General features: G+C 68.5%; 98 protein-coding genes (2 of these 98 cut by a window edge). 43 read left to right on the forward strand and 55 right to left on the reverse strand.

The genetic code is table 11. The features are described 5' to 3' along the window. From ygiD to Y958_RS23470, 3 genes are all read right to left on the reverse strand, one after another. Window positions 1–501, reverse strand: the 5' portion of a protein-coding gene (gene ygiD, locus Y958_RS23460; protein ID WP_088874378.1) for a 4,5-DOPA-extradiol-dioxygenase. 291 nt of this gene lie to the left of the window's left edge; the window shows 501 of its 792 coding nt (coding positions 1–501); its start codon is at window positions 499–501; its stop codon lies beyond the left edge, outside the window. Window positions 502–646: 145 nt separating this feature from the next. Further along, window positions 647–1834, reverse strand: coding sequence for an aromatic ring-hydroxylating oxygenase subunit alpha (locus Y958_RS23465; protein WP_088874379.1), 1188 nt, complete (start codon window positions 1832–1834; stop codon window positions 647–649). Window positions 1835–1882: 48 nt separating this feature from the next. Then, window positions 1883–2962 carry an acetamidase/formamidase family protein gene (locus Y958_RS23470; protein WP_088874380.1) on the reverse strand — a complete coding sequence of 360 codons (1080 nt, stop codon included), beginning with the start codon at window positions 2960–2962 and terminating at the stop codon, window positions 1883–1885. 264 nt (window positions 2963–3226) lie between these two features. Here Y958_RS23470 and Y958_RS23475 point away from each other — a divergent pair, with 264 nt between their 5' ends. The 7 genes from Y958_RS23475 to Y958_RS23505 all read left to right on the forward strand — a co-directional run bounded on the left by Y958_RS23475 (window position 3227) and on the right by Y958_RS23505 (window position 12623). Continuing rightward, window positions 3227–4528: a zinc-binding metallopeptidase family protein gene (locus Y958_RS23475; RefSeq protein WP_088874381.1), complete on the forward strand. Its 1302-nt coding sequence runs from the start codon at window positions 3227–3229 to the stop codon at window positions 4526–4528. 14 nt (window positions 4529–4542) lie between these two features. Beyond that, a complete protein-coding gene (locus Y958_RS23480) occupies window positions 4543–5916 on the forward strand; it encodes an amidohydrolase family protein (RefSeq protein WP_088875195.1) in 1374 nt (457 codons plus the stop codon). Window positions 5917–6102: 186 nt separating this feature from the next. Further along, a complete protein-coding gene (locus Y958_RS23485) occupies window positions 6103–7383 on the forward strand; it encodes an MFS transporter (RefSeq protein ID WP_186291579.1) in 1281 nt (426 codons plus the stop codon). Window positions 7384–7635: 252 nt separating this feature from the next. Further along, on the forward strand, window positions 7636–9942 hold the full coding sequence (locus Y958_RS23490) for a TonB-dependent receptor (protein WP_244909666.1): 2307 nt from the start codon (window positions 7636–7638) through the stop codon (window positions 9940–9942). 18 nt (window positions 9943–9960) lie between these two features. Next, complete coding sequence (locus tag Y958_RS23495) at window positions 9961–11070, forward strand: LLM class flavin-dependent oxidoreductase (protein ID WP_088874383.1); 1110 nt, start codon at window positions 9961–9963, stop codon at window positions 11068–11070. 6 nt (window positions 11071–11076) lie between these two features. Then, entirely contained in the window at window positions 11077–11907 is an 831-nt protein-coding gene (locus Y958_RS23500) for a TauD/TfdA dioxygenase family protein (protein WP_088874384.1), read from the forward strand. Further along, complete coding sequence (locus tag Y958_RS23505) at window positions 11907–12623, forward strand: cysteine hydrolase family protein (RefSeq protein WP_088874385.1); 717 nt, start codon at window positions 11907–11909, stop codon at window positions 12621–12623. Before Y958_RS23500 ends, Y958_RS23505 begins: the two co-directional genes overlap by 1 nt. 72 nt (window positions 12624–12695) lie before the next feature. Here the strand turns inward: Y958_RS23505 and Y958_RS23510 are convergent, their stop codons facing one another. Both Y958_RS23510 and Y958_RS23515 read right to left on the reverse strand, forming a co-directional pair. Beyond that, window positions 12696–13592 (reverse strand): oxidoreductase, encoded by an 897-nt coding sequence (locus Y958_RS23510; RefSeq protein WP_088874386.1) that lies wholly within the window; start codon window positions 13590–13592, stop codon window positions 12696–12698. A 171-nt stretch (window positions 13593–13763) separates the two neighbouring features. Further along, window positions 13764–14621, reverse strand: coding sequence for a TauD/TfdA dioxygenase family protein (locus tag Y958_RS23515; protein ID WP_088874387.1), 858 nt, complete (start codon window positions 14619–14621; stop codon window positions 13764–13766). Between the two features lie 215 nt (window positions 14622–14836). Here Y958_RS23515 and wrbA point away from each other — a divergent pair, with 215 nt between their 5' ends. Beyond that, a complete protein-coding gene (gene wrbA / locus Y958_RS23520) occupies window positions 14837–15439 on the forward strand; it encodes an NAD(P)H:quinone oxidoreductase (protein ID WP_088874388.1) in 603 nt (200 codons plus the stop codon). Between the two features lie 64 nt (window positions 15440–15503). On the opposite strand, the gene Y958_RS23525 is transcribed toward wrbA, so the two are convergent. From Y958_RS23525 to mdcA, 9 genes are all read right to left on the reverse strand, one after another. Further along, on the reverse strand, window positions 15504–16769 hold the full coding sequence (locus Y958_RS23525) for an MFS transporter (RefSeq protein ID WP_186291580.1): 1266 nt from the start codon (window positions 16767–16769) through the stop codon (window positions 15504–15506). Window positions 16770–17029: 260 nt separating this feature from the next. Further along, the gene (locus Y958_RS23530) at window positions 17030–17626 is read right to left on the reverse strand and encodes a nitroreductase family protein (RefSeq protein ID WP_088874390.1); all 597 of its coding nucleotides are present in this window, start codon (window positions 17624–17626) and stop codon (window positions 17030–17032) included. Between the two features lie 83 nt (window positions 17627–17709). Next, the gene (locus Y958_RS23535; RefSeq protein ID WP_088874391.1) at window positions 17710–18660 is read right to left on the reverse strand and encodes an ACP S-malonyltransferase; all 951 of its coding nucleotides are present in this window, start codon (window positions 18658–18660) and stop codon (window positions 17710–17712) included. Then, entirely contained in the window at window positions 18657–19526 is an 870-nt protein-coding gene (gene mdcB / locus Y958_RS23540; RefSeq protein WP_244909667.1) for a triphosphoribosyl-dephospho-CoA synthase MdcB, read from the reverse strand. Before mdcB ends, Y958_RS23535 begins: the two co-directional genes overlap by 4 nt. Continuing rightward, window positions 19523–20149: a malonate decarboxylase holo-[acyl-carrier-protein] synthase gene (gene mdcG, locus Y958_RS23545; RefSeq protein ID WP_088874393.1), complete on the reverse strand. Its 627-nt coding sequence runs from the start codon at window positions 20147–20149 to the stop codon at window positions 19523–19525. The genes mdcB and mdcG overlap by 4 nt, the downstream gene beginning before the upstream one ends. Beyond that, a complete protein-coding gene (locus Y958_RS23550) occupies window positions 20142–20864 on the reverse strand; it encodes a biotin-independent malonate decarboxylase subunit gamma (RefSeq protein WP_088874394.1) in 723 nt (240 codons plus the stop codon). Before Y958_RS23550 ends, mdcG begins: the two co-directional genes overlap by 8 nt. Further along, on the reverse strand, window positions 20851–21762 hold the full coding sequence (locus Y958_RS23555) for a biotin-independent malonate decarboxylase subunit beta (RefSeq protein ID WP_088874395.1): 912 nt from the start codon (window positions 21760–21762) through the stop codon (window positions 20851–20853). Before Y958_RS23555 ends, Y958_RS23550 begins: the two co-directional genes overlap by 14 nt. Continuing rightward, a complete protein-coding gene (mdcC, locus tag Y958_RS23560) occupies window positions 21759–22073 on the reverse strand; it encodes a malonate decarboxylase acyl carrier protein (protein ID WP_088874396.1) in 315 nt (104 codons plus the stop codon). Before mdcC ends, Y958_RS23555 begins: the two co-directional genes overlap by 4 nt. Before the next feature lie 10 nt (window positions 22074–22083). Beyond that, entirely contained in the window at window positions 22084–23730 is a 1647-nt protein-coding gene (mdcA, locus tag Y958_RS23565) for a malonate decarboxylase subunit alpha (protein ID WP_088874397.1), read from the reverse strand. Window positions 23731–23901: 171 nt separating this feature from the next. On the opposite strand from mdcA, the gene madL reads away from it, so the two are divergent. The 3 genes from madL to Y958_RS23580 are packed head-to-tail and all read left to right on the forward strand — an operon-like array spanning window position 23902 to window position 25803. Then, a complete protein-coding gene (gene madL, locus Y958_RS23570; RefSeq protein WP_088874398.1) occupies window positions 23902–24327 on the forward strand; it encodes a malonate transporter subunit MadL in 426 nt (141 codons plus the stop codon). A gap of 12 nt (window positions 24328–24339) precedes the next feature. Continuing rightward, the gene (gene madM, locus Y958_RS23575) at window positions 24340–25104 is read left to right on the forward strand and encodes a malonate transporter subunit MadM (protein WP_040846233.1); all 765 of its coding nucleotides are present in this window, start codon (window positions 24340–24342) and stop codon (window positions 25102–25104) included. 6 nt (window positions 25105–25110) lie between these two features. Further along, window positions 25111–25803 carry a GntR family transcriptional regulator gene (locus Y958_RS23580; protein ID WP_088874399.1) on the forward strand — a complete coding sequence of 231 codons (693 nt, stop codon included), beginning with the start codon at window positions 25111–25113 and terminating at the stop codon, window positions 25801–25803. Between the two features lie 36 nt (window positions 25804–25839). Here the strand turns inward: Y958_RS23580 and Y958_RS23585 are convergent, their stop codons facing one another. After that, on the reverse strand, window positions 25840–26757 hold the full coding sequence (locus tag Y958_RS23585; RefSeq protein ID WP_088874400.1) for a LysR family transcriptional regulator: 918 nt from the start codon (window positions 26755–26757) through the stop codon (window positions 25840–25842). Window positions 26758–26989: 232 nt separating this feature from the next. Here Y958_RS23585 and Y958_RS23590 point away from each other — a divergent pair, with 232 nt between their 5' ends. The 8 genes from Y958_RS23590 to Y958_RS23625 all read left to right on the forward strand — a co-directional run bounded on the left by Y958_RS23590 (window position 26990) and on the right by Y958_RS23625 (window position 37698). Then, window positions 26990–29335 carry a TonB-dependent receptor gene (locus Y958_RS23590; RefSeq protein ID WP_088874401.1) on the forward strand — a complete coding sequence of 782 codons (2346 nt, stop codon included), beginning with the start codon at window positions 26990–26992 and terminating at the stop codon, window positions 29333–29335. A 100-nt stretch (window positions 29336–29435) separates the two neighbouring features. After that, entirely contained in the window at window positions 29436–31409 is a 1974-nt protein-coding gene (locus Y958_RS23595) for a glycoside hydrolase family 3 protein (RefSeq protein WP_088874402.1), read from the forward strand. Window positions 31410–31427: 18 nt separating this feature from the next. Beyond that, window positions 31428–31850 carry a GlcG/HbpS family heme-binding protein gene (locus Y958_RS23600; RefSeq protein WP_088874403.1) on the forward strand — a complete coding sequence of 141 codons (423 nt, stop codon included), beginning with the start codon at window positions 31428–31430 and terminating at the stop codon, window positions 31848–31850. A gap of 4 nt (window positions 31851–31854) precedes the next feature. Then, window positions 31855–32886, forward strand: coding sequence for an amidohydrolase family protein (locus Y958_RS23605; RefSeq protein WP_088874404.1), 1032 nt, complete (start codon window positions 31855–31857; stop codon window positions 32884–32886). Between the two features lie 16 nt (window positions 32887–32902). Then, complete coding sequence (locus tag Y958_RS23610; protein WP_088874405.1) at window positions 32903–33820, forward strand: VOC family protein; 918 nt, start codon at window positions 32903–32905, stop codon at window positions 33818–33820. A 30-nt stretch (window positions 33821–33850) separates the two neighbouring features. After that, window positions 33851–34729 (forward strand): fumarylacetoacetate hydrolase family protein, encoded by an 879-nt coding sequence (locus tag Y958_RS23615; protein WP_088874406.1) that lies wholly within the window; start codon window positions 33851–33853, stop codon window positions 34727–34729. Beyond that, window positions 34716–36257, forward strand: a complete 1542-nt coding sequence (locus tag Y958_RS23620) for a bifunctional 3-(3-hydroxy-phenyl)propionate/3-hydroxycinnamic acid hydroxylase (RefSeq protein WP_211098762.1) — start codon at window positions 34716–34718, stop codon at window positions 36255–36257. The genes Y958_RS23615 and Y958_RS23620 overlap by 14 nt, the downstream gene beginning before the upstream one ends. A gap of 49 nt (window positions 36258–36306) precedes the next feature. Next, entirely contained in the window at window positions 36307–37698 is a 1392-nt protein-coding gene (locus tag Y958_RS23625; protein WP_088874408.1) for an MFS transporter, read from the forward strand. A 61-nt stretch (window positions 37699–37759) separates the two neighbouring features. On the opposite strand, the gene Y958_RS23630 is transcribed toward Y958_RS23625, so the two are convergent. The 4 genes from Y958_RS23630 to Y958_RS23645 form a co-directional block, all read right to left on the reverse strand. Beyond that, the gene (locus tag Y958_RS23630; protein ID WP_088874409.1) at window positions 37760–40876 is read right to left on the reverse strand and encodes an efflux RND transporter permease subunit; all 3117 of its coding nucleotides are present in this window, start codon (window positions 40874–40876) and stop codon (window positions 37760–37762) included. Continuing rightward, window positions 40873–42165: an efflux RND transporter periplasmic adaptor subunit gene (locus Y958_RS23635; protein WP_088874410.1), complete on the reverse strand. Its 1293-nt coding sequence runs from the start codon at window positions 42163–42165 to the stop codon at window positions 40873–40875. The genes Y958_RS23630 and Y958_RS23635 overlap by 4 nt, the downstream gene beginning before the upstream one ends. Further along, window positions 42162–43433, reverse strand: a complete 1272-nt coding sequence (locus tag Y958_RS23640; RefSeq protein WP_088874411.1) for a TolC family protein — start codon at window positions 43431–43433, stop codon at window positions 42162–42164. Before Y958_RS23640 ends, Y958_RS23635 begins: the two co-directional genes overlap by 4 nt. Window positions 43434–43546: 113 nt before the next feature. Then, window positions 43547–43906: a hypothetical protein gene (locus Y958_RS23645; RefSeq protein WP_040843458.1), complete on the reverse strand. Its 360-nt coding sequence runs from the start codon at window positions 43904–43906 to the stop codon at window positions 43547–43549. Window positions 43907–44194: 288 nt separating this feature from the next. Here Y958_RS23645 and urtA point away from each other — a divergent pair, with 288 nt between their 5' ends. The 5 genes from urtA to urtE all read left to right on the forward strand — a co-directional run bounded on the left by urtA (window position 44195) and on the right by urtE (window position 49100). Then, entirely contained in the window at window positions 44195–45400 is a 1206-nt protein-coding gene (urtA, locus tag Y958_RS23650; protein WP_244909668.1) for an urea ABC transporter substrate-binding protein, read from the forward strand. A 138-nt stretch (window positions 45401–45538) separates the two neighbouring features. Further along, a complete protein-coding gene (gene urtB / locus Y958_RS23655) occupies window positions 45539–46447 on the forward strand; it encodes an urea ABC transporter permease subunit UrtB (RefSeq protein WP_088874412.1) in 909 nt (302 codons plus the stop codon). A gap of 22 nt (window positions 46448–46469) precedes the next feature. Then, window positions 46470–47582, forward strand: coding sequence for an urea ABC transporter permease subunit UrtC (gene urtC, locus Y958_RS23660; RefSeq protein WP_244909669.1), 1113 nt, complete (start codon window positions 46470–46472; stop codon window positions 47580–47582). Then, window positions 47579–48385, forward strand: a complete 807-nt coding sequence (gene urtD, locus Y958_RS23665; protein ID WP_088874413.1) for an urea ABC transporter ATP-binding protein UrtD — start codon at window positions 47579–47581, stop codon at window positions 48383–48385. Before urtC ends, urtD begins: the two co-directional genes overlap by 4 nt. Continuing rightward, window positions 48378–49100: an urea ABC transporter ATP-binding subunit UrtE gene (gene urtE / locus Y958_RS23670; protein ID WP_088874414.1), complete on the forward strand. Its 723-nt coding sequence runs from the start codon at window positions 48378–48380 to the stop codon at window positions 49098–49100. Before urtD ends, urtE begins: the two co-directional genes overlap by 8 nt. 7 nt (window positions 49101–49107) lie before the next feature. On the opposite strand, the gene Y958_RS23675 is transcribed toward urtE, so the two are convergent. The 16 genes from Y958_RS23675 to Y958_RS23750 form a co-directional block, all read right to left on the reverse strand. After that, the gene (locus tag Y958_RS23675; RefSeq protein WP_088874415.1) at window positions 49108–49527 is read right to left on the reverse strand and encodes a type II toxin-antitoxin system VapC family toxin; all 420 of its coding nucleotides are present in this window, start codon (window positions 49525–49527) and stop codon (window positions 49108–49110) included. Then, complete coding sequence (locus Y958_RS33100; protein ID WP_425600696.1) at window positions 49524–49751, reverse strand: FitA-like ribbon-helix-helix domain-containing protein; 228 nt, start codon at window positions 49749–49751, stop codon at window positions 49524–49526. The genes Y958_RS23675 and Y958_RS33100 overlap by 4 nt, the downstream gene beginning before the upstream one ends. Window positions 49752–49873: 122 nt before the next feature. Then, entirely contained in the window at window positions 49874–50818 is a 945-nt protein-coding gene (locus tag Y958_RS23685; RefSeq protein WP_244909670.1) for a response regulator, read from the reverse strand. After that, window positions 50811–54263, reverse strand: a complete 3453-nt coding sequence (locus tag Y958_RS23690) for a hybrid sensor histidine kinase/response regulator (RefSeq protein ID WP_088874418.1) — start codon at window positions 54261–54263, stop codon at window positions 50811–50813. Before Y958_RS23690 ends, Y958_RS23685 begins: the two co-directional genes overlap by 8 nt. Before the next feature lie 229 nt (window positions 54264–54492). Then, window positions 54493–55650: a porin gene (locus Y958_RS23695; protein WP_088874419.1), complete on the reverse strand. Its 1158-nt coding sequence runs from the start codon at window positions 55648–55650 to the stop codon at window positions 54493–54495. Between the two features lie 280 nt (window positions 55651–55930). Further along, window positions 55931–56629 (reverse strand): class I SAM-dependent methyltransferase, encoded by a 699-nt coding sequence (locus Y958_RS23700; protein ID WP_088874420.1) that lies wholly within the window; start codon window positions 56627–56629, stop codon window positions 55931–55933. After that, window positions 56629–57366 (reverse strand): tetratricopeptide repeat protein, encoded by a 738-nt coding sequence (locus Y958_RS23705; RefSeq protein WP_198924719.1) that lies wholly within the window; start codon window positions 57364–57366, stop codon window positions 56629–56631. The genes Y958_RS23700 and Y958_RS23705 overlap by 1 nt, the downstream gene beginning before the upstream one ends. Before the next feature lie 76 nt (window positions 57367–57442). Next, complete coding sequence (locus tag Y958_RS23710; protein WP_088874421.1) at window positions 57443–58300, reverse strand: SDR family NAD(P)-dependent oxidoreductase; 858 nt, start codon at window positions 58298–58300, stop codon at window positions 57443–57445. Continuing rightward, window positions 58290–58988 (reverse strand): iron-containing redox enzyme family protein, encoded by a 699-nt coding sequence (locus Y958_RS23715; protein WP_211098764.1) that lies wholly within the window; start codon window positions 58986–58988, stop codon window positions 58290–58292. Before Y958_RS23715 ends, Y958_RS23710 begins: the two co-directional genes overlap by 11 nt. Before the next feature lie 11 nt (window positions 58989–58999). Then, window positions 59000–60535 carry an AMP-binding protein gene (locus Y958_RS23720; RefSeq protein WP_088874422.1) on the reverse strand — a complete coding sequence of 512 codons (1536 nt, stop codon included), beginning with the start codon at window positions 60533–60535 and terminating at the stop codon, window positions 59000–59002. After that, window positions 60528–61187, reverse strand: coding sequence for a thermostable hemolysin (locus tag Y958_RS23725; RefSeq protein WP_088874423.1), 660 nt, complete (start codon window positions 61185–61187; stop codon window positions 60528–60530). The genes Y958_RS23720 and Y958_RS23725 overlap by 8 nt, the downstream gene beginning before the upstream one ends. Before the next feature lie 117 nt (window positions 61188–61304). Then, window positions 61305–63101 carry an ATP-binding protein gene (locus Y958_RS23730; RefSeq protein ID WP_088874424.1) on the reverse strand — a complete coding sequence of 599 codons (1797 nt, stop codon included), beginning with the start codon at window positions 63099–63101 and terminating at the stop codon, window positions 61305–61307. Then, window positions 63098–63559 carry a hypothetical protein gene (locus Y958_RS23735; RefSeq protein ID WP_088874425.1) on the reverse strand — a complete coding sequence of 154 codons (462 nt, stop codon included), beginning with the start codon at window positions 63557–63559 and terminating at the stop codon, window positions 63098–63100. The genes Y958_RS23730 and Y958_RS23735 overlap by 4 nt, the downstream gene beginning before the upstream one ends. Then, complete coding sequence (locus tag Y958_RS23740; RefSeq protein WP_088874426.1) at window positions 63559–64686, reverse strand: hypothetical protein; 1128 nt, start codon at window positions 64684–64686, stop codon at window positions 63559–63561. The genes Y958_RS23735 and Y958_RS23740 overlap by 1 nt, the downstream gene beginning before the upstream one ends. A gap of 20 nt (window positions 64687–64706) precedes the next feature. Continuing rightward, entirely contained in the window at window positions 64707–65399 is a 693-nt protein-coding gene (locus tag Y958_RS23745; RefSeq protein WP_088874427.1) for a response regulator transcription factor, read from the reverse strand. Between the two features lie 136 nt (window positions 65400–65535). Continuing rightward, window positions 65536–65736: a hypothetical protein gene (locus Y958_RS23750; RefSeq protein ID WP_040847944.1), complete on the reverse strand. Its 201-nt coding sequence runs from the start codon at window positions 65734–65736 to the stop codon at window positions 65536–65538. Window positions 65737–65986: 250 nt separating this feature from the next. Between Y958_RS23750 and Y958_RS23755 the strand changes: the two genes are divergently transcribed. Then, a complete protein-coding gene (locus Y958_RS23755; RefSeq protein WP_088874428.1) occupies window positions 65987–66856 on the forward strand; it encodes an SDR family oxidoreductase in 870 nt (289 codons plus the stop codon). A 71-nt stretch (window positions 66857–66927) separates the two neighbouring features. Here the strand turns inward: Y958_RS23755 and Y958_RS23760 are convergent, their stop codons facing one another. Continuing rightward, complete coding sequence (locus Y958_RS23760; RefSeq protein WP_088874429.1) at window positions 66928–69018, reverse strand: glycoside hydrolase family 36 protein; 2091 nt, start codon at window positions 69016–69018, stop codon at window positions 66928–66930. A gap of 100 nt (window positions 69019–69118) precedes the next feature. Further along, window positions 69119–69910 (reverse strand): transcriptional repressor AgaR, encoded by a 792-nt coding sequence (gene agaR, locus Y958_RS23765; protein WP_004273477.1) that lies wholly within the window; start codon window positions 69908–69910, stop codon window positions 69119–69121. A gap of 200 nt (window positions 69911–70110) precedes the next feature. Here agaR and Y958_RS23770 point away from each other — a divergent pair, with 200 nt between their 5' ends. The 6 genes from Y958_RS23770 to Y958_RS23795 all read left to right on the forward strand — a co-directional run bounded on the left by Y958_RS23770 (window position 70111) and on the right by Y958_RS23795 (window position 78570). Beyond that, on the forward strand, window positions 70111–71004 hold the full coding sequence (locus Y958_RS23770) for a DMT family transporter (RefSeq protein ID WP_088874430.1): 894 nt from the start codon (window positions 70111–70113) through the stop codon (window positions 71002–71004). Next, on the forward strand, window positions 71001–72287 hold the full coding sequence (locus Y958_RS23775) for a D-tagatose-bisphosphate aldolase, class II, non-catalytic subunit (RefSeq protein WP_088874431.1): 1287 nt from the start codon (window positions 71001–71003) through the stop codon (window positions 72285–72287). The genes Y958_RS23770 and Y958_RS23775 overlap by 4 nt, the downstream gene beginning before the upstream one ends. Next, window positions 72287–73444 (forward strand): SIS domain-containing protein, encoded by a 1158-nt coding sequence (locus tag Y958_RS23780; RefSeq protein WP_088874432.1) that lies wholly within the window; start codon window positions 72287–72289, stop codon window positions 73442–73444. Before Y958_RS23775 ends, Y958_RS23780 begins: the two co-directional genes overlap by 1 nt. Then, window positions 73444–74406 carry a BadF/BadG/BcrA/BcrD ATPase family protein gene (locus tag Y958_RS23785; protein WP_088874433.1) on the forward strand — a complete coding sequence of 321 codons (963 nt, stop codon included), beginning with the start codon at window positions 73444–73446 and terminating at the stop codon, window positions 74404–74406. Before Y958_RS23780 ends, Y958_RS23785 begins: the two co-directional genes overlap by 1 nt. A 98-nt stretch (window positions 74407–74504) precedes the next feature. Beyond that, window positions 74505–77456: a TonB-dependent receptor gene (locus Y958_RS23790; RefSeq protein ID WP_186291582.1), complete on the forward strand. Its 2952-nt coding sequence runs from the start codon at window positions 74505–74507 to the stop codon at window positions 77454–77456. A 10-nt stretch (window positions 77457–77466) separates the two neighbouring features. Next, entirely contained in the window at window positions 77467–78570 is a 1104-nt protein-coding gene (locus Y958_RS23795; RefSeq protein ID WP_088874435.1) for an amidohydrolase family protein, read from the forward strand. A 48-nt stretch (window positions 78571–78618) separates the two neighbouring features. Here Y958_RS23795 and Y958_RS23800 read toward each other — a convergent pair whose 3' ends face one another. From Y958_RS23800 to Y958_RS23840, 9 genes are read right to left on the reverse strand one after another with little or no spacing between them, the layout of a single operon-like run. Continuing rightward, window positions 78619–79701, reverse strand: a complete 1083-nt coding sequence (locus Y958_RS23800) for a protein-glutamate methylesterase/protein-glutamine glutaminase (RefSeq protein WP_088874436.1) — start codon at window positions 79699–79701, stop codon at window positions 78619–78621. A gap of 6 nt (window positions 79702–79707) precedes the next feature. Continuing rightward, window positions 79708–80592, reverse strand: coding sequence for a CheR family methyltransferase (locus tag Y958_RS23805; protein ID WP_186291583.1), 885 nt, complete (start codon window positions 80590–80592; stop codon window positions 79708–79710). After that, the gene (locus tag Y958_RS23810; protein WP_088874437.1) at window positions 80593–82554 is read right to left on the reverse strand and encodes a HAMP domain-containing methyl-accepting chemotaxis protein; all 1962 of its coding nucleotides are present in this window, start codon (window positions 82552–82554) and stop codon (window positions 80593–80595) included. Between the two features lie 56 nt (window positions 82555–82610). Then, complete coding sequence (locus Y958_RS23815) at window positions 82611–83126, reverse strand: chemotaxis protein CheW (protein WP_088874438.1); 516 nt, start codon at window positions 83124–83126, stop codon at window positions 82611–82613. Between the two features lie 15 nt (window positions 83127–83141). Beyond that, on the reverse strand, window positions 83142–84875 hold the full coding sequence (locus Y958_RS23820) for a methyl-accepting chemotaxis protein (protein WP_088874439.1): 1734 nt from the start codon (window positions 84873–84875) through the stop codon (window positions 83142–83144). A gap of 14 nt (window positions 84876–84889) precedes the next feature. After that, window positions 84890–85390 (reverse strand): chemotaxis protein CheW, encoded by a 501-nt coding sequence (locus Y958_RS23825; protein WP_088874440.1) that lies wholly within the window; start codon window positions 85388–85390, stop codon window positions 84890–84892. Window positions 85391–85405: 15 nt separating this feature from the next. Continuing rightward, window positions 85406–87544, reverse strand: a complete 2139-nt coding sequence (locus Y958_RS23830; RefSeq protein ID WP_088874441.1) for a chemotaxis protein CheA — start codon at window positions 87542–87544, stop codon at window positions 85406–85408. Next, complete coding sequence (locus Y958_RS23835) at window positions 87541–87909, reverse strand: response regulator (protein ID WP_186291615.1); 369 nt, start codon at window positions 87907–87909, stop codon at window positions 87541–87543. The genes Y958_RS23830 and Y958_RS23835 overlap by 4 nt, the downstream gene beginning before the upstream one ends. Continuing rightward, a complete protein-coding gene (locus Y958_RS23840) occupies window positions 87909–88271 on the reverse strand; it encodes an STAS domain-containing protein (protein WP_244909671.1) in 363 nt (120 codons plus the stop codon). Before Y958_RS23840 ends, Y958_RS23835 begins: the two co-directional genes overlap by 1 nt. Window positions 88272–88772: 501 nt before the next feature. Between Y958_RS23840 and Y958_RS23845 the strand changes: the two genes are divergently transcribed. Next, the gene (locus tag Y958_RS23845; RefSeq protein ID WP_244909672.1) at window positions 88773–90497 is read left to right on the forward strand and encodes a chemotaxis protein; all 1725 of its coding nucleotides are present in this window, start codon (window positions 88773–88775) and stop codon (window positions 90495–90497) included. A gap of 133 nt (window positions 90498–90630) precedes the next feature. On the opposite strand, the gene Y958_RS23850 is transcribed toward Y958_RS23845, so the two are convergent. Beyond that, window positions 90631–92325 (reverse strand): amidohydrolase family protein, encoded by a 1695-nt coding sequence (locus tag Y958_RS23850; protein WP_244909673.1) that lies wholly within the window; start codon window positions 92323–92325, stop codon window positions 90631–90633. Window positions 92326–92515: 190 nt separating this feature from the next. Here Y958_RS23850 and Y958_RS23855 point away from each other — a divergent pair, with 190 nt between their 5' ends. Further along, window positions 92516–94855: a TonB-dependent receptor gene (locus tag Y958_RS23855; RefSeq protein WP_088874444.1), complete on the forward strand. Its 2340-nt coding sequence runs from the start codon at window positions 92516–92518 to the stop codon at window positions 94853–94855. A gap of 173 nt (window positions 94856–95028) precedes the next feature. Here Y958_RS23855 and Y958_RS23860 read toward each other — a convergent pair whose 3' ends face one another. Further along, complete coding sequence (locus tag Y958_RS23860; protein WP_088874445.1) at window positions 95029–96318, reverse strand: lipase family protein; 1290 nt, start codon at window positions 96316–96318, stop codon at window positions 95029–95031. A 221-nt stretch (window positions 96319–96539) separates the two neighbouring features. Here Y958_RS23860 and Y958_RS23865 point away from each other — a divergent pair, with 221 nt between their 5' ends. Further along, the gene (locus tag Y958_RS23865; protein WP_088874446.1) at window positions 96540–97751 is read left to right on the forward strand and encodes an MFS transporter; all 1212 of its coding nucleotides are present in this window, start codon (window positions 96540–96542) and stop codon (window positions 97749–97751) included. A gap of 2 nt (window positions 97752–97753) precedes the next feature. On the opposite strand, the gene Y958_RS23870 is transcribed toward Y958_RS23865, so the two are convergent. Beyond that, window positions 97754–98485: an SDR family NAD(P)-dependent oxidoreductase gene (locus Y958_RS23870; protein ID WP_186291584.1), complete on the reverse strand. Its 732-nt coding sequence runs from the start codon at window positions 98483–98485 to the stop codon at window positions 97754–97756. Window positions 98486–98604: 119 nt separating this feature from the next. Between Y958_RS23870 and Y958_RS23875 the strand changes: the two genes are divergently transcribed. From Y958_RS23875 to Y958_RS23885, 3 genes are read left to right on the forward strand one after another with little or no spacing between them, the layout of a single operon-like run. Further along, entirely contained in the window at window positions 98605–99432 is an 828-nt protein-coding gene (locus Y958_RS23875) for a D-glutamate cyclase family protein (protein ID WP_211098766.1), read from the forward strand. A 2-nt stretch (window positions 99433–99434) separates the two neighbouring features. After that, entirely contained in the window at window positions 99435–100292 is an 858-nt protein-coding gene (locus Y958_RS23880; RefSeq protein ID WP_088874448.1) for a phytanoyl-CoA dioxygenase family protein, read from the forward strand. A gap of 33 nt (window positions 100293–100325) precedes the next feature. Then, entirely contained in the window at window positions 100326–101096 is a 771-nt protein-coding gene (locus Y958_RS23885; RefSeq protein WP_244909674.1) for an SDR family NAD(P)-dependent oxidoreductase, read from the forward strand. Window positions 101097–101257: 161 nt separating this feature from the next. Here the strand turns inward: Y958_RS23885 and Y958_RS23890 are convergent, their stop codons facing one another. Together Y958_RS23890 and Y958_RS23895 are read right to left on the reverse strand one after the other, a co-directional pair. Next, window positions 101258–102727: a glutamine synthetase family protein gene (locus tag Y958_RS23890; RefSeq protein WP_211098767.1), complete on the reverse strand. Its 1470-nt coding sequence runs from the start codon at window positions 102725–102727 to the stop codon at window positions 101258–101260. After that, the gene (locus Y958_RS23895; RefSeq protein ID WP_088874450.1) at window positions 102697–104022 is read right to left on the reverse strand and encodes an aromatic ring-hydroxylating dioxygenase subunit alpha; all 1326 of its coding nucleotides are present in this window, start codon (window positions 104020–104022) and stop codon (window positions 102697–102699) included. The genes Y958_RS23890 and Y958_RS23895 overlap by 31 nt, the downstream gene beginning before the upstream one ends. Window positions 104023–104315: 293 nt before the next feature. Here Y958_RS23895 and Y958_RS23900 point away from each other — a divergent pair, with 293 nt between their 5' ends. Continuing rightward, on the forward strand, window positions 104316–104918 hold the full coding sequence (locus Y958_RS23900; RefSeq protein ID WP_211098768.1) for an LOG family protein: 603 nt from the start codon (window positions 104316–104318) through the stop codon (window positions 104916–104918). A gap of 19 nt (window positions 104919–104937) precedes the next feature. Here the strand turns inward: Y958_RS23900 and Y958_RS23905 are convergent, their stop codons facing one another. From Y958_RS23905 to Y958_RS23920, 4 genes are read right to left on the reverse strand one after another with little or no spacing between them, the layout of a single operon-like run. Beyond that, window positions 104938–106416: an aldehyde dehydrogenase family protein gene (locus Y958_RS23905; RefSeq protein ID WP_186291585.1), complete on the reverse strand. Its 1479-nt coding sequence runs from the start codon at window positions 106414–106416 to the stop codon at window positions 104938–104940. Continuing rightward, complete coding sequence (locus Y958_RS23910) at window positions 106413–106829, reverse strand: DUF3830 family protein (protein WP_088874452.1); 417 nt, start codon at window positions 106827–106829, stop codon at window positions 106413–106415. Before Y958_RS23910 ends, Y958_RS23905 begins: the two co-directional genes overlap by 4 nt. Before the next feature lie 37 nt (window positions 106830–106866). After that, window positions 106867–108063: a cystathionine beta-lyase gene (metC, locus tag Y958_RS23915; RefSeq protein ID WP_088874453.1), complete on the reverse strand. Its 1197-nt coding sequence runs from the start codon at window positions 108061–108063 to the stop codon at window positions 106867–106869. Window positions 108064–108107: 44 nt separating this feature from the next. Beyond that, window positions 108108–108902, reverse strand: a complete 795-nt coding sequence (locus Y958_RS23920; protein WP_088874454.1) for an SDR family NAD(P)-dependent oxidoreductase — start codon at window positions 108900–108902, stop codon at window positions 108108–108110. Between the two features lie 192 nt (window positions 108903–109094). Here Y958_RS23920 and Y958_RS23925 point away from each other — a divergent pair, with 192 nt between their 5' ends. From Y958_RS23925 to Y958_RS23945, 5 genes are all read left to right on the forward strand, one after another. Then, window positions 109095–110324: an NAD(P)/FAD-dependent oxidoreductase gene (locus Y958_RS23925; RefSeq protein ID WP_088874455.1), complete on the forward strand. Its 1230-nt coding sequence runs from the start codon at window positions 109095–109097 to the stop codon at window positions 110322–110324. A gap of 62 nt (window positions 110325–110386) precedes the next feature. Next, on the forward strand, window positions 110387–110689 hold the full coding sequence (locus Y958_RS23930) for a 2Fe-2S iron-sulfur cluster-binding protein (protein WP_088874456.1): 303 nt from the start codon (window positions 110387–110389) through the stop codon (window positions 110687–110689). 194 nt (window positions 110690–110883) lie between these two features. Beyond that, the gene (locus Y958_RS23935; protein WP_088874457.1) at window positions 110884–111894 is read left to right on the forward strand and encodes an isopenicillin N synthase family dioxygenase; all 1011 of its coding nucleotides are present in this window, start codon (window positions 110884–110886) and stop codon (window positions 111892–111894) included. Next, a complete protein-coding gene (locus tag Y958_RS23940; RefSeq protein ID WP_088874458.1) occupies window positions 111878–113983 on the forward strand; it encodes a hydantoinase/oxoprolinase family protein in 2106 nt (701 codons plus the stop codon). The genes Y958_RS23935 and Y958_RS23940 overlap by 17 nt, the downstream gene beginning before the upstream one ends. Before the next feature lie 5 nt (window positions 113984–113988). Next, window positions 113989–114864: the 5' portion of a hydantoinase B/oxoprolinase family protein gene (locus tag Y958_RS23945; RefSeq protein WP_088874459.1), read on the forward strand. 783 nt of this gene lie beyond the right edge of the window; only the first 876 of its 1659 coding nucleotides appear in the window; it begins with the start codon at window positions 113989–113991; its stop codon lies beyond the right edge, outside the window.

Below are 114864 nucleotides of genomic sequence, written 5' to 3' on the forward strand. Positions count from 1 at the left end.
GTGGACGACATTGCCGGTGCCCACGATCAGCACGCCCTCGTCGCGCAGGGCCGCCAGTCGCCGCCCCACCTCGAAATGGTGGGCGGCCGGCTGGGTTCCGTCCATGCTCAGTTGCACCACGGGAATGTCGGCCTTGGGGAATGCCTTCACCAGCACCGACCAGGTGCCGTGGTCCAGGCCCCATTTCTGGTCCTGGATCACGGGCAGGGGCGCCAGCACCTCCGCCACGCGCTTGGCCAGCTCCGGGCTGCCTGGTGCGGGATAACGCACGTCGAACAGCGCCTGGGGGAAGGCGCCGAAATCATGGATGGTGGGCGGCCGTTCCATGGCCGTCACCGCCGTGCCCCGGGTGTACCAGTGCGCGGAGATGACCAGGATGGCCTTGGGCGCGCCCAGCAGCCGCCCGATCCTGTTCCATTCCCGCGTGCAGACGTTGTCCTCCAGGGCGTTCATGGGGCTGCCATGGCCGAAGAAGATGGTGGGTAGGCGGTTAGTGGTCATTTTCTAGTCCCTCAGGCGGCGGGCACCGGCGTCCGCCGGCTTGCCTTATCCTCGCCTTTCAGTCCGCTACGCTCCCCGAAAGGTCCGGCGGCTGCGGTCGCAGCCTAGCGGCACGAGATGGACCTCATGCCGCACTTTATCAGGTTCAGGCGGTGGGCTTCACGCGGGCCCAAGTGTCCTGGTAGCGGCGCACCAGCCAGCCGTTGAATTCCCGCTGCGCCTGTTCCTGCCAGGAATAGCGGCCGCGGATGGCGTGGCGGGAGCGCAGGCCCACCTGCACCATCTCATCCACATGCAGATCCTGGGCGATGATGGCGGCGGTGGAATGCTTGTTCATCGCCAGCTTGTCGTCGAACAGCGGATCCTCCATCGCGCCCGGCGCCACCAGATAGCCCTGATCCATCAGGTGCGTCTCCGCCCCGTCCGCCCGCAGGATCAGGTAGATGATCATGTCGCTGGTGATGACCAGGGACAGGGTGGGCGGCACGTTGACGAACAGCATGCGGTTGCGCTCCGCCTCCCCCAGCGCGGGGAAGACCGGCAGGATGGCCTTCTGCGTGGGGTTGAAGCTGGCGTCGGCGTGCAGGGTGCCGTTGGTGCGGTAATAGCCCGCCGTGTCGGCCGGCAGGTCGTCGGGAAAGGCGGCGAGGCGCGAGGGCACGAAGTCATGCAGGGCGCCGCCGTGCAGGCGGTTGGCGTGATAGCCGTCGTTGTTGTTCTCGAACATCACCTTCCAGTTCCAGGGGAACTTGATGTCCCGATCCGGGGCCGGGCCGTTCAGCGTCGCCATGGAATAGGGCGCCATCACCCCCTCCAGCGCCGCCAGCCGGGGGGCCAGGGCGGGGGCGTCCAGATCGAAGTTGACGAAGATGAAGCCGTGCCAGACCTCGACCTTGAACTGGGGAAGCTTGATGTCCTTCTTGTCGAAGTTACAGGTTTTCTCCATGGCCGGCGCGCCGATCAGCTGGCCGTCCAGCCCGTAGGACCAGTGGTGGTAGGGGCACAGGAAGGCGCGGGTGTTGCCCTGCCCCTCCGCCACCAGCATGGCGCGGTGCTGGCAGACGCTGGACATGGCGCGGATCACGCCGTCCCGGCCACGCGCCACCACGATGGGTTCATCGATGATGCTGGTGGTGAAGTAGTCGCCCGTCTCCTTCACCCAGGATTCCCGCCCCACGCATAGCCATTCGTGATTGAACAGCGCCTCTTTCTCGAACTCATAGAATTCGCGGTCTGTGTAGCACAGCGGCGGCAAGGTCTCCGCCGCCTCCACGCCCAGGGCCGAACTGTCCAGGCCGCTGAAAAAGGCGTCATTCAGGAAAGAGTGCTTCATCGTTTGAACCCCCACGCCATGCCCCTTGTTTGTCTGATCGTCGCGGCGTCAGTCCTCGCGCGGCGGGAACACGCCGCGGGGAATGCGCACATGGATGCCCTGGGTGCCATCTACCACCTGGGTAACGCCAAAGTCGGCGGCGATGCTCATCAGCGAATAGGCGTCGTCGCGGCTCAGGTTCTGCTGCTCGGTCAGCAGCTTCAGCATGTCGACCGAGGCGTTGCGCATGGCCACGTTCAGGTCGGGGTCGAAGCCGTGGACGATCCAGCAGTCTGGCGTTTCCAGCAGCGGAGAGGGGAAGCGGAAGTCCTTGCGCAGGAAGACCTGGAACATGACGTTCAGCGACGCCTCGATGGCGGTCCCGCTCAACTCGCCATCGCCCTGCGAGACGTGCGGGTCGCCGATGGAGAACAGCGCGCCGTCGACCTGGACGGGATAGTACATCGTGGCGCCGGCGCCGATGCGCCAGTTGTCGATGTTGCCGCCGTGCAGGCCGGGCGGGATGGTGCTGACGCGGCCGGCCACGTCCGGTGCCACGCCGGCCGTGCCCAGGTGCGGGCGCACCGGCACGCGCACGCCGGGCAGGGCCTGCTGCCGGTCGCATTCCGGGCAGTTGGTGATCTTGCCCGGCACGTCGTAGCGGCCGGGAAAGTCATAGGCGTAGAGGGCGTGGGCCTGCTGGCTCATGGCGTCGATCTCATAGATCGTCACCCGCTCCTTCTCCCCCATTTCCTTGAACAGGTGGCCCCAGTTGGCCGCCAGGTTGGAGCCGTAGCGGGTGCGGGGCGTCATCTTCAGGTAATGGACCTCCAGCATGTCGCCGGGCTTGGCGCCCTCGACATAAATGGGGCCGGTCATGATGTGGACGCCCGGGTTGCGGTCGGCCTCGGGGATTTCCTTGAAGATGCGGGCCACCGCCTCGTCCATCATCAGGTCCGGCGCGTCGCCGGCGTGGTGGGTGATGGCCTCGGCCTGGATGATGTCGCCGCTCTTGACCGTCAGGGCCGGCGCCTGGTCGGGGGTGAAATAGCCCCAATGCACGGTGCGCGGCGTGGCCGGCAGCAGGTGCAGCGTCGGCCGGATCTTGTGCCGTTCCGCCGCAGCGGCGCGATCCAATTGAACGGTCATGGGTCCCCCTGGTTCAAGCGTCGGGGCGGCCCCGCCGGGGGCGCCCTCATGGGGAAAACCTTAGGGCCGCCCGGTGCGGCGATCTTGCCTGCACGCGCATGGCCGCTTTCGTCAGCACGCCGCCGCCGTCCCATGGCTCCGCCCGGGCAAGCTTTCATGCGTTAATCGGCAAGAGCGGGGGGAACGGGGCCGCCTATGATCCCCCCTCGACAGCACCCGCGCACAGGGGCGGGGCCAGGCAAAGCATGGGGCAGGGGATAGGGCATGACGACGCACGACACGGCGCTGGCGGTTTCCGATGATGAGGCCGCTGCCATCACCAGGGCCATCGACCGGGACGAGCTGGTGAAACTGGTGCTGGACCTGTGCGGCATCCCCTCGCCCATGCGGCAGGAGCGCCGGGCCGGCGAATTCGTCCACGGCTGGATGGCGGAGAACGGCTTCGCCCCGCGCAAGGCCGGGCTGATGGAACACCGCTTCAACGTCATCGGCACCTATGGCGGCAAGGGCGACGGACCCAACCTGCTGTTCACCAGCCACCTCGACACCGAAAGCCCGTTTTATGATGAGACGGACCAGTACACCTATCGCCCGGAAACGGTGGCGGATCCGCAATGGCTGGGTGTCTGGCTGGAGGGGGAAACCTTCTTCGGCCATGCCGTGGGCAACGACCGCGGCCCCATGGCCTGCTTCCTGATGGCGGCCAAGGCCCTGAAGAAGGCGGGCATCGACCTCAGCGGCCTCATGTACCTGACCGCCTGCCCGGGCGAGATTGGCCCCGAACCGGCGGAGGAGCGGGGCGGCGTCGATTATCTGGGCAAGGAACTGGGCGCTTGCTACCTGATGTCCCACGGCGGGGTGGCGCCGGACTACGTCATCTCGGCCGAGGGCACGGACTTCGGCGTCAACTGGACGGCGTGCGGCTATGCCGACTTCCGCGTCACGATTTATGGCCAGGGGGTGTTCACGCCCCTGCTGACCCATCCCGAAGCCCTGGCCGACCATCCCAGCCCCCTGGTCAAGGTGGCGCCGGCCATCGAGATCATCCAGCGCTGGGCGCGGGAGTATGAGGTCAAGCACCGGTACGAGGGGCCGGGCGGTACCGCCGTGCCCAAGGTGCAGATCGGCGCCATCCGGGGCGGCACGCCGCAGGCCATGGGGGCGGCGAGCGAGGTGTGCAACGTCTATGTCCAGGTGGCGCTGACCCCGGTGCAGACCATCGCCGCCGTGGATCGCGACCTGAAGCGCGCCTTCCGAGAGGCCGGCTTCGGCGACGTCAAGATCCAACCCTACACCGTGCGCCATGGCTTCACCGCCGACCCGGACGCGGTGCGGCCGTTGCGGATGGCACTGGACCATGCCCATGGCCGCGTGCGGGGCGGGCCGCAGCCCATCAGCAATTCCGTCTATTCCAGCATGTGGCGCGACCACAACGTCTTCAACATGAACCGCATCCCGTCCGTGACCATGGGGCCGCGCCGCTGGCGGCCCAGCATCGACGACCTGGTGGACTGCACGCGCCTGTACGCCATGGCGGCGTTGGCGCTGTGCGGCCGGGCGCCGTGAGGCGGGATGCCGGCATGCCGGTGCCGGACCTGCTGGTGCTGGGCGGCGACGTCGTCACCATGGACGCCAGCCGCACGGTCTGGTGCCAGGGCGGGGTGGCGATCGCCGACGGCGGGATCATCGCCGTGGACAAGGCCGAGGCGCTGCGGGCGCGCTGGCCGGCGGCAGCGGTGCTGGAGGCCGGCGGCGGCCTGATCACGCCGGGCCTGGTCAACGCGCACCAGCATCTGACGGGGGACCCGCTGGTGCGCAGCCTGATCCCCGACCGGCAGTCGTCGGACGAGTCCATTTTCGGCTGGGCGGTGCCCATCCATGGCGCACACACCGCCGATGATGATGAGCTGTCGGCCACGCTCACCGCCGTGGAATCCCTGAAATACGGCACCACCACGCTGGTGGAGGCCGGCACCGTGGCCCATCCCTTCCGCGTGGCTGCCGGCTTGGCCCGCGCCGGGATTCGGGCAGCGGTGGGCTGCTGGGGCTGGGACGTTTCCGACGCCCCCTACGCCGCGCCGACGGATGAGGTGCTGGCCCGCCAGGCGGCCGTGCTGGATGGTCTGCCGCGAGGCGGGCTGGTGGAGGGGTGGGTGACCCTGGTGGGGCATGACCTCGCCAGCGATGCCCTGCTGGCCGGTGCCGCCGAGCTGGCACGCCGGCGGGGCGTGGGCATGACCATGCACATCTCCCCCACCGAGGCCGATGGGGCGGCCTATCTGCGACGGTCGGGCCGGCGGCCGCTGCTGCACCTTGCCGACCTGGGCGTGCTGGGTCCGCACCTGCTGCTGTCACATGCCGTCTGGCTGGACGATGCCGAGATGGACGCCCTGCTGGCCAGCGACACGGCCGTGGCCTATTGCCCTTGGGCCTATCTGCGTCTGGCCCAGGGCGTCAGCCGGGCTGGGCGCCATGCGGAGATGGTCTTGCGCGGCGGGCGGGTGGCGCTGGGTTGTGACGCGCCCAACGCCGGCGACCTGCCGGACATCCACCGGGCCGCCGCCCTGGCCGCCGGCCTGGCCCGGGACATGAGCTTGGACGCCTATCGTTTCGGTGCCGATACGGCCTTCGCCCTGGCCACCATCGGCGGGGCGCGGGCCATCGGCATGGCCGACCGCATCGGCTCGCTGGAGGTGGGCAAGCGGGCCGATCTGGTGGTGCACGATCCCCGTTCCGCCCCCTTTCTTGTGATGGGCGATCCCGCCCTGCATCTGGTGTGGGGCACCGACGGCCGTTCCGTCCGCGACGTGGTGGTCGACGGCCGTATCGTCGTGCGGGAAGGGCGCTGCCTGACGGTGGATGAGGACGCCCTGCGGCAGCAGGCGCGCGCATCTCAGGCGGCGCTGCTGAGTCGCGCCGGCCTGACCCCGCGCCCGGTGTGGCCCTCACGCTGATTGGTTAATTTTCAGGCAAATTTAAGATCGCTGTTTTTTTAGGCGATAGAACCGTTAAGTGTGCCTATCATCACAGTGGGCAAACGTTTTCGGCATGAATTTGTTCGCCTGTTGGCAAGCGCGGCGACCGCATCGGCTGATAGCGTTTCGGTGATGACTTACACCCATGAGCCGGGGAGTTTCCTGATGCGGCGAGAGTGGTTGGTCTTGGCGGCGGTGTCGTTGAGCTTCTTTTTCCTCAACGCTGCGACGTTCGCCTCGCTGGGCGTGGTGCTCTACACCATGGTCGGCGAACTGCACTGGTCCTTCAAGGCGGCCGGTTTCAGTTTCTCCCTGCTGGGCATCGCCTGCGGCTTGTCCAGCGTCTTCCCCACCACGCTGATGAAGCGCATCGGCCCCCGCTACACCATGGCCCTGGGTGGGCTGGTGCTGGTGGCGGCCTATATGCTGGCCTCGTACACCCACGGCCTGCTGGCCTTCTACGCGGCCATGCTGCTGCTGGGCCTGGGCTATTCACTGACCGGCAACGTGCCGGCCATCTATGCCATCGCCTGCTGGTTCCCGCGCCGTTCGGCCCGCATGATCGGCCTTTACCTCATGATCGGCGCCTTCGGCGGCGTGGTGGGGCCCCCGCTGGCCCGCGCCATCGTCGCGTTCAGCGCGGACTGGCGCGTCTACTGGATGGAGATGGCCGGCGTCGCCGTGGCCGTCACCCTGGTCAACCTGCTGTGCCTGCGCGACCGCGCCATTGAGGCCGATCCGCCGGCGGGTGCCAAGGGGGCGCCTGCGAGCCCGGCAGAAATCGCCGCGACGGGCTGGACGTACCGCAGCGCCATCGCCACGCCGCAGTTCCTGGCCGTTGCCGCCTCCATGACCATGACCATGGCCTGCGTCACCACCATCAACAGCGTGGCGCTGAACCATCTGGGCATCCTGGGCGTGGCGCCCGACACGGCGGCTTTCGCGCTGGCCGCCATGGCCCTGGTCATGACGGTGGCCAAGGGCGTGGCCGGTCCGCTGTGCGAGATCATGTCCACCCGGCGGCTGCTGGTCCTGGGCCTGGCGCTGCAGGTGGTGGGCATCGCCCTGTTCGCCCATGCCGGCACCCTGGTCGGCATCGGCGCCTTCGCGCTGGCCTTCGGCATCGGCTGGGGTGTGGCCTACCTGGCCGCCAGCGTCCTGCTGCTGGAATATTTCGGCAAGGACATCGGGTCCCAGGTGCTGGGCATGGTGTGGACCATCACCACCGTGGCGGCGGCGGGGCCGGTGGCGGCCGGCGCCATCGCCGACCAGATCGGCACCTTCGCCCCCATCTTCTATCTTTACGCCGTGCTGATGGTGGCGGCCATCGTTCCCCTGATGCTGCTGGGGCGGCCGATGCTGGCCGGCACCGGCCCTTTCGCCCGGCGAGGGGCCGAGCCGGATGACGGGTCCCAGGGCGCCGTCGCCCAAGTGCCCGCAAGCTGAACACGTTTAAAGAATAACAACATTAAATCTGGCGATGTGGGCGCCACCCGTGGCAAAGGCTGCGGGTGGTGCCCGCGCGTCTGGCGGTAAAAGCAAAATAATGGACTGTGGCAGGGGTGCATGGTGGGCATGGGGAATGGTGAATTCAGGCAAATTCCCGGGCGTCCTGTAACAAGAATACTTCGCGGGATGCCCGCATGCTTGTCCTCAAGACGATGCACATCGTCATCTACCAAAGAATGGGGGTCGGGCATGTTGAGAGATGTGAAGCTGCGCTATTGGCAAGGATTCCTGGCGGCCGCGATGATGACGGCCGCCTCCGCCTACGCCCAAACCCCGCCGGCCCCCGTGGACGCCCCGGCCGGTGCCGCCGGCGACGCCGAGCTGGACGCGCTGGAACCCATCATCGTCACGGCGGAGAAGCGCCAGGTCGACCTGCAGAAGGCCGCGCTGTCCGTCACCGCCGTTTCCGCCGACACGCTGGAAAAGGGCAACGTCACCGGGCCGCTGGGCCTGAACGGCTATGTCCCGGGCCTGCAGATCACCCCCAGCGGCGGGTCTGAGGTCATCGTCTCCATCCGCGGCGTGGGCTCGCAGACGCCGGAGAACTTCTTCACCCAGCCGGGCGTCTCCTTCCATATCGACAACGTCTACATCCCCAACAACATCGCGCTGAACCTAGGCTTCCTGGACGTGGACCATGTCGAGGTGCTGCGCGGGCCGCAGGGCACCGTGTTCGGGCAAAGCTCCACCGGTGGCGCCATCAACGTCATCAGCAAGCAGCCGGAGCTGGGCAAGCTGTCGGGCGACGCGACCGCCACCTTCGGCAACTACAGCTATGCCATGGGCAAGGCCGCGCTGAACGTGCCGGTGGGCGACACGGCCGCCATTCGCGCCGTGGTGCAGAAGACCAGCCACGATGGCTATTCCACCGCCACGGGCGTGCCCGGCGGCTATGACCTGGATGACGCCAACAACGTGAACTACAAGCTGTCGGGCCTGTGGCAGCCGACCGACAACCTGACCGTCACCCTGACGGGCCAGCATTTCGACGACGACCACCATGGGGCTGCCCTGAAGGCGCTGGACGATCCCAACAGCGACCCGCGCCAGGTGACGCAGGACTATCCGGCCAAGTTCAAGCTGGCCATGGATGTCGACACGCTGACGGTCAACTATTCCCTGCCGTTCGCCAACCTGAAGTCCATCAGCAGCTATCAGTACATGGATGCCAAGCAGTCGTTCGACAGCGACCGCAGCACCGTGGCGCTGTTCGGCGGCTATGACACCGTGGCGGCCTGGAACACCAAGAGCCGCGCGATCATGGAGGAGGTGACGCTCAGCTCCAATCCCGGGACCGACCTGGAGTGGATCGGCGGCGTCTTCTACATGCATTCCCACAGCAGCCAGTACGTGGTGGAATACAAGGGCACCAACGGCAGCGATCCCACGCCGGTGCTGCCCACCAACACCTCGCCGGCCGCCCTGCCAGCCAACCTCAGCTATGAGAACCTGTCGTCGGTGGACCGCGACAGCGTGGCGCCCTTCGTGCAGGCGACCTATCACCTGACCGACCGGCTGCGCCTCACCGGCGGCGTGCGCTACAATGTCGACCAGTATGACGGCTGGGGCTCCGACTACTATGGCAAGCCGTCGCCCCGCTCCACCAACGTCTACGCCCTGACCGGTAAGGCCGAGACCGACTTCGACCTGACGCCGGACAACATGGTCTATGCCAGCTGGTCGCGCGGCTATAAGCCCGGCGGCGTCAATACCGGCACCACCAGCGCTATGGTCGTCTCCGGCAGCTATGACAAGGAAACGGTGGACAGCTTCGAACTGGGGTCCAAGAACCGCTTCCTGGCCAACCACCTGAACGTCAACCTGTCGGCCTTCTACTCCAAATACAATAACATGCAGTACATTGAGGAGGATCCGGTGCCCTACAGCGGCGGCATCGGCAACATCCCCCAGGTGAACATGTGGGGTGCGGAGGTCGAGGCGAAGTACCGCCTGCTGGATAACCGGCTGGAGCTGGGCGCCAACCTGACCCTGATGGATGGCGAGATCCCAGACAGCTATCTGGCGCTGGACCGGCGCCTGGCCGATGCGGCCGCTGCCAAGGCCGTGGCCGCCGGCGTGACATATCCTTATAGTGCTCAGTGGTTCGCCATCCGTGCCGCCCAGTCCATCAACGTCAAGGGCAACACCCCGCCCGACATGCCGGGTGCCGCCGGTGGCGTCAACGCCAGCTGGCAGCAAACCCTGGGCGCATACGGTACCCTGGTGTCGCGGGCCGAGCTGCTGTTCCGCAGCGACTACCAGGCGCGGGTGTTCAACGAGGCCGGGACCGATCACGTGCCGTCGTACAGCCAGGTGAACCTGTTCTTCGAATACACCCCGCAAAGCGGGCCGTGGCGGGCCACCTTCACCGTCACCAACCTGCTGGACCGGGCCGGTATCTCCGGGCGCTACACCGACCCTTACGGCAGCGGCGTGGTCAGCAACCAGTACATCCCGCCGCGCCAGATGCTGTTCAGCGTCAATTACTCGTTCTAAGGGAGGCCTGGTTCCATCATGACGCAGACGACCGAACTGAAGCGCGCGCCCTTGCCCTCCGATGCGGGCGGCAAGGACCTGGGCATCTTCCTGCCCATCGCCAACGGCGGCTGGATCCTGTCCTCCTCCGCCCCGCGCATCGACGGCTCCTACGCTTACAACCGCCGGGTGGCCCAGCTGGCCGACGGTGCCGGCTATGACTTCATCATGGCCATGGCCAAGTGGCGCGGCTACGGCGGCGCGACCGAGCATTGGCGCTATGCCATGGAAAGCCAGATGATGATGGCCGGCCTGGCGGAGGTGACGAAGGAGGTCAAGGTGTGGGCCACCGTCCACACCCTGCTGCAGAATCCGGCCGTGACGGCCAAGATGATCATGACCCTGGACCACATCAGCCAGGGTCGCGCCGGCCTGAACGTCGTCAACGGCTCGTACAAGGGCGAGTTCGAGCAGATGGGCGCCTGGCGGGATGAGCTGGACCATGACGAGCGCTACACCTTCGCCGAGGAATGGGTGCACGCCATCAAGCGGCTGTGGACCGAGGACACGGTCGATTACCAGGGCAAGTACGTGACCCTGACGGACTGTCAGTCCGATCCCAAGCCCTTCTTCCGGCCCTTCCTGGTCTGCGCCGGATCCAGCAAGCGGGGCATGGCCTTCACCATCAATGAGATGGACGCCATCTTCCTGTCCGGTTCCAGCAAGCAGGAATTGGCCAAGAACAGCGGCATGGCCAAGGCCATGGCGAAAGAGGCCGGCCGCAGCATCAAGACCTATTCCATGATGACCCTGGTGCTGGGCGATACGGACGCGGAAGCCGAGGCCCTGGCCGCCCGATATGTCGAGGGCTTCGACGAGGGCGCCTGGCGCGGCATGATGAAGGCCTACGGCTTCCTGGACGTGGAGATCGGGCGCCAGAACGACTTTACCACCAAGGCCAAGTCCGGCTTCATGTCCAGCCACCTGGTGGGCGCACCCGCGACGATCGCCGCCAAGCTGATCGACATGCTGGGCGGCTGCGACCTGGATGGCATGATGCTGATCTTCCCCGACTACATCACCGGTGTGCCGCGCTTCGCCCAAGAGGTGCTGCCGGCCATCCGTGAGGCCTTTCCCACTAAGGTGTGACGCGCCATGGACAACGGCATCCGCGAGTATCAGAGCTTCCGCGTGAAGCCCAGCGCCGTGGCGCTGGGGGCGGAACTGCTGGGCATCGATCTGTCGCAGCCGCTGACGGACCTGCAGGTGGCGGAGGTGAAGGACGCCTTCGCCCGTTACCAGGTCATCTTCTTCCGCGACCAGCAGGCCCTGACGCATGAGGCCCACAAGGCCTTCGGCCGGCATTTCGGCCACCTCGCCATCCATTCCGCGGTGGCCGGCATCGACGGCCATCCGGAGATCGTGGCCATCCACGCGGACGCCAATTCCAAGTACGTCGCCGGGGAGAACTGGCACAGCGACCTCAGCTGCGACGCGGAACCGCCGCTGGGCAGCATCCTTTACATCCACACGCTGCCGCCGGTGGGGGGCGACACCTGCTTCTCCAGCATGTATGCCGCCTACGACGCGCTGTCGGACCGCATGAAGGCCTACCTGGACGGTCTGACGGCGGTGCACGACGCCAACCCCGTCTATCACGCGCTGTTCAAGGATTACGACAAGCGCTACCCCTGCAACAGCCACCCGGTGGTGCGCACCCACCCGGTGACGGGGCGCAAGTGCCTGTTCGTGAATTCCTCCTACACCACCCGCATCGAGAGCGTGCCGGAGGAGGAGAGCAAGGCCGTGCTGGGCCTGCTGTTCGACCATGTGAAGAACCCGAACTTCCAGATCCGCTTCCGCTGGGAACCCCACTCGGTGGCCTTCTGGGACAACCGCGCCGTGCAACACCTGGCGGTGTGGGATTACTTCCCCAACGTCCGTTCCGGCTTCCGTGTCACCGTCGCCGGGGACAGGCCCTACTGATGCCGACCATTCCGAAAGAGGGCGTGCCGGCAAAGGGCGTCCCAGTTGGGGCCGTGACCGTCACCGTGACGCTGGACCCGCCGGTGCCGGCGGCGGCGCTGGCGCCCATGATCCGGCCGGACCGCACGGCCCTGCTGGTCATCGATCCGCAGGTGGACTTCATCGCGCCCGAAGGCGCCATCGGCCAGGCGGGTCTGGACCTGGGCGTGGTCGAGCCGACGCTGGACCGCATCCGCCCGCTGCTGGCCGCCGCCCGCGCCGCCGGGGTGTCACCCGTCTTCATCCGCGTGATCACCCGGCCGGAAACGGATGGCACGGCCCTGAAAGCCCTTTATGAGCGGCGGGGCTGGCCGGCGGAGGCGGTGGGCATCTGCCGCGCCGGCACCCCCGGCGCCGACTATTACGGCGTGGCGCCGGAGAGCGGGGAGATGGAGGTGGAGAAGGTGCTGTTCTCCGCCTTCGCCGGCACGGATTTCGAGGCGCGGCTGCGGGCGCGGGGCATCGACACCCTGGTGGTCTGCGGCTTCACCACCGAATGCTGCGTCGACTGCACGGTGCGCGATGCGTTCCATCGCGACTTCCATGTCTTCATCGTGGCCGACGCCTGCGCTGCGTATGAGCCGGCCCTGCACTGGGGCGCCCTGCACGCCCTGTCCAAGAACTGCGCCCTGCTGGTGGAAAGCGCGGACGTGGCGGCGGCCTGGAATCGGGTGTGACGCCGTCCATTGAACAAGGGGCTGGAGCCAAGCGCGTTCCCGGTTGAGCGCGCTTGGCTTCCGTCGTGGGCGTCACGCCTGGAAATCGGTGTCCACCGACACGGCCCGCCAGGCCTCGATATCGGCCAGCTGGCGGGTCAGCTTCATGGTCGCGTAGCCCACGGCGTCCTCGCCCAGCAGCAGGCGCAGGGGCGGGGTTTCCGCGTCCAGGGCCTTCAGGATGGCCAGCGCCGCGCGGGCGGGGTCGCCCCGCTCCTGGCCGGCGTGGCTGGCCAGGATACGCTTGCATGCGCCGACGGTGGCGTCGTAGTCGGCGGCCAGGTCGGGACGGTCCGTGTCCGCCGCGCTGCGCTTGCGCGAGCGGCCGGCGAAGTCGGTGCGGAAGCCGCCGGGCTCCACCATCGTCACCTTGATGCCCAGGGGCGCCACCTCCTGCGCCAGGGTCTCGGTGATGCCCTCCAGCGCGAACTTGCTGCCGGAATAAAGGCCCAGGCTGGGCCAGCCTACCAAGCCGGAGACGGAGGTGATGTTGACGATGTGCCCGGCCCGGCGGCCGCGCATATAGGGCAGCACGGCCTGCATCATCGCCAGCGCGCCGAAGACGTTGACCTCGAACTGGGCGCGGGCATCGGCCAGGCTGGTTTCCTCCACGCCGCCCACCAGGCCATAGCCGGCGTTGTTGACCAGGATGTCGATGCCGCCCCCACCGATGCCGCCGCCCCCGCCCATGCCACCGCTGTCGGCCTCCACCGCCGCGGCCACGCGGTGCGCCGCCGTCTCGTCCGTCACGTCCAGGATGGGCGCGCGGGCCAGATCCGGCGCCAGGGCGCGGAAGGCGTCGGCGTCGGCCTCGCTCCGCACGGTACCCCATACCCGCTCGCCCCGGTCCAGCGCCGCTTGGGCCAGCGCCCGGCCGAAGCCCGAACTGACGCCGGTGATCAGCCAGGTGCGCGGTCTTGTCGTCGTCATCAAACGCCCCATCGGTAAAAAAGTGGCCGTGGGATCATGCCCACGGCCAGTCTTCGGAGATCGAACCATCCTGAACCGAAGGTCGGCGACCGCCGACCCCGGAATGAGCACCGCAGGGCGGAACGAGGATAGCCAAGGCCACGGACGTGGCCGCCCGGCGCTTGAGGGAAGTTAAAACGGCCGGTCGCCCTTCACCCACATGCGGTGCATCAGGCGGGTGTACTTCTTGTCGTCGTACAGGGTGCCGGTGTGCAGGGTGCAGCGGTTGTCCCAGATGAGGATGTCGCCCACCTGCCATTTATGGGCATGGACGAAGCGGTCCTGGGTCACGAACGCCACCAGCTCGTCCAGCAGTTCCAGCCCCTGCGGGTTGGGCATACCCACCACTTCCTTCACCGTCCCGGTGCTGACCCACAGGGCCTTGCGCCCGTCGGCGGGATGGGTGCGGATCAGGGGGTGGATGACGTCCGGATTCTCCGCCTTCAGTTCCGGGCTCAACTGGTCCACCCGCAGGTACTGGCGGCTGGTCATGAAGTATTCGTAGCTGTGGTGCAGTTGTAGCCCGTCCAGCTGAGCCCGCCGCTCCTCCGGCAGGGCGTCATAGGCGGCGCACAGGTCGGCCAGCAGGGTGTCCGAGCCTTCGGCCGGCACCTCCACCGCGTACAGCATGGTGCACATTACCGGCTCGGCCTTGTACGAATAGTCGGTGTGCCAGCCCACGCCGTCGTTGTGGGCGCCGATGGGCTTACCGTCCACCACCTTGTTGGACAGGATGTAGACCTCGGGGTGGTCGGGCAGGGTGAACTGCTTCTGGGTGTGCCCCTCCAGGGGACCGAAGCGGCCCAGGAAGGCCTTCAGGCCCGCGGGATCCAAATCCTGGCCGCGCAGCAGAATGGCACCATGGCGGTGGAAGGCCTCCACCACCTGGTCCACTTCCGCCGGCGACGCCGTTTTCAGATCCACATCCAGAATTTCCGCGCCGAAACCGGGCTTCAGGGGGCGCGTGCGCAGGGCTTCGAGGGTTTCCAACAACCTCTCCTCACTACTCCTGTCTCGCGGACCGTCCGATGGGGATGTCCCAGCATCCACGACACCAGGTCCGTCGCGAGTGTGAGGGTAGAGAAGGCCATCCTGCCCGTCTTGTCCAGAACTGCCCGGGAACTTGCCTCAGGCGGCCCATGCCTTGGCGGGCCATGGGGCCCGTGGCATATGCCGGCCACCCATAACCCGCCTGGAGACTGACGATGGCGAAGATCCTTGTCCTTTACTATTCCACCTGGGGCCATGTCGAGAAGATGGCCTACGCCGTGGCCGACGGCGCCAAGTCCGTGGCCGGCACCGAGGTGGTGGTGAAGCGCGTGCCGGAACTGATGCCGCGTGACGTGGCGGAGAAGGCCTATGCCAAGCTGGACCAGGAGGCGCCGATCGCCACCCCGGAAGAGCTGGCGGACTATGATGCCATCATTTTCGGCACGCCCACCCGCTTCGGCATGATGGCGGCCCAGATGCGCAACTTCCTGGACCAGACGGGCGGCCTGTGGGCCCAGGGCAAGCTGATCGGCAAGATCGGCAGCGTCTTCGCCTCCACCGCCACCCAGCATGGCGGCCAGGAAAGCACCCTGCTGTCCTTCCACACCAGCCTGCTGCACCACGGCATGGTGGTGGTGGGCGTGCCCTACGCCGAGCCCCGCCTGGGTGAGTTGGGCGCGGTGCAGGGCGGCACGCCCTATGGCGCCACCACCCTGTCGGCCAGCGACGGCTCCCGCCAGCCGTCGGAAGCCGAGCTGGGCATCGCCAGCTTCCAGGGCGCCCATGTCGCCACGCTGGCGGCCAAGCTGTTCGGCTGAGGCATTGGCGGAAATGAAAAGGCGGGGTTCACGCCCCGCCTTTTCATGCCCCGGGAGTCTCGCGTCAACCCCTGAGCGGCCTGTCGTATGATGGCAGGAACAGGAAGGCGGCGGTGGCGGCCAGCATCAGGCCCTGGATTAGGTGCAGTGCCGGGTCGTAGGACCGGTAGGCGTCGAAGATGCCGTTCATGGCGAAGGGGATCAGCCCCATGCCGACATTGATGCCGCCGTACAGCACGCCGGCGATGGCGCCATAGCTGCGGAAACCGAAATAGCGCGACACCAGGAAGGGCAGGGCGCTGTACTCCGCGCCCAGGCCCAAGCCCATCATGACCCCGGCCGCCACCAGCCAGGGCATGCTGGGCCCGTATTGCAGCAGCAGCAGGCCGCCCAGGCCCAGCAGGTAGAAGGGCACGAGGATCAGGGGCGTGGCGATGCGGTCCAGCACCAGGCCCATCAGCCATTGCACCACGGCGCACACCAGGGCGAAGACGGTCACCACTGTCACCCCGTCGGCCAGGGCGAAGCCCCGCTCCGTCAGCACCGGCACGACGTTGGTGAACATCGCCGTCATGCAGGCGGCACACAGGCCGATGGCCAGGGCCGTGATCCAGAAGGCCCGGGTGCCGACCGCCTGGCGCAGGGTCAGGTCGTTGGCCGGGCCCGTCCCCTTCTCCGCCCGCGCGGGTCCCGCGTCACGCAGGCCGCCGGGCGGCGGGTCCCGTAGAAAGCGCAGCAGGATGGGGAAGCCGATGGCCCCCACCATCAGGGCCATGCCCTGATAGGTCACCCGCCAGTCGAAACGCGACAGCAGCAAGCCGCCGATGATGGGGATGACCGTGGCGCCCAGGCCGTTGCCCACGCCGCCGGCGAAGCCCAGCGCCGCCCCGCGCCCCCGGTCGAACCAGCCGGACACTGCCTTGCTGTAGGTCATGGGCGAGGCGAAGGCGGCAGCGATGTCGGCCAGCAGGAACAGGCCGTAGAACGGCAGCACGCGGGCCGGCGCCAAGGAGAACAGGCCCAGCGCCACCGCGAACGACAAGCTGCCCATCAGGATCAGCCGGCGCGGCCCATAACGGTCGACCAGCGGCCCGGTGGCGAAGGCCATTGCCGCCGCGCAGAGTGCCGCCAGGCCCAGCACGCCGGAGACCTGCGCCCGGGGCCAGCCGAATTCCTTGGAAATGGGGATCAGCACCATGCCGAACACGGTGTACAGCACCGGCGTGGCGCTCATGAAATTGCCCATGGTGGCGGCGAACAGGACGCGGGCCTGGGCCGGCGTCATGCGCGCGGCCGGAACAGGCTCCGCCACGGGGCCGAGGACGGTCATGGCGCTATTCCCCTTTATGAAGGGTGCCGGCATCGGCACCGTCAGGGTCCGGCGGGACCCAACTGCCCAGGGTCCGCAGGGACCCAACTGCCCGTCGCATTTTTATCGGCCCGGCCTGGGTGGCCATGGCCTATGCGTTGCGGTGCAGCATATCAAATGCCGCCCGCTGATCTTGATCAGGGGCGCCTGGGCACTTGCTTGGGGGGAATGGGAAGCGCGGGTGGGAAGCGGCAAGGTGGTGCCGCCGCTTCCCCCGATGGTCAGGGCAGGCGGCCCCGATGGGCGGTTTCGGCCAGGGGGCGGCGGGGGCTGGGGAATTCGCGAGCCCGCAGCGGTTCCGGCAGGGCAGCCGGGTCGCCCTTGCGGCCGATGGCCACGGCCGCCTCGACGCGGAAGCGGTCGCCGGCCCCGGTCACCTCGGTGGCCCGCGCCCGGTCGAAGCCGGCCATGGCGTGGGTGTGCAGTCCCAGTTTCTGCGCCTGCAGGGCCAGAAGGGCCCAGGCGGCGCCGGCATCGAAGCTGTTGGTCGTGGCCGGCACCGGCTCGGTCTGGCCGGGCGCCAGGAACAGGGTGTCGGACAGGACGAAGAGCAGGACGGAAGCGTGTTGCACCCAGGCGGCATTGCGCGGCACCAGGGCGGACAGCAGCACCTCCCATTCCGGGGTGCCGCGGTGGGCGTAAACGAAGCGCCAGGGCTGGGCGTTGAAGGCCGAAGGCGCCCAGCGCGCCGCCTCGAACAGGGTGGCCAGCGTCGCGTCGTCCAACGTGGACCCGTCGAAGGCGCGGGGCGACCAGCGCGCCAGGATGTCGGGGTCGATGGGGTGGTCGGCGGTGCGCTGCGGAACGTCCGTCGTCATGTCTGGGAAGTCTCCATTCAATGCCAAACGCAGGTGGGGCCGGACGCAGGGGCCCGGCGCTATCGCTGAACCATGGAGACTTATCATTCCCCGACGCCGGCCGTACACCGGCCCAGGTGATCCTTCAGCCATGCCCGCGCGCCGGCCAGGCTATGGAAGTCGTCCAGGGCGCGGACCTCGGCGGTGGGCAGGGCCGCCGCCGCCATGTCCGCCAGGGCGCGGCCGGGCCCCAGTTCCAGGATTGTGGTCACGCCACGTTCGGCCAGGGCCTCCAACACGGCCGCCCAATCGATGGTTTCGGCCAGTTGCGCGGCCAACCCGGCCAGCGCCCGGTCCGGCCGCGTCACCAGCGTGGCGCCGCCGGCGGTCATCAGGCGCAGGGCGGGGCTCTTGGCCGGCACCGCCGCCAGGGCCGTGGCGAAGGGCGCAACCGCGCCGGCCAGGCGCGGCGTGTGCGAGGCGACGCGCACGCTCATGGGGCCGGCGCGCGCGGCGCCCGCGTCCAAGGCGGCGGCGCAGAAGGCCTCCGTCGCCGCCCGCGTCCCGCCGACGATGAACAGCCGGCCGGGGTTGACGATCGCGATGGCGCAGTCGAACCGCCGGGCCAGCCGCTCCACCGTTTCGCGCGCCAATCCCCGCACGTGGGCAAGCTGGTCGTCCGGCCCACCGGCCATGTCCATGGCCTTCGCCCGCCGCTCCACCAACACCAGGGTGTCGGTGGGCGACCACACGCCGGCGATGCCCCAGGCCGCCATTTCGCCGACGCTGTAGCCCGCGACGATGGTTTCCGGTGGCGCCCCGTCGGGGAACAGGGCGGCCGCGGCGGCCAGGGCGCGAGCCACGCACACCAGTTGCCCCTCGCGGTTGGCATGCAGCGTCTCCTCCGGCGCCGTCCGGCAGAACTCGGCGGGATCTGTGCCCAGCGGGGCGGTGGCGGCGTCGAAGATGGGACGCGCCGCCGGCTCATCCGCCAGCAAGGTGAAGGTGCCACGATCCTGCCGGCCTTGGCCGGAGCAGAGCAGGGCGAGGCTCACGATTCCAGCGCCTCCGTGAACAGCGCCATGGCCAGTAGGTCGGCGCAGCCGCCGGGGCTGAGATTGCGGGCGACGAAGTCGTCATGGATGGCCTTGGCCGCCCAACGCCAATGCCGACACCCGACGCCGCCGTCCCGCAGGAAGCGCAGGGCCGCCGCCCGCGCGAAGGCCAGCCCATCGATGCCGCCGCGATACAGCAGGTTGCTGTCCTCCACGGTGGCGATCAGCGCCATGCAGGCGTGGACGCGCGCGGCCTCCTCATCGCCCGCCGCCAGGCGGCGCCCCTCCCGCAGGGCCGGGCGCGCGACATCGTAGACCGATGGCATGCCGGCGGCGGCCTCTTCACGGGCGCCGCCGGCGCGGTAGCGGCGCGCCACGATGCCGCCGTGGCTGGCGGCTTCCTGCGGTTTAGCGGTGATTTCGCCGCCCCAGCGCGCGGCGATCAGGATTCCCAAGGGCCGCCGCCAGGCGCAGGCCCCGGCCAACCCCGCCGCCGCCGCCAGTAGGCCCAGGCCGAAAATCGCCCCGCGGTGGGTGTTCACGTTGCCGGTTGCCTGGCGCATCGCCGCCTCCGCCTCCAGCCCGATCAGGCGCAGGCGGTCCATGCCGGCGTCGGCGGCACCGGCCTCGGCCAGGGCAACGAAGTACGGCTCCAGCGTCCGGGCGCTGAGGCGCAACAGGGCCGCGTCCATGTCCTGGTGAGCGCCGGTGTCGATATGGCTGACCAGGCCGGGTTTGGGCCAGGTCTCCACTTCCAGGATCAAGGCCCGCGCCGCCTGCCGGCCGATCCAGTCCGGGCTGGTCCGGTGTTCCGGGCGCAGGGTGGGGGAAGCCGGCCGGGCCGGCGCTGTCTGCGGCATCGTCATGGGAACAGCGCCTCCCGCGCGACCAGGGCTGGCCCGGATCGGGTCTTGAGCAGCAAGTGGGGGGCATCCGACAGCCATTCCCGCCATTGCACGGCGCTGCCATCCAAGGACACCAGTTCCGCGTCCAGGCGCATGGGGGACCCGGCGGCGATGCCGCCCAACGCCGCCGTGATCCGCGCCGCGTCCGCGCCGCTGGCGCAGGTGATCAGCAGATCCAGGTCGGACGCGTCGGTCAGGTAGGGCAGGCCGGTCAGGTGCTGCCACGCCAGGCTGCCGAAACAACGCCAGGACGGATCGGCGCCCAGTAAAGCCTCGATCACCGGCTGCCAGGCGGCGGGGGCCGCAGACCGGGCGTCGCGCAGCAGCGGCGGCGGCGCCACCCGGGCCACGGCGGCGGGGGGACAGGACAGGGCCAGCCGCTTGCGCCCCATGCCCGGCGGCAGGGGCAGGCCCAGCGGGACGGCACCATCGGGGTCGGCGCAGACACGCTGCCGGAAGATGGCGGGGCGGCCCAAATCCGCCCAATCGGCAACCTCCTCCACTAGGCCGGCCACCTGGCCGCGCCACGCCTCGGGGGACAGGTGGACAAGGTCGTGGCGGCGCAGGGTGGCGGGGTCAACCATGGGCCAGCGCCAACCGCTGCACTTCCCGCGCGATCGCGGCGGCCTTTACCCGGCCGCCCCGTTCCAGGCCCCACCCCGCCCGCCCGTCATCATCCCGGGTGACGGCCAGCAGCGCCTTCAGCTGATCGCACAGCGGCCGCGCCGGGTCCCATATCTCCGCGATGGCGCCGGTGGCGAACAGGTTGTCCAGGCCCGGCGCGAAAACGGGCGTGCCGGCCGCCTTTTCCTTCAACACGTCGAGCGACAGCTTGGTCACGCGCGCCATGGACGGCAGGTCCATAACCTCGGGCCAGGCGCCGGGCAGGGCCACCAGCGAGCCGCAGGCGAGGGCGGTGGCGATGAAAGCGCCGGCGGCGCTGCCACCGTACAGCAGCCCGATCGTGCGGTGGCCCGCCTGCTCCGCCCGCCACAACGCCTTGGCCAGGTGGGCCAGGGTTTCGCTGAGGCCCATCAGCTCATCACGGCGGCTCATCCGCTGGCTGCCGGAATCGACCAGGAACAGCAGGGGCGCCGGGTCCGGCCGGGTGGTGATGGACAGGATGTGGCCGGCCAGCGCCAGGGCCTCATCGACGCCGGGGTAGGTCTTGCCGCTGATGCCGACGACGTCCACCGTGGTCTGCGGATCAAGCCGGCCGCTGCCGGTCAGAAGGCCGCCCGCCTCCGTGACGTCATGACCGGCCGGGAAAAGCGAGGAAAGGATGTCAGCGGGCTGCATCGGCGCCCTCCCGTTTGCTGGTCGCGATGGTCAGGAAGGCGCCGGTGTCCAGGTCCGGCACCCCGGCGGGATGGGCAACGCCCAGTCGGGCCCAGACCTCGGCCCCGTCGGCGGCGTCGCCGAAGCGCGCCAGGCGGCGTTCCAGCCGCGCCTGCTCGGCTGCGAGCACCGCCTGGTCGAGGGCGGAGGGCCGTTCCAGGGCCGCCAGCGCGCCGGCGCGGAAGGCCGCGACGTCGTCATCGACGAACAGGTCGGCCCCGCCGATCAGATAGCGATGCTTGCCCCCCATGGTGCGCCAGACCAGCGCCCGGTCGCGGGAATCGAACTCCTCCACGCCCTTGTTGGTCTCGATGACCTCCGGGCCTGAGACGGACAGCCGGCCCTGTTCGGAGATGACCAGGGCGGAGCAGCAGCCGGCGATCAGGCTGCCGCCGCCGTAGCAGCCGGCGCGGCCGCCCAGCAGCCCGACGACCCGCACGCCCTCGGCCCGGGCCTCCAGCGTGGCGCGGATGATTTCCGAGATGGCCAGTTCGCCGGCGTTGGCCTCCTGCAGGCGCACACCGCCGGTGTCGAACAGGATGACCACGTCGCGCTTCAGCTGGCGGGCGGCGCGCAGCAGCCCGGTCAGCTTGGCGCCGTGCACTTCGCCGATGGCGCCGCCCATGAAGCGGCCCTCCTGCGCGGCCGCCAGGACGGGCCGGCCATCCAGCCTGCCGGTGCCGACGATGATGCCGTCGTCCAGCTGGTGCGGCAGGTTGAACAGCCCCAGATGCGGGCTGAACTCCCGCCGCTCGGGGCCCAGGAATTCCGTGAAGCTGCCGAGGTCAAGCAGGTGGGCCAGGCGGCCCCGGGCCGACTCCTCATACCAGCTGTGGCGGGTGGGGGAGGGACTGGTCATTCCGGCTTCTCCATCAGGCGCACCCCCTGGGCCAGGCGCAGCGCCACCGTGTCCGGTCGCGCGCCGCCGTCGTTGACCGTGATGCGCAGGCCGCCCGCCGCCATGCGGGCGGCGAAGTCCGCCGTCACCGCCTGCCAGAGGGCGGCGAAGCCATGGGCCGGGGTGGCGATGTCGATGACGCACCGGTCGGGCGCCGCCCCCCGTTCCAGCAGCACTTCCAGATTGCCGGAGGCGACGACGCCCACCAGGCCGACGGCGCGGGTGCCGCCGGCAGGCCTGGTGGAGCTGAGTTCGTAGCGCAGGTTTTCCATGGGGCGGGCCTCACCAATTGCGGAAGCGGCTGGGCGGCCGGTAGAGCCCGCCCGAGGCGATCATCAGGTCCTTGATGGAATGGGCGACCAGCAGGCTCCGGTCGGCGTCCAGCGGATCGATGCCCAGATCTTCGGGGCGCTGGATGACTTTGCGTTCGCGCAGCCGTTCCACCATCCCGCGGTCGCGGGCGCGCCCTACCTCGGTATAGCCGGCGACGCCCCGGATGGCCTGTTCCCGTTCGTCCTTGTCACGGCACAGCAGCAGATTGGCGATGCCTTCCTCGGTGACGATGTGGGTGACGTCGTCGCCGTAGACCATGACCGGCGCCAGGTCCAGGTCCAGCTTGTCGGCCAGCTCCAGCGCGCCCAGCCGCTCCACGAACATCGGCGCGTTGCCGTCGCCGAAGGTTTCGCCGATCTGCACCACCAGTTTGCGGCCGCGCCGCAGGGGCGGGGGCCCGTCGGGATCCGCCTCCTGGCCGGCGCGCAGCCAGGGGGCGCTGGGATGGCGGCGGCCGCGGGCGTCCGACCCCATGTTGGGCGCGCCGCCGAACCCGGCGACCCGGCCGCCGGTGACGGTGGAGCTGTTGCCCGCCAGGTCGATCTGCAGGGTGGAGCCGATGAACATGTCGCAGGCGTAGAGGCCGGCGGTCTGGCAGAAGGCCCGGTTGGACCGCAACGACCCATCGGGACCGGTGAAGAAGATGTCCGGCCGGGCGCGCATGTAGTCTTCCATGCCCACTTCGGATCCGAAGCAATGGATCTGCTCCACCCATCCGCTTTCAATGGCGGGGATCAGGGTGGGATGGGGGTTCAGCGCCCAATGGGTGCAGACCTTGCCCTTCAGGCCCAGCCGCTCACCATAGGTCGGCAGCAGCAGTTCGATGGCGGCGGTGTTGAAGCCGATGCCGTGGTTCAGCCGGCGCACGCCGTAGGGGGCGTACAGTCCCTTGATGGCCAGCATGGCCGTCAGGATCTGGGTTTCGGTGATGGCCGCCGGGTCGCGGGTGAACAGGGGCTCGACATAGAAAGGACGGCCGGCGTCGACCACGAAATGAACCTGGTCGGCCGGAATGTCGACGCGCGGGACCTTATCGACGATCTCACCCACCTGGGCGATGACCAGGCCCTTGCCGAAGCTGGTGGCCTCCACCACGGTGGGCGTGTCCTCCGTGTTGGGGCCGGTATACAGGTTGCCGTCCTTGTCGGCGCTGACCGCCGCGATCAGCGCCACCTGGGGCGTCAGGTCGATGAAATAGCGGGCGAACAATTCAAGGTAGGTGTGGACGGCCCCCAGTTCAATCTGGCCGCCGAACATCATGCGCGCGATCCGCGCCGACTGCGGGCCGGAGTATGAGAAGTCCAGCCGCCGGGCGATCCCGGTTTCGAAGATGTCCAGATGTTCCGGCAGGACCACGCCCGACTGCACCATGTGCAGGCCGTTGACCTTGGCCGGGTCCACCTTGGCCAGCGCCTTGGCCAGCACGTCCGCCTGTTTCTGGTTGTCCCCTTCCAGGCAGACCCGGTCGCCGGGGCGCAGGATTGCCTCCAGGAAAGCGACGAGGTCCTGGGCGGCGACGATCTTGCCCGTGGCCAGGTGCCGGCCCGCCTCCAGCCGCGCCTGCCTGTCCCGACCCTTGGTGTTCCAATCCCGCATGATCGACCTTCGTATGCGCAAGGTGGATTTGTCGGTGCTAATGTATCCTCAATTGCGCAAAATTCAATATCGTGTATTTTTAAATCTGCGGACCGGGAGAGTCTGCATGCACGGGAGGGATAGGATGGCCGCTTTGCATTTTGATCGACAGGTATGTGGTGGAGGTCGCCCATGACCATCTCCGGTGTGGCGCTGTTGGCCATCTGCACCCTTCTGGGCGGTTTCCTGGGTGACCTGCTGGGGTCGGCCCTGGGTGTTAAGGCGAATGTCGGCGGTGTCGGCATCGCCATGTTGCTGCTGATCGCCGCGCGCCTGTGGCTCACCCGGCGCGGGTTGATGACCGCCGGTGTCAAGTTCGGGGTCGAGTTCTGGGGCGCCCTCTATATTCCCATCGTGGTGGCCATGGCGGCCCAGCAGAACGTGCTGGTGGCGGCGCGCAGCGGGCCGCTGGTGGTCATCGCTGGCGTGGCCGCCGTGCTGGTGTGCTTCGCCACCGTCGCCCTGATCAGCCGCATCGGCAAGAAGGGTGAGACCATGGATGAGATCGAAGCCAAGGCCAGGGCGCGCACGCCGTCCGCCGGCGAGCCCACGGTCTGACGGAGGACGGTCATGGAAATCCTGAAGCACGCCCTGTCCGCCAACGCCCTGCTGACCGCGTTCGCCGTCGTCGGCCTGGTGATGTGGCTGTCGAACGCGATTTCGAAGCGCCTTCTGTTCGGCCGGGTCCACGGTTCGGCCATCGCCATTGTCATCGGGCTTGCGGCCGCCTTCGCCGCCGGGCTGTGGACGGGTGGGGACAAGGGCGTCGTGGACATCCCGGTCTTCGCCGGCATCGGCCTCATGGGCGGGGCCATGCTGCGCGACTTCGCGATCGTGGCCACGGCCTTCGAGGTCGATGTGGTCCAGGCGCGCAAGGCGGGCGCGGTGGGCGCGCTGGCCCTGGCGCTGGGCACCATCCTGCCCTTCATCGTCGGCTCCCTGATCGCGGTCGCCTTCGGGTACACCGACGCCGTGTCCATCACGACCATCGGCGCCGGCGCCGTCACCTACATCGTCGGCCCGGTGACCGGCGCGGCCCTGGGGGCCAGCTCGGCGGTCATGGCCCTGTCCATCGCCACCGGCGTCTTCAAGGCGGTGCTGGTGATGGTGGGCACGCCGATCGTGGCCAAGGCCATCGGCCTGGACAATCCGCGCAGCGCCATGGTCTTCGGCGGCCTGATGGGAACGGTCAGCGGCGTTTCCGGCGGGCTGGCGGCGACCGATCGGCGGCTGGTGCCCTACGGCGCCTTGACGGCCACCTTCCATACAGGTCTAGGTTGCCTTGTCGCCCCGTCGATCCTTTATCTTATCGTCCGGGGCATCGTGGGGGGCTGAGACATCATGAGCGCGGTCGTCGACCTGACGGAAGGCCTGTCCGAGGAACGGGCGCTGCTCTCGGACCGGATCCGTGACGCGCTGACGGACGAGATCGCCCGGGGCGACCTGCCCGCCGGCATGCAATTGGACGAGCAGGACCTGGCGGACCGGTTCGGCGCCTCGCGCACCCCGGTGCGTGAGGCATTGCGCCAGCTGGCCGTCAGCGGCCTGGTGGAGATGCGCCCCCGGCGGGGCGTGGTCGTGACCCGCCTGACGCCCGAGCGCATCATGGACATGTTCGAGGCCACGGCGGAGATCGAGGCCATGTGCGTGCGCCTCGCCACGCATCGCATGACACCGCTGGAACGCAGCCGTCTGATGCGGCTGCACGGAGACTCGCTGGAGATGGTGCAGCGGGGCGACGTCGACGCCTATGACGCCTTCAACCGGGAATTCCACGAAACCCTCTACCGGGCCACCCACAACAGCTTCATGGCGGAACAGGCGATGGCGGTGCGCAAGCGGCTGAACGCCTTCCGCCGGACCCAGTTGCGCCACGGCGACCGCATGGCCCATTCCCGCCAGGAACACGACAGCGTGATGGCCGCCATCGCCGAGGGGGACGGGGAGACGGCCGCCCGCCGCATGCGCGCCCACATGCTGAATGCGGCCACCGCGCTGGAACGTTATATCGCCGACCACACAGTGTCCGAATAGGCGCGGGGGGCCTGTCCAGCCTGCGGCGCCGGTACCTCAGGCCGAATTCAGGTCCTTGAGGACGAGGTCGCGCATGATCGCGATGAAGCGCGCCGCCAGCGGGCTGCGGGGCGCCTTGGCGTTCAGGACCAGGCCGACGGGCCGTACCGCCTGGGCGTCGGCCAGGGGAATGCTCCGCAGCCGGCCGGCCGCCCGTTCCACGGCCGTCAGCTGGGGCGACATCAGGGCGACGCTATCCGTGGTCATGACAATGGACTTGATGGCCAGGATGGAATTGGTGGTGATGCCGCCGGTGGGCCAGCGGGTGCCGGCGGTGACGAACAGGGTTTCCAGCTGACGGCGGAATACGCTGCCCGCGCTGGGCAGCACCCAGGACGTCGACTGCAGATCGCGCAGGTTGAGGGTGGCGGCCGGCGCCAAAGGGTGGTCCGGCCTCATGATCAGTTCCGCCCTGTCCATGAACAGCGGCTCCTCGATCAAATCCTCATAGTGGGGGCCCACGCCCAGGGGGCCGACAATCAGGTCCAGCTGTCCCTGCCGCAAATGCAGGGACAATTCATCGTCCAGCCCCTCCACCACCGAGACCATGACCCGCGGCGTCTGCCGGGTCATCACCTCCAGCGCGCGGGGCACCAGGGCGGCGGCGGCCACGGGCGTCACGCCGATGGCCAGCGGCCCCTCGATCCCCTGCCGCTTCAGCGACAATTCCTCTGCGGCCCGCTCCAGCAGCGTTTCCAGCGCCTGGGCATAGTGCACCAGGCTTTCGCCGAAGGAATTCAGACGGGCGCCGGTGCGGTCCCGCTCCAGCAGCCGCACGCCCGTCTCGCGTTCCAGCAACGCGATGTTCTTGGACAGCGCCGGTTGCGACACGCGGGAGGCGGCGGCGGCGCTGTTGAAGGAACCGTGGCGGGCCACGGCCAGGAATTCCATCAGACGGCGGGGATCGATCTTCATAAGGACCGGGGACAGGTGGAGGGTGGGTTCAAACTACAGGTTATAAGATACGCCAATCTTATTATTAGACAACAATTCAGCGGCCGATTGTAATGCGGACATCCAGTTGCCGACTGGCGTCCGAGCTACCCCCAAAGGGGTGCCGACCAGCCGGCGACCGGCATCAACCGCCACATCCGGGACACGAGCTTCCCGGCGGGGCGGGCAAAAAGAAATCAGGGAGGATCGAGAGATGCGTGGCCATCACGGGCATGGTGTGGCGCTTTTGGCGTCCGCGGCGGCGGGCGCCCTGATGCTGTCGGGGACGGCGTGGGCGGCGGGCCAGGCGGCCGGCGGCACGGCCGACGACGATCTGGGGCTGCAGGAAATCATCGTCACGGCGCAGAAGCGCTCGGAAAACGTCCAGGACATTCCCAAGACCGTCAACGTCGTGACGCCGGAGGCGCTGAGCCAGGCGGGTGTGAACCAGCTGTCCGACCTGTCCGCCATCGCCCCGTCGCTGCAGGGCGGCGTCACCGGCAACCTGCCGGGCCAGCGCTCGCTGGCCATGCGCGGCATCTCCACCCTGCCGATTTCCCAGAACCTGCCCGCCCAGGTGGGCATCGTGCTCGACGACGTGCCGCAGCCGACCTGGGCCTCGCTGGCCAACGAGCTGAGCGACGTGGAACGCATCGAGGTGCTGCCCGGGCCGCAGTCCACCCTCTCGGGCCGCAACGCGGCGGCGGGCCTGGTGAACATCGTGACGCGCAGCCCGTCCATGACCCGCTGGACCGGTTCGGTCAGCGCCGAGCAGACGGACGACAGCCAGACCAAGGTCAGCGCCTTCCTGTCCGGCCCGCTGGCGGACAACCTGGCCTTCAGCCTGTCCGCCTTCGAGGACAAGTGGGACGGCAACGTCCACAACGTCACCTTGGGCAAGAAGCTGAACGGCCAGGACACCCGGGGCGCCCGGGTGAAGGTGAAGTGGCAGGCGACGGACAAGCTGACGGTCAACGCCAGCTATTTCAACCAGCTGACCCAGGCGGACTTCGTCGGCGGGCAGTCGACCACGGGTGCCGCTTCGTCCGGCGCCATCGTCTACGCCGATCCCTCGTCCAAGGTCCTGTCCCGGTTCGACACCACGCCGGCGGCATCGCAGCTGACCATCGGCCAGCTGGAACCGGGTGTCACCATCGGCCCGGACAACAACGCCTACGCCTCCTCGCGCTATTCCACGGCGGCGGCGCGCGACATCGGCGGCACCCTGCGCCTGGATTATGACTTCGACTTCGGCACCCTCAGCTCCCTCACCTCGTTCGCCAGCAGCGACCAGAATGTCACGGGTGACTTCGTCGCCATCAACGTGCCGGTGGCGCCGGCCGACCGCTATTTCCATCAGCGGGGCAACAGCGACAATACGGTGCAGGAGGTGCGCTTCAGCTCCGACGACACCGGGCCGGTGAAGTACCTGGTGGGCTTCATCTACAGCGACCTGGAGGTGAAGTACGACTACCGCCGCGCCATCGCGCCCACCGACTGGTACCGCACGTCGGGAACGCAAAGCACGGCGGGCTATGCGCGCGCCACCTGGCAGTTCCTGCCCGACACCTCGCTGACCGGCGGCCTGCGCTACCAGTCGGACAAGCTGGACTACAACTGGCTGTTCCGGCCCACCTACACCAAGGTCAGCCTCGATAACGCCGGCGACACCTCCTATTCCTTCCTGTCGGGGGAGGCCAGCCTGCAGCACCGCTTCGTGGAAAACGTCATGTCCTACGTGACGTACGCCCACGCGGAATCCGGCAAGTCCTACGATACCGAGGACAACGTCACCGCCGCCACCGGGGCGAAGCTGGTGCCCCTGGCCAGCGAGGTGGTCAACAATGTGGAAATCGGCGCCAAGAGCGAATGGTTCAACCGCCGCCTGACGGTGGACGTGGATCTGTTCCATGCCGACTACGACAACTTTCCCGTCCAGACCATCTACCTGCCGCCCAACGACCCCACGGCGGCACCCGTGTTCAAGACGCTGGCGGCCGGCAAGGTGAAGACCGAGGGCGTGGAATTGAACGTCACGGCCGTGCCGATAAAGGATCTGCGGCTGGGGGCCAACGTCGCCTACATCAACGCCACCATCGACGACCTGCCCAACGCCCCCTGTTACAAGGGGCAGACCGTGGCCCAGGGCTGTGTCGTCGGCAGCGGCGGCAGCAGCGTGCAGAAGAACTTGGCCGGCTCTCAGCTGCCCTATTCGCCCAAGTGGAAGTTCAACCTGTCGGCCAATTACATCGTGCCGCTGCCCAGCCTGCCGTTCGATGCCGACCTTGGCGCCTTCTACAAATACCAGAGCCGGGTGCAGTACGACCCGCTGGGCAATCCGCTGACGGTGCAGGGCGGCTTCGGCATCCTGAACCTCAGCACCGGCATCCACGGCCGCGACAGCGACTGGTCGGCCGAGTTCTTCGTCAACAACGTCTTTGACAAGCACAACTACCGCAGCCTGGTCGACAGCCAGTTCTGGAGCGGCCACGTCATCATCGCCGGCCTGTCGCGGGACTGGGAACGCTACATGGGTGTCCGGGTCAAGGCCGGGTTCTGACCTTCCTCCGAGGCTGCGCCTCGCTTCCCCTGGGCGTGCCGCCCTTCACCCTTCCGGGCGGCACGCCCTCTTTTCCCGCCGTGACAGAGGGCCCGGGGCCATGCGATCCACCATCCGCCTGAGCGCTGCCGTGACCTTGGCCCTGTTGTTGGCCGTTCCCGCCGCCGGCGGACCGCCACAGCCGGCGCTGGGCAGCCGGGTGAAGCCCCTGCTGAAAGTGGACGGCCTGGCCTTCCGCGACCTGAACGGCAACGGCGTGCTGGACCCTTACGAGGATTGGCGCCTGCCGGTGGCCGCGCGCGTGGCCGACCTGCTGGGCCGCATGACGGTCGAGGAGAAGGCCGGCACCCTGTTGCACGGCACGGCGCCGCCAGAGGGCGGCTTCACCTTCGCGACCATGCGCGGGCCTTATGACTTCGCCGCCGCCGCGTACCTGATCCGGGATCTGGCGGTCACCACCATGACGACCCGGCAGATCGCCAAACCCCAGGCGTTGGCGGAGCAGAACAACCAGTTGCAGGAAATCGCGGAGGGCGGCCGTCTTGGCATACCGCTGACCCTCAGCAGCGACCCACGCCATCACTTCCAGATGACCGCTGGCGCCAGCATGGCGCCCGCCGGCTTCTCGCAATGGCCGGAGGCCCTGGGCCTGGGCGCCATCGGTGACGTGGCGCTGGTCCGCCGCTTCGGTGACATCGCGCGCCAGGAATACCGGGCGGTGGGCATACACCAGACCCTTTCGCCCATGGCCGACGTGGCGACGGAGCCGCGCTGGCCGCGCATCAACGGTACCTTCGGCGAGGATCCGGATTTGGATCGCCGCCTGGTGCAGGCCTATGTCGAGGGCTTCCAGGGTGGGGACGACGGTCCCGGCACCACCGGCGTCTCGGCGATCGTGAAGCATTGGGTGGGCTATGGCGCCGCCCAGGATGGTTTCGACAGCCACAACAGCTATGGCCGCTATTCCGTGGTGCGGCCGGCGCAGTTCGACCTGCATGTGCTGCCTTTCACGGGCGCTTTCGCCGCCCATGTGGCCGGCGTCATGCCCACATACTCCATCCTGAAGGACATGGTGGTGGAGGGTCGGCCGGCGGAACCGGTGGGCGCCGGCTTCAGCCGCTGGCTGCTGACCGACCTGTTGCGCGACACATACGGTTTCCAGGGCATCATCCTGTCCGACTGGGCCATCGCCAACGATTGCGACCAGGCCTGCCGCGACGGCTTCCCGGCGGGGACCAAACCCACCTTCGATGGCTTCTCCACCGCCTGGGGCGTGGAGGAGCTGTCCGCCCCGGCGCGCTTCGCCAAGGGCATGCTGGCCGGGCTGGACCAGTTCGGCGGCGTGGATGATCCCGCCCCGCTGCTGGTGGCCGTGAAGCAGGGCCTGGTGACGCCGTCACGGCTGGACCAGTCGGTGCGCCGCATCCTGGCCCTGAAGTTCCAGCAGGGCCTGTTCGAGAATCCCTATGTGGATGCCGAAGCCGCCGCCAAGGTCGTGGGCGCCCCGGCCTTCAAGGCCGAAGGGTTGGCGGCCCAGGCCCGCGCCATGGTGCTGCTGGAGGCGGGCAAGGGCCCTGTGCCACTTATGGGCCGCAAGGTCTACCTGCGCGGTGTCTCCGCCGAGGCCGCCAGGGCCGCGGGACTGACGGTGGTGGATGACCTGAAACAGGCCGACGTGGCGCTGCTGCGCCTGTCCGCGCCCTTCCAGACCCTGCACCCCAACTACACCTTCGGCCAGATCCAGCATGAGGGTGACCTGGGCTTCCATGACGGCAACGCGGACTATGAGGTGCTGAAAGCGGCGGTGGCCGCCAAGGTCCCAGCCGTCGTCAGCGTCTACCTGGACCGCCCCGCCATCCTGACAGACGTCCGCGACAAGGCGGCCCGTCTCTATGTCGATTTCGGCGTCAGCGACGCCGCCCTGCTGGACGTGGTGACGGGCAAGGCTGCCCCTCAAGGCCATCTGCCGGTGGAGTTGCCGCGCAGCATGGCGGCGGTGGCGGCGCAAGCGTCCGACATCCCCCACGACAGCCCGGATCCGCTCTACCCCATCGGCACGGGATCGGCCCGCTGATCCCTGGAGGCATACCCCATGACCCTGACCCTTGCCCAAGCCAACGACATCCTTGCCCGCGCCCTGGCTCAAGCCCGGGCCCAGGGCCACCGCCCCATGGCTGTGGTCGTGGTGGATGAGGGCGGCCACCTTAAGGCCCTGCAGCGCGAGGACGGCGCCAGCATGTTCCGCACCGACATCGCCCTGGGCAAGGCCTGGGCGGCGGCGGCCATGGGCGCCAGCTCCCGCGCCCTGCATCAGCGGGCCCAGGACAACCCGACCTTCTTCGCCGCCCTGGCCGCCACGGGGCAGGGGCGCTTCATCCCCCAGACCGGAGCCGTGGTCATCAAGGACGCGGACGGCACCATCCTGGGCGCCGTGGGCGCCAGCGGCGGCACCGGCGACGAGGATGAGGCCATCTGCATCCACGGCGTGACCGGCGCCGGTTTGGCGCACGGGTGACGCCATGAGCCCCATCCAGACCGCCGCCTGCGGCTGCGGCATCGACGTCCACGCCCATGTTGTGCCGGCCGAGTTCCCCGCCTACATCGGCGCTCGCCTGCCGGCGCATTGGCCGTCCACGGCCCCCGCGCAGGATTGCCACCGCCATGTGATGATAGACGACAAGGTTTACCGCACTATCTCCGACCGCTGCTGGGACACGGGCAAGCGCGTGGCCGATATGGACGCCATGGGCTTGGCCCGCCAGGTGATTTCCCCCATGCCGGAACTGCTGTCCTACTGGTTCGATGCCGCCGACGCCCGGCAGCTGCTGCGCTTCCTGAACGACCAGATCGCCGCCATGGTGGATGAATCCGCCGGTTATCTCATCGGCCTGGGCGCGGTGCCGCTGCAGGACATGGACATGGCCCTGGTGGAGCTGGAGCACATCGTCCGTACCCTGGGCTTCGCCGGGGTGGAGGTAGGCAGCAACGTCAACGGCGTGCCCATCGGCCATCCCCGGTTTGATCCCTTTTTCGAGGCCTGCGTGGATTTGGGCGCCGCCGTCTTCGTCCACGCCGTGCGGCCCACCGGCATGGATCGGCTGGTCGGGCCGCCGCAGCTGCCGCAGGCCCTGGCCTATCCCAGCGACGTCGGCCTGGCGGCGGCCTCGGTCATCACCAGCAACCTCATGGTCCGCCGTCCCAATCTGCGCATCGCCTTCAGCCATGGTGGCGGCACCCTGGGCCTGCTGCTGCCCCGGTTGGAGCGGGCGACCCAGGTCTTTCCCGCTGTGCGCGACAGCCTGGCCCTGTCCCCGACGGAGCAGGCGCGGCGCCTGTTCTTCGACACGCTGGTGTTCGACGCCGCCACCCTGCGCCACCTGACCGGCCTGTTCGGCGACGGCCAACTGATGATCGGCACCGATTACCCCTTCCATTTCCATGACGCCACGCCGGTGGACCGCATCCGCGCTGCCGGGTTCGGAAACGAGGCGGCAGACCGGCTGCTGCATACCAATGCCCGCCGCTTCCTGGCGCTGCCCGACGGCGCCTGATCCTGAGGAGCCCCTCATGACCGCATCACCCTACGCTGCCTCACCCCACGTCGCCGGCCTGCGCAGCGTCGCCCTGACGGTGCCAGACCTGGCCGTGGCCGAGGACTTCTATACCCGGGTGTGGCATCTGGACGTGGCCGCCCGGACCCATGACGCCGTCTATCTGCGGGGCACCGGCGCCGCCCATCATCTGCTGTCGCTGCATGCGGGACCGGTGACGCAAATCCGCAATGTCACCTTCCAGGCGCGCAGTCTCCCGGCGCTGGACACCCTGGCGCGGACGGTGGTCGAGGCGGGCGGTCGCATCCTGGCGGCCGTGGGCCCGGTCGCGGAGCCGGGGGGCGGGGCGGGACTGACCGTGGCCGATCCGGACGGGCGCATCCTGCGCTTCGTCCACGGTGACGCCGAACACGCCGACGCAGGCGAGGTGCCGGACCGCCCCATCCGCCTGACTCATGTGGTGCTGAACAGCCGGGACGTGGCCCGCACCCAGGCCTTCTTCGAACGGGCCTTGGGCTTCAAGCTGTCAGACCGCACCCGCATCATGGCCTTCCTGCGTTGCGGGCCCGACCACCACAGCGTGGCCCTGGGCGATGCCGATACCGACAGCCTGAACCACATCGCCTTCCTCATGCCGGACCTGGACTCCGTCATGCGCGGCGGCGGACGCATGCGCGACGCCGGCCATGCCATCGAGTGGGGACCCGGGCGGCATGGGCCCGGCAACAACGGCTTCAATTATTTCATCGGCCCCTTCGGTGTGGTCATCGAATACACGGCCGAAGTGCAGCAGGTGGATGACAGCTATCCCACCGGCGCGCCGGAGAACTGGATCTGGCCCCCCGGCCGCGTGGACCAGTGGGGCATTTCCCAACCGCCGTCCCCGGCGCTGAAGCAGGCGCAACGCGCCGTGTTCTTCGCGCCCGCCGGCTGATCCCCCTTACCTTTCCCAGGAGTGGCTCCCTTGAAGTTCGTCACCTACACCTCAAACACCGGTCCCCGCCTGGGCGTCGTCGATGGCGACGCCGTCATCGACCTGAACCAGGCGCAGTCCCAGGTGCCCGCCGACATCACCGCGGCCCTGCTGGCCGGTGTGGATCTGGTCGCGGCAGGCAAGGCCGCCCTGGCCTCCGCCGCGCCGCGCCTGGGCCGCGCCACCCTGACCCTGGCGCCGGTGGTGCCGCGGCCGGGCAAGATCATCTGTCTGGGCCTGAACTACTACGACCACGCCAAGGAGGGCGGGCGGGAGAAACCGGATTATCCTTGGTTCTTCATGCGCACCGCCACCTCGCTGATCGGCGCGGGGGCGCCGGCGCTGCGTCCGCGCGTCTCGGAAAAGCTGGACTACGAGGCGGAGCTGGCCGTGGTCATCGGCAAGGCCGGCCGCCATATCCCGCAGGACCGGGCGCTGGCGCATGTCTTCGGTTACAGCTGCTTCAACGACATCTCGGTGCGCGATTACCAGAAGCGCACGCCGCAATGGACCATCGGCAAGAATTTCGACGGCACCGGCGCCTTCGGGCCTGAGCTGGTGACGGCCGACGCCCTACCCGCCGGCGGGGCCGGCCTGGCCATTCAATGCCGCCTGAACGGCCAGGTAATGCAGAGCGCCAACACCGACAGCATGATCTGGGGCGTGGCCGAGACCATCGCCCTCCTGACCGAATGCCTGACGCTGGAACCGGGCGACGTCATCGTCATGGGCACCCCCGCCGGTGTGGGCTTCGCCCGTACGCCGCCGGTGTGGATGCGCGCCGGTGACCGGGTGGAAGTGGAGATCGATGGCGTGGGCCTGTTGGCCAATACGATTCAAGACGAAGTTGGCCAGGATGAAGTCGGCTGAGATGGCGGAGGTATACGACGTCGCCATCGTCGGCTTCGGCCCGTCCGGCGCCGTGGCGGCCGGCCTTCTGGGCCAGGCGGGGGTGCGGACCTATGTCTGCGATCGCAGCACCGAGGTCTATGACAAGCCCCGCGCCATCGCGCTGGACCATGAGATCATGCGTGTGTTCCAGCAACTGGGCGTGGCCGAGGCGGTGGAACCGTGGGTCGAACCCTTCACGCCCTCGGAATACTACGGAGTGGACGGCCAGCTGATCAAACGCTTCACCACCGTGGCGCCGCCCTTTCCCTTGGGCTACACGCCTTCCCTGGTCTTCACCCAGCCGCCGGTCGAGGCCATCCTGCGCGACCGGGCGCGGGCGCTGCCGTCGGTGACGGTGGATTTGGGCGTGACCCTGGAAGGGCTGGAGCAGGATGCCGACGGCGTCACCCTGGCCCTGCGGGACGCGATGAGCGCCGCGAAGGCGGTGCGGGCTCGCTACGCCATCGGTTGCGACGGCGCGTCCAGCCTGGTGCGCGCCGTGCTGGGGATCGAATTGGACGACCTGGCCTTCGATGAGCCGTGGCTGGTGGTCGATGTGCGGGTGAACGAGCGTGGCCAGGCCAAGCTGCCGGCCGTCAGCGTCCAATATTGCGACCCCGACCGCCCGGCAACCTACGTCATCGGGCCGGGGAACCATCGCCGCTGGGAAATCTCCCTGAATGAGGGCGAGGATCCGCGCGAGGCCGCGACGGAGGCGGGCGCCTGGCGCCTGCTGTCGCGCTGGCTGACGCCGGAGGACGCCACGCTGTGGCGCCAGGCCAGCTATCGCTTTCACGCCCTGGTGGCCCATGAATGGCGACGTGGGCGGGTCTTCCTGGCCGGCGACGCCGCCCACCAGCAGCCGCCCTTCCTGGGCCAGGGTATGTGCCAGGGCGTTCGCGACGTGGCCAACCTGACCTGGAAGCTGGCCGCTGTCCTGGATGGGCACGGTGGCGAGGGCTTGCTGGACAGCTATGGCGTGGAACGGTCGCGTCATGTGCGGGACCTCACCGGCCGCATCAAGGCCATCGGCGCCGTCATCTGCGAGCGCGACCGCGACCTGGCCCGGATGCGCGACCACCGCCTGCTGGCGGAGGCCGGCGGGCCGGTGCGGGATGAGCCGCGACAGAACGTGCTGCCCCGCTTGGAGCAGGGGCTGCTAGCGCCGACGCCCCATCCGGCCAACGGCACCCTGTTCCCCCAGCCCTGGATCCTGGACGCGGACGGCGGCCGCCAGCGCCTGGATAGCCTGACCGGCACCGGCTGGCGGCTGGTCATCGCGGATGACTGGACCGGACCGGAGGTGAAGGCCCGGTCACCGGGGCTGACGGTGGTGCGCATTGGCGGTGGCGGCCTTGAGGAGGCGGACGGTGTGCTGGCAGCCTGGTTCAAGACCCATGCCTGCACCGCCGCCCTGGTCAGGCCCGACAATTATGTTTACGGGGTAGGGAGAGGTCCGGCCGATTGGACGGCCCATTGGAACGCCCTGGACCGGCAAATGGCCTGATCGCCAGGTATCGATAATATCGAAGAAGAACGGCAGGGAGGGTAAAGGGATGGCGGCGGCGGTTAACGCGGCGGAGGAATTGGCGACGGCCCCGATGGGGGCCTTCCATCGCCGGTTCGCCCTGCTGATGGGCCTCATCATGTTCTTCGACGGCTATGACCTGTTCAACGCCGCCTATGTCATCCCCCTGGTTCGCCGCAGCTGGCAGCCGTCGCCGTCCCTGATCGGCATCATGCTGTCCGCCGGCATTTTCGGGCTGGCCATCGGTTCCGTCCTGCAAGGTCTGCTGGCCGACCGTTATGGCCGGCGGCGCGTGCTGGTGGCGGCCCTGTGGCTGCTGATGGCCGCCAATCTGGTCCTGGCCCTGGTGGTGCGGGGGCCGGTGGCCTTCGCTGTCTGCCGGCTGGTGCTGGGCCTGGCCCTGGGCATGGTGACCCCCTTGGTGCTGACCTATTTGAACGAATGGACGCCGGCCCGCTGCGCCAACACCTATGTCACCTGGGTGTTTCAGCTGGGACTGTCGCTTGGGGGAATCTGCGCCGGCCTGGCCGGCGTGTTCCTCACCGCCGACCATGGATGGCAGGCGCTGTATTACACCGGTGCCTTGTCGGGTCTGGTCGCTGTCGCCGCCACGCTGTGGCTGCCGGAGTCCGTGCAGTACCTTGCCTTGAAGGGGAATTTCAGCCAGGTGCGGCGGCTGCTCGCAGCCCTGCGGCCCGACCGGGCGGCGCTCTACGACACGGCGGCGCTGGTTCAACCCCGCCGCGCGCCCAAGGCGTCGGTCGGGGTGCTGCTTGCGCCGATATACCGCCGCAACACCCTGGTGCACTGGGCGGTGGGCTTCCTCAGCCTGTTTTGCGTGCATGGCCTGACGGGCTGGCTGCCGACCATCGTGGTGGCGCGGGGGGCGGCGGTGTCCTCGGCCTTCGCCTACGGCACCCTCATCATGGTCGCCTCCATCTTCGGCGGCATGGCCGCCGGCTGGCTGGCCGACCGCTGGCGCAGCCGGGTGAAGACCATGGCCGGCGGCTACCTGATGGCCGTCCTGGCCATGGCGGGGCTCGGGGTGGTCAGCGGCGGCCCCCTGACGGTGGCGCTGGTGGCGGCGGCCGGGTTCTGCATCTTCGGCGCCCAGGCCGTGCTCAACAACTATCAGGCCATGACCTACCACACCGAGGTGCGCGGCACGGGTTTGGGGGTGGCGGTGGGCCTGAACCGGGTGGGCGGCATCCTGGGACCATCGGTTATCGGCGTCATCGGCACGCTGAGTGCCGATCCCCTGTACGTGTTCCTGGTCCTGGCGGCGGCGGCGCTGCTGGCGGGGCTGATCAGCTTCCTGGGCGGACCGGAGGTGACGGCCGCCCGCCGGGAGGGCGCCAGTCCGGCAACGGGGCACGGCGATACCGCCGGGCGGGCGGCGTGCGCGCCATCCGCCCGGTGACGGGATCGAAGGTCCTTTTGGAAAGCGGGGCGCGGCCGTGACGACCGCGCCCCTTGTGCCCTCATCCGACGGGGCGCCGTTTCACCAGGGCATACAACGCCGGGATCACCAGCAGGGTCAGGACGGTGGAGGAGACCATGCCGCCCACCATGGGCACGGCGATGCGGCGCATGACCTCGGAGCCCGTGCCGGTGCTCCACAGGATGGGCAGCAAGCCGGCCATGATGGCCACCACCGTCATCATCTTGGGCCGCACCCGCTCCACCGCCCCCTCCAGGATGGCGGCGCGCAGGTCGGCGGGTGACGCCGGGGCGCCCTCCCGCGCCCGCCGGGCCAAGGTGGCCGACCAGGCGTGGTCCAGATAGATCAGCATCACCACCCCGGTCTCCGCCGCCACGCCGGCCAGCGCGATGAAGCCCACGGCGACCGCGACGCTGATGTTGTAGCCCAGGGCCCACAGCAACCAGGCGCCGCCCACCAGGGCGAAGGGCACCGACAGCATGACGATCAGTGTCTCTGCCAGGCGGCCGAAGTTCAGGTACAGCAGGACGAAGATAACGCCCAGCGTGGCGGGGACGACCAGGGCCAGCTTGGCCTTGGCCCGCTGCAGGTACTCAAACTGCCCACTCCACTCCAGCCGGTAGCCGGGCGGCAGGCTGACCTTGGCCGCCACGGCCCGCGCCGCCTCCGCCACATAACCGCCCACGTCACGGCCATGCATGTCGACATAGACGTAGCCGACCAGCTGCGCGTTCTCGGTGCGGATGGACGGCGGGCCCTGGGTGAGGGCCACGCCGGCCAAGTCTCCCAGCGGCACCATCGCGCCACTGGGCAGGGGCACCAGAACTTGGCCGGCGATGGCTTGCGGACTGTCCCGCAGGTCGCGGGGATAGCGGACGATGACGCCATAGCGCTCCCGCCCCTCCACCGTCGTGGTCACCGTCTCCCCGCCCAGGGCCGTGGCCACCACCTGCTGCACCGCGTCGATGCCTAGGCCATAGCGGGCGATGCGGTCGCGGTCGGGGGTGATCTCCAGGTAATGGCCCCCGCCCAGGCGCTCGGCATAGGCGCTGGTGGTGCCGGGCACGCCGCGCACCGCCGTCTCCACCGCCGTCGTCAGCCGCTCCAGCACCGCCAGGTCGGGCCCGAACACCTTGACGCCGACCGGCGTGCGGATGCCGGTGGACAGCATGTCGATACGGGCCTTGATCGGCATGGTCCAGGCGTTGCTGACCCCTGGCAATTGCAGGGCCTGGTCCATCTCCCGCACCAGGCCGTCCAGGGTCAGGCCCGGCCGCCAGTCGGCCTGCGGCTTCAGGGACACCACCGTTTCGCTCATCTCCAGCGGGGCGGGGTCGGTGGCGGAGGCGGCACGTCCCGCCTTGCCATAGACGGACGCCACTTCGGGGAACGACTTCAGGATGCGGTCCTGCGTCTGCAGCAGTTCCGCCGCCTTGGTGACGGAAATGCCGGGCAGGGTGACGGGCATGAACAGCAGCGTGCCCTCGTTCAAGTCCGGCATGAATTCCGAGCCCAGGCGGGACACCGGCCAGGCCGTGGCGGCCAGGGCCAGGATCGCCACCACCACCGTCACCTTGGGCCAGCGCAGCACCAGCGTGATCAGCGGACGATAGGCCGCGATCAGGGCGCGGTTCAGGGGGTTGCGCGCCTCCGGCACGATGCGGCCGCGCACGAAGAACAGCATCAGCACCGGCACCAGGGTGACGGACAGCAGGGCGCCGCCGGCCATGGCGAAGGTCTTGGTGTAGGCCAGCGGCTTGAACAGCCGCCCCTCCTGCGCCTCCAGCGCGAACACCGGCAGGAAGGAGGCGACGATGACCAGCAGGCTGAAGAACAGCGAGGGCCCTACCTCCCGCGCCGCCGCCAGCAGGGCGGGGCCCCGGGGTTCGCCCGGCGCCAGCCGTTCCACATGCTTGTGCGCGTTCTCGATCATGACGATGGCGGCGTCCACCATGGCGCCCAGGGCGATGGCGATGCCGCCCAGGCTCATGATGTTGGCGCCGATGCCCAGCGGCCGCATGACCGCAAAGGCCGCCAGGATGCCGACCGGCAGGGTGATGATGGCGACCAGGGCGCTGCGCACGTGGAACAGGAACAGCACGCAGACCGCCGCCACGATCAGGCTTTCCTCCAGCAAGGTATGTTTCAGTGTCTCGATGGCGCGGCCGATGAGGTCGGACCGGTCGTACACCGCCTTGAGGGTCACGCCCTCCGGCAACGCGGGCAGCAGTTCCGCCAACCGCCGCTTGACGCTGGCGATGGTGGTCAGGGCGTCGGCGCCGTCGCGCTTGACGACGATGCCGCCCACGGCCTCACCCTGGCCGTCCAGCTCGCCGATGCCGCGCCGCTCATCCGGCCCCAGCTCCACCCGCGCCACGTCGCGCAGCAGCACGGGTGCCGCCCCGGCCGCGTCCGCCTTCAGCACCACCCGCTCCAGGTCGCCGGCGTCGCGCAGATAGCCCCGCCCGCGCACCATGTATTCGGTCTCCGCCATCTCCAGCGTGCGGCCGCCGACATCGCGGTTACTGGCGCGAACGGCGTCCGACACCGCCGACAGGGGGATACCGTAGGCCTGCAGCTTACGCGGATCGACCACCACTTGGTACTGGCGCTCGAACCCGCCCAAGGCGGCCACCTCGGCCACGCCATCGGCCTTGGCCAGTTGGTAGCGGACCAGCCAATCCTGGATGCTGCGCAGTTCGGCCAGGGTGCGGCCCGCACCCTGGACAACATATTGGTAGACCCAGCCCACACCGGTGGCGTCCGGCCCCAGCGAGGGCGTGGCGCCGGCTGGCAGCCGTTTTTGCGCGACGTTCAGATACTCCAGCACGCGGGAGCGCGCCCAGTAGAGATCCGTCCCCTCCTCGAACACCACATAGACGAAGGAGACGCCGAAGTTGGAAAAGCCGCGCACCACCTTGGACCGGGGCACCGCCAGCAGGGCGGTGGACAGGGGATAGGTCACCTGGTCCTCCACCACCTGCGGCGCCTGGCCGGGATAATCGGTGTAGACGATGACCTGGGTGTCGGACAGGTCGGGTAGGGCATCCAGCGGCGTATGCCGCAGGGACCAGGCGCCCAGCGCGGCGATGAACAGGGTGGCCGCCAGCACCAGCACCTTGTTGGCGGCCGACCAGTCGATGAGGCGGGCGATCATGGCTTGGCCCCCCCGTTGGAGGTGCCCCTGTTGGAGGTGCCCCTGTCCGACGGGACGGCCGGGCCGGTCGTGAAGGCTTCCAGGGCGGCCTTCAGGTTGCTTTCCGCGTCGATCAGGAAATTGGCGCCGACCACCACGCGATCACCTTTGCGCACGCCGTCGCGCACCTCGACCTTGCCATCGCCCCGTGCACCCAGATGGACGGCGCGCGGCTGGAAGCGGCCGTCGCCCAGATCCAGCAGCACCGTCTGCCGGGCGCCGCCGTCCAGGACGGCGGATTCCGGGATCACCAGCGGGGGCCCATCGCCGCCGCCGGCGCGCGGGGTGTCGATGGTCACGCTGGCGTACATGTCGGCCAGCAGGGCGCGGTCGCGGTTGGGCAGGATGATGCGCACCCGGGCCGTCCGCGTCTCCCGCGACAGGGTGGGGTAGATGAAGTCCACCATCCCGTCGAAGCGGCGGCCGGGATAGGCCGTCAGGGTGGCGTGGGCCGCCTGGCCGGGCCGCACCAGGCCCACCTCCCGTTCCGGGACCTCCGCCACCAACCAGACGGTGGACAGGTCGGCCAGGCGGTACAGCGGCTCACCCGGCGCCACCCGCATGCCCGCCACCACCGGCTTGTCGATGACCACGCCATCCGCTGGCGCCCGGATCGGTATCCGGCTGGCGGCCTCGCCGCTGCGCTGCAGCCGCGCGACCTCCTCCGCCGGGATGTCCAGCGCCTTCAGACGCGACAGTGCGGCGGCCACCAGGTCGGCCGGGCTGCCATGGCTCCCGTCCGCATGGCCGTCGGTGGCCAGGGACCGGGCCAGCAGGTATTCCTTCTCCGCTGTCAGCAGGTCGGGGGCGTAGAGCTGGGCCAGGACCTGGCCCCGGCGGACACTGTCGCCGGTTGCGGCCACGGCCAGCGTCTCCACCCAGCCTTCCGCCCGGGTGGTCACCACCACCTGGCGCCGCTCATCCAGCACGATGGTGCCGGTGGCCTGCACGGACCCCGCCAGGGCCGGCACTTCCTCCACTAGGGCGGTTCTCACCCCCAGGGTCTGCAGCTTGCCGGGGGTGACCCGCACCGTGCCCGCTGGCTCGGTCCCATCGGCGTAGACCGGCAGATAGTCCATGCCCATGCCGTCCTTCTTAGGCACGGGCGAGGTGTCCGGCAGCCCCATGGGGTTGCGGTAGTACAGAACCTTGCCCTTGTCGGCGGGCGCCAGGGGCGAAGTCTCAGCCTGGGCCGCCTGGGTGGCGGCAAGGGCGATGACCAGGCCGATAAGAAAGCGGGCGCGGGTCATAGCGGGCCTCCCACCAGACGTTCCAAGGCGGCCAGGGCTTTTTGACCCTCGACCTCAATGCGCAGCAAATCCAGGCGGGCCTGGTGCAGGCGGTGCTCCGCGTCCAGCACGGCGGCCAGGCTGCCTTGCCCCCGGCCATAGGCGGCCAGGGCGGCGTCATGGGCGCCGCCGAGGTCCGGCAGCAACTGCGCCCGGTACACGCCGGCCTGCTGGCGGGCGGCCGTCAGCGCCGCCAGCGCCTCGGCCAGGTCGCCCTCGATGTCCGCGGCCGTTGCGGCCAAGCTCTGCCGGGTGGCGTTGGCCTTGGCCACCGCCTGGCGTTCCTTCGCCCGCTTCGGCTCCGCCTGCAGGGGAATCTTGAAGCCGACCGTGGCGGTATAGCCGGTGGGGCCGTTGTCGCGCTGGATGGCGCCCACCGCCAGGGTCAGGTCGGGGTACCAGGCCTTGGCGGCCAGGCGGCGTTCTTCCTCCGCACCGCGCACCTCCGCCAGGCCGGCCGCCAGGCGGGGATTGTCGGCCTGGGCCCGGTCGGCCAGCACCGTCAGGGGTGGGGTGGATACCGGCAGGGGACGGCCGCCGGAGGGGACGGCCAGGGCCGCATCCGCCGGACGCGCCAGCAGGGTGTTCAAGCGCGCGGCGGCGGCGGTGCGGTCGGCGGTCAGCCGGGCGTTCTCCACCTCCGTGCGGGCCACTTCGGCAGCAGCCGCCAGGGCGTCGCCTTGGCTGCCCAGGCCCTGGCCATAGCGGTCGGTCGCGTTCCTGGCTATCTGGCGATCCAGGCGCAGGACGTCGCCGTTGACGGCCAGGGCGGCCGACGCGGCGGCATACAGGGCGAAGGTGTCCTTGATGCGCTCCGCCAATTCCAGGCCCACCGCCCGTTCCCGGCCGCGTGCCGCGTCCACCGCCGCCAGGGCGGCGCTGCGGCGCAGGTCGCGCTTGCCCCACAGGGGGAACTCCTGCTCGACCGTGATGTAGGTCTTGTTGATGCGGGGGCCGCTGGTGCGGTCCACCTCGTCCGAGTTGATACGGAAGGTCGGGTCGTCCAGGGCGCCGGCGGCGGAAGCCTCGGCATCGGCCGCCGCGGTTTCCAGCGCGGCGGCCTGCAGGGTCGGGTTCAGGTGCCGGGCGGCGTCCAGCAGGCCGTCCAGGTTGGCGCCCAGCGCCGGGGCGTCAGGGGTGGGGATGATATCCGCCCGCGCGCCGGACGCGAGCATAAGGGCCAGCGCCGCCACGGCGGTGGCCGTGCGGGCATGGATGTATCGGGTCATGAGGCTTCCCTTCCCGAAAGGGTATCGGGGCCGGCATGGCGATGCCGGCGGCGTGAGCAGGCCTCGGGCGTCGATGCTCCCGAGGCGACAGGGGCACCCTCAGGGTGCCCCGCTCACGCGGCGATGGGAGGGAAGGGTTCCGGCGTGATGGACAGCCCGGCCATGGAGGCCGACGGGTGCCAGAAGAAGGCATCGCCGAAAACGACCGGCGCCGTGGGCTGGCCGGTTCGCTCCGGCAGCAGCGAGATGCCCAGGCAGCCCATCTGCTTGAGGCAGGCCGCGTTCAAGCCGTGGCAGGGCCCGCCCTTGGCCGGTGTGCCGGCGGACTGGACCATGGGGCAATCATCGGGCATGGCCGAGGCCGCAGTGGCGGCGGCGGGCAGATCCACCGGCATGGCCTGAACGGTGGTGGCGCCCAGGAAGGACAGCAGCAGGAAGGCCATGACAAGGCCGCGCAGGCATGCCGCCACCATGCCCAGCCGGTGGGCGGGGAAGGCGGGCGTCTTCCGCGAAGGGGGACGTGGGCGGCGCGGCATGCCGCTAGAGGTAGGCTACGCCGGCCCGGAATGCAATGCGGCACGCGGGTGCACGCGCAATTCCGTGCGGCAGGCGGACCGTCGGGTGCCTCCCCGTGCCGCCCTCCGTTCCGGCTGCTACGTTAAACGCCCCATACCCGGTTTCCTCTCCCGGCCCTAGCCTTTGCCCCGTGGTCGCCGCGTCCATGGCGGCGAAAGATCAAAGCGAACGGGAAGGGGATGGTGATGAGGGGGATGTACAAGCCGGCCGGTCTCGCGGCCCTGCTGCTGGCGGCGACCAGCCTGTCGGCGCCGGCGCCGGCCTGGGCCGCCGACACGGTGAAGGTGGGCGTGCTGCAGTCATTGACCGGCACCATGGCCATCAGCGAGGTCACGGTGAAGAATGCCGAGATCCTGGCCATCGAAGAGATCAACGCCGGCGGTGGCGTGTTGGGCAAGAAGATCGAGCCGGTGGTGGAGGATGGCGCGTCCGATCCCGCCATCTTCGCCCAGAAGGCGACCAAGCTGGTGCAGGACGGCGGCGTGGTCACCGTGTTCGGCGGATGGACCTCGGCCAGCCGCAAGGCCATGCTGCCGGTGTTCCAGAAGCTGAAGAGCCTGCTGTGGTACTCGGTGCAGTTCGAGGGCAACGAGTGCTCGCCCAACATCATGTATTCCGGCGCCCAGCCCAACCAGCAGATCCTGCCAGCCCTGCAATGGGCGGTGGAGAAGGGCTACAAGAGCTACTTCCTCATCGGGTCGGACTACGTCTTCCCCCGCACCGCCAACCTGATCCTGAAGAAGCATATCGACGCCGATAAGCTGAAGGTGGCGGGCGAGGAATACGTGCCCCTGGGCGGCACGGATTTCAGCGCCGTCATCGCCAAGGTGCAGGCGGCCAAGCCCGACATCATTTTCAGCACCCTGAACGGCGACAGCAACGTCAGTTTCTTCAAACAGATGGCCGCCGCCGGCCTGCCCTCGGCCAAGCTGCCCGTCATGTCCTTCAGCATCGGCGAGCAGGAGGCCGTGGCCATGGGCCCCAGCCTGGTGGAGGGCAGCTACGCCGCCTGGAACTACTTCCAGAGCCTGGACGGTGCGGCCAACAAGAAGTTCGTGGCCGCCTATCAGGCCAAATTCGGCGCCGGTGCGGCCGTCACCGACCCCATGGTCCACGGCTATGTCGACGTCTACGCCTGGAAGGCGGCGGTGGAGAAGACCGGCAGCTTCGATCCGGAGAAGGTGCGGGCGGCGGCGGTGGCGCTGGACTATCTCGATACCGCCATGGGCAAGGTGAAGTTCGCCGCCAACCAAAGCCTGGTGCAAACCGGCTACATCGGCCAGCTGGACCCCACCGGCCAGTTCAAGATCATCTGGCAGTCCAAGGGCACCATCGACCCCGACCCCTACGACCCGCTGGTCTTCCCGGGCAAGAAGTGCCCGGCATCCTGATGAAATTTCAACAGCAAGGGGCTTGGCCCCTTGCTGTTGTAGCCCGCGACCGCGGGCGCCGGAGCGAGCACCGCAGGGCGCAGCGAGGATCAGCCAAGCCGGCGGATGCCGGCGCCCGGCGTCTGAGGGAGAAGGAAAATGGGTGAGTGGCCCCTTATCGCTGGGCAGGTTTTCAACGGGTTCAGCGTCGCCTCGCTGTACGTGCTGGCGGCCCTGGGCCTGGCGTTGAGCTTCGGCCTCATGCGCGTCATCAACATGGCGCATGGCGAGATGCTGATGCTGGGCGGCTACCTCGCCTACCTGACCTTGCAGGTGGTGCCGGGGCCCTTGGGCATTCTGGCCGCCATGCCCGTCGCCTTCCTGGGTGCGGCCGCCGTGGGCGCGGTGCTGGAGACGACGCTGATCAAGCGCCTGTCGGCCCGGCCGCTGGACACGCTGCTGGCCACCTGGGGCGTCAGCCTCATCCTGCAGCAGGCGGCGCGCAATATCTTCGGCGCCATCGGCGTGGACGTGCGGGCGCCGCAATGGCTGAACCATGCGTATACCGTCCAGTCCGGCCTGCTGGAGGGCCTGACCATCCCCGCCACCCGCCTGTTCATCCTGGCCGTGGCCTTCGCGGTCATGGGCGCGCTCAGCCTGCTGCTGGCGCGCACGCGCATCGGCCTGCTGGTCCGCGCCGTGAACCAGGACCGGGGCATGGCGGCGGCGGCGGGCATCAACGTGCGGGCGGTCGACCTGTCGGTGTTCTGCCTGGGCACCGGTATCGCCGGCCTGGCCGGCGTGGTGCTGGCCCTGCTGGGGCCCGTCACCCCGAATGTCGGGCAAAGCTACGTCGTGCCCGCCTTTCTGGTGGTGGTGCTGGGCGGTCTGGGCAGCCTGAAGGGCACGGCCATCGCCTCGCTGATCGTGGGGCTGTTCTCGGCCCTGGTTCAAATCCTGGTCGACGTCAGCCTGGCGCAGGTGCTGCTGCTGCTGTTCGTCATCGGGTTCATCCAGTTCCGTCCCCAGGGGGTGGTGGCCGTGCGGTCCCGCGTGCTGGACGCGTGAGGACCAGATGAAGGAGGACGGCATGGACATGAGCCTGCGCAAGAATACGCCGCTGTCGGGGCCGTTGGCCGGTATCGCCTTCGGTCGCTCCTTGGCTGTGCCGCTGGCCGTGGTGGCCCTGGGCGTGCTGGCCCCCTGGCTGGTCTCGGCCTATGAGCTCAACCTGCTGGCCCGCTTCCTGGCCATGGCGCTGCTGGCCATGGGCCTGGTGCTGGTGTGGGGCCAGGGCGGGGTGCTCAGCCTGGGGCAGGGGGTGTTCTTCGGCCTGGGCGGCTACGCCATCGCCATGCACATGAAGTTGGCGGCGCTGGCCGACGGTGACCTGCCAGACTTCATGGTGTGGAGCGGCCTGGACGCGCTGCCGTGGTGGTGGGTGCCGTTCAAGAGCCCCCTGGTCGCCATCCTGGGCGTGGTGCTGGTGCCTGGCGCGGTGGCGGCCCTGTTCTCCTGGGCGGTGTTCCGGCGGCGGGTGGGGGGCGTTTACTTCGCCCTGATCACCCAGGCGCTGGCGCTGGCCTTCGCCACGCTGCTGATCAGCCAGCAGCCCTCCACCGGCGGCTTCAACGGCCTGACGGACTTCCAGACCTTGATGGGCGTGGAACTGGGCACGCCGGCGGCGGCGCATGGCCTGTACTGGCTGACCCTGGCCCTGGTGGTGGGGGTGTTCGTGGCCCTGCGTGCCCTCATGGCCTCCCGCTATGGCCTGCTGCTGCGCGCCATCCGGGATGGTGAGAACCGCATCCGCTTCCTGGGCTACGACCCCACGCCGTTCAAGGTGGTGGCCTTCACCATCGGCGCCGTGCTGGCTGGCTTGGCCGGGGCGCTGTTCACGCTGCACGCCGGTGTGGTGTCGCCGGCCCTGGTGGGCGTGGTGCCCTCCATTGAGATGGTCATCTGGGTGGCAGTGGGGGGCCGCAACAGCCTGGCCGGCGCCATCGCCGGCACCCTGGCCGTCAACCTGGCCAAGGACGGTGTCAGCAGCGCCTTCCCCGACCTGTGGCTCTACGCCCTGGGCCTGGTGTTCGTGCTGGTGGTGACCCTGCTGCCTGGCGGCCTGGCCGGCCTGGTGGCCGACGCTGGTGCTGCCGGCTTGGGAAAGCGGCTGAAAACCCTGATCATTGGTGAGGCGAAATGACCGCGCAGGCGACCGCGCCCCACATCGGCACCACCGCCCCCGCCAGCAACCTGCTGCTGGCGGTGGATGGGGTGACGGTGGACTTCGACGGCTTCAAGGCCCTGAACGGCTTCAGCCTGACCCTGGACCGGGGCACCCTGCGGGTGCTGATCGGCCCGAACGGCGCGGGCAAGTCCACGCTGTGCGACACCATCATCGGCCGGGTGCGGGCCACCAGCGGCCGGGTGATCTTCAAGGGCCAGGACATCACCCACCTGCCGGAGCATGAGATCGTGCGCCGGGGCATCTGCCGCAAGTTCCAGACACCGGGCGTGCTGCCCGGCCTGTCGGTGGTGGACAACCTGATGATCGCCGCCCGGCGCGACCGGCGCTGGTGGTCCTCCTTCCGCCACGGCGTGGCGGCGGAGGAGAAGGCTCGCGTGGCCGACATCCTGGAGACCATAGGCCTGGCCGACCGCGCCGCCGCCCCCGCCGGCCAGCTGGCGCATGGTGAGAAGCAGTGGCTGGAGATCGGCATGGTGGTGGCGACGCGCGCCGACCTGCTGCTGCTGGACGAACCCACGGCCGGCATGGGCCCGGCGGAAACCAGCCAGACGGCGGCCCTGATCCGCCGCCTGGTCGGGCAGCACACCGTGCTGGTCATCGACCATGACATGAGCTTTCTGGAGCAGCTGGACGCCCGCGTCACCGTCATGCACCAGGGCCAGTTCCTGAAGGAAGGCAGCGTGGCCGCCATCCGCGCCGACGCGGACGTCGCCGCCGTCTATCTGGGCCGCGCCAAGGAGGACACCCATCATGACTGAACCGTTGCTGACGCTCACCGGGGCGGCGACATCCTATGGCCAGAGCCAAGTCCTATGGGACATCGACCTGGCGGTGCCCGCCGGCGGCGCCGTGGCGCTGATCGGCCGCAATGGCGTGGGCAAGACCACCCTGTTGAAGACCATCATCGGCGCCCAGCGCCTGACCGCCGGCCGCATGACCTTCCTGGGCCGCGACGTCAGCGCCCTGGGGCCCCACCAGCGCGCCCGCGCCGGCATCGGCTACGTCCCCCAGGGCCGCCACATCTTCCCTCACCTGACGGTGCGGGAGAACCTGGAGACCGGCCTGTCCGCCCTGGCCGGCCGCAGCGGCGGGGCCATGAAGGCGGGCGTGCCCGACCACATCTTCGACCTGTTCCCCAAGCTGGCGCAGATCATCAACCGCAAGGGCGGCGTGCTCAGCGGCGGCGAACAGCAGCAACTGGCCATCGGTCGCGCCCTGGCGGGCCAGCCCAGCCTGCTGCTGCTGGACGAGCCGACGGAAGGCATCCAGCCCTCGGTGGTCCAACAGATCGAGGACGCCCTGCGCCGCATCCGCGCCGACCTGGGCGTCACCGTCCTGATCGTGGAGCAGTACCTGGACTTCGCCTGGTCCTTCGCCGACAGCTACCGCGTCATGCAGCGCGGCCGCATCATCCGCGCCGGCAGCACGCGGGAAGAGACGGCGGCGGAAGTGGCGCATCTGGTGAATATTTGAGGCTGAGTCAGGGGGCCCATGGATTGATCAACGGCACGCTACAGCCCGAAAAATCATCGATATTACGGGTGGCTACCGCAGCGGCGAGTGAATGGGCAATCGCCGCGATTTGCGCGTCCAGGGTGGAAATGGGGCGCCCGGCCTGGCGTCTCACTGTGGTGATTCTCGCGAATGAAATCGCGGCCTGAGTGTCGAAGGGCAATATTCGGCCGGCGAAGTCGGCGACGAACATCTGTAGCGCGGCATTCTCCAAACCAATCCGCCGACGTCCCTCTGGGAGCAGGGCAATGCCTGACAGGATTTCAGCCTGGGTGATGGTGGTGGTGAACAATAAGGACGAGGGTTGCCCCGCGAGCCAACGCAAAACGGCATCCGATGGCGCCGGGCGCATCAGCTCCGATAGCACGTTGGTATCAAGAATAATCATTCCGGGAAGCTGGGTGGATTACGTAATAGCTCACGTGGGGGCAACGCCAGCTCCACGCCACCGAACGGGGCGAAGCGACGGCGGATCGATCCTGCCAAATCAGTCGGCGCCGGCGGTAGATCATGGACCAGAACGGCTTGGAGGATGTGCCGAGCCTCTTCCTCCATGGAACGTCCATGGCCGGCGGCTTGGGCCCGTAGGCGGCTCTCCAATGGTTCTTCCATGTTTCGGATGGTGAGGCTGGCCACGGCATCCTCCGGCTATCTGCGCTATGGGAAGTCTAAGCGCTGACGCGTAGTGCGGCAACATCGAGGGAGCACGGAGGCGCCCATTTCAGGGTGGAACGCTATCCCGCCATCACCCGCACCGCTACGGCGGCCGCTGACGCGCGGTTCTCCACCCCCAGCTTCACGAAGATCTGTTCCAGGTGCTTGTTCACCGTGCGGGGGCTGATGCCCAGGATGTCGCTGATGTCGCGGTTGGATTTGCCGTGGGCGATCCACACCAGCACCTCGGCCTCGCGCGCCGTCAGGCCCAGGGCCTGTTGCAGGGCGCGTTCCTCGCGGCCGGCGCCGGTCTCGCTGATGCGGAACAGGAACTCGTCCGGTTCGGTTTGGCTGAGGTAGGCGACCTCCAGCCGGCGGGTATCGTTCGCGTCGGGGCCGTCGATCAGGATGGACGGCGCGCCGTCACGGCGAAGCTGAGCCAGGCGCTCCGCCACCACCGGGGGCAGGCGGTCGGGGGCGTCCCTGCCGGAGCCATCATCGGGGAAGAAGGCCGCCAGCAGGCGCTGGGCCTGGGGCGTGCACCAGCGCAAGAGCCCGCGCCCGTCGGTGGCCAGCAGATAGCGGCCGGTGGTGTCCAGGGCCACCTGGGCGCCATAGGCGACGCGGGCATTGGCCAGGTGCACGCGGATGCGGGCCATCAGCTCATCCACCACGATGGGCTTGGTGACATAATCGACGCCGCCGGCCTGCAGGCCCTGCACCACGTGTTCCGTCTCGCTGAGGCCGGTCATGAAGATGACGGGCAGGTGGGCCAGGGCCTGGTCGCGCTTCAGCCGGCGGCAGGTCTCGAACCCGTCCAGCCCTGGCATGACGGCGTCCATCAGCACCAGGTCCGGCGTCACCTGGTCCAGCAGGGCCAGGGCGCTTTCGCCATCCGTCGCCACCAGCACGGTTAGGCCCGCCTGGTCCAGGGCGTCGGTCAGGAAGCCCAGGGTTTCCGGCGTGTCGTCCACCACCAGCACGGTGTCGCGGCGGCCGGGGGTGGTCTGGATGGCATCAGTCATCGGCACGCTCCATCCGGTCCTGTCCATCGCCTGTATCGTCATTGTCCCCTCCCGCCTGTGTCCGTGCCGCCTCCAGCACCGCCATATAGCGCTTCAGGTCGAAGGCGCGCACCAGGGTGCGCAGCTGGGCGGCGAAGGCGGCGGTGGCCACGTCCTCCGTCTCCAGCTCGCGCAGCTTGGCCTCGATGCCGCGCACATGGCCGATGCGGCCCAGCTGCCACAGCGCTTCCAGATGCGGCTGGGCCAGGGCCGGCAGAGCATCGGGGGGCGCGGCGGGCGCGGGTGCTGCGGCCGGGGCGTACAGCCACTCCAGGCCCAGCAGCGCGCCGATGCGTTCCAGCAACACGTCCATGTCCACCGGCTTGATGACGAAGGCGTCGTGCGCGGCACTGCCGCCATCCTCCCCGCCTGTGGCGGCGCGGCCGGGGGTGTAGTCGTGGGCGTTGGCCGACACCATCATGATCTTCAGACGCGGCAGGTCGAGGTCGCGCAGGGCCGCCGCCGCCTCCCACCCCGTCATGTGGGGCATGGAGATGTCCAGCAGGGCCAGGTCCGGCCGGCACTCCCGCGCGAGATCCACGCATTCCCGCCCGTCACGGGCGGCGAACAGCAGGAAGTCCAGCGGCCGCAGCAGGTTCTGGATCAGGGCCAGATGGTCGGGGTCGTCGTCGGCCACCAGCACGCGCAGGCGCGGGCCGGCATAGCCGTGGATGGTCCTGGCCGCCGGCGGGTCGTCCGGGCCGGACTGCGCCTCCGACAGCAGCAGGCGCACGGTGAAGGTGCTGCCCTGGCCGGGCGTGCTGGCGACGGCGATCTCCCCACCCATGATGCGGGTCAGCAGGCGGGTGATGGTCAGGCCCAGGCCGGTGCCGGGTACGGCGCGGGCGTTGGCCATCCGCCCCCGCTCAAACGGTTCGAAGATGCGCTCCCTGTCCTCGGGCAGGATGCCGAAGCCGGTGTCCGACACCTCGAACTCCGCCACCTGGCTGCGATAGCGCACGCGCAGGGTGGCGTGGCCCCGGGCCGTGTATTTCAGGGCGTTGGACAGCAGGTTGATCAGGATCTGGCGCAGGCGCTTCTGGTCGGTATGGACGAAGGCCGGCAGGTAGGCCGGGCGGTCGTAATGGAACTGGATGCCCTTGGCGGCGGCCTGCAGGCGGAACATGTCCACGATCTGGTCCAGGAACTCCACCAGCCGCACCTTGTCGCGGGTCAGGCGCAACAGGCCGCTTTCGATCTTGCTGATGTCCAGCAGGCCGTCCACCAAGTTGGACAGGTGCTCCGCGCTGCGGCGGATGACGCGCACGCCGTCCGGGTTGCGGATGCTGGCGTCGCGCTCCAGCAACTGGGCATAGCCGAAGATGGCGTTCAGTGGCGTGCGGATCTCATGGCTGATGCCGATGATGTAGCGGCTCTTGGCCACGTTCGCGGCCTCCGCCACCTCCTTGGCCTTCTGCAATGCTGCGTCGGTGCGCTCGTGCGCCTCGATCTCCTCCATCAGCATGCCGGTCTGACGCGCCGTCTCCTCCTCCGCGACCCGGCGGCTTTCCAGGGCCAGAACCAGCAGCCAGGCGGCGACGCCGGAGACGATCAGCAGGGCGAAGAAGACGATCCACAGGGTGGTGGCGACCACGCCGCGCGCCTCCGGCACCGTGGCACCATACTGCATGCCGATGAAGGACAGCAGGCCGCCGTTCACCAGGGTGAACACGGCCATGACGCCCAGGAAGCGCGCGGTGCGGGTGCGCACGCCGCCGGCCATGCGGCCGGGCAGCAGGGTTTCCATCAGGCGGGCCAGCTGGTCGGTGATGCGGCTCTGCGTCTTGCACAGATCGTGGCAGCGGCTTTCCAGCGTGCAGCACAGGGAACAGATGGCCCCGGCATAGGCGGGGCAATAGGCCATGTCCCGCCGCTCGAACACGTTCTCGCAGATGACGCAGCGGGCCTCCGCCGCATCGGCGGGCAGGTCGGTGTCGGGCCGCGCCAGGTAATAGCGGCCCCGGGTGGCCTTGGCGATCAGGGGGGCGGTGACGAAGGCCACGGCCAGGCCGATGAACGGCGCCATGGCCTGGGGCAGGGGCCCCAGCAGCGGCCCGAAGGCGCCCAGCGAGGCGAGGGTGGAGGCCACGACCGACAGGGCCATGGCGCCCACGCCCACCGGGTTGATGTCGTAAAGATGGGCGCGCTTGAACTCGATGCCCGGCGGGCTCAGGCCCAGCGGCTTGTTGACCACCAGGTCCGCGGTCAGCGCCCCGATCCAGCCGGCGGCGAAGTTGGCGTACAGGCCCAGGATGCCGCCGATCACCCGGAAGATGCCCAACTCCATCAGCATCAGGGCCAGGATGACGTTGAACACCAGCCAGACGACGCGGCCCGGATGGCTGTGCGTCAGGCGGGAGAAGAAGTTGGACCAGGCGATGGACCCGGCATAGGCGTTGGTGACGTTGATCTTGATCTGGCAGACGACGACAAAGACGCCGGTCAGCACCAGCGCCGTGGTGGGCGACGACAGCATCTCCTGAAAGGCGATGTAGAACACCTCTGTCGGCTGGGTGGCCTGTTCCGCCGACAGGCCATGGCGCAACGCCACCACCGCCAGGAAGGACCCGGCCAGCAGCTTCAGCCCGCCCATGGCAACCCAGCCCGGCCCGGTGGTGATCAGCGCCGTCCACCAGGCCCAGCGCCCGGTCTTGCGCAAGGTGGGCAGGAAGCGCAGGTAGTCCGCCTGCTCCCCGATCTGCGGCAGCAGGGACAGCAGCATGCTGGCCGCCATGCTGAACAGCAGCGGGTCGATATGGCCGTCGGCATGGCCCAGCGCGCCGGGGAATTCCTGCCAGGCGGCCAGGTCCGCCCCGTGGTTCAGCGCCAGATAGGCCAGGGGTGCCAGTTGCAGCAGCAGCCAGATGGGCTGGGTCAGCAGCTGCATGCGGCTGATCAGGCGGATGCCGTAGACGGCGATGGGGATGACCACCAGGGAACTGACGATGTGGGCCAGCCACAGCGGGATGCCCAGCGCCATCTGCAGGGCGGCCGACATGATGCTGGCCTCAATCGAGAACAGCAGGAAGGTGAAGCTGGCGTAGATGAGGGAGGTGAGGGTGGACCCCAGGTAGCCGAATCCCGCCCCCCGCGTCAGCAGGTCGATGTCCACGCCGTAGCGGGCGGCGTAATAGGTGATGGGCAGGCCCACCAGGAACATCAGGACGGCCACGGCCAGGATGGCGGCGCTGGCGTTGCTGTAGCCATAGGTCAGGGTGGCGCTGCCGCCGATGGCCTCGCACGCCAGGAAGCTGATGGCGCCGAAGGCCGTATTGGCCACGCGGAACGACGACCAGCGCCGCGCCCGCGTGGCGGTGAAGCGCAGGGCGTAGTCCTCCAGCGTCTGGCTGGCGGCCAGCTGGTTGTATTGGCGCCGTTCCCTGACGATCCGCTGCCGCGCGCTCATGCCCCCCGCCTCAACTGCGGCTCCGCTGTCCCCCATCGTTCCCCGTGCTTCTTTTCCAAAGAGGCGGCCCCGCGACCGACTTTACCGGTCGCGGGGCTGTAAGGAAGCCCCCTCGGTCCCGTCCCCCCAAGAAAGGGGCCCGGCCGGGGGCAAGGTGGCTAGCCGCCGCCGGCAGGATAGGGGTGGGGGCGGGGAGAACCCCATGGGGCGTTTGACGTATGGGTATGTCTCAGAACTGCAGCTGCACGCCCAGTACGACGGCGTTGCCGTCGGATTTGCCGGTGGTGCTGGTGATGACGTATTCCGCGCTGATGCGGGCGTTGTGGCCGTCGATGATGTAGTTGACGCCCAGGTCCGTCTGGCTGGTGGAGATGCCGGTCAGGTCGGCGTCGAAATGCTGGTAGCGCACCGTCGGCTGGAATTGGCCCCAGCCCACCTTGGCCGGGATCAGAAAGGCGCCGCCCACCAGATAGGCCTTGCCCTGGGTCAGGCCGCCGACATTGTCGGTGGGGCCGGCGCCGCCGAAGCTGCTGGGCACGTCGGCCACGCCGCCAGTGTCGTACTGGTAATAGGCGCCTTCCAGCGTCACCACGCCGATGCCGTCCAGCTTCTTCTCGAACAGGCCGTCCACGTTCCAGGCGGTGTAGTCGCCCCGGCGGGCCAGCGTGCCCACGCCGTCCGGCTGGTACTGGGCGGCGAAGGCCAGGGTCAGCACGTCGACGGAGCCGTAGTAGGTGCTGCTGGTGTAGTAGGCGGGGTCGGGCTCCGGATCCAGGAAGTTATAGGCGACGCGGCCGGCGTACAGCAGGTTGTCGGACTGGTTGCTGGCGCCGGTGATGCGGTTGTGCCCCTCGAACGCACCGACGGAATAGACCAGCTTCTTGTCCAGCAGCTTGCCCCAGACGGTGGCGCCATCGTCACGGCCGGCGAACTTGGCCGGGTACTGCGACACGGTGCCGGGGTAGGCCCAGGTGTTCAGATAATAGGGGCCGTCCAGGTTGGCACGGTCGCTGGGCGGCAGCATGCGGCCCACCCACAGGTTGATGCCGTCCGCCGGCTCGAACTGGGCGTAACCGTCCAGCACCTCCACCCGGCCGGCGCTGTCGCGTTCGGTGTTGAAGGTCGCCTTGATCATGGGCGTCAGCTGGCCGCTGATGTAGAGGCGCACGCTGTCCAGGTTGAAATCGGCGGAGCGCGAGGTGCCGTCCGGCGCCCCGTCCTCCACGCTGGTGAAACTGGCGCGCACGCCCAGCCCCACCGTGATGGATTTGTCGCCGCCGGCGGAAATGGTCTCGCCCGCCTGCGCCGCCAGGGCGGGCAGGGTGAGGGCCGTGGCCAGAAGCGCCAGGCGCAGGCGGCGTTGCGTCGTGTTGATGATGCCCGACATGATGTACTCCCCCGTCCTTAGGTCCCGTTGCCGTTATCGGTGCCGGGAACTCAGGTCCCGGCGTCGGCTTCAGGGGCAGGATGGGGGCAGGAAAGCGAAATCCTAATACGTCAAACTGCGTATGTTTTGTTTGCTGGCGATGGTCTAAATAAAAGACCATTGTGCAAAACTGGTATTCTCACGGGACTTAATCTCTATTTCATAAATTGTTCTCTGTTGCTGGCTTGCCTTCTTTGATTTTCGATTTCACGTAAATGATCGCCCATAATTCGGCGCCAACCTATCGCAACGGGCGGCAGGGCTGGTTTTCGGCAATGGCGACAAGGCCGGTCATCCCATACCCCAGCCGGACGGATCGGATGGAGATCTTGTCACCGGGAAAGCCGCCCGCCAGCAGCATGGCCCGCAGGTCCAGGGGCGTGAACAGGCGGTGGGTGCCGGTCCCGGCGAACGGCCAGCGCTGCATGGTGGCCGCGTCCGTCACGTAAACCACCAGCCGCCCGCCCGGGCGCAGCACGCGACGCGTTTCCCGCAGGACATCGGCCGCGTTCTGCCAGAAATAGGCCACGTTGACCGCCAGCATCCCGTCGACCGCGCCGGCCGGCAGCGGCAGCGTATCAAAACGGCCGAGATGAAGGTGAAGCTGTCCCTGCTGTCGGGACTGCCGGTTGAGCTTGGCCGCCTGTTGCAGCATCACCGCCGACTGGTCGATCCCGTGGACGGTGCCGGTTGGCCCCACCGCTTTCACAGCCAGGGCCAGCGCCTGGCCCGGACCGCAGCCCAGTTCCAGGACTGTGTCGCCGGGGCGGGGCGCCAAGGCCTCGACCGCCACCCGGTTGGGACGGGCGTTCAGGCGGTTCATGACCAAGCCCAGCAAATGCCCCAGGACGCCGGTGGGATGGCGCAGTTGGCTGCCCAGGGCATGCCAGGCCGCGCGGAAACGGACCGGCGGCCGCGCCAGCTGATTGAAGGCGTCCATCACCCGGCCGCCAGTTTCTGTTGCGCCCGCTTCAGCAGTGAGCGGATTTCGACGCGCCGTCCCGCGTCCCAGACGGGCCGGTCGGGGGTGGGCGGCACGGCCAGGCCGTGCGCCAGCACCTCCGCCGCTTTGCGGTAATCCCCCTGTTCGAACAGGAAGTCGCCATAGAAGTAGTTGGCATCCAAGCCATCGGGATTGATCGCCAGTCCTTCCTCCAGGTAACGGCGGGCCTTGTCATCGTCGCCGAAGCTCAGGGGAAAGCCAGGCACCTTGTAATAGAGGGAGCCGAGGCTGGTGGGCACCGCACCCCCCACCGCGCGATAGTCAAGGCGACCGGCCGTCTCCAGCAGCGTGCGGGCCTCGCGGGCCAGGGAAAGCGCGCCCATGCCGCCCTTCAGACCGGCCAGACTGCCGAGGGCCAGGGCTTGCCAGATCAGAGGTTCGGCATGGCCGGGGTACTGCGATGCCAGCTGGCCGGCCTGGTCGGCCAGTGCCGCCATGGCGTGCACGCGGGCGTCCTGATCCGTCACTTCGAACGAGATGTGGGACCATTCCCGTTCCACGCCGGCCAGGGCAGTCAGCATCCCGGAGGGCGTGGCATCGGTCGCGACCGTGTGGGCGATGGCCTCGCTTTCCATCGGCGACGCATGCCCCGCCGCCGGTACCGACAGGGGAAGGAGGGCGACCGTCATGGCGAGGGCCAATCGGCGCGCCCTGGGCGTGAGGGGATGATCCATGGGCGGCGGTTCCTTTTAGAGTGCGATCGCTTCGCATGGACTCATACGGAGCGGGAATCGCATGACGAACAAAAGCTTAGACCAGGGGAAGGCAATCAACGCGGGGGCCGGCGCGCCGGCCGGGCTGCGGCGCCGGCATCAGCGCGTCCAGGGGACCGCGCCGCAATTGGCGCCGCACCGCGGCATCGACCAGGCGGGGGAATAGGCGCTGAAGCAGGACGAACAGGCGTTCCGGGCCGGCGGGATAGGCGGTGTCGGCACCGGCCAGCGCGGCGGCCCATATCCGTTTCGCGATGGCCGCCGGCGGGTCCGTCGGCATGTCCAGCAGGGCCAGGAGCGGTTCAAGGGCCTCCGTCGCGGGCGTGCGGGCGCCCCGCGGCGCGGCATAGGTCACGCCCACGCCTTGGCATCGCAATTCCCGCCGCAAGGCGTCGGACAGGCCGCGCAAGCCATACTTGGACGCGCAATAACCGGCAAACAGGGGATAGGGAATATCCCCCAGCAGGGAACCGATGTTGACCACCCGCCCGGCCGCGGCGGACAGCAGCGGAAGGAAGTCCCGCGTGAGGGCCAGCGGCGCCATCAGGTTGGTGGACACCAGCGCGGTCAGCGTGTGGTCGTCCATGGCCGACAAGGCCCCCGCCCATACCAGGCCGGCGTTGTTCACCAGAAAGTCCAGGCCGCCGGCGTGGTCCCGCACGGCGTTCACCAGGGCCTCGCGATCCTGGGACAGGGTCACGTCGGCGGGCAGGACAAGGCACCGCGTGCCGGGTCGCAACAGCGCCTTGGTGGCGTCCAGCGACGGGCGCCGCCGTCCGACCAGAACCAGCCCCAACCCCCGCCGCGACGCCTCGACGGCCAGCGCCTGGCCTATGCCCGAGCCAGCGCCGGTGATCAGCGCGGTCATGCCGCCGGGCGCGGAGTCATGCGGCATGGCAGGCCCCTCCTTGCACGCTGTCCAAGCCCCGGCTCAGGTCGCGGAAGATGTCGCCATAGAGGCGGTAGACCATGTTCGCCGTGTCGGCGATGACCGGCAGCGCTTCCGGGGCGCACAAACCGTCGACCAGCTGTTCGAAGAAGGCCACATGCTCCTTGTCCAGCGCCCCGTGGGATGTCAGGTAGCGGAAGCCTGAGGTGCCCTCGCTCCGGTAGGCTCGCTGCAGGGCGTCGGCCGCGCGGGACGCCAGCAGCGTCGACATGCCCTCCAGGACATGGACCATGCCCAGCAAGGCGTAGGGGCTGACGCGCTCTATGGCGTCGTAGACATAGGCCAGCATGGCCCGGCAGGCCTGGCCCGGCACGGACGCAGCCACCTGCGCGGCATCACCGCCTGCCGCGTCGATGTCGTCCAGGATCCATTGCTCGTGCCCCTGTTCCTCGGTGATGTAGTCGAACAGCGCGGCCCGGTAATCGTCGTCGTCCGTCCGGGCCGCCGCCAGGGCCAGCAGCCGGCAGGTGTGGCGCACATGATGGTAGGCCTGCGCCAGGAAATCGCGGTAGAGCGGCAGCGGCACAGCCCCATCCATCGCCATGCTCAGCACGGGGATGGACAGGAAGGCGCCACGGGCTTGGGCGGTCTGCGCGAGCAGGCGCTGATGCGGTGTCGGTGAGGTGTCGGGCAAGGGGGCCTCCGTCAATGGTCGGTGGTCAAATGGTCCGGCGGGGTCCGGATCGCCGGCATGGCCGGTGGATGAAGCTGCGGGTGGTAGGCCGCCGTGGTTTCCCGGCGGCGCAGCCGGCCGTTGGCGGTGAGCAGGCCGCGCGCCGCCAGGTCGCGCAGTGGTGCTACGTGATGCCGGCGGGGCCGGGCATAGGCAGGCAGGCCGGCGGCGGCGGTCGATGCCAAGGCGGCGATGGCGTCGTCCCCGGCGGCCTCGAACCATGATTCCGCCGCCGGCGCCGGAACCAGCAGCATCGCCAGCCCGTCCAATCCGCCATCGCTGAGCAGGCAGTGCGACAGCCGGGGGTCGTTCAGGAAATGCGCCTCCACCCATTCCGGGCTGATGTTGCGCCCCCCGGGCGTCACGATCAGGGCATCCCGCCGTCCATGGACCGTCAGGTGACCGTCGTCATCGAAGGTCCCCAGGTCGCCGGTGCGCCAGGTCGCCGGGCCGGCAGGCTCATTCGCCGGCGTCATCCCCAGGTATCCCGACATGACCGACGGGCCGGTGACCACAATCTCCCCCCCGTCGAGGGTCACGCGCAGGCCGGACAGGGGCCGGCCCACCGTGCCCGGCCGCCGCTGGCCGGGCCGGTTCAAGGCCACGACCGAGCAACACTCGGACAGGCCATAGCCTTCATGCACGGGAATGCCCAGGGCCCAGGCCCTCTCGGCCAGGGCGGGGGGAACGGCCGCCCCGCCCACGGCCACCAGGCGCAGATCCGGCGGAACCGTGCCGCCCGTCCGCTCCAGCTCCGTCACCCAGGCGGCCAGAAGCTGGGGCACCAGCATCAGGCAGGTCGGGGCGGCGGCGGTGATGGCGTCGGTGAGCGGCAGGGGGGCCGGACCGCCCATGCGGGCCGTCAGCCCGGGCATCAGCGTCACCCGCGCGCCTGCGCTGAGCGGCATGGTGATGGCGCAGAGGGTCTCTAGCAACAGCGCCATGGGCAGAAGGCTGAGATAGTGGTCGTCGGGTCGCGCGTCGATGGCCTGGGCCAGCGCCAGGGTGCTCCATGACAGCTGGCGTCCCTCCAGCAGCACGCCCTTCGGCGTGCCCGTGCTGCCCGAGGTGTAAATGACCTGCCGCGCCGTTCCGGCGAGGTCCAGGGCCGCGGTGGCCGCGGTCATGGCCGGGACGGGTTGGACGGGCAGGTCCAAGGGGGCGCCTGGGCCCGGATCCGCGTCGGGTGTGTAGATGATATGAGTTATGCCGGCGTCGGCGGCGATGTGCCGGCACTGGGCGGCTGAGAAAAAGGGCGGCAGCGGGACGGCGGTGTAGCCCGCCTGCCAAATGGCCAGTTGGGCCACGACCCATTCGACACGGTTGGCGCCCAGGATGCCCACCACCGGACGCGAGCCGGATCTCTCCAGCGCCGTCAGCGCCTGCGCCGCGCCCGCGACGCGGGCCGCCAATTGCGCATAATCAAGGGACGAGATGCCGTCGGTGACCGCCGGCTGGTGGGGCGTGACGGCGGCGTGCCGGCGGATGGCGCGCAGGATCTCATGCATGCGCCGTCCCCGCCGCCGCTTCCGCCGCTCGCGTCGGCGCGGGGCTCAGGAACGGCCAGTCGTCCGCCGCGCATACGGCCGGGGCGCTTTCATAGTAACGCCCCCAGGCGGCGGCATCGGCTTGGCGGGCGGGGTCCGCCTGGGCCAGGACCAGCAGGGGTGGATAAAGGCGCGCCAACAACTGCCGCAGGCGCGACGTGGCCGTGAAAAAGCACCAGTCGTATCCGTCAAGGGCCCCCCGGCAGGCCAGGCTGTGGAAAAAGCCGGCGGACAGGTCGGCGCGGCGGCTGACCAGGGTGGTGATCTCAAACACCCGCGCGCGGTGCACATGGCGCCCGCTCCTCTGGCCAAGGACGCGTTCTATGGGCTGGTCAAGATAGGCTTCGGAAAAGAAGCCATCGGCGGTGGTGCGCACGCCCGCGGCACAGGCGGGGTTCCCGTGCTGATCGAACGTCGCCATCATCAGGCGGGGAAAGCGGCCGATGCGCGCGCCATAAGCCCGCGCATAGGTTTCGCGGACCAGCTGCTCAACGGCTGGCCGCGATGGATGGCCGGCGGACAGGGCCACGATGTCGGAAAGCCTCGCCTGGGCCGGTACGGACCTGCCGGCGTCGTCCGCCGGAACGGGGCGGGGATGGGGGTTCGCATTCATGGGGCCGCGCCTTCGCTGGTGGAACCGCGCCTCGGCCGCCGTCAGGGCGGTGAAGCGATGGGTCCCATGCTAGGGCCGCGCGTCGTGGAGTTGTGTGGACTTGCCCACCGGTTATTTTCAGTTCTGCGGCGTGTCCGGCGCGGCGGGCAGGGTGATTTCGACCACCAGACCGGTGGGATGGTTGTGTGTCGCCCTTACCGTTCCGCCATGCAGTTCCACTACCCGTTTGCAGATGGTCAGGCCTATGCCGGTGCCGCCGGTGTCACGGGCCCGGGCCGGATCCGCGCGGTAGAACGGATCGAACAGCTGCCCGATGGCGTCATCGGATACCCCGGGCCCCCTGTCGGCCACGGTCAGGCTCAGGCCGGTGGTATTCCCCTCCAGGCTCACGGTCACCTGCACCCCCGCCGTCGTATAGAACAGCGCGTTGCGGATGACGTTCTCGATGGCGCGGCGCAGCAGGTCGGCGTTGCCGGGAAGGACGCCGCCGTCCGGCAAATCCGGCGCCACGACCAGGGCCAGGTCACGCTGCCGGTCGGGCCGTTCATAGGCGGCATCGGCGATGATGGCACGCAGCAGGTCCGGCAGGTCCACCGGGGCCCGCTGCAACCCCGCCGCCGCCCCTTCAAGCCGGGCCAGGGTCAGCAGTTCCGAGGCCAGGGCGGCGACGGCCGCGATCTCCCGTTCCATCCGGTCGAAGTGGCGGGGGGCCTGCGGTTCCACTTGGCGCCGGGCCAGGCCCAAGGCCATGCTGAGCCGGGCCAGCGGCGACTTGATCTCATGGGAGATGTCGCTGATCAGGCGCCGCTGGGCGGTCACGGCGGCCTCCAGCTCGGCTGTGCGGTCCGCCACCTTGCCCTCCAATGTCAGGTTCAGGTGTTCCAGGTCGCGCATGCTGCGGTCGCGCTCCGCCCGGGCGTTCCGCAGTTTGGCCGTCATGCGGTTGAACGAGCGGGCCAGGAAGCCCAGTTCATCCTGGCTGGTGACCGGGACCTGGATGTCCAGCTGGTCCGTGTCGGCGATGACCCGCACCGCCCGGGTCAGTTCCATGATGGGTGCCGTCAGCCGCCGGCCCATCCAGCGCACGAAGGCGAAGATGGGCGCCGCCAGCAGGATGCCTAGCAGGGCCAGTTCCAGCGCGACCCGGCGCAAGGGCCGCGTCACGACCGACATCGGCTGCGAAACCACCACCTGCCAGGACCGCAGCAGGCCATCCCGCTGCACGGAACGGCCGGTGATGTGGCTTTCCCTGTCCATGTCGGGATCGGCCGCGCTGGACAGGACGGCGGGATGGGGAGGGCGGCGGACCAGCACCGTGCGGGGCTCCACCCCGCTCAACAGCGTCTCGACCATGGTCCATGGAAGGGCGATGACCAGGGTGCCCACGCGATAATCCGGGGCGAAGCTGCCGAAGACCGGAATGGCCAGGGCGACGACGTCCCCGCCACCCAACGGGTTCCGATGCTTGTCGAAGAAGGTGACGCTGTGGGCCGCCACGGTCCAGGCCGCCGGAAGGCGGGTGCCACGCGGCGGGGCGCCGTCGTCGCCATCGGCGTCGGCGATCAGGGTGCCGCCGGCATCGAAGGCGTAAATCCCACCCGCCAGCCCGTACAGGCGCTGCAGCGCCTCCAGCGTCGTCCCGATCCGCCGGTCAACGTCGCCGGACACCAGGTCGTTCATCACCTCCAACTGGGCCCAGGCGGTCAGGTCCGTCGCCAGCTCGTCCATCCGGTTGCATAGACGCTGGTATTTCAGGTCCGCCACCTGGGCCAGGCCACCTTCGGCGGAATCCAGCAATGACCGGCGCACGCCGGTGTACACCACCGCCGCCGTCAGCCCATAGGTCAGCAGGTATATCGCCAACAGGGCGCCGACGATCTTGCGTCCGATGGAACTGCCGATGGTGGCCTTCATGGGCTGCCCCCGCCGGAACCGGCCGCGACGGGCAATCTGGCCAGGACCACGACACCCTCCGGCACCCCGCCGCCGCCGCTGACGTACCCGACCGAGCCCGGCACCCGCCGAATGAAGGTGAGCAGCGCCTGTTCAGATTCCTGGACCACCGGCGGGGCCTTGCCCTTGAAGTGCATCTCGTTCCAATAAACGATCAGGCTGGCGTTGTCCTGGTGCAGGACACCGGCCGTGAAGCGGGCGCGGACATCGCTGGAGATTTCGCGGTTCACGGGGATGATCGCGTTCCCGTCGGGCCACAAGGTCAGGCGCAGCAGGTAGATCGCCGCGACGTCGCCGGTGCTCAGCGGGTGGCCCAGGGTCACCGACGGGTTGGCCACCACCAGGATGTCCTCTCCCCGCGCCATGTCCGACAGGAACAACCCTATCAGAACCGCCAGCAGGGGCCGCCGCCGCCGCATCAGAACAGCACGGACCAGGAGGCGAACAGGCCGGTGGGGTTGACCGGCGGCCCACCGACGTTCAGCAGGTATTCCAGCCTGAAGACCATGGCCGGTTGCGGCCGGAAGGCGAAGCCGGCCAGGACGTCCTGGGCCGTCCCGTCGCTCGCGGGGCCGGCCTGTCCGGCGCTGGCGGACGCGGTACCGCGCCCATCATAAATCTCGTACCAGCCGTAGATGGACCACCGGTCATCGAAGGCATAGGACGGTGCCACGTACGCGCTCCACTCCAGGCTGCGCGGCGTCTGCACGCCAGCCGGCTGGGAAAGGGAGGACACCACCCCTTCACCCTGCAATGTCACCGGGCCCATCGTATACCGGAAGTCGACCCCTGCCAGGTGCTGTTCCACCCCCAGCCGGTCGATGGTGCGCTGGACCGAAAACCCCACCTTGTCCAGCAGGGCCAGGGGAAAGCTGACGTGCAGGCCTTCGACCAGGCGGTAATGATCATCGACGATGCTGTCCGGCCGCGCAGAGAACTCGTCCATGGGCTGCCAGTAGACCTGGACGTCCGGCCAACGGGCCTCGGGATCGCTATACAGCACCGACAGGCCGGTGGCGTACTGGCTGAAGCCGCGGTAGGTCGCCGCCGGCCGGACCGTTGACAGGACCAGCGGGGCCGCGTGGATCTGGTTCCAGTCGCCGACCGGTGCCAGCATCTTGCCGAACCGTATGGTGAAGCCGTCCGGCAATTGGACGTCGTCGTAAAGGCGCTCCAGCACGACATAGCCATGACCCTTTCCGCCATCGCCGCTGTCATCCCCTTTCGCCCAAGGCAGAAGGTTGAGCCCCGTCAGTTCGGCTTCCATGAAGGGGTTGACGAAGATGCCGACATGCGCGCTGGCGTAGAGGCTGAGATCCTCAAGGCTCAGGGTCTTGCGGCCTTGGTCGGGCAGGCTCGCGACTAGGCTGGAATAGCCCGCCAGGTTGACCGGGCCGACGTTGAACCCTTGGCCCGGCACATAGCTGTCCGACGGTTCGGTGTCCTGCGCCCGGGCGGCGCCGGTCGCCAGGGCGGCGGTCACGATGGCGCCGGACAACCAAGCGGCCTGCGCAAGACGGGAAAGGTGCTGGGAGGTCATGGCCATCGGAACGGATCCCCGCCCCGTCACGATGGGGGCAGGGCGTAAAGATAGCCGATATTGCGGATGGTCTTGATGGGCTGCTCACCATCGACGGCGGTGGCGTCGAGTTTACGCCGGACCTTGCTCACCAGCGTGTCGACGTTGCGGTCGGCGCCGGCCGCGTGATGCCGGCCGAACGCCGCCGCCGAAAGCTCGTCCCGGGAAATGATGCGGCCCGCGCCGCGCAGCAGGTGTTCCAGAAGGCTGAATTCCGCCGAGGTCAGGTCCAGCCGCCATTCCCCGTTCCAGGCGACGCGGGCGGTCGGGTTCAGCCGGACGCTGCCCACCTGCAGGTCCGCCGGCGCCTTGCTGGCCCCGCCGTTGACGCGGCGCAGGACGGCGCGAATTCGGCTGACCAGTTCGCGGGGATTGACGGGCTTCGGCACGTAGTCATCCGCGCCGATTTCGAAACCGACGATGCGGTCGACGTCGTCATCGCGGGCCGTCAGCATGATGACGGGCACGTCGGATCGTTGGCGAAGGCGTTTCAGGACATCGAAACCCGATAGCTTGGGCAGCATGACGTCCAGCACGATCAGGTCCAATTCCTCCGGCGCATGGTCGAAGCATGCGGCGCCGTCATGGGCCGCGTCGACGGCGAACCCGTCCTGTTCCAGATACTCGCGCAGCATGTCCACAAGCGCGACATCATCGTCAACGAGCAGTATTCGATCCATGCCTGATTATTGGCGAACAGGGGAGCCAAGTCGACTGCCGACCCATGGTGGGGGCGAATATTGGGTTGGGCGCGGCGTGGGCGGCGACAGGGGCGTCTCTGAAAGGGACGTGCCGCCGCCCGCGACGCGGACGCGATCAAGCCTTGATGTTGATGTTGTTGCCCCGGTCCTTGTCGACGGCCCCGGTGTCCACGTCGCCGTCGCCATCCCGGTCCAGGGTGGCGGGCTGCTGCGGGGCGGCCTGGCTGGCGGTGGTGTCGGTCGTCGCGGCGGGGGCGGCGGGGCGATACAGGGCGGCGACGGAACTGGCGTACCCGCCAATGGAAGAAATGCTCATGATGGTAACTCCACAGAAGTGTCGGTCGGTTCGGGTGCGTTGTCGCTTTCGAGGGCAATATACCCTGCGGCCTGGAGACCAATTGTGGAGTTTTGTCGAGTCCTGCGGAATTGCGGCTGACGGGACGCACCGCAGGGTCCGGCTCACTGTCCCGTTGGCGGGACGGCATGTCCAAAATCGGCGTCTATTGGGTGGAATTTGGATCAGTCATTTACAGGGTGTCTTCTGACCCCAACCTGGAGTGATCCTCATGACCATCCTTGTTACTGGCGCCACCGGCCGCGTCGGCCGCCATGTCGTCGACCAGCTCGTCAAACGCGGCGCCCCTGTCCGGGTGCTGACCCGTGACCCGTCCAAGGCCGACTTCCCGGCCGGTGTGGAGGTGGCGCAGGGCGATCTGCTGGACATCGACGCCCTGCGTGCCGCCTTCGCCGGCGTGGACACGCTGTTCCTGCTGAACGCCGTCACCGGCGATGAATTCACGCAGGCGATCATCACCCTCAACATCGCCCGTGAGGCGGGCGTGCAGCGGCTGGTCTACCTGTCGGTGATCCACGCCGACCGCTTCGTGAACGTGCCTCACTTCGCGGTAAAGCTGGGCGCCGAGCGCATGATCGAACAGATGGGCTTCAGCGCTACCATCTTGCGGCCCACCTACTTCATCGACAATGAACTGATGATCAAGGACGTCATCATCAATCATGGCGTCTATCCTATGCCGATCGGCGGCAAGGGTGTCGCCATGGTCGACGCCCGCGACATCGCCGAGGTCGCCGCCATCGAGCTGATCCGCCGCCGGCAGGGGGCAGCCGATTTGCCGGTCGAAACCATCAACCTGGTGGGCCCCGATACGCTGACCGGTACCGACGTGGCGGCGATCTGGTCGGACATCCTGGGGCGCCCGATCGCTTATGGCGGTGACGACCCCAGCGGCTTCGAGCGCACCATGGCCGGCTTCATGCCGAAGTGGATGGCCTACGAGATGCGCCTGATGGCCGAGCGCTATGTCAGCGACGGCATGATCCCCGAAGCCGGCGATGTCGAACGGCTGACCCGCATCCTGGGCCGCCCGCTGCATTCCTACTGCGACTTCGCGCGGGGGCTCCTACCCTCGGCCTGAACCGGAACTTCCCTCAAAGGCGCGCCCCGGGGCTTCCGGCCCAGGGCGCGCCGTGAAAGCAGGCCCTATGCTTACGCCGGCGACACCTCCAGCAGCAGCGATTTCTCGAAGCTGACCGTCAGGACCGGGTGGGCCGACGGCACCAGGCCAAGGTCGCGCTCCTCGACATAGTCACGCACCTGGAAGCGGCCCCCGGCCGGCAGCCCACGCAGGGTCAGGGGGCCGCTCCAGCGCGGCGCGTAAAAGGCGTAGTAGTAGCGCCCGCCGCTTTCCACCAGGTGGCCTTCCGGCTTGTCGAAGCCGATATCGTAGACGTCGCCGCGATAGAGGCCCTCGGCGAGCCGCTTGTCGCGGTAAAGCCCAATCCATTTCTTCCAGTGGGCCTCGCGCTCCGGCGTCAGCAGGAAGGAATCCTTGGGCTTGGGGTCGACCGGCCAGGTGAACTTGGTCGAGACGATCCCGCCGATTCCGACGGTGGAGGCGAAGTCGTCGCCACCGTCGGACAACTCGACATGGTCACCGGCGAAGGGCGCCGACGGGCCCATCAGCGCCTTCAGCGTCTTGCCTTTCAACCGCACCTGCCACGAGGATTCAGGGTCCGAGGCCGGCACTTGGTTGACGTAGGGGAAGTCGTAGACGCTGTAGGCGGTGCCGCAGGGGCACAGTTCGACGATGTTGTCCTTGTCGATGGCCATCGCCGCTTCGTAGATCGCGCGGAAGAAACCGGGCAAGGCCTCGACCGACTCCTCGGGCCGGGCATGGTTGTGCGACGGGTTGTAGCAGGGCGCCACGCCGTTCAGATGCTGCCCGTCGATCTTCAACCCCTTGAACCCCCAGTCGCCGAGGAACTTCCTCACCAGCGCCACGGTGTGGGCGCGGGTCGGCTCATAGGCCGGGCACAGATAAAAGCTGTTCCACCAGGTGACCAGCTGGGGCGCCCCCTCCTTGGACAGCAGCAGCATGTCGGTATGGTCGTGCAGCAGGTCGCTGCCGGGCGCCGCCGCCAGCGGCGCATACCACAGGCGCGGCTTGAGGCCGCCTTGGCGGATGCCGCCCACCAGTTTCAGGAAATCGGCCTCGCGCCCCGGGTATTTGGCGGGGTCGACCACCCAATCGCCGATCGCCTTCTGCCAGCCGTCGTCGATCACCGCCCAGTCCAGCCCCAGTTCCTTGGCCTTGGGCAAGGTGGCCTCAATCAGCTCCGGCGTGCAGGACCGCTCATAGCCCCAGGCGCACCAGATGGGTTCGAAAGAGGCGGCGGAGGGTTGCGGCGGCCGCACGCCCCGATCAGCGGCGATGCGGCGATAGGCGTCGAGCGCCGGGAAGTAGTCGCCCGCGTGCACGGCCAGAAGCGTCTCCAGCGTGTCGAACGTCCCGCCGGGCGCCAGCACGACGTCGCGCTCGGCGGTCAGGGCCAGGCGCGCGCCACCCTTGTCCTCGCTGACCGGCAGCGACACCAGTTCCGGCACCGGCGCCAGATGGCCGACGGCCAGGCCGCCCTCGCGCCGCCACAGGTCGGCGATCGGCGGGCCGCCGCCGTAATCCGAGGACGACATGCCCAGGTAATTGTCCTGGGCGAAACCGGCCTTCACCGGTTGCAGCCAGTCGCGGCGGTCGGCGTAGGTGCCGCCGGAATAGGACCAGAAGGCGGGGACCGAACCGCCCGGTTGCAGCCCCGGTGGCAGCAGGCGATGCGCCCCGTTGCGCCAGCCGGTCGCCGCCACGGCCTTCGCGGTGGTGTTGCGGTAAGAGACCTGCATGAACGCCACACCGGGGTAGCGCGCGTACTGGTGCAGGGTCAGGGTCTTTTCGATGCCCTGCCCGGACAGGCCGGCCAAGCGCACCTGGCGGCCGGGGCCATGGCGGTCGTTGATGGCCTGCGAGGTTGTGTCGCGCAGCGCGAACAATATGGCGTCATGGCCGCCGACCAGGGACAGGGTCTCCCCGGCGTCGAAACCGGTCAGCCACAGCGGCTTGCCCTCCGTCACCAGGGCGATGCGCGATCGCATCTGATTGTCGAATTCGATGCGCAGCCGGTCATCCGCGAATACCACCGCCTCCCCCGGCGACGCCAGCGCCTGCATCGGCGTGGCCATGGGCGCGGCCAGCGCCAGGCTCGTCGTCATCTTGAGAAAGGCGCGGCGCGAGGAGGGCTGCTTCATGGCGAGTCCAGACGATTGTCGATGTCGTTCGTTTGCCAAGGCTATGGCGAACGAAATCGAAATTCAATACGAAGATCGCAATAAAACGAAACTTGCGTCGCTATACCCGCCGCAAATCCACGCCCAGCGACCGGCAGGCGGTGGCGATGGTATCGGGTGCCGCCTCGTCGGTGATCAGCATGTCGATCTCGCCCACGCCGATGATGCGGTGCAGGCAGACCCGGCCGAATTTCGAACTGTCGGTGACGGCGATGGTCTGGCGCGCCACGTCGGCCATCTTGCGATTGAGGATGGCCTCGGCCTCGTGATGGGTGGTGACGCCCCGCTCGATGTCGATGCCGTCGACGCCCAGGAACAGCTTGTCGACCGCCAGCTCGCTCAGCGCCGCCACTGTCTGGGCGCTGTAGAACGCCATGTTCTTGCGCCGCAGTTCCCCACCGATCAGCACTACGCGGATATGGCTCTTGCCGGCCAGCTCGGTCACGATATTGAGGTCGTTGGTGACGACGGTCAGGTCTTCGATATCCGGCAGGAAACGGGCGATTTGCAGGGTGGTGGTGCCGGAATCCAGCACGATGGACTCGCCGGGGTTGATCAGGCTGGCGGCGTAGCGGCCGATGCGCTCCTTCTCCGCGTGCTGCAGTTCCAGCTTGGCCGCGACCGGGGATTCAATGGCGGCCGTCGTCGCTGAGCCGACCACGTCGGAGGCGATGGCGCCGCCATAAGAGCGTGCCGTGACGCCGTGCTCCGTCAGGAAGTGCAAATCCTTGCGGATGGTCTGCATCGAAACGCGGAACCTTTTGGCCAGGTCCGCCACCTGGACGCTGCCGTGTTGGCGCACCATGGCGCTGATCTGGCTGCGCCGCTCGCTGGTATCGCGCTTGATGCTCATCTTTCGTTTTCCTGACCTTGGACGCCTACGAGTGCGGCACTTGCCCAGGCGCGTCAATTGGAAAAACCGCCCGTCAGGGTTTCGCTTTAAAGCGCGCGATTCAGTGTGTTGCGTTTTCCATCTTCTTTCAGTAAGGTCGCGAAGTGACAAGAAAACGAAACTTATCAAAACAAACCTCAAGGGAGTGCCGCGTGTCCAGTATGGCCATCCCCGCCTATCGCCGTCCCTGGCTGCTCTTCGCGCTGCTGACCACCGGTTTGTGGGGGGTGTGGGGCGCCTTCGCCGGGGCCCCGGCGGAGAACGGTTTTCCCGAGACGCTGATCTATGTCGTGTGGGCGTTCACCATGATCCCGCCGGCGCTGTACGCCCTGTGGCGGGTCGACTGGAACTGGCCATGGGATCGCCGCTCCCTGATCTATGGCGCGGCGGTCGGGTTGCTGGGTGCCGGCGGCCAGATGGTCCTGTTCCACGCGGTGCGGATCGGCCCGACCTATCTGATCTTTCCAGTCATCGCCCTGTCGCCGCTGGTCACCATCGTCCTGTCGGCCGCGATCCTGCGCGAGCGGGTGACCTGGATCGGCGGCCTGGGCATCTTGTGCGCTCTGGTGGCGCTGCCGCTGTTCGATTTCTCGCCGGGCGGCGTCGGCACCGGGCAGGGCCTGGCCTGGTTCGTGCTGGCGCTGCTGGTGCTGGTCGCCTGGGGCGTGCAGGGCTTCTTCATGAAATACGCAGCACCGGTGATGAGCGCCGAGGCCCTCTTCGCCTATATGGCGCTGACCGGGCTGCTGCTGGCCCCCGTCGCGCTGGCCATGACCGACTTCTCGCAGCCGATCAACTACGGCTGGTCGGGCCCGGGCCTGGCCGCCGCCACCCAAATCCTGAATTCGATCGGGGCGCTGACCCTGGTCTACGCCTTCCGCCACGGCAGGGCGATCGTCGTCTCACCGCTGGCCAATGCCGGCGCCCCGCTGATCACCGCGCTGATTTCGCTGGCGGCGCTGGGGCTGGTGCCCGCCCTGCCCAAGCTGGCCGGCATCGGACTGGCCTTCGCCGCGGCGGCCCTCCTGACCATTGAACCCGAGGACCAGGCATGAAAGCGATACTCGATCTGATCGAACGGCACCGCGCCGGCGAACCGGTCGGCATCTATTCCGTCTGCTGCGCCCATCCGCTGGCGATCAAGGCGGCGCTGCGCCACGCCCGCGAGGCGGGCGGCCAGGCGTTGATCGAGGCGACCTCCAACCAGGTGAACCAGGAGGGGGGGTATACCGGCCTTCGCCCCGACGGGTTCCGCGACCTGGTCATGGGCCTGGCGGACGAGGCCGGCCTGCCGCGTGACCGCGTGCTGCTGGGCGGCGACCATCTCGGCCCCAATGCCTGGCGGGCGATGGATGCCGGGGAGGCGATGAAGCGCGCCGCCGTGATGGTGGCGGATTATGTGACGGCCGGCTTCCGCAAGATCCATCTCGATTGCTCGATGTCCTGCGGCGGTGATCCGCGCGGCCTTTCGGACGCGGTGATCGCCGAGCGTACCGCCACCTTGTGCGAACGCACCGAGGCCGCCTGGAAAGACGCCGGCGGCGAACCACCGGTCTATATCATCGGCTCGGAAGTGCCGGTCCCCGGCGGCGCGCAGGAGGCGCTGGATGAACTGGCGGTGACCGATCCCGATGCCGCGCGCGCCACCATCGAGGCGCATCGCCAGGCCTTCGTCCGGCACGGGCTGGAGGCGGCATGGGAGCGGGTGGTCGGCTTGGTGGTCCAGCCGGGCGTCGAGTTCGACAACCACCATGTGGTCGATTACGTGCCGGCCAAGGCCGAGAAGCTGAGCGCCTCGATCGAAGGCCAGCCGCATCTGGTGTTCGAGGCCCACTCCACCGATTACCAAAGCGCCGCCGCCCTGGCCGCTCTGGTGCGCGACCATTTCGCCATCCTCAAGGTTGGTCCCGGCGTCACCTTCGCCCTGAGGGAAGCGCTGTGGGCCCTGGACCGCATCGGCCAGGAATGGCAGGGCGACGATCGGTCCGCCAGCCTGCGCGACACCGTGCTGGCGGCCATGCGTGACGACCCGACCTATTGGAAGCCCTATTACGAGGGGCGGGGCGCCGAGCTGGACCTGCAGCTGCAATACAGCCTGTCCGACCGCATCCGCTACTACTGGCCGACCGGCAGGGTCGCCCGCGCGGTCCGCCGGCTGTGCGCCGCGTTCGACGCCGACCCGCCCCCTTTGGCCTTGGTCAGCCAGTACATGCCCGCCGCCTATGAGGCGATCCGCGCCGGCGCGCTGGCCTTGAAGGGCGAGGATCTCGTCATCCACCACATCCGGGAGACGCTGACCCCGTACTCCCGCGCCTGCGATCAACGGAGCACCCATTAATGACTTTCACCGGATTGGCCGCCGACGAGCTGGAGGCGCGTGGCGGCGGGTGGACGGCGCGCGAGATACGCCAGCAGCCCGCCATGTGGGCCGCCACCGAGCAGCTTGTGCAGGCGCTGCGCCCGCGCGCCGAGGCGTTCCTGGCACCCTTGTTGGCGCGCACCGACCTGCGGGTGGTGCTGACGGGTGCCGGCAGTTCCGACTATATCGGCCGCTCGCTGATGCCGGACTTGCTGGCCGGGCTCGGCCGCCGGGTCGAGGCCATCGCCACCACCGACCTGGTGGTTGGTGGCGCCCAGCTGCTGCAGCGCGACGTGCCGACCTTGCTGGTGTCCTTCGCCCGCTCGGGCAACAGCCCCGAGAGCGTCGCCGCCACGGAGATCGCCGAGGCCCATCTGGCCGAATGCCGCCATCTGATCATCACCTGTAATGGTGACGGCGCCCTGTATCGGCGTCATCACGGCAGGCCGGGCAGCCTGGTCGCGCTGCTGCCCGAGGCCACCCACGATCGCGGCTTCGCCATGACATCCAGCTTCACCTCCATGGCGCTGGCGGCGCGGCGCATCCTGCTGCCGGCGCAGCCCGTCGACATCGCTCGCATCGGCGCGGCCGCAGATCTGGTTTCCGCCGATCACGGCGGTTCGCTGTCCGCCGCCGCCGCCGGCGGGTTCAAGCGGGTGGTCTATCTCGGCAGCCGCGGCCTGGCCGGCATCGCGGATGAGGCGGCGCTGAAACTGCTGGAACTGACCGATGGCGAGATCGTCGCCATGGCCCAGACGCCGCTGGGCTTCCGCCATGGCCCGAAAACCTTCGTCGACGGCCAGACTCTGGTGGTGCTGTTCCTGTCCAACGACCCGCAGGCGCGCCGCTATGAACTGGACGTGGCGCGCGAGATCGCCAGCGACGGCATCGCCGGCAGGCTGCTGGTGCTGGCGGGGCAGGGGGACGGCCTGGACGGGCTGGGCGCCGACCTGCTGCCCGGGCTGGAAGCCGCGTCCGACGCCGAGCTGAGCTTCCCTTATCTGACCTGGGCCCAGGCCTTCGCCCTCGGCGGTTCGCTGGCCCTGGGCCGCACGCCCGACAACCCCAGCCGCACCGGCGCAGTCAACCGGGTGGTGCAGGGCGTGACCATCTATCCCGAGCCGGGGAGGGCTTGATGTTCCTCGGCGTCGATGGCGGCGGCACCAAGACCGCTTTCCTGCTGCTCAGCCTCGAGGGCGCGGTGCTGGCCCGCCATGAGGGTGGCTCCTCCTACCATCCCGAGGTGGGGATCGAGGGGGTGCGCGCGGTGCTGAACGACGGTGTGCGCGCGGTGCTGGCCCAGGCCGGCCTGCCGACCGCCGCCATCCGCCACGCCTTCTTCGGCCTGCCCACCCTGGGCGAGGATCCGGCCACCGATCCCGTCCTGGCGGACGCGGCCGGTGCCGCCGTGGCCGGCAGCCGGTACAGCTGCGGCAACGACATGGTCGGGGGCTGGGCGGGCGCCCTGGCGTGCGAGGACGGTATCGTCGTCACCGCCGGCACCGGCTCGATCGCCTACGGCGAGTACCAGGGCCGTGGCGCCCGCGCCGGCGGCTGGGGCGAGGTCTTCGGCGACGAGGGCTCGGCCCATTGGATCGGCCGCGAGGGGCTGGGCCTGTTCTCGAAGATGAGCGACGGGCGCGTGCCGCCCGGTCCGCTGCTCGATCTGGTCCGCGCCCGCTTCCAGCTGACCCGCGACATCGACCTGTGCGGCCTGGTCAACACGCCGGGCGGTGCCGCGCGCAGCGCCGTCGCCCAGGTATCGCAGACCGTGGCCGCCGCCGCGCAGGCCGGCGACGGGGCGGCCAGGGCAATCCTCATCCAGGCCGGGGGCGAACTGGCCCGTCTGGCCGACGCCGTCCGCGCGGGCCTCGGCGTGCCGGAGGGCGAGGAACTGGCCCTGTCGTATGTCGGCGGGGTGTTCCGCGCCGGCGCGCTGGTGCTCGACCCTTTCGCCGCGGCGCTTGAGGCCGGCGGCCATCGCTATCGCCTGCGGCCGCCGCTGCTGACCCCCGTGGTCGGCGCCGCACTCTATGCCGCCCGCGCCGCCGGGATCCGTTTCAGCCGCGAGCAGGTGACGACGCTCGCATCAAAATGAAAGCGGCCTCGAATGCCGCGACCGAACAGGAGGTGGAAGGAATGAGGAGAGGTCTGAAGACGATTCAAAGAACGCCGCAAAGCGCCTGGATCCTGCCGATGATCCTGGCGATGGGATGCGGGGGCGGGGCCTGGGCCCAATCCACGAATGTCCCATCCGCCACGGGCGACTTGGAGGAGATCGTGGTCACCGGCATCCGCGCCGACCTGGAAAAGTCGCTGGAGGTGAAAAGGAACGCCTCCGTTGTCCTTGATTCCATCAACTCCACCGAGCTGGGGCGCTTCCCGGATGCCGACGTCGCCGATTCACTGGCGCATCTGCCCGGCATCACCATTTCGCGCACCACCGGCGGCGAGGGGCAGAAGGTCAGCGTGCGGGGCCTGGGGGCGCAATACAATATCGTCACCTGGAACAACCGCGTGCTGGCCACCGACGATGACGGCCGCGACCTGGCCTTCGACGTGCTGCCGTCCGAGGTGATCACCGCCGCCGACGTCCTGAAATCGCCCCAGGCGTCGGCGCTGGAGGGCAGCATCGGCGGCACGGTGAATTTGCGCACCGCCAGCCCCTTCGACAATCCCGGCCTGCATGGCGGCGTCCATGCCGAGGGCGACTACAACGACATGTCGACCCTGCACGGCCAGAAATATACGGCCTTCCTGTCCGACACCGATTCAACCGGCACCTGGGGAATCCTGATCGGCGCCGTGCATTCGGACAACAACATCCGCACGGACTCGCTGAACGCCTACCAGCAGAACATCTATGGCCCGAACACCTATCCGTTCGACGGCAGCGGCAATCCGCGCGCCTTGGCGGCGACACCGTGCTGCATCACCTTCGGCTCGATCTATGACGAGAAGAAGCGCGACGCGGTGTCGGGCAGCGTCGAATGGCGCCCGACCGACACGCTGAAGATCGCCGTGGATGGCCTGTGGACCCGGCTGCAGGACCCGCAGGTCGGCTATAACGAGAGCTATTACTTCCCCTACGGCAGCGACCAGAACGGCAATCCGACCTGGAACAATGCCACCTACCAGAACGGCATCATCAGCGGCGTGTCGGTCAACGACTTCCAGCCGGAAATGGTCAACAACACCATGGCCCGCAAGGTCGATACCAGCCTGGTCGGCATCAATGCCAAGTGGCAGGCCACGTCAAAGCTATCCCTGGCGCTGGACGCCTACCGGTCCGCCGCCGACCGGCCCGAGGGCGGCAAGGACACCTTCATGACCGCCGGTCTGGTGTCCGCCACGCCCTATGCCGAGGACATCCTGAACATATCCGATACCGTGCGGGGGCTACCCAGCCTCAACGTCGCCATCCCGCCCAGCCAGCTCGGGCTCGGCGCCTGCCCGTCGGGAACGGCCAGCTCGACCAATGCCGGATATTGCTCTTACACGGCGCTGATGAATTCCGGCTTCCTCAACGACAACAAATACTGGTCGACCCACTATGTCGGTCTCAACGGCTACACCGTGAAGGACCAGGTGCGCGGCATCAATCTCGACGGCACCTATGACGTCAACGCCTTCTTCATCGACCGCCTCACCTTCGGCGGGGGGGAGACGCGGCGTGAGAAGAGCCGCCTGGATATCAGCAACGACTGGGACAACGGCTCGGGCCAGTACGGCACCCTGTACAACACCGCCGGCTGCCCCATCCAATGCAGCCCCTATTCCTTCGCCTCGCAGGGCTATGACGTGGTCACCATGGTCAGCCCGCCCAATTTCATGCAGGGCGCCGGCGGGTCCTTCCCGACCACCTTGCCGCGCCTTAATTCGGCGGCGCTGCTGAACTTCCTCAGGAGCCTGAACGGCAAGCCCAACCCCTTCTATTGCCAGAATTACCCGACCGTCTGCGCGGCCCCCTACACGCCGTTCGACTTCTCGCAGACCCTGCCGCAGGAAAACCCCTACAACTCCTATAGCGTCAAGGAACGCACCGACAGCTTCTATGTCGAGGCGGAGATGTCGGGCACGCGGTGGTCGGGCAATATCGGCGTGCGCGTGGTACGCACCGAAACCGACGCCAGCACCGCCGCGGCCGTGCCGGTGTCGCTATGGACCCCGACCGCCGTCGGCGCCACCCAGACCTGGAACGTGCAATATGCCGCCGGCCAGGCCTCGACCTCGCACGGCTCCTACATCATCCCGCTGCCGTCCGCCAATTTCGCCTATTGGGCCATGCCGGAGGAATTGCAACTGCGCGCGGCGGTGGCCCAGACCCTGTCGCGCCCGAACCTCAACCAGCTGGCGCCGACCTCGTCCAACAACGCCATCAACGGCGAGCCCCAGCTGTTCTACGGCGGCACCGCCGGCCTGCGTCCCATCAAGGCCTGGCAGGCGGATCTGTCGGCCGAGTGGTACTACATGCCGCACGCGGCCTTCACCGTCGCCCTGTTCGGCAAGCGGATCCGCGACGACATCTATGAGGGCGTGTCGACGAATGTGGATCTCGGCACCATGCAGTATGTCGGTGGTCCGCCCGGCACCGTGCCCGGCACGCCCTTCCTGTGGACGGTGACGGCCCCCTCCAACGGTGCCAAGAGCACCTTCGCCGGCATCGAGCTGACCTGGCAGCACATGACCGATCTGGGCGTCGGCATCCATGCCCAGTTCACCGCCACCAGCAGCCAGGGCTACGACCAGAACGGCAAATCGCTGGGCGCGATCGACCCGGTGCCGCCGATCACCTCGTCGCTGAGCCTGATCTACGACAAGGACGGGCTGTCCGGCGACATCACCTGGGACCACGCGTCGGGCTACACCTACGCCTGCTCGATGTGCACCGAGGTGCCCGGCTGGCCGGCCAAGGCCGACTCCTTCGACTGGGTCACGGCCAGCGTCCATTACAAGTTCCTGCATGGCTTCGACGTCTATGTGGAGGCCAAGAACCTGACCAATTCGGTGGCGCGCACCTATCTCAACGGCAACCCGCTGTTGCCCTGGGCGCCCGGCCAGTCGGTGGGGCAAAGCACCAGCGGCGTCGGCGCCGGATATTCCGCCTATGGCCGCACCTTCGTGGCCGGCGCGGCCTATCAATTCTGAGGGCGAACCCATGTCCAAGCTTGCACTGGCATTCGCCGTGACGCTGATCGCGTTCGCGGCGAACGCCGACGAATTGCTGTACACCGAGGCGGATTTCGCCTCGGTGCCCAAATTCGACGCCCATGTCCACGCCAACCGGCAGAGGCCCCAGTTCCTCGACATCGCCCGCAAGGACGGGTTTGAGCTGCTGTCGATCAACGTCGATTATCCCGATTTCCCGCCATTGGCCGACCAGGCCAAGGTGGCGCACGCGCTGAAGGCGCTGGACCCCGGGCGATTTCACTTCGCGACCACCTTTTCCATGAAGGGGTATGACGGGAAAGGATGGGCGGCCGCCACCATCCGCCATCTGGACGCCGAATTCGCCCAGGGCGCGCTGGCGGTCAAGGTGTGGAAGAACATCGGCATGGTGGAAAGGAACGCCCAGGGCCGGCTGATTATGCTGGATGATCCCGGCTTCGACCCGGTGATGAACCATCTGGCGCAAAAGCACATTCCGCTGATCGCGCATCAGGGCGAGCCCAAGAATTGCTGGCTGCCCCTGGACCAGATGACGACGGAAAACGACCGCAGCTATTTCCGCGAGCATCCCGAATACCACATGTATCTGCATCCCGAGCAGCCGAGCCTGGAGACCATCCTGGCCGCGCGTGATCGGATGATCGAACGCCATCCCGACCTGGCGGTGGACGGGGCGCATATGGGCAGCCTGGAATGGGACGTCGACCTGCTGGCCAAATTCCTCGACGCCCACCCCAACGCGGTGGTCGATCTGGCCGCGCGCCTGACCAATGTGCAGTACCAGTCGGTGCGCGATCACGATAAGGTGCGGGCCTTCTTCATCCGCTACCAGGACCGGCTGCTGTATGGCACCGACCTGACCGACAACCCGCCCTCACCGCAGGAGCGCGCCCAGAACCCGCCGCGTGAAGAGGGCGGCATCACGGCGGAGGCCGATCATTTCTGGCGCTCGGACTGGCTGTACCTGGCCACCACCGGCAGCCAGCGGATCGACGCGCTGAACGCCGAAGTCAAGGGCCTGGGCCTGCCGAAGGCCGTGATTGACAAGATCTACTGGTCCAACGCCCGCCGCGAGGTCCATCTGCGGCCGTAGGTCACCGCCACGCCCGTGTCATGAGCCGTCCCGCGTCATGGAATGGGATCACCGGCTGCCTGCCCGGATGATTTCCGCGGCCAGCTGATCCAGGGGCAGGACCTTGCCGGCGGCGCCCAGGGCGATGGCCTCCCGCGGCATGCCGAAAACGACGGAGGTCGCCTCGTCCTGGGCGATGGTATGGGCGCCGGCCCCCTTCATTTCCAGCAGGCCGCGCGCGCCGTCGTCGCCCATGCCGGTCATGAGGATGCCGACGGCGTTGGGGCCGACATGGGTGGCCGCCGACCGGAACAGCACATCGACGGACGGCCGGTGGCGGGACACCAGGGGGCCGTCCTTGACCGAGACGTAATAACGGGCGCCGCTGCGCTGCAGCAGCATGTGGCGGTTCCCGGGTGCGATCAGCACCCGCCCGCGCATGACCGTGTCCCCGTCCTCCGCCTCCTTGACCTCCATCTCGCACAGGCCGTTCAGCCGGCGGGCGAAGGCCTCGGTGAACTTCTCCGGCATGTGCTGCACCACCACGATGCCGGGGCTGGCGGCGGGCAGCCTTTCCAGCACCACCCGCAGGGATTCCGTGCCCCCGGTCGACGCGCCGATGCAGACCACGGCCTCCGTGGTTCGGGCCATGGCGTGGTGGCGGAACAGCGGGGGCGGCAGGACCACGTCGGCGGTCAGCTTGCGCTCCGGCTCGCGCACGCGCGGGGCCGCGGGCACATGCTTCAGCCGGGCCCGGGCCGCCGCCTTCACGACATCGCAAATGCGGATCTTCGCGTCCTGCAGGAACTCGGCCGTGCCCACGCGGGGCTTCAGGATGATGTCGACGGCGCCGGCGTCCCAGGCCTGGTTGGCCGTTTCCGATCCCGCCTCGGCCAGCGAGGAGCAAATGACCACCGGGATCGGCCGCTGCGACATCAGCCGCCGCAGGAAGGTGATGCCGTCCATGCGCGGCATCTCCACATCCAGGGTGATGACGTCCGGCACCTCCTGCTGGATGCGGCGCGCGGCGACGAACGGGTCGGACGCCGTCGCCATCACGTCGATCTCAGGATCGGATTGCAGGATGTCGGTCATGACCTGGCGGACCGATGCGGAATCGTCGATGACCAGCACACGGATCTTGGGGGGCATGGCGGGTCACTCCCGCCGGAAGACGCTGGCGCCCAGCGGACGCATCGGCAGGCCGGATCCCGCCAGGGATTCCGAATGCCCCAGGAACAGGTAGCCGCCGGGGCGCAGGTGGTCGCACAGGCGGGCCAGCACTGCCTGCTGCGTCGGCTTGTCGAAGTAGATCAGGATGTTGCGGCAGAAGATGACATCCAGGTCGCGATCGACCGGGTAGGTCGCGTCCATCAGGTTCAGCCGGCCGAACCGCACCATGCGCCGCAGCTCGGGCACGATGCGCACCAGGCGCCGGGCCCGGTCCTTGGAGCGCAGCAGGTAGCGCTGGCGCATCTCCGGCGGCACGGGGGCGATCATCTCCTCCGGATAGATGGCCGTGGCCGCCGTTTCCAGCACGCGGGTCGAGATGTCGGTGGCCACGATGTCGACCCGGAAGCCGCCATGACGCTGGCTGGCATCGGCCAGGACCATGGCCAGCGTGTAAGGTTCGGCCCCGATCGAGCTGGCGGTGCTCCAGACTTTCAGGCTGGTGTAGGGCCCGGCACGGCGCCGGGCCAGCAGCTCCGGCAGCGCCACCTCCTCCAGGACGCGGAAATGCTCCTGCTCGCGGAAGAATTCCGTCTTGTTGGTCGTGACGACATCGATCAGGTGGATGGCCTCATCCGCCAGGCCGCCGCCATCGAAAAGACGCGCGCAATAGTCCGCCAGATCGGCAGCACCGGTCGCCACCACCCGCTTGCGCAGGCGGCCCTCGACCATGGTCCGCTTGCTCTCGGGCATCTTGATGCCGCTGTAATCCTGGATGAAGGCGGCCAGCCGACGAAAGTCGCGCGCGCCGAGGCGATCGGCGGCAGCCGCCGCTGCCGCCCTGGAAACCGCCTCCCCGTGATCCGCCAACACTTAGTACTTCTCGAACTCGGCGTCGCGGGCATCGCCGGCGCCGTTGGTCAGGTCCAGGGCGAAGCCGGCGGTGGCCTTGCGGCCGGCCCCGACGCGCGCGGCTGCCGGCGCCGCGCGGCCATTGTGGCCATTCGCGGCCCGCGGGCTCGCCGGACGCGCGGGGGAGGGCGCCGGCTTGGCGGCGCTGGCCACGGGCCGCGACGGCCGGCGGGCGGCCGCGACCGCCGTGGGCGACGCGCCATCCACCCGGAAGTAGGCGATGCTGGCCTGCAACTGCTCCGACTGCGCCGCCAGCTCCTCCGACGTCGCCGACATCTGTTCCGACGCGCTGGCGTTCTGCTGCGTCACCTTGTCCAGCTGCTGGATCGCCTGGTTGATCTGCTCCCCACCGATGTCCTGCTCCCGGCAGGCGGCACTGATCTCCGCCACCAGCTCCGCCGTCTTCTTGATGTCCGGCACCAGGCGCGTCAGCATCTCGCCCGCTTCCTGCGCCGCCTGCACTGTCTGCGACGACATGGTGCTGATCTCCGCCGCCGCCGTCTGGCTGCGCTCCGCCAGCTTGCGCACCTCCGACGCCACCACGGCGAAGCCCCGGCCGTGCTCGCCTGCCCGCGCCGCCTCCACGGCCGCGTTCAACGCCAGCAGGTCCGTCTGGCGCGCGATCTCCTGCACGATGGTGATCTTCTCCGCAATGGTCCGCATGGCTTGCACCGCCCGCGTCACCGCCTCGCCGCTCGTCTGCGCGTCCGCCGCGGACTGCCGCGCGATCTTCTCCGTCTGGCTGGCGTTGTCGGCGTTCTGCTTGATGTTCGCCGCCATCTGTTCCATCGACGCCGACGCTTCCTCCGCCGCCGACGCCTGCTCCGTCGCCCCTTGCGACAGCTCCTCCGCCGTCGCCGACAGCTCCTGGCTGCCCGACGACACATTGTCCGACGCCGACGTCGCCTCGCCCACGACATCCCGCAGCTTCTCGACCATGCGCTTCAGCGCCAGGCCCAGGACATCCTTGTCGGACAGGGGCGTGGCCTCCACCGTCAGGTCGCCGTCGGCGACCGTATCGGCCACCTGCGCCGTGGCTCGCAGGTTGGCGATCATGCGCTTCAGTGCGATGCCCAGCGTATCCTTGTCGGACAGGGGCGTGGCCTCCACCGTCAGGTCGCCATTGGCCACCGTGTCGGCGATGCCGGCCGTCGCCCGCAAATTGTCCATCATGGTGTTCAGCGCGTTCACCATGTCCCGGATCTCGTCATCGGACCTGACGGCCAGCGACTGGTCCAGGTCGCCCCGGGCGACGCTGTTGGCCAGGCGGATGGCGCCCTGCAGGCCCCGGCTGATGCTGACCAGGATCCAGGTCGCGGCGGCCAGCGCGATCACCAGCGAGACGGCCACCGTGGCGATCAGGACCGTCCGCGCGGCGTCATACTGGGCGGTGGCGGCGGCCTCCGTCTGCGTCATGTTCGCCTGGGCCAGGGCCACCACTTCGTCCAGTGCTGCGTCGGCGCTGTCCAGCACCTGCCGCCCCTCGACGCGGGACAGGCGCACGGCCTCATCCCGCTGCTCGCTTTTCGCCAGGGCGATGACCCGGTTCTGGATGGGCAGGAATTGCTTCCACACGGCGGTAAAGGCCGCCACCTTCTTGTTGCTTTCACCACTGGTGAGGGAGTCCAGCTTGGCGCGATCGGCCTCCAGGGCCTGCTGTTCCTTGGCGATCCGCGCCTCGTACTGGCTCACCAGCTCCTTGCTGTCCGCCAGCAGCAGGCTCTTTTCCGACCGCGTCACGGTCATGAGGTCGGTGTAGAGATCCTGGGCCACCTTGATCTGCTGCATCGGCCCCTGGGCCATGTGGTGCAGGCTTTCATCCAGGGCGGCCAGTTTCTGTATGCCCAAGACGGCGCTGGTGGTCGACAACGCGACGATGACCGCGAAGGTCAGCCCCAGTTTCAGCTTGATGGTCATGCGCATCGCGAAGGATCCTTGATCGTCGAATTGTCTTAAGGGGCGCCGGCTGTCGGCAGCGGCTATGCGGCGGTGCTGGCCGCCAGGTCGGGCGGGGCCTTGCGGCCGATGACCGACGCCTCGTCGGCGGTGAACAGTGTCGCCAGGTCGAAGACGATGACGAAGCCGTCGCCGCGGCGGCCCACGCCACGAATGTAGTCGGACCGCCACGACACCCCGATGTCCGGCGGCGTCTCCAGTTGGCTCAGGTCCAGCGGCAGGACCTCGAACACCCGGTCCGCCATCAGGCCCAGGGCGATGTCCCGCCCGTTGATCGGGACATGCAGGACCAGGATGCGGGTATGTTCCGAGGGGATGCCGGGCGACAGGCCCAGCTTCAGCCGCAGGTCGATCACCGGCACGCCCCGGCCCCGAACGTCGATCAGTCCGACAAGGTAGGGTGGGGTTTCCGGGATGCGGAACACCGGCCGCATGTCCAGGATTTCCACCACCGCTTCGACCGGGACGGCGTAGATCTCGCGCTCGATGCCGAGCGTGACGAACTGCGCGTCCCGAGAGGTTTGGGTCAGGCTGTTCATGATGGCCTCGGGACCTCAGTACTTCTCGAATTCGGCGTCGCGGGCGTCGCCGGCGCCATTGCTCAGGTCCAGGGCGAAGCCGGCGGCGGCCTTGCGGCCGGTCCCGACGCGCACGGCTGCCGGAACCACGCGGCCATTGTGCCCGTGCCCATTCACGGCCCGCAGGTTCGCCGGGCGCGCGGGGGAGGGCGCCGGCTTGACGGCGCTGGCCACCGGCCGCGACGACCGGCGCGCGGCCGTGCCCGATGCGGGCGCTGCCCCATCCACCCGGAAGTAGGCGATGCTGGCCTGCAGCTGCTCCGACTGCGCCGCCAGCTCCTCCGACGTCGCCGACATCTGTTCCGACGCGCTGGCGTTCTGCTGCGTCACCTTGTCCAGCTGCTGGATCGCCTGGTTGATCTGCTCCCCGCCGATGTCCTGCTCCCGGCAGGCCGCACTGATCTCCGCCACCAGTTCCGCCGTCTTCTTGATGTCCGGCACCAGGCGCGTCAGCATCTCACCCGCCTCCTGCGCCGCCTGCACCGTCTGCGACGACATGGTGCTGATCTCCGCCGCTGCCGTCTGGCTGCGCTCCGCCAGCTTGCGCACCTCCGATGCCACCACGGCGAAGCCCCGGCCGTGCTCGCCCGCCCGCGCCGCCTCCACGGCCGCGTTCAACGCCAGCAGGTCCGTCTGGCGCGCAATCTCCTGCACGATGGTGATCTTCTCCGCGATTGTCCGCATGGCCTGCACCGCCCGCGTCACCGCCTCGCCGCTCGTCTGCGCGTCCGCTGCGGACTGCCGCGCGATCTTCTCCGTCTGGCTGGCGTTGTCGGCGTTCTGCTTGATGTTCGCCGCCATCTGTTCCATGGACGCCGACGCTTCCTCCGCCGCCGACGCCTGCTCCGTCGCCCCTTGCGACAGCTCCTCCGCCGTCGCCGACAGCTCCTGGCTGCCCGACGACACGTTCTCCGAGGCCGACGTCGCCTCGCCCACGACATCCCGCAGCTTCTCGACCATGGTGTTGATGTGACGCATGAGGTCGCCGACCTCGTCGCGCGACGTGACCTCGACCGTGCGGGTCAGGTCACCATCCGCCACGGCCTGGGCCAAGGCGCCCGCCTGGTTCAGGCCGCGGCTGATGCCCAGCGCGATCCAGGTCCCGGCCGCCACGGCGACCAGCAGCGACGCCAGCACGGCGACGGCCAGCATCAGGCGCGCGCTTTCATATTGGGCGACGGCGTCGGCATCGGCGCGCGCCATCTGCGTGCGGTAGAGCTCGATGATGTCGGCCAGCTGCCGCTGCGCCTCACCCACCAGCTGGCGCGCCGGTCCCACCGATATCTCCACGGCCTTGGCCTGTTCGCCGCGCTTGGCCAGGTCCCGCATCTTGTCGTCGGCGGCCAGGAACTGCTGCCAGGTCGCCTGCAGCGCCTGCCATTTCGGTTTGCCCTCCGCGCTGATGATGGCCTGGACCTTTCCGACCAGGTCGGCGAAGTCCTGGCGATAGCGCATGATCTCTTGGTCGTACTTCTCGATCTGCTCGGGACTGGTCGAGAGCAGCATGTTCTTCTCGGCCCGCACCATCTGGACCAGATTGACCAGCACCTCTTCCGCCCATTGCAGCTTCTGCACCGGGCCGGCGATCATGTCGCGCATGGTGGTGTTGATGGTGGCCAGGCTGCTGATGCCCAGCCCTGCCGTGGCGGTGCTGAGCATGATGATGAAGGCGAAGGTCAACGCCAGCTTCAGCTTGATGGTAACACGCATGTCAGGTTCTCCCGTCAGGCTGCGGAGCGTTGGGATGGGGCGGCCGCGTCGTCCCGCGCGTCACCGCGGGAGAAGATGCGTTCCAGGTCCAGGACGACGATGAATTCGGCACCGCGCTTGGCGATGCAGCGGATGTATTCCGGCCGCCAGCGCATGCCGATGCGCGGCGTTTCTTCCAGGTCGGAGGCCGCCACTTGTGTGATCTCGTACACCTTGTCGGCGCGGATCCCGACGATCACGGGGTCCCCGTCGATCATCACCTCGGTGACGACGATGCGGGTGTCGATGGTCGGCGGCCGCAGCTCCATCCCGAACTTCAGGCGCAGGTCCGCCAGCGGCAGCACCTTGCCGCGCACATTGATCAGCCCGCCGACGAAGGGCTGGCTGTTGGGCACGCCGGTCACGGGAATGAGGTCGAGGATTTCGCGCACGTGCGCCGCCTCCAGGGCGAAAACCTCGCCTTGCAGGCCCAGGGTCAGGACTTCCAGCGGCGCGCCGCTTTTCCACGCTGTCATGATGTCCCCCTGCCGTCAGCTTGCGGCTTTGAAGCGGTTCTCATAGGCCATGCCCAGCTTGACCAGGTTGGCGATGTCCAGGATCAGGGCCACGGCGCCGTCGCCCAGGATGGTGGCGCCGGCGAAGGTCTCGACATCGGCGTGCAGCTTGGACAGCGACTTGATCACCGTCTGGTGATTGCCGATCACCTGGTCCACCACCAGGCCGACCCGCCGCCCGCCGAAGGAGACGATCACCGCCTTCTGGTAGCGGTCTGGGGGCTCCGACACCTGGAACAGCTCGCGCAGGCGCAGGAACGGCACAAGGTCGCCCCGGATGTTCAGGAAGCTGCGCCCGCGTGAGCGCGCATCCTCTTCCGCCGACAGTTCCACGCATTCCTCCACCGCCGACAGGGGCAGGGCGTAGCGCCCGGTGCCGACGCGCACCAGCAGGCCGTCGATGATGGCCAGCGTCAGCGGCAGCCGCAGGGTCAGCCGGGTGCCCTCGCCGGGCGTGCTGGCGATATCGATCTTGCCGCGCAACCCCTCGATGGCGCGCTTTACCACATCCATGCCCACGCCGCGGCCGGACAGGCTGGTCACCTCTTTCGCGGTCGAGAAACCGGGCTGGAAGATCAGCTGGAACAGTTCGGCGTCCGACAGCTTGGCGCCGGGCGGGACCAGCCCCTGATCCTCGGCGCGGGATTGGATGCGCGCGCGATCCAGGCCGCGGCCGTCATCGCTGATGGACACCATGACCTCGGCCCCGGCATGGCAGGCGGTCAGGGTGATGCGCCCCGCCGCCGGCTTGCCCGCCGCCGCGCGCCCTTCCGGCGCCTCCAGGCCATGGTCGATGGCATTGCGGATCAGGTGGATCAACGGGTCGTTGAGGCGTTCGATGACCGTCTTGTCGAGTTCGGTTTCCTCACCCACTGTCACCAGTTCGATGCGCTTGCCCAACTCGTTGGCCAGGTCGTGGACCAGCCGGCGGAAACGCCCGAACAGGGACCCGATGGGCACCGTGCGGACCCCCATGGTCGTGTCCCGCAGCTCGTGCGCCAGGCGCTCGATCTCCTCGGCGATCGCCTTCACTTCGACGTCGTTGCTGGACGCCGCGACCTGCGACAGGCGGGACTGCACGATCACCAGTTCGCCGACCCTGTCCATCAACTCGTCCAGCCGCTCGGCCGGCACCCGGATGCTGTCCACCGCCTTGGCGGCGCCCTTGGCCCCACCCTGCGGGTTCCCGGGCAGAGCCGACGGGCTCGCGCCGGCGCCGAGGCCGGTACGCACATGCTGTTGCTCCGCCAGCGCCGCCGCCAGGGTGTCGGGGGAGACTTCGCCGGATTTGACCAGCAGCGTGCCCAGGGGCATCTGCGCGGCCACGGCGGCGTCCACCGCCTGCTGCGCCACATCCCCCCGGTCCACCAGGATTTCGCCAATGCGGCGGCCTTCGCTGGTCCTGCCGATGGCGTCGATCGACAACTCCATGTCGTCGATCACGAACATGAAGACTTCCTCGATCGCGGTGCGGGGCTGGCTGGTGGTCAGCACGACGTCCCAGGCCAAGTGGCACTCCGTCGCCGCCATCTCCTCCAACGCTGGCACACCCTCGGTTCGCGCTACCACCGTGGCCACGCCCAACCCGCGCAACTCGTCCAGCAGCAGCAGGGGATTGGTGCCCATCGCCATGGCATCCCGGGCCAGCCGGAAGCGGATGCGCCAGGTGGATGTGCCTTCCGGGGATGCGCTCTCCAGCGCATCCTCAGGTGCGGCTTCAGCCACCGCCGTGGATGCCGGCGGGCCGCCCACGATCTGCTTCAGCGACCGCAGGATGGCGTCGCCATCCGCGGTCTCCGCCAGCTCCGGCGTCTCGATCAGCAGCCGCATATGATCCTTGGCCGCCAGCCCCACGGCGATCAGCGCGCGGCTGGGCGCCACCTTGCCCTTGCGCACCAGGTCGAACGCCGTCTCCACATGGTGGGTGAAGGCCGCCACCGCATCGAAGCCGAACATCGCCCCCGATCCCTTCACGGTATGAAGGGCGCGGAAGGCGCTGTTGATCAGGTCGTCGTCGTCCGGCGCATGCTCAAGGTCGAGCAGCGCCTGCTCCAACTGCTCCAGCAGTTCCTGCGCTTCCTGACGGAAGACGGCGGCCGGGTCCAGCGTGCTCATGCGCCCAGGACCTTACGCACGACGGCGACCAGCTGTTCCTGCTGGAAGGGCTTGGTGATCCAGCCGGTGGCACCCGCCGCCTTGGCCGCCTGCTTCATCTCGGCATCGGATTCCGTGGTCAGGAACAGGATCGGCACGCCGCGATAGGCGGGCAGCTGGCGCAGCGCGCGGATAAGGTCCAGCCCGTTCATCACCGGCATGTTCAGGTCGGTGACCACCAAATCGACCGCCGTGTCCTTGGCCTTGGCCAGCCCTTCGGCGCCGTCGCTGGCCTGCACGACGTCGTATCCGGCGCCGGACAGGGTCAGCTTCACCATCTGGCGTACGCTGGAGGAATCATCAACGCTCAGGACGGTCTTGGCCATCATCGTGCCTCTGTGTGCAGCCAGAAATCGCTGTCGGTGGTTTGGTCGGCGGGGGCAGGCACGCCGGCCGCCAGTTCCGCGGTCATGAGGAAGCCGCCCCGGTGAAGTGTGTCGCGCAGTGCCCCTGAAACCGGCTGCGCCAGCTTGAGTATCCGCTGGGCATTCCTGGCGCTTTTCCGGGCGGCGAGCAGCAGTTGAACAAAGCTGAGATCGACCTCGTCCAGCGCGCGGCAGTCTATTTCCAGGGCGGCGTGGGCCTTCATCGCGCTCACGAGGGCCGCATGTGTCTCTTCGGCGTTGCGCAGTGTGCGGGCGCCCTCAAAAACGATTTTCCCGACATCGTCATTCGAGGCATTCGGCATCAGGGCACCCCGCTTTAGTTGACACTGGAAAGAACATGCGCCCGCCTTTGGCGGCTGGTATTTGCCGGCCGCGAATTCATTGAATATTGGGAAGGATTTGCCGTTAAAAGAATTTTCCCAGCGCAAATGCCAATCAAACCGGATGGCTTGACGCACCTTATGGGTAGTTGGTTGATAAAGTGTAAATGCCAACCGGCATATAGACTGATCTGTATCAATATGGCTGGAAAGAATTTTGAATAAAATTCAATGTAAATAGGCAATTAACAAAAGTTCTGAAACCATTACAGTCATCGCCCAGAAGTCACACTTCATCACAATTGGCGTCCAGGCCGCCCCCTCTTTGAGGGATGTTAGGCGGGCGAGGGGGGCCAACGTTCGCGGGTTCATTATGATGCCACATCACCACATGGGTGAATGGTCACTCCAGGATTAACCACCAATTTACCTGTTTGATGAAAAGTGGCCATCAACACGCCGAAAAATTGACTGGGGATACGCATGGGCAGGGATCTGGATACCGTGGCCAAGGCGATCAGGGCCGCGTCCATATCGACCGACACGCGTTTCCTGGATATCGGCCGCCGCCTGGAAACCTCGGCTGACATCCTGACGGCGTTGACCCGCACCTTCGATACGCTGTCCGACGAAATGAAGGGGGACGGCCTGCGCCTGGCCACCCAGGATCTGTCGCAGGTGGCGCGCTTCGTCTCGGCCTTGACCCCGGGCGGCGAGGCGGGGTCCTTCCGCACGCTGACGGCGCTGGTCACCGCCATAGCCGGCAGGCTGGCGCGTATGGACAAGTCGATCAAGGGCGTCGGCATGCTGGCCACCAACGCCAAGATCGCTGCGGCGGTCATCGGCGACACCAGTGCCGAGTTCATGAACTTCGCCACCGAAATCCGGCGCACGCTGGGACTGGCGCAGGCCAGCCTGGACCAGTTCGCCGCCGAACTGGCGGGTGTGGGCCGGCACCTGCAGGCGGCGGCCGCCGACCAATCCGCCTTGGATGCGCGGCAGGCGACCGCCATCCGCACCGTTCCCCAGCGGCTGGCCCACAGCATCGGCACCGTGGTCGATCGTGGCGGGCGGGCGGGCGCCATCGCCGCCACCGTCGGCCAGCGTTCCCAGGACATCGCCAAGCGCATCGGCCTGGCGGTCATGGCGCTGCAGGTGGGGGACATCACGCGCCAGCGCATGGAACATGTCGATTACGCCCTGGGCCTGGTGTCAGACATGGCGGCTCAGGCCGGTCCTCTCCAGCCCGGCGGCGGCGCCGCCGCCCATGAGGTGGCGACGGCCGCCGGATTTTGCTGCCGCCTGCAGGCGGCGCAGTTGGACGACACGGCGGACGAACTGGCGCAGGAGATCGGGCAGATACTGACCTCGCTGCGCGACCTGGCGCGCGATGCCCTGGACATCCTGAACCTGGGGCATGACGCCTTCGGTGCCTCCGGCACCCAGCAGGGCACCTTCGTGGGTGAACTGGAAGGGGAGGTCGCGGAGGTCGATGCCCTGTTGCAGGGCTATGGCGCGGCGCGGCGCCAGGCTGACGAGGTGGCAGCGTCGGTGTCGGAGGCGACCACGCGGCTGGCCCGCCAGATCGGCACCATGCGCGCCCTGGAGGCGGACATCCGCATCATGGGCCTGAACACCAGCCTACGCTGTGGCCGGCTGGGCACCGTTGGTCGGCCGCTGTCGATCATCGCGCAGGAATTGCGCCTCTACGCCAATGAGATCGCGGTGGAGGCCAACGGCGTGATGGGCGAACTGGACCAAATCGCCGCCATCGCCGCCAGCCTGTCGGGGCAGGCGCGCGACACCGGCGCCGCGGATACCGCGGCCATGGCCGACATCATGACGCGTTCCATCGCCCGCTTGGGAACCGCGGGCCAGAACCTCGCTGCCGCCCTGCAAACCCTGGAACGGGATGGCGAGACGGTGGTGGACCTGCTGCGGGAAACGGTGGACCGGGCCGCCGCGCATGGGGAAATGGGCCAGGTGCTGCGGCAGGCCGCGACCGACCTGGCCCTCCTCGCTCCGGGCCCGCACATGGGTGACATTCCGGCGCGGGCCGAGCCGCTGATCGCCCAGATGGCCCGCAGCTACACCATGGCCCGCGAACGCCAGGTGCTGGACCGGCTCGCCCCCGGCAAGAACCAGGCGCCAGCGGCGATGCCCGGGCCGGCCGCCACGGCGGACGATCTGGAGGATATCTTTTTCTGACGGCTCAGGATGGCGGGTCGCGCCGGGGGCGGTGCCGGCCGCGTCACGAAGGTGGGCAGTGTGGCGTTCAGCACCACCCGTGCCAGGGATTCTTAATAGGTTGTTCCGATTCTGGCCCGGTTCGCAAGCTCCCTTAGCAGGGCATTTTTTTAATACCGTAATATAATCTTATTAACGATTGATGTTTTCCTATTTCTTTGACCTTTACTTCCGTAAGGGCCTGGTCATTGAAAAATGATCTGTTGCGATAAGGAGTGGATGCGTCTTGAGGCGGTGTTGAAACGTCCATCCGACTGAAAACAGCACGGCCCCCAACAATAAGTAGCCGAACGTGGCGTTTTTGCGCGCGGCCCATCAGCAGGGAAAGGATGTCGGACCTGGACGTCATGGCGTCTTGGGCAATGGTGGCATAGTCGACGCCCATGATATCGGCAGGGGCACCCTCCACAAGGCGGCCGCCGCCATCGTTGCCGAGGATGGTCTGGCGCCCCGTTTCCCAGGCGCCTTTCAGCACGTCCGCTGGCGATAGCGCCTCACCGCCGCCCGCGGCCGCGCCCGCCAAATGATAAGCGAGGCGCATCTCCCGCAGCATATCCTCGTCATCATCGAGGCTCATCCCATCCAGCCCGAAGGCGAGGGGCGTACCGGCCTGCGCCAACAGGCCCATGGGCGGCAGGCCCGACCGCAGGCGCAGGTTGGACGAGGTGTTGACGACCACCGTGACCCCCCGGTCAGCCAGCAGGGCGCATTCATCCGGGCGCAGCCAGACGCCGTGTGCCACCGTCAGGCGCGGGGAGAGCAAGCCAATGGCGTCGAAATGGCGGAGGATGCCGTCCGGGTAGCGCTGGTCCGCCCAGGCCCGCTGGTGCCGTGTTTCCAGCAAATGCATATGCACGCGCCGGCCATCCTCCATCGACGCGCGGGCGATCGCCGCCAGCGTGGCGGGCTGGACCCATTGCGGCCCGACCGGATGATATTGCAGGGTGAACAGCGCATGCTCGAAGGCCCGTGCCTGGTCCATCAGGGCCAGGTTGGTGGCGCAGTCGCGCATGCTGGCCTCCCGGCCCTTCAACGCCTGAAATTCCGCCGCATCCATGTGCGCCGCCAGGGGCTCCAGGTCCCCGTAAACGAAAGGATTGGCATCAAAAAAGGGCCAGCAGAAGGCCACGCGGATGCCCACGTCCCGCGCCGCCCGCGACACCGCCTCGGCTTCGGCCAGCAAGGTCTGGCTGCTTTGCGTGTTGTGACAGTGATTGACGGCGCCGATGCCGGATTCCGCCATGCGGGAAAAGGCGATGGCGGCGCACTGGTAGAAGTCCAGCGGCGGCTGGCGGGCGAGGTCGGGCAGCCAGGTCTCCAGGGGCTGGTCCGTCGCGCCAAAGGCCAGGGGACCGAGGCCGCGGCCATGGTCATGGGCGTTGGCCAGGGCCGGCATCAACAGCAGGCGGGCCTCATCGGGCGTCAGCCGGTCCCGATCCACAGGGCGGACGCTCACGACCTTGCCGTCCGCGATGATCACCTCATGCGGGCCGGCGGGGGCCTGATCGGCAGAGGCAATAAGGTGCCCGGCCCGCACGACCAGGGTGGTCTGATCCGACATGCTTGCTCCGACGGTTTTCGGCTGCGGCCCATCATGATAGGGCGACGGGGGAAAGAGGGTATCGGAAACAGGCCCCCCTTCGGTTGCCAGTTCCGCAGCGCCGGTGTGCACCCCCGGCAACGGCATGCCGTCGCACGGATTTAGCAACGGGACTGTTCCGTTCTTGCAATGGCCTTGGCCGCGTTTTCCTCGGACGATGTGGCTGTCGGGACATGCGGCGCCAACCATCACCCAGCGCCACCAGCCAGCGGACGATAGCGGAACTGGTGAAAATTACCGTCCTGGTGGCACGGTCCTGCTGGACGGATGCCGAAATAACCGCAGTCGCATCCAAGGTCCCGTACCGCAAGGTACGCGGCTCACAAGCGACATAACAAATAGCAGGGGGCACTAATGTTTCAGGTAAGGGGGACTCTTTATGTCTGAACGTCATCCGCGTACCAGCCGCTTGCCGGTCCGTCGCGCCGGCCTGGCCTTTCTTGTTCTCTCAGCTGCCCCGGCCGGCCTTGTCGTTGGCGCCACGGCGGCCTGGGCCCAGGCTCAGCCGGCGTCGGATGCGGACGGGCTCACCGAGATCATCGTGACCGCGCAGCGTCGCGGTGAAAGCATCAGCAAGGTTCCGCTGTCCGTCGCGTCCATGAGCCAGGACCAGATGGACCAGGAGGGCATCCGCAAGATCGACGATATCGCCCGGGTGACACCCGCCCTTCGCTTCGCGCCGACGTCGGGCGTCACGGCGAACAACGGCAGCAACATCTATATCCGCGGCCTGGCCTCGGACGTGGGCTCGGCCACCACCGCCATCTATATCGACGACACGCCTATCCAGATCCGTAACGTCGGCTACTACGGCGGCAACCCCTATCCCAAGGTGTTCGACCTGGAGCGGGTGGAGGTGCTGCGCGGGCCGCAGGGCACCTTGTTCGGCGCCAGCGCGGAAGGCGGCGCCGTGCGCTTCATCACGCCCCAGCCCAGCTTCGACAAGCTGGAGATTTACTCCCGGGCGGAGGTGGCCTCCACCTACAACGGTGCCGCCAGCTATGAAGCCGGTTCCGCCGTCGGCGGGCCGATTTCCGACACCCTGGCGGTGCGTGCCAGCGCCTGGTACCAGCACAGCGGTGGCTATATCGACCAGTTGAAGCAGGGCACCAACACCGTCATCGACAAGGACGTCAACTTCAGCGACACGCGGGAAGCCCGCCTGGCCGCCTCCTGGCGGCCGATCGAGGATCTGACGATCACGCCCAGCATCTATTACCAGCTGGAAAAGTCCAACGCCCGCAGTGACTACTGGGAAGGCTACGGCAACACCGGGGATGCCGACTACAAGACCGGTGTCGCCAACCTGGAACCGACCCGCGACCGCTTCACCATGCCGGCCCTGGCGATGAAGTACCGGTGGGACAACATCGACATCATCTCCAACACCTCCTATTTCGAGCGTCAGCAGGACCAGACGCTGGACTATGGCACCTATTTCTCCTTCCTGCGGTCAGGCAAGCCCTTCGGTACCTATTCCAACAAGGATCTGTCCAACACGGCCGATTACCTGACGCTGAACCAGCGCAACCTGACTCAGGAACTGCGGGCACAGTCTTATGACAACAAGTATGTGGACTGGACGGTGGGTGCCTATTATTCCCGCACCCGGCAGTACTTCACCAACTACACGGGCTCAGGCCGTTTCCCGGGGGTGCTGGTCAACGGCTATAAGCAGTACGACAACCGCTACAGCTACGTGAACCTGGTCTCGGCCAACGACCACCAGTACGCAGGCTATGGTGCCATCGACATCAAGCCGATGGAGGACCTGAAGGTCACCCTGGCGGTGCGCTACACCTTGGATGAGTTCGACTTCACCGACACCAAGGACGGCCCCACCAATGCCGGCGTCCGCACCGTCAAGACGGTGGGCCAGAACGAGGGCGCCTGGACGCCGAAGGTCGGCGTGTCCTACCAACTGGACACGGACCACATGCTGTACGCCTCCGCCACCGAAGGCTTCCGTCCCGGCGGCGCCCAGGCGGCGGTCGCCAGCGAATTCTGCGCCGCGGATCTCAAGACCCTGGGCCTGACCTCCAGCCCCACCGGGTATGAATCAGACAACCTCTGGTCCTATGAGGGCGGCAGCAAGAACAAGCTGTTCGGCGGCATGGTGAGCCTGGATGCCAGCGGTTACCTGCTGAAGTGGAAGAACATCCAGCAGTCCATCCGCCTGCCGACCTGCAGCTTCTCCTACATCTCCAACCTGGGTGAGGCCACCGGCAAGGGCGCGGAGCTGTCCGCCGCCATCCGGCCCATGCACGGCCTGACCTTCGGTACGGAGCTGGGCTATACCCATATCACCTACGATGAGAACATCTATGGCGGCAACAACCTGCTGCTGAAGGCGGCCGGCCAGCGCATCGGTGGGCCGCTGTGGTCTGGCCACGTCTATGGCGAAGGGGAAATCCCGGTCAACGAGAACGTCGTCGGCTATCTGCGTGCCGACTACAGCTTCGCCAGCAAGAACATCCAGCAGAACATCCAGGGCACCTACGGCTATGACGCCGGCCTCTATGCCCTGGGGGCCACCAACTACCTGTCCCTGAGGGCCGGCGCGCGGTTCTCCGGCCTGGACCTGTCGCTGTTCGTCGACAACGTCACCAACTCCACCGATGTTCTGGCGCGCAACCACGACGGCGTCGGCGGCACGCTGTACTACGATCAGGGCTATCGCCCCCGCACCATCGGTCTGACAGCGCAGTACCGCTACTGATGTGTGCCGCCGCTGATCATGGTCGATCAGCGGCGGCATCCTGCGGCGGCGTGGGGAAAATCCTCACGCCGCTGGTTTGATCGTGTGTTTCCTCAAGAGTTTCCCGTAGGCTTGAAACTGGGGCGGCGGCATCGTGATGGTGCCGCCGCCCTTCTTGTTGCCCGGGAGGCCCTTCAATCGTTGAAGGGGACACCCGGCGTCGGCGCCTGCACCGGCCCCGGCGGGATGATGTCCGTGCAGTTGCCCTTGGGTGTTTCACCGTTCAGCAGGGCCCGGACAAAGGGCAGGCTGTCAGCCAGGGAGCCGTTGACGGCGCCGTTGTGGCTGAGGCCGGGATAGACGTGCCATTGCACAGTGGTGCCGGCGTCGCACATGGCCTTGATGGCGTTGTACTGCCCGGCGGTGCCGGCCATGCCGTCGGCCAGGCCGGTGCCGGCGAAGATGGGCACGGTCATCTTCGCGACCGGCAGGACGAAGTTGGGCTCCATGTCCGCGTCCAGCGGCTTCAGGTCGGGGACGAAGACCTCTTCTCCCGTCAGGCCCTTTTCCTTGGACAGGGTGAACAGGTCATGCAGGCAAGAGGTGCGCGCGGCGTCCAGCAGGGGGCGGCCCTTGGCCGTGACGAAATCGGCGGGGTCCAGTTCCGGATGCAGGGCGCGGTCGATTCCGCCGATGCGCAGCATGGCGAAGCCCGGATCCATCTGGCGCGGGTCGGTGTACTGCTCCGGCTTCTTCACATAGCCATCGCCCTGGGGGCCGGCGAAGGTGACCACCAGGCCGGTGGCGACGGTGCCCAGGACATGCAGGTCAGGTGCGTAGTCGGGCGCCAGGTAGGTGGCCCCCAGCGCGGCGCCCGATCCTTGGGACTGCCCCGCGATGACCACCTGGTTGCGCAGCACGCCCGGCTTGGCCTTCAGGGCCGCGCGCACGGCGTCCAGGATGGACCGGCCCTCGGACTTCCACAGCAGGTAGGGGTGGACGCCCTTGGTCCCCAACCCCTCATAGTCGGTGGCGACCACGGCGAAGCCGGCCCCCATCCAGCGCTGCAGATAGGCCACGTCCCGCGCCGGCTGGCCCCGCCAGGAGGGCGCGCAGACGTCGGCGAAACCGGTGGTGCCATGGGCCCAGGCCAGGATGGGCCAGCCGCCCTTGGGCGGCGCGCCGGCGGGAAGGTAGACGATGCCGGATACCGGCACCAGGCCGCGCCCGACGCCGCTGGTGGCGGTGTAGAGGATGCGCAGCGCCGTCCCGGCCATCTTGGGCCGCGACAGGGCGGCCGGGAATGTTTCCTCCCGCAAGGGCAGGCCCGGCTGGGTGATCGCCGCGCCCCAGCGGTAAAAGGCCGAAACGCCGCCGTCGCCATCGACGTCGGGCGTGCTGTTCGTCGCGGCCCGCGCGAGGGCCGTTCCCGACAGCAGCGCCAGGGAAAAATACAGAAGCGCGCGCTTGGAAATCCTGACCATACGCTGTCCGATCTCTTGTCGTGGTGATGGATGGTCCACAGCCTAGGGCCCCGCCTCCATTTCCCCCGTGTCCATTTCTACCATGGGCCGTTGCCCGGGCGACAACGCGGCCGTGGTGCGGTTTTTGTGAACGGCCCGGTGCTAATCCCGTACCCGGCTTGCTTGGGATGCGCTGGCGCCTCACAGTTGGCGTCTGAGGACCCACGTGGGAAAGCGGCACGATGATGGCGACGGCGGTGAAGCGGGGCGGATGGCTGGCCATCCTGGTGGTGTACGGCATAGGGCTGGGCGCCATGTCGCTGGTCGGCATCCTGTCGCCGCTGACGGTCCGCATCACCGCCGATCTGCAGGCCCCGGCCGCCGCCATCGGCCTGACCATCGCCTTGTTCTCCCTGCCGGCGGCCATCATGGCCATGGTCGGCGGTGGCATCGTCGACCGCATCGGGCCGCGTCGGACCCTGGTGTTGGCCGCACCGGTGCTGGCCCTGGCCGATGCTGTGGTTTTCCTGGCCCGGGACGTTTGGCTGCTGGACGTCGGCGTGTTGCTGGCCGGCGTCGGCTATGTCGGGGTGCTGAACGGCGGTGCCGCCATGCTGATGGGCGGCCTGGACGGTGCCACCCGCACCAGGGCCATGGCGCTATGGTCCACCTACGCCCCCGTCGGCTTCTCCCTGGGCTTGCTGGTCGCGGCGCCGTTCACTACCGCGGCCGACTGGCGGTTGGCGCCGGCGCTGCACGGCGCCTTCATGCTGCTGTGTTGCGTCGGCACCGTGTTCCTGCCCCAGGTGCCGCCGCGCAAGGCCGACGGCGTGCCCGTCCGCCAACAGGTCGGCCGCCTGTTCGCCGCTTTGCGGCGCCGGGACGTGCTGCAACTGGCGGTCAGCGCCGCCCTGCCCAGCATGATCTCCTATGGCACCAGCCTGGTGGCCGCCACCTACCTGGCCAAGGTGCATGGCGTGTCCCTGGCGGCGTCCGCCAGCATCGTCGCGGTGGCGAAGATCGCGGCCGTCCTGCTGGGGGGCACCGTGACCGGCACCCTGCTGGCCCGCGACTTTCCGCCCCGCACCCTGTTCACCATCATGGTGGGCGTGGGCATGGTGGCGCAGTTCCTGCTGTTCTTCCCCGGCAGTCCGCTGATGCTGGCGGTGGCGGGGTTGATGGGCTGGCTGTTCACGTTCGGCGCCCTGTCGGGCGTGTGTATGGCCGCCATGCCGCTGGTCGCCGGCCAGGCGCTGGGGGGCGGCACGATGGCCGGCACCGTCAACCAATTCGTCTCCCTGGCGTCGTTCCTGACGCCCACCCTCTACTTCGCGTCATCGGCCTGGGGTGTTTATGTCGCCATCGCCCTGGCCGGCCTGGTGGTTGCCCTGGTGGCGTTGCCGGGTGTGGTGGGGGCGCAGCGCCGGTCGGCGCCGGCCGTTTCAGCGCCTTAAACTCATACCGCCGTGTCGCCGCCGTCCACCGGGATCATCGCCCCGGAGATGTAGGACGCGGCGGGGGAGATCAGGTAGCGGACCAGGGCCGCCGCTTCCTCCGCCCGGCCATGGCGGCGCAGGGGGATGCGGCCGTCCACCGCCTGGCGCCCCGCGTCGGCGTCTTCCCGTGCCGACCAGAAGGCCCGGGTCTGCGGTGTGTCTACCCAGCCGACCAAGGCTACATTGACCCGGATACCCCTGGGGCCCAGCTCCGCCGCCAGGCTGCGGACCAGCCCAGCCAGCCCCGCCTTGGTCGCCTGGTAGGCATGGGTGTGCGGCTGCCCGCGCACCGTGGCCGTGGAGGAGATGAAGATGAGGCTGGCCTGGGGGCTGGCGACCAGCAGGTCCACCGCCGCCTGCGCCGCCAGGAAGGGCAGGCGCAGGTTCACGGCGGTCGCCTCGTCCCACATCGCCGCCGTCCATTGGCCCACCGGGGCCGCCTGCACCAGCGAGGCGGCGACCACCACGGCGTCCAGCGCCCCCTGGTCGGCCCGGACGGCTTCCATGGCGCGGGTGGGGGCTTCCGGATCCGCCGGATTTACGGGAATGTACAGGTCCCAGGGGCCGGTGGCGTCGGTGGCGCCATCCGCCATGGCGACCCAGTCGCCGTCGGCCCGGCATCCTTGCGCCACCGTCCGCCCCAGGCCGGCCGAACTGCCGATGATCAGGATGCGCGCCATGTCTTGTCCCATTGGTGATGGTATCCACCACCCATACTCCGGCCACCGCATAAACCCAGGGCCGCTTCGGCAACGGCCGGGGCAAAAAATAGCAACTCCCGGCAACACCCTTGCTGGATATGATCGGCGCTATGAGCATTATGTCACATCCTGACGCGAGGGCCGGCGTGGCCGGTGCGTTCGATCCCGCCGACCCGGTGGCGGTGCGCCGGGCCATACGGGAACGCCGTTTCACCGGCTTCACCAACCTGGTGGCACGCACCGTGGTGCAAGGCAACCTGGTGGCCGTGCCGGCGGACTATGCCGACGCGTTCGAGGCCTACTGCCGCGCCAATGCTCAGGCGCTGCCTCTGCTGGGCCGCAGCGCGCCGGGGGAACGGACCATCCCGTCCCTGGCCCAGGACATGGACATCGCCCGGGACACCGGCGGCTATATGATCTTCCGCGATGGGGAACTGGTGGACACGCCGGTCGACGCCAGCGGCGCCTGGCGCGATGACCTGGTGGCTTTCGTCCTCGGCTGTTCCTTTTCCTTCGAGGCGCTGCTGCAGCGTCACGGCGTGCGCCTGCGCCACCTGGATGAGGGCAATGTCTCGGCCATGTATGTGACCGACCGCGACACCACGCCCGTCGGCCCCTTCGCCGGCAAGCTGGTGGTGTCCATGCGGGCCTTGCGCCCGGCCGACGCCATCAAGGCCACGATCCTGTCGGCCCGCTACCCCGCCTTTCACGGCGCGCCGGTGTCCTTGGGCTTACCCGGCGACCTGGGCATCGAGGATTTGGAAAAGAGCTATGGCGGCCATGGCCTGACCCGGCTCAAGCCCGACGAGGTCCCCGTTTTCTGGGCCTGCGGCGCCACCGGGCAGATCGCCGCCCGCGCCGCCCGCCTGCCGCTCTGCATCACGCACTACAAGGCGCACATGGTCGTCACCGACCTGCCTTTGCCGAAGGAAGATTGAGGATGAACGTCGACGAAATCGTCTCTCATTACGACACCCACGGCTACGCCGTCGTGCCGGGCTTGCTGGCCGGTCCCGTGCTGGATGAACTGCTGGAACTGACCGCCCGGATCGAGGCGCGCGCGGCCGACAGCATCGCCGACGACGCCTGGTTCGATTTCGACCAGGACGCCAATGGCAAGCGCACCATCCAGCGCATCAAGAAGCCCAACCGCATCGATCCCTTCTATGCCCGCCTGGCCGGCCATCCCAAGATCGTCGACGTGCTGAACCGGCTGATCGGGCCCAACATTCGCCTGAACCACACCAAGATGAACATGAAGGCGGCCAACGGCGGCGCCGCCTTGGAATGGCATCAGGACTGGGCCTTCGCCCCACACACCAACATGTCCACCTGTGTCGCCTCCATCATGCTGGACGGCGCTTCGGCCGAGAACGGCGCCATGCAGGTCATCCCCGGCAGCCACAAGGGGCCGCTGCTGGACCACCATGACGAGGAAGGCTATTTCGCCGGTGCCGTGGACGTCAGCCAGATCGCGCTGGACAAGGCCGCCCTGCTGGCCGGCCCGCCGGGCACCGTCAGCTTTCACCATCCCATGACCCTGCATGGCTCCAGCGTCAACCGTTCCGGCAGGTCGCGCCGCATCCTGTTCTACGAATACGCCGCCACCGACGCCTTCCCCCTGTTCTACAAGCTGGATTGGGAGGAGTACGACAGTCGCATCGTGGCCGGCCCGCCGACCAGCGAGGTGCGGTTCGAGCAGAACTACGTGAAGCTGCCGTTCCCGTCGCGCGCCGGCAGCTCCATCTACAAGATCCAGGCGGAATCCAACCGCCGCTATTTCGCGGAGGCGATGTAAGTGGCCCCCCAAGGGACGACGCGTGAACGGCCCGTGGCCCTGGTTACGGGCGCCAGTGCGGGCACCGGCAGCGAGATCGCCCTGGCGCTGGGCGCCGCCGGCTATGACGTCGCCATCGCCGGCCGCCGGACGGCGGCGCTGGAGGAACTGGCCGGCCAACTGCGCGGGCAGGGGGGCGACGCCCTGATCCTGACGGTGGACGTGCGTGACGCCGAGGCCCTGGACCAGGCGCTGACCCGCTTCCTGGAATGGACGGGTGGCCGAGTGGACGTGGTGGTCAACGCCGCCGGCACCACCGGGCCGCTGTCCCCGCCCATCGGCGAATTCAGTGTGGCGGATTTCGACAACGTCATCGCCACCAACTTGCGCGCGCCCTTCATCGTGCTGTCGCGCCTGCTGCCCGTCATGCGGGCGGCCAAGGGTGGGCGCGTCGTCAACATCGGCGGCAACCACGGCATGCGCGGCCGCGCCGGCCGGTCCAGCTACAGCGCGTCCAAATGGGGCCTGCGCGGCCTGTCGCGCAGCGCCGCGCTGGAGGCGGGACCCGATGGCGTCACCGTGAACTACATCGCGCCCGGCCCCGTCGCCGTGCCCCGCATGAAGGCCGCCTGGCGCGCCCGGGCGGAACAGGACGGCGTCAGCGAGGATGAGGCGCTGACCCGCTACGTTGCCAACATGGGCATCCCGCTTGGCCGTCCAAGCGAACCGTCGGACATCGTCGCCATGGTCCTGTACCTGGTGGGCCCCGGTGGGCGGAACATCACCGGCCAGGAAATGGTCATCGACGGCGGGGCGACGCTTTAGTATCGCCCTCAGGCGCCTGGCGGCGGCATGCGCCGCCTTGGCTTCCCCGCCGCCCTTCGGTACTCGCTCCGGCGGATGCAGTCGCATCCTAGGAAAAGTGAGGCGCCAGCAGAGAAAAACGCCCCGATCGGCTGGCCGGGGCGTTTCATTTTGGCGCGTCTTCAGTACAGATCAAAATATTCGCGGTGTTCCCAGTCGGTCACCGTGCTGTTGTAGCGGGCGACCTCGGCGCACTTGATCATCAGGAAGTGATCGACGAAGCCGTCGCCAAAGCCGCGGCGCAGCAGATCGCTGCGGTCCAGCAACACCAGGGCGGATTCCAGGCTGGTGGGCAGGGCCTCGGCCTCGGCCATATAGGGGCTGTCGACGGCGGGGGGCGGTTCCTCCCCGGCCTCGATGCCGGCCAGGCCGGTCAGTATCTGTGAGGACAGGTAGAGGTAGGGGTTGGCCGCCGGCTCGCCGATGCGGTTCTCGATGCGGGTGGCGCCTGGCTCCCCGCGTGCCAGGACGCGCAGCAGGGCGCCCCGATTGTCCTCCCCCCAGGCCACCCGGTCGGGCGCCAGGCTGTTGGCGCGGTAGCGCTTGTACCCGTTGATGGTGGGGGTGCTGAAGGGCGTGGCCGCTGCGGCACCCCGCAGCAGGCCGGCCAGGAACAGCCGGCCGATGCGGGACAGCCTGGGCGCGCCATCCGCCGCCGCGAACGCGTTGGCGCCGGTCCTGCGGTCGCGCAGGGACTGGTGCAGGTGCCAGCCGCTGGACATGGCGTTGGGCAACTGTGGCCGGCACATGAAGCTGGCGTGGTAGCCGTGGCGCCGGGCAATCTGTTTCACCGCGTTGCGGAACAGGATCATGTCGTCGGCCGGCTGGATGCCGCTGCCGGGGCTGAACACGAACTCGCACTGGCTGGGCCCGAACTCCAGTTCCAGCGAATGCAGCGGCAGGCCCAGGGCCAGGCAGTCGCGCCGCAGGATGTCCAGCACCGGCTCGATCTGGTCGAAGCGCTGCTCGGTCAGGTAGGCGTAGCCCTGGTGCAGCAGCGTGACCTCCGGCGGCGTGCCCGGTTGCCCGGAATCCGCCGGCGCCAGCTTGGGATCCACCAGCCGGGTCAGGTGGAATTCCACCTCCAGCCCGCTGACATAGTCGAAGCCGAGATCGGCCAGCCGCGCCGCTGCCGCCTGCGCGATCCGCCGGGTGGACAGGGCTACCGGCCTGCCATCGGCATGGTAGAGGTCGCACATCATCCAGGCGGTGCCCGGCGCCCAGGGCAGGTGCCGGAAGGTGGCGGGGTCGGGCACCATGACCACGTCGCCGCCGCCCTGCAGGTCGGCGTTGCCGATGCCGGCCCCGGCGGTGAACACCGGCACCACCGTGCGGTGGGCGGTGTCCTTCAGCAACAGGGTGGAGGTGATGGCGCAGCCGTCGCGCAAGGCCCCGGGCATCGCGCCGGGCAGCAGCGTCTTGCCGCGCAGCAGGCCGTGCATGTCGGGGAAGGACAGGCGCACCTGGTGCAGGTCCCCGCCCTTGAGCCGGGCCAGCACTTCATCCGCCTGGCGCCGCTGGTCGTCCGTCCATAGGCCGTGGCGTTCGATGAAGGCCGGCATCAGGCGCTGGCCTTCACGGGCGCGGTCCACGGCGCCTGCGCCCGGCGGCGGGCGTCGGTGCGCTGCCAATAGACCTGGATGTCCTCGCCCGCCTTGGCGACGCCGTCCACGGTGGCGGGGCCGGTGACGCCGGCCGCGGCGGCCGCGTCCAGCACCAGCAGGGGCGTCTCGCCCTGGTCGGACTTGCGCATCTGGCTCATCAGCATCATGCGGTAGGCGACGATGGCCTTGTCCGTCGTGCCCAGGTGCTCGCGCGTGCGGTCCTGGATGCGGCCCTGGCTTTCCACAGCCCACTGGTCGTGGACGTTGATGTCCTCACCCATGCCGGTGTAGGTGCGGCTGCGCTGTTCCACCACGTCATAGCCATAGTCGTTGTGACGGCCCAGGCGCGGCTTGTAGTCGGGCAGGGTATAGAGCTGCAGGCGCTGACGGCGCATCTCTTCCTTGTTCACGGGCTCGGCGAAGCCGGTGAAGGCGGCGTACCAATAGCAGCTGACATCGTCGATGGGCACATGCCACTGGGTGATGGTCATCATCTCCGACAGGGGGATGACGAAGGCCTGGGGGAACAGCAGGTTGGTGACGCGCACATGGGTGTCGCCGGTGTTCAGCGCGCGCAGCGAGGTCAGGCGCAGGCCGATGTCCGTCTTCTCTACGCTGATGTCGGGGTTCTCATACTCCCGCAGCACCTGGGTCATGGTCATGTCGCTGTCGGCGGACTGGGCGCGGAACTGGCGGCCATAGCTGCCGGCGGCGTCCTCATCCTCGAAGAAGCGGTGCAGGAAGCTGGCGTGCGCGGGGTCGATGCCGACCTCCAGCGCTTGCAGCCAGTTGCAGTCCAGATAGCCCTTGAAGGCGAAGACGTGGCTGTCCGGGGCGATGAAGCAGTCCAGGTCGGGGAAGGCCGGCGCCTCACCCTCACCCAGATAGCCGAAGACCATGCCGCTCTTCTCCACCACCGGATAGGCGCGCTGGTGGATACGGGTGCACAGCTTGCTGCCCGCCGGCTCACCTGGGGTTTCGATGCAGTTGCCGTTCACGTCGAACAGCCAGCCGTGGAACAGGCAGCGCAGGCCGCCACCCTCCAGCCGGCCGAAGGCCAGGTCGGCGTTGCGGTGGGGGCAGTCGCGGTCCAACAGGCCCAGGCGCCCGGCCTCATCGCGGAACAGCACCATGTCCTGGCCCAGCACACGCACCGCCTTGGCGGGACGGGCGCCCTCCAGCTCCTCCACCAGGGCGATGGGCTGCCAATAGCGGCGCAGCAGCTTGCCCAGCGACGTGTCGGGGCCCGACCGGGTGATCAGCGCGTTCTGTTCGGGAGTCATGCGGTTGCTCCTGCTCTTCCTTGGTGCCAGGCGGCCCTATGCGGTGCCGCGCGCGGGGTTCATGCCCCACGCGCGGCTGGTTGCTTGTTTGGTTGGAAGCGGGACCCGTGCCAGTACTTCGCGGGGATTGCCGTGCGCCCGCGTGATTTTCCATAGTATGCACCGGGTGCCGCACGCCCCCCGTTGCCCAAACGGCGGCGGGGCGGTGCCGAAACAAAACTGCCGTCGCGTTGTATAGGTCCCGGCCATGACCTATGCTTTGACTGCTCGCTCTATTAGGGATGCCTCACGACATGAGTGTGGAAACGCCTGCCGCCGCCACGCGGACGTTGAAGAATATTGCGATTTTCTGTGGGTCGAACACCGGCCTGGGCGACGCTTTCAAGGACGCCGCCGCCCAGTTGGGCGCCACGCTGGCGCGCCGGGGCATCGGCATCGTCTATGGCGGCACGCACAAGGGCCTGATGGGCATCCTGGCCAATGCCGCCCTGGCGGAGGGCGGGCACGTCCACGGCGTCATCACCCGCCGCCTGTTCGAACGCGACCATCTGCACCCGACGCTCAGCCTGCATGAGATCGTGGAGGGCATGCGGGCGCGCAAAGAACGGATGCTGACCCTGGCGGACGCCTGCATCGCCCTGCCGGGCGGCATCGGCACCACCGAGGAGTTCATGGAAGCCTGGACCCTGAACCAGCTGGGCGACATCGACAAGCCGGTGGGCCTGCTGAATGTCGGCGGTTATTTCGACGCCTTCATGGCCTTCGTCGACACCATGATCGCCCAGCGCTTCCTGCCCCCCGAACACCGCGCCGGCATCGCCCTGGCCCCGGATGCCGACGGCCTGATCGACCAGCTGCAGGTGTTCCGGAAGCCCACCGTGGCCAAGTGGCTGTAGGCCCCGGCGCCTGAGGGGATCAGCGAGAGCTGATCCACAGGCTTTTCGTCTCCAGATGCTCATCCAGGTGGGCACGGCCGTATTCCCGGCCGTAGCCGCTGGCCTTCATGCCGCCCGAGGGCATGGCCGGATCGATGGCGTTGTAGCAGTTGACCCAGACCGATCCGGCACGCAGGCGCCGGCCCAGGCGATGGGCCCGGCCCACGTCGCGCGTCCACACCCCCGCACCCAGGCCGAAGGGGGTGGCGTTGGCCCGGGTGACGACCTCATCCTCGGTGGTGAAGGGCAGGGTTGCCAGGATGGGGCCGAAAATCTCCTCCCGCACCGCGCGCATGTCGTCGCGCGCGTCCACCAGCACGGTGGGCGGGAAGAAGAAGCCCTGGTCATAGCCGGCGCCGGTCAGGCGGCCGCCGCCGCTGATGGCCGTGGCGCCAGCGGCCCGGGCGTCGTCCATATGCCCGCAGACGCGGCCCAGCTGGCGGGCGCTGACCAGGGGCCCCAAATCGGTGTCCGGATCCATGCCGTCGCCGATGCGCAAGGTCTGGGCGATCCGCGCCACCCGCTCGGCGAACTCCCGGTGCACGGGCTGCTCCACGAACAGGCGGGTGCCGGCGCTGCATACCTGGCCGGAATTGGCGAAGGCGGCGATGACGGCGGTGCGGGCGGCCGCGTCCAGGTCGGCGTCGGCGAAGATGATGTTGGGCGACTTGCCGCCCAGCTCCAGCGACAGCTTCGTCAGGTTGGCGCCCGCGGCGGCGGCGATGGCGCGCCCGGTGGCGTCTGATCCGGTGAAGGCCAGCTTGTCGATGCCCGGATGGGCCGCCAGGGCGGCGCCTGCCTCAGCCCCGAAACCGGTGACGACGTTGAAGACGCCGGGCGGAACGCCGGCCTCCTCCGCCAGGCGCGCCAGCATCAGCGGTGCCAGCGAGGCGTCCTCCGCCGGCTTCAACACCAGGGTGCAGCCGGTGGCCAGCACGGGGCCGAGCTTGAGGACGGAGGCCCACAGCGGCCCGTTCCACGGGATGATGGCGCCGCAGACGCCCACAGGCTCCCGCAGGGTGCAGGCGAACATGTCGGGGTCGGACGGCTGGGCCGTCAGCCCTTCGATCGCCCGCGCCATGCCGGCGTAATAGCGCAGCAGATCGACCAGCAGGGCCACGCTGCCCCGCGTGTGCCGGATGGGCGATCCCATTTCCAGCGTGTCGATGCGGGCGAAATCTTCCGCATCCCGTTCCAGCAGGTCCGCCAGGCGCAGCAGCAGGCGCTGCCGGTCGGCGGGGGAGAAGCGGGGCCAGGCGCCATCCTCGAACGCCGTGCGGGCGGCGGTGACGGCGGCGTCGACCTCCCGCGCCGTGCCGCGCGCGACGGTGGCCAGCACCTGGCCGTTGGCGGGGTTGCGCGTCTCGAAGGTCGCGTCGGTCACCTGCCAGCGGCCGCCGATGAACAGGGCCTTGGGCTGGCCGTCCAGGAAGGGGTGCACGGGGAGGGGCGCGCTCATGCGCGGGGCCGGAAGCTGATGGCTTGCGCCCCTTCCCACAGGACCTTGCGGCCCAGGGCCGGCAACTGCTGCTGGCCCTCGACGATGGTCAGGAAGTGGTTGCCGGCCAGTGGGCCCAGCTTGCTGGCGAAGGCGACGCCCCCGTAGGCCAGCAGGATCTCGGTTTCGCTGTAGCCGCCGGGATAGAAGATGAACTGCCCGGGGGCGGGATGGCGAGTGGCGTTCTCCCATGGCAGGTCATAGGGCGTGTCGCCCATGGGGATCCAGCAGCCCTCGCCGCTCCACCGCACGTGGATCAGCTTCTCGTCATAGGGCTGCATGGCCAGGAAGCGGGCGCAGGTGACAGGTGCCAGCTCTTCCTCCAGCCGGGCGGCGAAGCGGAAGCCACCGGCGGTGATGTCGATCAGGGTCATGGGATGTTCCTAGGCTCGGGTCAGCGGGGGCTTGGGGTCAGCGGGCGGCGGCCAGGCGGGCGAAGCCCCGTTCCAGGTCGGCAATCAGATCCTCCGGATCCTCCAGGCCGACATGCAGGCGCAGCGAGGGGCCCGGCGCCTCCCACGTCACGGCGGAGCGCAGGTCGGACGGGTAGGTCGGCACCACTAGGCTTTCATACCCACCCCAGCTGTAGCCCAGCTTGAACAGGTCCATATGGTCCAGCATGGCGGCGAACTGAGTGTCCGTGCAGGCGTTCAGCACCACGCCGAACAGGCCCGACGCGCCGTCGTAGTCGCGCTTCCAGATGGCATGGCCGGGGTCGTCGGGCAGGGCCGGGTACATCACCCGCGCCACCTCCGGGCGCCGCTGCAGCCACAGGGCCACGCGCAGGGCCGATTCCTGGTGCCGCTTCATGCGCAGCGCCAGGGTGCGCAGGCCGCGCAGGGCCATGTAGACGTCGTCCGGCCCGCCGCAATAGCCGGAGCCCGAGGCCGTCTTCTTCACCGGGATGAAGGCTTCCTCCGTACAGACGGCGATGCCCAGCATCAGGTCGGAATGGCCGGAGATGTACTTGGTGGCGGCGTTGACCGAGACGTCGACGCCATGTTCCAGCGGCCGGAAGCACACGGGCGAGGCCCAGGTGTTGTCCATGATGGTCTTGATGCCCCGCGCCCGGCACAGCTTGGTGATGGCCGGCACGTCCGTCATCTCGAAGGTCAGGGAGCCGGGGGATTCCAGATAGACGACCTTGGTGTTGGGCTGGAACAGCGCCTCGATCCCGGCGCCGATGGTCGGGCGGTAATAGGTGATCTCCACGCCGAATTTGCGCAGAAAATCCTCACAGAAGGCCCGCGCCGGACCGTACAGGCTGTCCACGATCAGCAGGTGGTCGCCCGCCGACAGGAAGGCGGTGAGCGACGCGCAGATGGCCCCCAGCCCGCAGGAGGTGGTGACGGCGCGGTAGCCGCCCTCCAGCAGGGTTACGGCGTCCTCGAAGGCGCGGGTCGTCTCCGTGCCCTCACGGCCGTAGGTGAAGCCGACATAAGCGCCCGAGGCCCGGTCCTTGCGGGTTTCCAGCAGTGCTTCCACGCTGTCGAACAGAACGGTGGAGCAATGATAGACCGGCGGGTTCACGACGCCGTGGTTGGCCTTGGGGTCGCGGCCCGCGTGCAGGATCTGCGTTTCGCGCCGGAAGCCGGTCAAATCGCTCATGTCTCAAGCTCTCCTTAAATCGCCATGCCCTAAACGACCATGACTTAAACGACCATACCGGCATCGACCACGATGTCCTGGCCCGTCATCATCCGCCCGCCCGGGCCCAGCAGGTGCAGCATGGCGGCGGCGACGTCGTCCTCGCCCACCAGCCGCCCCAGCGCCGTGCCGGCAGTGAAGCGCTTCAGCGGCGCGTCCTCGGGTTCGCCATTGGCCGCCGCCGACTGGCGGAACAGCCGGCGCAGCCGTTCGCCGTCCACCCCGCCGGGCGAGATCATGTTGACCGTGACGCCATGCGGTGCCGCGTCCAGCGCGGCGGACCGCACCAGCCCGCGCAGCGCCCATTTCGAGGCGGCGTAGACGGAGAAGCCGGCCACCCCCTTGTGGCCATAGGTGCCGCCGATGACGATGACCTTGCCGCCGCCGCGCGCCACCATGCCGGGCAGGGTGGCCGTCAGGCTGTTCAACACGCCCAGCACATTGGTGTCGAAGCAGTGGCGGTAGGTGTCGGCGGAATTGGTCCAGATGGGCGCGCGAGGGGAACTGACGCCCGCAGCGCAGACGGTGATGTCCAGCGGGCCCAAGCGCGCTTCGGCCTCGGCGGCGGCGGCCTTCATCGCCTGTTCGTCGGTGACGTCGGCGCTGAGCGCGCAGACCGGGCCGCCGCGGGCCTGCAAATGATCGAAGGCCAACGCCCCCGCCTGCGGGTCGCGGCCGATCACGGCGACGGCGCAGCCGGCATCCGCCAGGGTGCGCGCCAGCATCAGGCCCAGCCCCCGCGTTCCCCCCGTCACCAGTGCGACCTTGCCCGCCAGTGCGCCCGTCAGTGCCCGTTCCATGGTCCGACCCGAAATCCCCTTGTTCCATAGAATCACTAATGCGCCGGCCGGGTCGGGAAAAAGTGATCATTTGGCCACGGCGCCTGTAGAAAAAAGCACCGCCCCGGCCTCTTGTGTTGCCGTAATCATCAACAGGACCGCCCGCCAGACCCGGCCGGCGGCGTCACAAGGCCGTTTGGCGGATAGGGTAACATGCAGCACGACGTCCTGATCGTCGGCGCTGGGCACGGTGGTGCCCAGGTGGCCATCACGCTGCGCCAGCGGGGTTACACCGGCGGCATCGCCCTGGTCGGGGATGAGCCGGAACTGCCCTACGAACGCCCGCCCTTGACCAAGGACTACCTGTCCGGCGCCAAGCCGTTCGAGCGCATCCTGATCCGGCCCGCCGCCTTTTGGCAGGCGCGCGGCGTCACCCTGCTGCCGGGGCGGCGGGTGGCGGCGGTGGACGCGGCGGCCCATACCGTGACCACGGCCGGGGGCGAGGTCTTCGGCTATGGCCAGCTGGTCTGGGCGGCCGGCGGCCAGGCCCGGCGCCTGGCCTGCGCGGGCGGCGATCTGGCCGGCGTGCACACCGTGCGCACCCGCGCCGACGCCGATGCCCTGCGGGCGGAGCTGCCGGCGGTGGAGCGGGTGGTGGTGATCGGCGGCGGCTATGTCGGGCTGGAGGCGGCGGCGGTGCTGCGCGCGGCCGGCAAGTCCGTCGTCCTGCTGGAACAGGCGGACCGCGTGCTGGCCCGCGTGGCAGGGGAAGCACTGTCGCGCTTCTATGAGGATGAACACCGCGCGCAGGGCGTGGACCTGCGCCTGGGCGCCCAGGTGAAGGATATCGTCGGCGACGGGCGGCAGGTGACCGGCGTGCGGCTGGCGGACGGTACCCTGATCCCGGCGCAGATGGTGGTGGCGGGCATCGGCATCACCCCGGCGGTGCAGCCTCTGCTGGCGGCGGGGGCTGAGGGCGGCGACGGTGTCGTGGTCGACGCGTTCTGCCGAACCTCGCTGCCCGATATCCGCGCCATCGGCGATTGCGCCCTGCACGCCAACGCTTATGCCGACGGCCGGCGCATCCGCCTGGAATCGGTGCAGAACGCCAACGACATGGCGATCACCGTGGCCAAGGCGCTGACCGGCGCGGCCGATCCCTATCACGCGGTGCCGTGGTTCTGGTCCAACCAATATGACCTGAAGCTGCAGACCGTGGGTCTGTCGGCCGGCCATGACGCGGCGGTGCTGCGGGGCGACCCGGCGGCGCGCAGCTTCTCCATCGTCTATTTCCGCGCGGGCCGGGTGGTGGCGTTGGATTGCGTCAACGCCATCCGCGACTACACCCAGGGCCGCGCCCTGGTGGAGGGTGGTGCCCGCTGTGACCCGGCCGCCGTGGCCGACATCAGCGTTCCGCTGAAGGACCTGGCCGCCGGCGCGTGACCGGTTTCGTTTCTTGCCTGGTCTTGCCTGGCTTCATTTTTCCTTGGGGGATAGGGACACCCATGCCGATTATCACCGTTGTCAGCCGGGACGGCACCGGCCGCGCCGTCGAGATGGACACGGGCACGACCCTGATGGAGGGCTTGCGCGACCATGGCTTCGATGAGGTGCTGGCCATGTGTGGCGGCTGCTGTTCCTGCGCCACCTGTCATGTCTATGTCGAGCCGGCATCGACGGCGACGGAGGAGGAGGACGCGCTGCTGGCCCTGTCCGCGCATCGCCGGGATAATTCGCGGCTGTCCTGCCAGATCACGCTGGCGCCGGACCATGACGGCCTGCGGGTGGAAATTCCACCGGAGGATTGATTGGTATTTCGCGGGCCAAGCCAACTATTGCGCTGGCGGGATACTGCAACAGTGATCATTCGGCCACGGCGCCATCAGGAAAAAGCACCGCATTGCCTTGCCGTGTTGCCGTAATCATCATCGCAACGGGCCGTCCGTCCTGAGCACTGGGCCGCCTGATGGGGTGGGCTCAAAGAATAGTCTCGGAGGTTGAAATGAGCAGAAGCGAACGCAGCGCGGACGATATTGCCGCCGCCAGCGCCATTTCCCTGGCTGAATTACCTTTAATCGATTTCGCGCCCTTCCTGTCGGGTGATGCGGCCGCGCGCCGACGGGTGGCTGCCGAGATCGCGCACGCCTGTGAGGAGATCGGCTTCTTCTACCTGGCGGGTCACGGTGTGCCGCAGGCGACGGTGGACGGTATCTTCGGCCAGGCCGACGCCTTCTTCTCCCGCGATAAGGCGGACCGCCGCACAGCCATGGCGACGCCTGACTGGTATCGCGGCTGGATCCCCGCGCCGGAGGCCCAGCCCCTGTCGCGCAACACCCGCATGTTCGAGCAATATCGCCTGCAGCACGAATGGCCGGCCAACCCGCGCGATATGCAGCACGCCGACATTTTCGACAAGCCCAACCGCTGGCCCGACGACATGCCGGCCTTCAAGCAGGCCAGCGAGGACTACCTGGCCGCCATGCTGACCTTCTCCCGGGAGCTGCTGCGCGCCTTCGCCCTGGGCCTGGGCGTGGCGGAGGACCGCTTCGACGATTGCTTCCACCAGCCGGCCTCGCAGCTGAGCATGAACTATTACCCCCAGCTGCCTATGGACGCGCACGACGAGGTGTCCAACATGGTGGCCCACACGGACGAAGGGCCGTTCACCGTCCTGGCGCAGCAGGATGTCGGCGGGCTGGAGGTGAAGCGCCGCGACGGCGTGTGGATCCAGGCGCCGCCGGTGCGGGGTGCCTTCACCATCAATGTCGGCGACATGATGATGTGGTGGTCCAACGGCCGCTTCCTGTCCAACTATCACCGCGTGCGCAACCGCGACGGCGCCCGCCGCTTCTCCGTGCCCTACTTCGCCAACCCCGATCGCGAGGTCGTCGTGGCCCCGCTGCCCGAGCTGCTGGCGAGTGCTGAGCCGAAGTACAAGCCCGTGCGCGTTGCCGACCATCTGGCCCGCTTCTATTCCACGCTGTCCAAGAATCCCCATGACATCTACAACTGACCGCGGCCCATCCGCGCCCAAGGGCGCGCGTATCGGCGCCGACATTGGCGGCACCTTCACCGACATCGTGCTGGAGGTGGGCGACCGCCGGCATTCCACCAAGCTGCTGACCACCTACGACGCGCCGGAGCGTGCCTTGCTGGACGGCGTGCGCCTGCTGCTGGACGAGGCGGGCGTGGCGCCCGCCGAGGTGTCGCTGGTGGTGCACGGCACCACGCTGGCGACCAACGCCCTGATCGAACGGCGGGGCGTGCCGACCGCCTTGCTGACCACCGACGGTTTCCGCGATGTCCTGGCCCTGGGCAGCGAAAGCCGCTTCGACCAGTACGACATCGGCATGGAAAAGCCCCAGCCCCTGGTGCCGCGCCGGCTGCGCGTGGGCGTGGCGGAGCGTATGGACGCGCGCGGTCAGGTGCAGGTGCCGCTGGACGGCGATGCTGTGCGCGCCGCAGCGGCCGAGTGGCGGGAGCAGGGCATCCGCAGCGTGGCCATCGCCTTCCTGCACAGCTACGCCAACGACAGCCATGAGCGTCGGGCGGCGGAGATCCTGGCGGCGGAGATGCCGGGCGTCAGCCTGTCGCTGTCGTCGGAAGTCTCGCCTGAGATGCGGGAGTATGAGCGCTTCTCCACCACCGTCGCCAACGCCTACGTCCAGCCGCTGGTCAATGCCTATCTGCACCGCCTGGATGACAAGCTGAAGGCCATGGGCTTCGGCTGCCCGTTGTACCTGATGCTGTCGTCCGGCGGCCTCACCACCGTGGACGCCGCCGCCCGCTATCCTGTGCGGCTGGTGGAAAGCGGCCCCGCCGGCGGCGCCATCTTCGCGGCGTCGGTGGCGGCGGAGCGGGGCGTGGGGCAGGTGGTGGCCCTGGACGTTGGCGGCACCACCGCCAAGATCTGCCTGATCAACGACGGCATGCCCCAAACCTCGCAGGTGTTCGAGGTCGGCCGCGCCCACCGCTTCCGCAAGGGCAGCGGCCTGCCGCTGCGCATCCCGGTGGTGGAGATGGTGGAGATCGGCGCCGGCGGCGGCTCCATCGCCTCGGTCGACAATGCCGGCCGCTTGGCGGTGGGCCCGCACAGCGCCGGTTCCGAGCCCGGGCCGGCGGCTTATGGCCGGGGCGGCACCCGCCCCACCGTGACGGACGCCGACATCACCCTGGGCCGCATCGACCCGTCGCGCTTCGCCGGCGGCAAGGTCACGCTGAACGCCGGCGCCTCCCACGACGCCCTGGCGGCCTTGGGCATCTGGGACGGCAAGGCGGAGACGCTGGCTATCGGCGTCAGCGAGATCGTGGACGAAACCATGGCCAGTGCGGCCCGTGTTCACGCCGTGGAACAGGGCATGACCCTGGACGACCGCAGCCTGATCGCCTTCGGGGGCGCCGCCCCCCTGCATGCCGCGCGCTTCGCCGAGAAGCTGGGCATTCGTGAGGTCATCATCCCGTCGGGTGCCGGTGTCGGCTCCGCCATCGGCTTCCTGCGGGCGCCGGTGTCCTATGAGATGGCGCGCAGCCTGACCCTGCGGCTGGACCAGCTGGACCTCGACCGGCTCAACAGCCTGCTGGACGGCATGACGGCCGAGGCGCGGGCCCTGGTGGAGGCGGGCGCCCCAGGGGCGGCCCAGGTGGAACGGCGCACCTGCCTGGCCCGCTACAAGGGCCAGGGCTATGAGATCCCCTTCGAGATCCCGGCCCGCACCCTGGTGCCCGAGGATGTGGACCTGCTGCGTGCGGCGTTCGAAACGGCCTACCGCACCCAGTACGGCGGCGTGACCCTGGACCTGCCCATCGAGGCGCTGACCTGGCGTGTCACCGTGGGATCGCCCGCCTGGAAGCCCAAGGATACGGCGGTGGTCACGGCCACCCGCGACCTGGAGGTCACGGAGCGGCGGCCGGTGATCGACCCCGACAGCGGTGCTGCGCTGCCCTTCGCCCTGGTGCGGCGCGAGGTCCTGCGGCCGGGCGACCGGGTCCAGGGGCCGGCGCTGATCACCGAGCGTGAGACCACCACGGTGGTCTCCCCCCGTTTCGATGCCTGGATGGACGCCAACGGCTATCTCATCCTGACCCGGCGTGAGGAAGGTTAACCGCCATGACGGCAGCGTTGAATGAACTGCGCACCCAGGTGATCTGGACCCGCCTGATCTCCATCGTGGAGGAACAGGCCCAGACCCTGATGCGCACGGCCTTTTCCACCACCGTGCGCGACGCCGGCGACCTGTCGGCCGCCCTGTTCGACCTGGAAGGCCGGTTGATCGCGGAGGCCGTGACCGGCACCCCCGGCCATGTGAACTCCATGGCGGCCGGCGTGCGGCATTTTCTGGCCAAGTTCCCCGTGCCGACGATGGCGGAGGGGGATCACTTCATCACCAACGACCCCTGGCTGACGGCCGGCCACCTGCATGACGTCACCGTCCTGTCGCCCGCCTTCCACCAGGGGCGTATCGTCGGGCTGTTCGGCGTCTGCTGCCACCAGGTGGACATCGGGGGCCTGGGCCAGGGGCCGGACGGCCGGTCGGTCTTCGAGGAAGGCCTGCAGATCCCGCTGATGAAGCTGGCCAGCCGGGGCGTGCTGAACCAGGATCTGCTGGACATCCTATGCCTGAACGTGCGCACGCCGCTGCAGGTGCGGGGCGATGTGCTGTCCTACATCTCCAGCAACGAGTCAGCGGCGCGGCGGCTCAGCGCCATGCTGGCGGAATTCCGGCTGGACGACCTGGCCGGTGTCGCCGACTACATCGTCGATCGCTCGCTGGCTGCCACCCGGGCGGAAATCGCCAGGCTGCCCCAGGGCAGCTGGACCAGCAGCCTGACCATCGACGGCTATGACCATCCCATCACCCTGCGCGCCCGCCTGACGATTGATGGCGAGCGCATCCTGGTGGATTACGAGGGCACCGACGCCTGCGTGCCGCGCGGCATCAACGTGGTGCTCAACTATTGCCGGGCCTATACCATCTTCGGCCTG

The organism is Nitrospirillum viridazoti CBAmc, assembly GCF_000730165.1.
GTDB classification, from domain to species: Bacteria; Pseudomonadota; Alphaproteobacteria; order Azospirillales; family Azospirillaceae; genus Nitrospirillum; species Nitrospirillum viridazoti.

Excerpts from the sequence above, each read along its gene's own strand:
- Y958_RS23465 (WP_088874379.1), bottom strand. The coding sequence starts at position 1,834 with ATGAAGCACTCTTTCCTGAATGACGCCTTTTTCAGCGGCCTGGACAGT.
- Y958_RS23470 (WP_088874380.1), bottom strand. The coding sequence starts at position 2,962 with ATGACCGTTCAATTGGATCGCGCCGCTGCGGCGGAACGGCACAAGATC.
- Y958_RS23475 (WP_088874381.1), top strand. The coding sequence starts at position 3,227 with ATGACGACGCACGACACGGCGCTGGCGGTTTCCGATGATGAGGCCGCT.
- Y958_RS23480 (WP_088875195.1), top strand. The coding sequence starts at position 4,543 with ATGCCGGTGCCGGACCTGCTGGTGCTGGGCGGCGACGTCGTCACCATG.
- Y958_RS23485 (WP_186291579.1), top strand. The coding sequence starts at position 6,103 with ATGCGGCGAGAGTGGTTGGTCTTGGCGGCGGTGTCGTTGAGCTTCTTT.
- Y958_RS23490 (WP_244909666.1), top strand. The coding sequence starts at position 7,636 with ATGTTGAGAGATGTGAAGCTGCGCTATTGGCAAGGATTCCTGGCGGCC.
- Y958_RS23495 (WP_088874383.1), top strand. The coding sequence starts at position 9,961 with ATGACGCAGACGACCGAACTGAAGCGCGCGCCCTTGCCCTCCGATGCG.
- Y958_RS23500 (WP_088874384.1), top strand. The coding sequence starts at position 11,077 with ATGGACAACGGCATCCGCGAGTATCAGAGCTTCCGCGTGAAGCCCAGC.
- Y958_RS23505 (WP_088874385.1), top strand. The coding sequence starts at position 11,907 with ATGCCGACCATTCCGAAAGAGGGCGTGCCGGCAAAGGGCGTCCCAGTT.
- Y958_RS23510 (WP_088874386.1), bottom strand. The coding sequence starts at position 13,592 with ATGACGACGACAAGACCGCGCACCTGGCTGATCACCGGCGTCAGTTCG.
- wrbA (WP_088874388.1), top strand. The coding sequence starts at position 14,837 with ATGGCGAAGATCCTTGTCCTTTACTATTCCACCTGGGGCCATGTCGAG.
- Y958_RS23525 (WP_186291580.1), bottom strand. The coding sequence starts at position 16,769 with ATGACCGTCCTCGGCCCCGTGGCGGAGCCTGTTCCGGCCGCGCGCATG.
- Y958_RS23530 (WP_088874390.1), bottom strand. The coding sequence starts at position 17,626 with ATGACGACGGACGTTCCGCAGCGCACCGCCGACCACCCCATCGACCCC.
- mdcB (WP_244909667.1), bottom strand. The coding sequence starts at position 19,526 with ATGACGATGCCGCAGACAGCGCCGGCCCGGCCGGCTTCCCCCACCCTG.
- mdcG (WP_088874393.1), bottom strand. The coding sequence starts at position 20,149 with ATGGTTGACCCCGCCACCCTGCGCCGCCACGACCTTGTCCACCTGTCC.
- Y958_RS23550 (WP_088874394.1), bottom strand. The coding sequence starts at position 20,864 with ATGCAGCCCGCTGACATCCTTTCCTCGCTTTTCCCGGCCGGTCATGAC.
- Y958_RS23555 (WP_088874395.1), bottom strand. The coding sequence starts at position 21,762 with ATGACCAGTCCCTCCCCCACCCGCCACAGCTGGTATGAGGAGTCGGCC.
- mdcC (WP_088874396.1), bottom strand. The coding sequence starts at position 22,073 with ATGGAAAACCTGCGCTACGAACTCAGCTCCACCAGGCCTGCCGGCGGC.
- mdcA (WP_088874397.1), bottom strand. The coding sequence starts at position 23,730 with ATGCGGGATTGGAACACCAAGGGTCGGGACAGGCAGGCGCGGCTGGAG.
- madL (WP_088874398.1), top strand. The coding sequence starts at position 23,902 with ATGACCATCTCCGGTGTGGCGCTGTTGGCCATCTGCACCCTTCTGGGC.
- madM (WP_040846233.1), top strand. The coding sequence starts at position 24,340 with ATGGAAATCCTGAAGCACGCCCTGTCCGCCAACGCCCTGCTGACCGCG.
- Y958_RS23580 (WP_088874399.1), top strand. The coding sequence starts at position 25,111 with ATGAGCGCGGTCGTCGACCTGACGGAAGGCCTGTCCGAGGAACGGGCG.
- Y958_RS23585 (WP_088874400.1), bottom strand. The coding sequence starts at position 26,757 with ATGAAGATCGATCCCCGCCGTCTGATGGAATTCCTGGCCGTGGCCCGC.
- Y958_RS23590 (WP_088874401.1), top strand. The coding sequence starts at position 26,990 with ATGCGTGGCCATCACGGGCATGGTGTGGCGCTTTTGGCGTCCGCGGCG.
- Y958_RS23595 (WP_088874402.1), top strand. The coding sequence starts at position 29,436 with ATGCGATCCACCATCCGCCTGAGCGCTGCCGTGACCTTGGCCCTGTTG.
- Y958_RS23600 (WP_088874403.1), top strand. The coding sequence starts at position 31,428 with ATGACCCTGACCCTTGCCCAAGCCAACGACATCCTTGCCCGCGCCCTG.
- Y958_RS23605 (WP_088874404.1), top strand. The coding sequence starts at position 31,855 with ATGAGCCCCATCCAGACCGCCGCCTGCGGCTGCGGCATCGACGTCCAC.
- Y958_RS23610 (WP_088874405.1), top strand. The coding sequence starts at position 32,903 with ATGACCGCATCACCCTACGCTGCCTCACCCCACGTCGCCGGCCTGCGC.
- Y958_RS23620 (WP_211098762.1), top strand. The coding sequence starts at position 34,716 with ATGAAGTCGGCTGAGATGGCGGAGGTATACGACGTCGCCATCGTCGGC.
- Y958_RS23625 (WP_088874408.1), top strand. The coding sequence starts at position 36,307 with ATGGCGGCGGCGGTTAACGCGGCGGAGGAATTGGCGACGGCCCCGATG.
- Y958_RS23630 (WP_088874409.1), bottom strand. The coding sequence starts at position 40,876 with ATGATCGCCCGCCTCATCGACTGGTCGGCCGCCAACAAGGTGCTGGTG.
- Y958_RS23635 (WP_088874410.1), bottom strand. The coding sequence starts at position 42,165 with ATGACCCGCGCCCGCTTTCTTATCGGCCTGGTCATCGCCCTTGCCGCC.
- Y958_RS23640 (WP_088874411.1), bottom strand. The coding sequence starts at position 43,433 with ATGACCCGATACATCCATGCCCGCACGGCCACCGCCGTGGCGGCGCTG.
- Y958_RS23645 (WP_040843458.1), bottom strand. The coding sequence starts at position 43,906 with ATGGTGGCGGCATGCCTGCGCGGCCTTGTCATGGCCTTCCTGCTGCTG.
- urtA (WP_244909668.1), top strand. The coding sequence starts at position 44,195 with ATGAGGGGGATGTACAAGCCGGCCGGTCTCGCGGCCCTGCTGCTGGCG.
- urtB (WP_088874412.1), top strand. The coding sequence starts at position 45,539 with ATGGGTGAGTGGCCCCTTATCGCTGGGCAGGTTTTCAACGGGTTCAGC.
- urtC (WP_244909669.1), top strand. The coding sequence starts at position 46,470 with ATGGACATGAGCCTGCGCAAGAATACGCCGCTGTCGGGGCCGTTGGCC.
- urtD (WP_088874413.1), top strand. The coding sequence starts at position 47,579 with ATGACCGCGCAGGCGACCGCGCCCCACATCGGCACCACCGCCCCCGCC.
- urtE (WP_088874414.1), top strand. The coding sequence starts at position 48,378 with ATGACTGAACCGTTGCTGACGCTCACCGGGGCGGCGACATCCTATGGC.
- Y958_RS23675 (WP_088874415.1), bottom strand. The coding sequence starts at position 49,527 with ATGATTATTCTTGATACCAACGTGCTATCGGAGCTGATGCGCCCGGCG.
- Y958_RS33100 (WP_425600696.1), bottom strand. The coding sequence starts at position 49,751 with ATGGAAGAACCATTGGAGAGCCGCCTACGGGCCCAAGCCGCCGGCCAT.
- Y958_RS23685 (WP_244909670.1), bottom strand. The coding sequence starts at position 50,818 with ATGACTGATGCCATCCAGACCACCCCCGGCCGCCGCGACACCGTGCTG.
- Y958_RS23690 (WP_088874418.1), bottom strand. The coding sequence starts at position 54,263 with ATGAGCGCGCGGCAGCGGATCGTCAGGGAACGGCGCCAATACAACCAG.
- Y958_RS23695 (WP_088874419.1), bottom strand. The coding sequence starts at position 55,650 with ATGTCGGGCATCATCAACACGACGCAACGCCGCCTGCGCCTGGCGCTT.
- Y958_RS23700 (WP_088874420.1), bottom strand. The coding sequence starts at position 56,629 with ATGGACGCCTTCAATCAGCTGGCGCGGCCGCCGGTCCGTTTCCGCGCG.
- Y958_RS23705 (WP_198924719.1), bottom strand. The coding sequence starts at position 57,366 with ATGGATCATCCCCTCACGCCCAGGGCGCGCCGATTGGCCCTCGCCATG.
- Y958_RS23710 (WP_088874421.1), bottom strand. The coding sequence starts at position 58,300 with ATGCCGCATGACTCCGCGCCCGGCGGCATGACCGCGCTGATCACCGGC.
- Y958_RS23720 (WP_088874422.1), bottom strand. The coding sequence starts at position 60,535 with ATGCATGAGATCCTGCGCGCCATCCGCCGGCACGCCGCCGTCACGCCC.
- Y958_RS23725 (WP_088874423.1), bottom strand. The coding sequence starts at position 61,187 with ATGAATGCGAACCCCCATCCCCGCCCCGTTCCGGCGGACGACGCCGGC.
- Y958_RS23730 (WP_088874424.1), bottom strand. The coding sequence starts at position 63,101 with ATGAAGGCCACCATCGGCAGTTCCATCGGACGCAAGATCGTCGGCGCC.
- Y958_RS23735 (WP_088874425.1), bottom strand. The coding sequence starts at position 63,559 with ATGCGGCGGCGGCGGCCCCTGCTGGCGGTTCTGATAGGGTTGTTCCTG.
- Y958_RS23740 (WP_088874426.1), bottom strand. The coding sequence starts at position 64,686 with ATGGCCATGACCTCCCAGCACCTTTCCCGTCTTGCGCAGGCCGCTTGG.
- Y958_RS23745 (WP_088874427.1), bottom strand. The coding sequence starts at position 65,399 with ATGGATCGAATACTGCTCGTTGACGATGATGTCGCGCTTGTGGACATG.
- Y958_RS23750 (WP_040847944.1), bottom strand. The coding sequence starts at position 65,736 with ATGAGCATTTCTTCCATTGGCGGGTACGCCAGTTCCGTCGCCGCCCTG.
- Y958_RS23755 (WP_088874428.1), top strand. The coding sequence starts at position 65,987 with ATGACCATCCTTGTTACTGGCGCCACCGGCCGCGTCGGCCGCCATGTC.
- Y958_RS23760 (WP_088874429.1), bottom strand. The coding sequence starts at position 69,018 with ATGAAGCAGCCCTCCTCGCGCCGCGCCTTTCTCAAGATGACGACGAGC.
- agaR (WP_004273477.1), bottom strand. The coding sequence starts at position 69,910 with ATGAGCATCAAGCGCGATACCAGCGAGCGGCGCAGCCAGATCAGCGCC.
- Y958_RS23770 (WP_088874430.1), top strand. The coding sequence starts at position 70,111 with ATGGCCATCCCCGCCTATCGCCGTCCCTGGCTGCTCTTCGCGCTGCTG.
- Y958_RS23775 (WP_088874431.1), top strand. The coding sequence starts at position 71,001 with ATGAAAGCGATACTCGATCTGATCGAACGGCACCGCGCCGGCGAACCG.
- Y958_RS23780 (WP_088874432.1), top strand. The coding sequence starts at position 72,287 with ATGACTTTCACCGGATTGGCCGCCGACGAGCTGGAGGCGCGTGGCGGC.
- Y958_RS23785 (WP_088874433.1), top strand. The coding sequence starts at position 73,444 with ATGTTCCTCGGCGTCGATGGCGGCGGCACCAAGACCGCTTTCCTGCTG.
- Y958_RS23790 (WP_186291582.1), top strand. The coding sequence starts at position 74,505 with ATGATCCTGGCGATGGGATGCGGGGGCGGGGCCTGGGCCCAATCCACG.
- Y958_RS23795 (WP_088874435.1), top strand. The coding sequence starts at position 77,467 with ATGTCCAAGCTTGCACTGGCATTCGCCGTGACGCTGATCGCGTTCGCG.
- Y958_RS23800 (WP_088874436.1), bottom strand. The coding sequence starts at position 79,701 with ATGCCCCCCAAGATCCGTGTGCTGGTCATCGACGATTCCGCATCGGTC.
- Y958_RS23810 (WP_088874437.1), bottom strand. The coding sequence starts at position 82,554 with ATGCGCATGACCATCAAGCTGAAACTGGGGCTGACCTTCGCGGTCATC.
- Y958_RS23815 (WP_088874438.1), bottom strand. The coding sequence starts at position 83,126 with ATGAACAGCCTGACCCAAACCTCTCGGGACGCGCAGTTCGTCACGCTC.
- Y958_RS23820 (WP_088874439.1), bottom strand. The coding sequence starts at position 84,875 with ATGCGTGTTACCATCAAGCTGAAGCTGGCGTTGACCTTCGCCTTCATC.
- Y958_RS23825 (WP_088874440.1), bottom strand. The coding sequence starts at position 85,390 with ATGACAGCGTGGAAAAGCGGCGCGCCGCTGGAAGTCCTGACCCTGGGC.
- Y958_RS23830 (WP_088874441.1), bottom strand. The coding sequence starts at position 87,544 with ATGAGCACGCTGGACCCGGCCGCCGTCTTCCGTCAGGAAGCGCAGGAA.
- Y958_RS23835 (WP_186291615.1), bottom strand. The coding sequence starts at position 87,909 with ATGGCCAAGACCGTCCTGAGCGTTGATGATTCCTCCAGCGTACGCCAG.
- Y958_RS23840 (WP_244909671.1), bottom strand. The coding sequence starts at position 88,271 with ATGCCGAATGCCTCGAATGACGATGTCGGGAAAATCGTTTTTGAGGGC.
- Y958_RS23845 (WP_244909672.1), top strand. The coding sequence starts at position 88,773 with ATGGGCAGGGATCTGGATACCGTGGCCAAGGCGATCAGGGCCGCGTCC.
- Y958_RS23850 (WP_244909673.1), bottom strand. The coding sequence starts at position 92,325 with ATGGTTGGCGCCGCATGTCCCGACAGCCACATCGTCCGAGGAAAACGC.
- Y958_RS23855 (WP_088874444.1), top strand. The coding sequence starts at position 92,516 with ATGTCTGAACGTCATCCGCGTACCAGCCGCTTGCCGGTCCGTCGCGCC.
- Y958_RS23860 (WP_088874445.1), bottom strand. The coding sequence starts at position 96,318 with ATGGTCAGGATTTCCAAGCGCGCGCTTCTGTATTTTTCCCTGGCGCTG.
- Y958_RS23865 (WP_088874446.1), top strand. The coding sequence starts at position 96,540 with ATGATGGCGACGGCGGTGAAGCGGGGCGGATGGCTGGCCATCCTGGTG.
- Y958_RS23870 (WP_186291584.1), bottom strand. The coding sequence starts at position 98,485 with ATGGGACAAGACATGGCGCGCATCCTGATCATCGGCAGTTCGGCCGGC.
- Y958_RS23875 (WP_211098766.1), top strand. The coding sequence starts at position 98,605 with ATGAGCATTATGTCACATCCTGACGCGAGGGCCGGCGTGGCCGGTGCG.
- Y958_RS23880 (WP_088874448.1), top strand. The coding sequence starts at position 99,435 with ATGAACGTCGACGAAATCGTCTCTCATTACGACACCCACGGCTACGCC.
- Y958_RS23895 (WP_088874450.1), bottom strand. The coding sequence starts at position 104,022 with ATGACTCCCGAACAGAACGCGCTGATCACCCGGTCGGGCCCCGACACG.
- Y958_RS23900 (WP_211098768.1), top strand. The coding sequence starts at position 104,316 with ATGAGTGTGGAAACGCCTGCCGCCGCCACGCGGACGTTGAAGAATATT.
- Y958_RS23905 (WP_186291585.1), bottom strand. The coding sequence starts at position 106,416 with ATGAGCGCGCCCCTCCCCGTGCACCCCTTCCTGGACGGCCAGCCCAAG.
- Y958_RS23910 (WP_088874452.1), bottom strand. The coding sequence starts at position 106,829 with ATGACCCTGATCGACATCACCGCCGGTGGCTTCCGCTTCGCCGCCCGG.
- metC (WP_088874453.1), bottom strand. The coding sequence starts at position 108,063 with ATGAGCGATTTGACCGGCTTCCGGCGCGAAACGCAGATCCTGCACGCG.
- Y958_RS23920 (WP_088874454.1), bottom strand. The coding sequence starts at position 108,902 with ATGGAACGGGCACTGACGGGCGCACTGGCGGGCAAGGTCGCACTGGTG.
- Y958_RS23925 (WP_088874455.1), top strand. The coding sequence starts at position 109,095 with ATGCAGCACGACGTCCTGATCGTCGGCGCTGGGCACGGTGGTGCCCAG.
- Y958_RS23930 (WP_088874456.1), top strand. The coding sequence starts at position 110,387 with ATGCCGATTATCACCGTTGTCAGCCGGGACGGCACCGGCCGCGCCGTC.
- Y958_RS23935 (WP_088874457.1), top strand. The coding sequence starts at position 110,884 with ATGAGCAGAAGCGAACGCAGCGCGGACGATATTGCCGCCGCCAGCGCC.
- Y958_RS23940 (WP_088874458.1), top strand. The coding sequence starts at position 111,878 with ATGACATCTACAACTGACCGCGGCCCATCCGCGCCCAAGGGCGCGCGT.